The organism is Pseudomonas sp. P4795 (genome assembly GCF_048822895.1).
Classification (GTDB): Bacteria; Pseudomonadota; Gammaproteobacteria; order Pseudomonadales; family Pseudomonadaceae; genus Aquipseudomonas.
Window position 1 is genome coordinate 168,969 of sequence record NZ_JBMFBT010000004.1, and the last position, 114,373, is coordinate 283,341.

The 114,373-nt window shown below is 58.3% G+C and carries 104 protein-coding genes and 3 pseudogenes (2 of these 107 only partly in view); 60 read left to right on the forward strand and 47 right to left on the reverse strand.

Features of this window, described 5'->3' with window-relative positions:
* On the reverse strand, positions 1-655 hold the 5' portion of the coding sequence (locus ACOI8A_RS12860; RefSeq protein ID WP_003229491.1) for an exodeoxyribonuclease III. It extends 125 nt beyond the left edge of the window; 655 of the gene's 780 nt are visible here — the first part of the coding sequence; its start codon is at positions 653-655; its stop codon lies beyond the left edge, outside the window.
* An 82-nt stretch (positions 656-737) separates the two neighbouring features.
* Between ACOI8A_RS12860 and pyrE the strand changes: the two genes are divergently transcribed.
* Entirely contained in the window at positions 738-1,382 is a 645-nt protein-coding gene (gene pyrE, locus ACOI8A_RS12865) for an orotate phosphoribosyltransferase (RefSeq protein ID WP_420649255.1), read from the forward strand.
* A 45-nt stretch (positions 1,383-1,427) separates the two neighbouring features.
* Here the strand turns inward: pyrE and ACOI8A_RS12870 are convergent, their stop codons facing one another.
* From ACOI8A_RS12870 to coaBC, 7 genes and pseudogenes are all read right to left on the reverse strand, one after another.
* Positions 1,428-1,811 carry a hypothetical protein gene (locus ACOI8A_RS12870; RefSeq protein WP_420649254.1) on the reverse strand — a complete coding sequence of 128 codons (384 nt, stop codon included), beginning with the start codon at positions 1,809-1,811 and terminating at the stop codon, positions 1,428-1,430.
* A complete protein-coding gene (locus ACOI8A_RS12875) occupies positions 1,798-2,370 on the reverse strand; it encodes a hypothetical protein (protein ID WP_420649253.1) in 573 nt (190 codons plus the stop codon). Before ACOI8A_RS12875 ends, ACOI8A_RS12870 begins: the two co-directional genes overlap by 14 nt.
* Before the next feature lie 18 nt (positions 2,371-2,388).
* A complete protein-coding gene (locus ACOI8A_RS12880) occupies positions 2,389-2,616 on the reverse strand; it encodes a hypothetical protein (RefSeq protein WP_420649252.1) in 228 nt (75 codons plus the stop codon).
* A gap of 200 nt (positions 2,617-2,816) precedes the next feature.
* Positions 2,817-3,722 carry an acetylglutamate kinase gene (argB, locus tag ACOI8A_RS12885; protein WP_109626724.1) on the reverse strand — a complete coding sequence of 302 codons (906 nt, stop codon included), beginning with the start codon at positions 3,720-3,722 and terminating at the stop codon, positions 2,817-2,819.
* A gap of 24 nt (positions 3,723-3,746) precedes the next feature.
* Positions 3,747-5,123: pseudogene (locus ACOI8A_RS12890) on the reverse strand (phosphomannomutase/phosphoglucomutase); the annotation flags it as partial.
* A gap of 228 nt (positions 5,124-5,351) precedes the next feature.
* On the reverse strand, positions 5,352-5,807 hold the full coding sequence (gene dut / locus ACOI8A_RS12895; protein ID WP_420649251.1) for a dUTP diphosphatase: 456 nt from the start codon (positions 5,805-5,807) through the stop codon (positions 5,352-5,354).
* A gap of 5 nt (positions 5,808-5,812) precedes the next feature.
* Complete coding sequence (gene coaBC / locus ACOI8A_RS12900; protein ID WP_420649250.1) at positions 5,813-7,021, reverse strand: bifunctional phosphopantothenoylcysteine decarboxylase/phosphopantothenate--cysteine ligase CoaBC; 1,209 nt, start codon at positions 7,019-7,021, stop codon at positions 5,813-5,815.
* A 135-nt stretch (positions 7,022-7,156) separates the two neighbouring features.
* Between coaBC and radC the strand changes: the two genes are divergently transcribed.
* Complete coding sequence (gene radC, locus ACOI8A_RS12905) at positions 7,157-7,831, forward strand: RadC family protein (RefSeq protein ID WP_420649249.1); 675 nt, start codon at positions 7,157-7,159, stop codon at positions 7,829-7,831.
* Positions 7,832-7,971: 140 nt separating this feature from the next.
* Here radC and ACOI8A_RS12910 read toward each other — a convergent pair whose 3' ends face one another.
* The gene (locus tag ACOI8A_RS12910; protein ID WP_420649248.1) at positions 7,972-9,558 is read right to left on the reverse strand and encodes an ABC transporter substrate-binding protein; all 1,587 of its coding nucleotides are present in this window, start codon (positions 9,556-9,558) and stop codon (positions 7,972-7,974) included.
* Positions 9,559-10,005: 447 nt separating this feature from the next.
* Between ACOI8A_RS12910 and rpmB the strand changes: the two genes are divergently transcribed.
* Positions 10,006-10,239 (forward strand): 50S ribosomal protein L28, encoded by a 234-nt coding sequence (gene rpmB, locus ACOI8A_RS12915; RefSeq protein ID WP_007920377.1) that lies wholly within the window; start codon positions 10,006-10,008, stop codon positions 10,237-10,239.
* 11 nt (positions 10,240-10,250) lie between these two features.
* The gene (gene rpmG, locus ACOI8A_RS12920) at positions 10,251-10,406 is read left to right on the forward strand and encodes a 50S ribosomal protein L33 (protein WP_016772554.1); all 156 of its coding nucleotides are present in this window, start codon (positions 10,251-10,253) and stop codon (positions 10,404-10,406) included.
* Positions 10,407-10,514: 108 nt separating this feature from the next.
* Here the strand turns inward: rpmG and ACOI8A_RS12925 are convergent, their stop codons facing one another.
* The 3 genes from ACOI8A_RS12925 to ACOI8A_RS12935 form a co-directional block, all read right to left on the reverse strand.
* Positions 10,515-10,823 (reverse strand): hypothetical protein, encoded by a 309-nt coding sequence (locus tag ACOI8A_RS12925; protein WP_420649247.1) that lies wholly within the window; start codon positions 10,821-10,823, stop codon positions 10,515-10,517.
* 113 nt (positions 10,824-10,936) lie between these two features.
* Positions 10,937-11,146 (reverse strand): I78 family peptidase inhibitor, encoded by a 210-nt coding sequence (locus ACOI8A_RS12930; RefSeq protein ID WP_420649246.1) that lies wholly within the window; start codon positions 11,144-11,146, stop codon positions 10,937-10,939.
* A 159-nt stretch (positions 11,147-11,305) separates the two neighbouring features.
* Complete coding sequence (locus ACOI8A_RS12935; RefSeq protein ID WP_420649245.1) at positions 11,306-11,668, reverse strand: cupin domain-containing protein; 363 nt, start codon at positions 11,666-11,668, stop codon at positions 11,306-11,308.
* Positions 11,669-11,908: 240 nt separating this feature from the next.
* On the opposite strand from ACOI8A_RS12935, the gene ACOI8A_RS12940 reads away from it, so the two are divergent.
* A complete protein-coding gene (locus tag ACOI8A_RS12940; protein WP_420649244.1) occupies positions 11,909-13,402 on the forward strand; it encodes an aldehyde dehydrogenase in 1,494 nt (497 codons plus the stop codon).
* Between the two features lie 265 nt (positions 13,403-13,667).
* On the forward strand, positions 13,668-14,810 hold the full coding sequence (locus ACOI8A_RS12945) for an MFS transporter (protein ID WP_420649243.1): 1,143 nt from the start codon (positions 13,668-13,670) through the stop codon (positions 14,808-14,810).
* 80 nt (positions 14,811-14,890) lie between these two features.
* Here the strand turns inward: ACOI8A_RS12945 and ACOI8A_RS12950 are convergent, their stop codons facing one another.
* Positions 14,891-16,459, reverse strand: a complete 1,569-nt coding sequence (locus ACOI8A_RS12950) for a phospholipase D family protein (protein ID WP_420649242.1) — start codon at positions 16,457-16,459, stop codon at positions 14,891-14,893.
* 344 nt (positions 16,460-16,803) lie between these two features.
* Here ACOI8A_RS12950 and ACOI8A_RS12955 point away from each other — a divergent pair, with 344 nt between their 5' ends.
* The 4 genes from ACOI8A_RS12955 to ACOI8A_RS12970 all read left to right on the forward strand — a co-directional run bounded on the left by ACOI8A_RS12955 (position 16,804) and on the right by ACOI8A_RS12970 (position 21,328).
* Positions 16,804-17,463, forward strand: a complete 660-nt coding sequence (locus tag ACOI8A_RS12955; protein ID WP_420649241.1) for a DUF1120 domain-containing protein — start codon at positions 16,804-16,806, stop codon at positions 17,461-17,463.
* 162 nt (positions 17,464-17,625) lie between these two features.
* A complete protein-coding gene (locus tag ACOI8A_RS12960) occupies positions 17,626-18,333 on the forward strand; it encodes a fimbria/pilus chaperone family protein (protein WP_420649240.1) in 708 nt (235 codons plus the stop codon).
* Positions 18,333-20,777 (forward strand): fimbria/pilus outer membrane usher protein, encoded by a 2,445-nt coding sequence (locus ACOI8A_RS12965; protein ID WP_420649239.1) that lies wholly within the window; start codon positions 18,333-18,335, stop codon positions 20,775-20,777. Before ACOI8A_RS12960 ends, ACOI8A_RS12965 begins: the two co-directional genes overlap by 1 nt.
* 14 nt (positions 20,778-20,791) lie before the next feature.
* Positions 20,792-21,328, forward strand: a complete 537-nt coding sequence (locus ACOI8A_RS12970) for a hypothetical protein (protein WP_420649238.1) — start codon at positions 20,792-20,794, stop codon at positions 21,326-21,328.
* 6 nt (positions 21,329-21,334) lie between these two features.
* Here ACOI8A_RS12970 and ACOI8A_RS12975 read toward each other — a convergent pair whose 3' ends face one another.
* Entirely contained in the window at positions 21,335-22,759 is a 1,425-nt protein-coding gene (locus ACOI8A_RS12975) for a PLP-dependent aminotransferase family protein (protein WP_420649237.1), read from the reverse strand.
* A gap of 179 nt (positions 22,760-22,938) precedes the next feature.
* On the opposite strand from ACOI8A_RS12975, the gene ACOI8A_RS12980 reads away from it, so the two are divergent.
* Entirely contained in the window at positions 22,939-23,184 is a 246-nt protein-coding gene (locus ACOI8A_RS12980) for a DUF1127 domain-containing protein (RefSeq protein WP_420649236.1), read from the forward strand.
* A 142-nt stretch (positions 23,185-23,326) separates the two neighbouring features.
* Here ACOI8A_RS12980 and ACOI8A_RS12985 read toward each other — a convergent pair whose 3' ends face one another.
* The gene (locus tag ACOI8A_RS12985; protein ID WP_420649235.1) at positions 23,327-24,637 is read right to left on the reverse strand and encodes an NAD(P)/FAD-dependent oxidoreductase; all 1,311 of its coding nucleotides are present in this window, start codon (positions 24,635-24,637) and stop codon (positions 23,327-23,329) included.
* A gap of 149 nt (positions 24,638-24,786) precedes the next feature.
* On the opposite strand from ACOI8A_RS12985, the gene ACOI8A_RS12990 reads away from it, so the two are divergent.
* Positions 24,787-25,140 carry a YkgJ family cysteine cluster protein gene (locus tag ACOI8A_RS12990; RefSeq protein ID WP_420649234.1) on the forward strand — a complete coding sequence of 118 codons (354 nt, stop codon included), beginning with the start codon at positions 24,787-24,789 and terminating at the stop codon, positions 25,138-25,140.
* 113 nt (positions 25,141-25,253) lie between these two features.
* Here the strand turns inward: ACOI8A_RS12990 and ACOI8A_RS12995 are convergent, their stop codons facing one another.
* Positions 25,254-25,742 (reverse strand): Lrp/AsnC ligand binding domain-containing protein, encoded by a 489-nt coding sequence (locus ACOI8A_RS12995; RefSeq protein WP_010465173.1) that lies wholly within the window; start codon positions 25,740-25,742, stop codon positions 25,254-25,256.
* A 166-nt stretch (positions 25,743-25,908) separates the two neighbouring features.
* Between ACOI8A_RS12995 and dadA the strand changes: the two genes are divergently transcribed.
* The 6 genes from dadA to ACOI8A_RS13025 all read left to right on the forward strand — a co-directional run bounded on the left by dadA (position 25,909) and on the right by ACOI8A_RS13025 (position 32,216).
* Positions 25,909-27,213, forward strand: coding sequence for a D-amino acid dehydrogenase (gene dadA / locus ACOI8A_RS13000; protein ID WP_420657761.1), 1,305 nt, complete (start codon positions 25,909-25,911; stop codon positions 27,211-27,213).
* The gene (locus ACOI8A_RS13005) at positions 27,185-27,538 is read left to right on the forward strand and encodes a RidA family protein (RefSeq protein WP_420649232.1); all 354 of its coding nucleotides are present in this window, start codon (positions 27,185-27,187) and stop codon (positions 27,536-27,538) included. The genes dadA and ACOI8A_RS13005 overlap by 29 nt, the downstream gene beginning before the upstream one ends.
* A gap of 95 nt (positions 27,539-27,633) precedes the next feature.
* Positions 27,634-28,707 carry an alanine racemase gene (gene alr / locus ACOI8A_RS13010; RefSeq protein ID WP_420649231.1) on the forward strand — a complete coding sequence of 358 codons (1,074 nt, stop codon included), beginning with the start codon at positions 27,634-27,636 and terminating at the stop codon, positions 28,705-28,707.
* 88 nt (positions 28,708-28,795) lie between these two features.
* Entirely contained in the window at positions 28,796-29,344 is a 549-nt protein-coding gene (locus ACOI8A_RS13015) for a cupin domain-containing protein (RefSeq protein ID WP_226500797.1), read from the forward strand.
* A gap of 182 nt (positions 29,345-29,526) precedes the next feature.
* Positions 29,527-29,940: a c-type cytochrome gene (locus ACOI8A_RS13020; RefSeq protein WP_420649392.1), complete on the forward strand. Its 414-nt coding sequence runs from the start codon at positions 29,527-29,529 to the stop codon at positions 29,938-29,940.
* 350 nt (positions 29,941-30,290) lie between these two features.
* Positions 30,291-32,216: an acetyl-CoA hydrolase/transferase C-terminal domain-containing protein gene (locus ACOI8A_RS13025; RefSeq protein ID WP_420649230.1), complete on the forward strand. Its 1,926-nt coding sequence runs from the start codon at positions 30,291-30,293 to the stop codon at positions 32,214-32,216.
* Positions 32,217-32,329: 113 nt separating this feature from the next.
* On the opposite strand, the gene ACOI8A_RS13030 is transcribed toward ACOI8A_RS13025, so the two are convergent.
* Both ACOI8A_RS13030 and rep read right to left on the reverse strand, forming a co-directional pair.
* A complete protein-coding gene (locus ACOI8A_RS13030) occupies positions 32,330-32,902 on the reverse strand; it encodes a xanthine phosphoribosyltransferase (protein WP_016772573.1) in 573 nt (190 codons plus the stop codon).
* Positions 32,903-32,954: 52 nt separating this feature from the next.
* A complete protein-coding gene (gene rep / locus ACOI8A_RS13035) occupies positions 32,955-34,964 on the reverse strand; it encodes a DNA helicase Rep (protein WP_420649229.1) in 2,010 nt (669 codons plus the stop codon).
* 265 nt (positions 34,965-35,229) lie between these two features.
* Here rep and ACOI8A_RS13040 point away from each other — a divergent pair, with 265 nt between their 5' ends.
* Positions 35,230-36,903, forward strand: coding sequence for a putative bifunctional diguanylate cyclase/phosphodiesterase (locus tag ACOI8A_RS13040; protein ID WP_420649228.1), 1,674 nt, complete (start codon positions 35,230-35,232; stop codon positions 36,901-36,903).
* Between the two features lie 173 nt (positions 36,904-37,076).
* Here the strand turns inward: ACOI8A_RS13040 and ACOI8A_RS13045 are convergent, their stop codons facing one another.
* Positions 37,077-38,471 carry a NorM family multidrug efflux MATE transporter gene (locus tag ACOI8A_RS13045; RefSeq protein WP_420649227.1) on the reverse strand — a complete coding sequence of 465 codons (1,395 nt, stop codon included), beginning with the start codon at positions 38,469-38,471 and terminating at the stop codon, positions 37,077-37,079.
* A gap of 158 nt (positions 38,472-38,629) precedes the next feature.
* Here ACOI8A_RS13045 and ACOI8A_RS13050 point away from each other — a divergent pair, with 158 nt between their 5' ends.
* Positions 38,630-39,550 carry a LysR substrate-binding domain-containing protein gene (locus ACOI8A_RS13050; protein ID WP_420649226.1) on the forward strand — a complete coding sequence of 307 codons (921 nt, stop codon included), beginning with the start codon at positions 38,630-38,632 and terminating at the stop codon, positions 39,548-39,550.
* Between the two features lie 187 nt (positions 39,551-39,737).
* On the forward strand, positions 39,738-41,714 hold the full coding sequence (locus ACOI8A_RS13055; RefSeq protein WP_420649225.1) for a methyl-accepting chemotaxis protein: 1,977 nt from the start codon (positions 39,738-39,740) through the stop codon (positions 41,712-41,714).
* A 14-nt stretch (positions 41,715-41,728) separates the two neighbouring features.
* On the opposite strand, the gene ACOI8A_RS13060 is transcribed toward ACOI8A_RS13055, so the two are convergent.
* The 7 genes from ACOI8A_RS13060 to ACOI8A_RS13090 all read right to left on the reverse strand — a co-directional run bounded on the left by ACOI8A_RS13060 (position 41,729) and on the right by ACOI8A_RS13090 (position 48,929).
* Positions 41,729-42,442, reverse strand: a complete 714-nt coding sequence (locus ACOI8A_RS13060; RefSeq protein ID WP_420649224.1) for a phosphocholine cytidylyltransferase family protein — start codon at positions 42,440-42,442, stop codon at positions 41,729-41,731.
* 22 nt (positions 42,443-42,464) lie between these two features.
* The gene (locus ACOI8A_RS13065; protein WP_420649223.1) at positions 42,465-43,067 is read right to left on the reverse strand and encodes a gamma-glutamyl-gamma-aminobutyrate hydrolase family protein; all 603 of its coding nucleotides are present in this window, start codon (positions 43,065-43,067) and stop codon (positions 42,465-42,467) included.
* Complete coding sequence (locus tag ACOI8A_RS13070; RefSeq protein ID WP_420649222.1) at positions 43,064-45,379, reverse strand: PEP-utilizing enzyme; 2,316 nt, start codon at positions 45,377-45,379, stop codon at positions 43,064-43,066. Before ACOI8A_RS13070 ends, ACOI8A_RS13065 begins: the two co-directional genes overlap by 4 nt.
* Positions 45,380-45,384: 5 nt before the next feature.
* Positions 45,385-46,134, reverse strand: coding sequence for a class I SAM-dependent methyltransferase (locus ACOI8A_RS13075; protein ID WP_420649221.1), 750 nt, complete (start codon positions 46,132-46,134; stop codon positions 45,385-45,387).
* Entirely contained in the window at positions 46,131-46,727 is a 597-nt protein-coding gene (locus ACOI8A_RS13080; RefSeq protein ID WP_420649220.1) for an adenylyl-sulfate kinase, read from the reverse strand. Before ACOI8A_RS13080 ends, ACOI8A_RS13075 begins: the two co-directional genes overlap by 4 nt.
* Before the next feature lie 31 nt (positions 46,728-46,758).
* Complete coding sequence (locus ACOI8A_RS13085; protein WP_420649219.1) at positions 46,759-47,907, reverse strand: hypothetical protein; 1,149 nt, start codon at positions 47,905-47,907, stop codon at positions 46,759-46,761.
* 329 nt (positions 47,908-48,236) lie between these two features.
* Complete coding sequence (locus ACOI8A_RS13090; protein ID WP_420651328.1) at positions 48,237-48,929, reverse strand: ATP-binding protein; 693 nt, start codon at positions 48,927-48,929, stop codon at positions 48,237-48,239.
* 27 nt (positions 48,930-48,956) lie between these two features.
* Between ACOI8A_RS13090 and ACOI8A_RS13095 the strand changes: the two genes are divergently transcribed.
* From ACOI8A_RS13095 to ACOI8A_RS13115, 5 genes are all read left to right on the forward strand, one after another.
* On the forward strand, positions 48,957-49,205 hold the full coding sequence (locus ACOI8A_RS13095) for a hypothetical protein (protein WP_420651315.1): 249 nt from the start codon (positions 48,957-48,959) through the stop codon (positions 49,203-49,205).
* A 182-nt stretch (positions 49,206-49,387) separates the two neighbouring features.
* Complete coding sequence (locus ACOI8A_RS13100) at positions 49,388-50,653, forward strand: site-specific integrase (RefSeq protein WP_420651314.1); 1,266 nt, start codon at positions 49,388-49,390, stop codon at positions 50,651-50,653.
* Positions 50,650-52,248 carry a site-specific integrase gene (locus ACOI8A_RS13105; RefSeq protein ID WP_420651313.1) on the forward strand — a complete coding sequence of 533 codons (1,599 nt, stop codon included), beginning with the start codon at positions 50,650-50,652 and terminating at the stop codon, positions 52,246-52,248. The genes ACOI8A_RS13100 and ACOI8A_RS13105 overlap by 4 nt, the downstream gene beginning before the upstream one ends.
* On the forward strand, positions 52,245-54,476 hold the full coding sequence (locus tag ACOI8A_RS13110) for a hypothetical protein (protein ID WP_420651312.1): 2,232 nt from the start codon (positions 52,245-52,247) through the stop codon (positions 54,474-54,476). Before ACOI8A_RS13105 ends, ACOI8A_RS13110 begins: the two co-directional genes overlap by 4 nt.
* Before the next feature lie 2 nt (positions 54,477-54,478).
* Positions 54,479-54,877: a hypothetical protein gene (locus ACOI8A_RS13115; protein ID WP_420651311.1), complete on the forward strand. Its 399-nt coding sequence runs from the start codon at positions 54,479-54,481 to the stop codon at positions 54,875-54,877.
* Positions 54,878-55,346: 469 nt separating this feature from the next.
* Here the strand turns inward: ACOI8A_RS13115 and ACOI8A_RS13120 are convergent, their stop codons facing one another.
* Positions 55,347-56,345 (reverse strand): helix-turn-helix domain-containing protein, encoded by a 999-nt coding sequence (locus tag ACOI8A_RS13120; protein WP_420651310.1) that lies wholly within the window; start codon positions 56,343-56,345, stop codon positions 55,347-55,349.
* A gap of 223 nt (positions 56,346-56,568) precedes the next feature.
* On the opposite strand from ACOI8A_RS13120, the gene ACOI8A_RS13125 reads away from it, so the two are divergent.
* The 3 genes from ACOI8A_RS13125 to wrbA all read left to right on the forward strand — a co-directional run bounded on the left by ACOI8A_RS13125 (position 56,569) and on the right by wrbA (position 60,185).
* The gene (locus tag ACOI8A_RS13125; protein WP_420651309.1) at positions 56,569-57,681 is read left to right on the forward strand and encodes an NAD(P)-dependent alcohol dehydrogenase; all 1,113 of its coding nucleotides are present in this window, start codon (positions 56,569-56,571) and stop codon (positions 57,679-57,681) included.
* A gap of 89 nt (positions 57,682-57,770) precedes the next feature.
* Entirely contained in the window at positions 57,771-59,489 is a 1,719-nt protein-coding gene (locus tag ACOI8A_RS13130; RefSeq protein ID WP_420651308.1) for a GMC family oxidoreductase, read from the forward strand.
* A gap of 96 nt (positions 59,490-59,585) precedes the next feature.
* A complete protein-coding gene (gene wrbA / locus ACOI8A_RS13135; protein WP_420651307.1) occupies positions 59,586-60,185 on the forward strand; it encodes an NAD(P)H:quinone oxidoreductase in 600 nt (199 codons plus the stop codon).
* A gap of 208 nt (positions 60,186-60,393) precedes the next feature.
* Here wrbA and ACOI8A_RS13140 read toward each other — a convergent pair whose 3' ends face one another.
* A complete protein-coding gene (locus tag ACOI8A_RS13140) occupies positions 60,394-61,230 on the reverse strand; it encodes a PhzF family phenazine biosynthesis protein (protein WP_420651306.1) in 837 nt (278 codons plus the stop codon).
* A 224-nt stretch (positions 61,231-61,454) separates the two neighbouring features.
* On the opposite strand from ACOI8A_RS13140, the gene ACOI8A_RS13145 reads away from it, so the two are divergent.
* The 13 genes from ACOI8A_RS13145 (at position 61,455) to ACOI8A_RS13205 (ending at position 76,719) form a co-directional block, all read left to right on the forward strand.
* Positions 61,455-62,378 (forward strand): LysR family transcriptional regulator, encoded by a 924-nt coding sequence (locus ACOI8A_RS13145; RefSeq protein WP_420651305.1) that lies wholly within the window; start codon positions 61,455-61,457, stop codon positions 62,376-62,378.
* A 131-nt stretch (positions 62,379-62,509) separates the two neighbouring features.
* Positions 62,510-64,147 carry a GMC family oxidoreductase gene (locus tag ACOI8A_RS13150; protein WP_420651304.1) on the forward strand — a complete coding sequence of 546 codons (1,638 nt, stop codon included), beginning with the start codon at positions 62,510-62,512 and terminating at the stop codon, positions 64,145-64,147.
* Between the two features lie 19 nt (positions 64,148-64,166).
* Positions 64,167-65,624, forward strand: coding sequence for an aldehyde dehydrogenase family protein (locus ACOI8A_RS13155; protein WP_420651303.1), 1,458 nt, complete (start codon positions 64,167-64,169; stop codon positions 65,622-65,624).
* A gap of 57 nt (positions 65,625-65,681) precedes the next feature.
* Positions 65,682-66,791, forward strand: coding sequence for an alkene reductase (locus ACOI8A_RS13160; RefSeq protein ID WP_420651302.1), 1,110 nt, complete (start codon positions 65,682-65,684; stop codon positions 66,789-66,791).
* A 5-nt stretch (positions 66,792-66,796) separates the two neighbouring features.
* Positions 66,797-67,834 (forward strand): catalase family peroxidase, encoded by a 1,038-nt coding sequence (locus ACOI8A_RS13165; protein WP_420651301.1) that lies wholly within the window; start codon positions 66,797-66,799, stop codon positions 67,832-67,834.
* Entirely contained in the window at positions 67,831-68,373 is a 543-nt protein-coding gene (locus ACOI8A_RS13170) for an antibiotic biosynthesis monooxygenase (RefSeq protein ID WP_420651300.1), read from the forward strand. The genes ACOI8A_RS13165 and ACOI8A_RS13170 overlap by 4 nt, the downstream gene beginning before the upstream one ends.
* A 376-nt stretch (positions 68,374-68,749) precedes the next feature.
* Positions 68,750-70,177, forward strand: a complete 1,428-nt coding sequence (locus tag ACOI8A_RS13175; protein WP_420651299.1) for a mechanosensitive ion channel domain-containing protein — start codon at positions 68,750-68,752, stop codon at positions 70,175-70,177.
* 215 nt (positions 70,178-70,392) lie between these two features.
* Positions 70,393-70,968 (forward strand): DUF6088 family protein, encoded by a 576-nt coding sequence (locus tag ACOI8A_RS13180; RefSeq protein WP_420657763.1) that lies wholly within the window; start codon positions 70,393-70,395, stop codon positions 70,966-70,968.
* Positions 70,969-71,164: 196 nt separating this feature from the next.
* Positions 71,165-71,383, forward strand: a complete 219-nt coding sequence (locus ACOI8A_RS13185; protein WP_420657764.1) for an antitoxin Xre/MbcA/ParS toxin-binding domain-containing protein — start codon at positions 71,165-71,167, stop codon at positions 71,381-71,383.
* A gap of 451 nt (positions 71,384-71,834) precedes the next feature.
* Complete coding sequence (locus ACOI8A_RS13190; protein WP_420657765.1) at positions 71,835-72,308, forward strand: Wadjet anti-phage system protein JetD domain-containing protein; 474 nt, start codon at positions 71,835-71,837, stop codon at positions 72,306-72,308.
* A 559-nt stretch (positions 72,309-72,867) separates the two neighbouring features.
* Complete coding sequence (locus tag ACOI8A_RS13195) at positions 72,868-73,776, forward strand: phosphoribosyltransferase-like protein (RefSeq protein WP_420657766.1); 909 nt, start codon at positions 72,868-72,870, stop codon at positions 73,774-73,776.
* A gap of 5 nt (positions 73,777-73,781) precedes the next feature.
* Positions 73,782-75,791 carry a hypothetical protein gene (locus tag ACOI8A_RS13200; protein ID WP_420657768.1) on the forward strand — a complete coding sequence of 670 codons (2,010 nt, stop codon included), beginning with the start codon at positions 73,782-73,784 and terminating at the stop codon, positions 75,789-75,791.
* Entirely contained in the window at positions 75,751-76,719 is a 969-nt protein-coding gene (locus tag ACOI8A_RS13205) for a hypothetical protein (protein WP_420657769.1), read from the forward strand. Before ACOI8A_RS13200 ends, ACOI8A_RS13205 begins: the two co-directional genes overlap by 41 nt.
* Positions 76,720-76,755: 36 nt before the next feature.
* Here the strand turns inward: ACOI8A_RS13205 and ACOI8A_RS13210 are convergent, their stop codons facing one another.
* Entirely contained in the window at positions 76,756-77,754 is a 999-nt protein-coding gene (locus ACOI8A_RS13210; RefSeq protein ID WP_420647518.1) for an SIR2 family protein, read from the reverse strand.
* A 240-nt stretch (positions 77,755-77,994) separates the two neighbouring features.
* Between ACOI8A_RS13210 and ACOI8A_RS13215 the strand changes: the two genes are divergently transcribed.
* Positions 77,995-78,306 (forward strand): hypothetical protein, encoded by a 312-nt coding sequence (locus ACOI8A_RS13215; protein ID WP_420657770.1) that lies wholly within the window; start codon positions 77,995-77,997, stop codon positions 78,304-78,306.
* Between the two features lie 60 nt (positions 78,307-78,366).
* On the opposite strand, the gene ACOI8A_RS13220 is transcribed toward ACOI8A_RS13215, so the two are convergent.
* Positions 78,367-79,587 (reverse strand): Eco57I restriction-modification methylase domain-containing protein, encoded by a 1,221-nt coding sequence (locus tag ACOI8A_RS13220; RefSeq protein WP_420647516.1) that lies wholly within the window; start codon positions 79,585-79,587, stop codon positions 78,367-78,369.
* Between the two features lie 153 nt (positions 79,588-79,740).
* On the opposite strand from ACOI8A_RS13220, the gene ACOI8A_RS13225 reads away from it, so the two are divergent.
* Entirely contained in the window at positions 79,741-80,019 is a 279-nt protein-coding gene (locus ACOI8A_RS13225; RefSeq protein WP_420647515.1) for a hypothetical protein, read from the forward strand.
* Between the two features lie 132 nt (positions 80,020-80,151).
* On the opposite strand, the gene ACOI8A_RS13230 is transcribed toward ACOI8A_RS13225, so the two are convergent.
* The 3 genes from ACOI8A_RS13230 to ACOI8A_RS13240 form a co-directional block, all read right to left on the reverse strand.
* Positions 80,152-81,918 (reverse strand): hypothetical protein, encoded by a 1,767-nt coding sequence (locus ACOI8A_RS13230; RefSeq protein WP_420647514.1) that lies wholly within the window; start codon positions 81,916-81,918, stop codon positions 80,152-80,154.
* A gap of 177 nt (positions 81,919-82,095) precedes the next feature.
* Positions 82,096-82,740 (reverse strand): antitoxin Xre/MbcA/ParS toxin-binding domain-containing protein, encoded by a 645-nt coding sequence (locus ACOI8A_RS13235; protein WP_420657772.1) that lies wholly within the window; start codon positions 82,738-82,740, stop codon positions 82,096-82,098.
* A gap of 208 nt (positions 82,741-82,948) precedes the next feature.
* A complete protein-coding gene (locus tag ACOI8A_RS13240) occupies positions 82,949-83,344 on the reverse strand; it encodes a DUF6957 family protein (RefSeq protein ID WP_420647512.1) in 396 nt (131 codons plus the stop codon).
* 488 nt (positions 83,345-83,832) lie between these two features.
* Here ACOI8A_RS13240 and ACOI8A_RS13245 point away from each other — a divergent pair, with 488 nt between their 5' ends.
* The 6 genes from ACOI8A_RS13245 to ACOI8A_RS13270 all read left to right on the forward strand — a co-directional run bounded on the left by ACOI8A_RS13245 (position 83,833) and on the right by ACOI8A_RS13270 (position 94,147).
* Positions 83,833-84,276: a hypothetical protein gene (locus ACOI8A_RS13245; protein ID WP_420647511.1), complete on the forward strand. Its 444-nt coding sequence runs from the start codon at positions 83,833-83,835 to the stop codon at positions 84,274-84,276.
* Between the two features lie 731 nt (positions 84,277-85,007).
* Entirely contained in the window at positions 85,008-85,523 is a 516-nt protein-coding gene (locus ACOI8A_RS13250; protein WP_007919523.1) for an Hcp family type VI secretion system effector, read from the forward strand.
* Between the two features lie 127 nt (positions 85,524-85,650).
* Positions 85,651-88,557, forward strand: coding sequence for a type VI secretion system tip protein VgrG (locus tag ACOI8A_RS13255; protein ID WP_420647510.1), 2,907 nt, complete (start codon positions 85,651-85,653; stop codon positions 88,555-88,557).
* Positions 88,554-93,245 (forward strand): RHS repeat-associated core domain-containing protein, encoded by a 4,692-nt coding sequence (locus ACOI8A_RS13260; protein ID WP_420647509.1) that lies wholly within the window; start codon positions 88,554-88,556, stop codon positions 93,243-93,245. Before ACOI8A_RS13255 ends, ACOI8A_RS13260 begins: the two co-directional genes overlap by 4 nt.
* Positions 93,246-93,247: 2 nt before the next feature.
* Positions 93,248-93,604 carry an immunity protein Imm33 domain-containing protein gene (locus ACOI8A_RS13265; RefSeq protein ID WP_420647508.1) on the forward strand — a complete coding sequence of 119 codons (357 nt, stop codon included), beginning with the start codon at positions 93,248-93,250 and terminating at the stop codon, positions 93,602-93,604.
* Positions 93,605-93,883: 279 nt separating this feature from the next.
* Positions 93,884-94,147 carry a PAAR domain-containing protein gene (locus tag ACOI8A_RS13270; protein ID WP_420647507.1) on the forward strand — a complete coding sequence of 88 codons (264 nt, stop codon included), beginning with the start codon at positions 93,884-93,886 and terminating at the stop codon, positions 94,145-94,147.
* Positions 94,148-94,489: 342 nt separating this feature from the next.
* Here ACOI8A_RS13270 and ACOI8A_RS13275 read toward each other — a convergent pair.
* From ACOI8A_RS13275 to ACOI8A_RS13290, 4 genes and pseudogenes are all read right to left on the reverse strand, one after another.
* Positions 94,490-95,332, reverse strand: a pseudogene (locus ACOI8A_RS13275) (YifB family Mg chelatase-like AAA ATPase); the annotation flags it as partial.
* Positions 95,333-96,147: 815 nt separating this feature from the next.
* The gene (locus tag ACOI8A_RS13280; RefSeq protein WP_420647506.1) at positions 96,148-96,474 is read right to left on the reverse strand and encodes a hypothetical protein; all 327 of its coding nucleotides are present in this window, start codon (positions 96,472-96,474) and stop codon (positions 96,148-96,150) included.
* Positions 96,475-96,674: 200 nt separating this feature from the next.
* Positions 96,675-96,878: pseudogene (locus tag ACOI8A_RS13285) on the reverse strand (phage antirepressor protein); the annotation flags it as partial.
* 109 nt (positions 96,879-96,987) lie between these two features.
* On the reverse strand, positions 96,988-97,248 hold the full coding sequence (locus ACOI8A_RS13290) for an accessory factor UbiK family protein (RefSeq protein ID WP_420647505.1): 261 nt from the start codon (positions 97,246-97,248) through the stop codon (positions 96,988-96,990).
* 399 nt (positions 97,249-97,647) lie between these two features.
* Between ACOI8A_RS13290 and glnK the strand changes: the two genes are divergently transcribed.
* From glnK to sutA, 4 genes are all read left to right on the forward strand, one after another.
* Positions 97,648-97,986, forward strand: a complete 339-nt coding sequence (gene glnK, locus ACOI8A_RS13295; protein WP_002555808.1) for a P-II family nitrogen regulator — start codon at positions 97,648-97,650, stop codon at positions 97,984-97,986.
* A gap of 36 nt (positions 97,987-98,022) precedes the next feature.
* Positions 98,023-99,360 carry an ammonium transporter gene (locus tag ACOI8A_RS13300; RefSeq protein WP_420647504.1) on the forward strand — a complete coding sequence of 446 codons (1,338 nt, stop codon included), beginning with the start codon at positions 98,023-98,025 and terminating at the stop codon, positions 99,358-99,360.
* A 215-nt stretch (positions 99,361-99,575) separates the two neighbouring features.
* Positions 99,576-100,001: a secondary thiamine-phosphate synthase enzyme YjbQ gene (locus ACOI8A_RS13305; RefSeq protein ID WP_420647503.1), complete on the forward strand. Its 426-nt coding sequence runs from the start codon at positions 99,576-99,578 to the stop codon at positions 99,999-100,001.
* A gap of 100 nt (positions 100,002-100,101) precedes the next feature.
* The gene (gene sutA, locus ACOI8A_RS13310; RefSeq protein ID WP_420647502.1) at positions 100,102-100,425 is read left to right on the forward strand and encodes a transcriptional regulator SutA; all 324 of its coding nucleotides are present in this window, start codon (positions 100,102-100,104) and stop codon (positions 100,423-100,425) included.
* A gap of 196 nt (positions 100,426-100,621) precedes the next feature.
* On the opposite strand, the gene ACOI8A_RS13315 is transcribed toward sutA, so the two are convergent.
* Genes ACOI8A_RS13315 through lptM form a run of 6 tightly spaced genes read right to left on the reverse strand, consistent with a single transcriptional unit; the run spans position 100,622 to position 105,237 of the window.
* Positions 100,622-101,326: an HAD family hydrolase gene (locus ACOI8A_RS13315; RefSeq protein WP_420647501.1), complete on the reverse strand. Its 705-nt coding sequence runs from the start codon at positions 101,324-101,326 to the stop codon at positions 100,622-100,624.
* Positions 101,323-102,222, reverse strand: a complete 900-nt coding sequence (xerC, locus tag ACOI8A_RS13320) for a tyrosine recombinase XerC (protein WP_420647500.1) — start codon at positions 102,220-102,222, stop codon at positions 101,323-101,325. Before xerC ends, ACOI8A_RS13315 begins: the two co-directional genes overlap by 4 nt.
* Before the next feature lie 2 nt (positions 102,223-102,224).
* Positions 102,225-102,950 carry a DUF484 family protein gene (locus tag ACOI8A_RS13325; protein WP_420647499.1) on the reverse strand — a complete coding sequence of 242 codons (726 nt, stop codon included), beginning with the start codon at positions 102,948-102,950 and terminating at the stop codon, positions 102,225-102,227.
* 13 nt (positions 102,951-102,963) lie between these two features.
* A complete protein-coding gene (gene dapF, locus ACOI8A_RS13330) occupies positions 102,964-103,794 on the reverse strand; it encodes a diaminopimelate epimerase (protein WP_420647498.1) in 831 nt (276 codons plus the stop codon).
* Between the two features lie 3 nt (positions 103,795-103,797).
* Positions 103,798-105,045 carry a diaminopimelate decarboxylase gene (gene lysA, locus ACOI8A_RS13335; RefSeq protein WP_420647497.1) on the reverse strand — a complete coding sequence of 416 codons (1,248 nt, stop codon included), beginning with the start codon at positions 105,043-105,045 and terminating at the stop codon, positions 103,798-103,800.
* A gap of 9 nt (positions 105,046-105,054) precedes the next feature.
* Complete coding sequence (lptM, locus tag ACOI8A_RS13340; protein WP_420647496.1) at positions 105,055-105,237, reverse strand: LPS translocon maturation chaperone LptM; 183 nt, start codon at positions 105,235-105,237, stop codon at positions 105,055-105,057.
* Positions 105,238-105,453: 216 nt separating this feature from the next.
* On the opposite strand from lptM, the gene cyaY reads away from it, so the two are divergent.
* From cyaY to rnk, 3 genes are all read left to right on the forward strand, one after another.
* Positions 105,454-105,786 (forward strand): iron donor protein CyaY, encoded by a 333-nt coding sequence (gene cyaY / locus ACOI8A_RS13345; protein WP_420647495.1) that lies wholly within the window; start codon positions 105,454-105,456, stop codon positions 105,784-105,786.
* Between the two features lie 4 nt (positions 105,787-105,790).
* Positions 105,791-106,009 (forward strand): DUF1289 domain-containing protein, encoded by a 219-nt coding sequence (locus ACOI8A_RS13350; RefSeq protein ID WP_420647494.1) that lies wholly within the window; start codon positions 105,791-105,793, stop codon positions 106,007-106,009.
* A 257-nt stretch (positions 106,010-106,266) separates the two neighbouring features.
* Positions 106,267-106,677 (forward strand): nucleoside diphosphate kinase regulator, encoded by a 411-nt coding sequence (rnk, locus tag ACOI8A_RS13355; protein WP_420647493.1) that lies wholly within the window; start codon positions 106,267-106,269, stop codon positions 106,675-106,677.
* Positions 106,678-106,681: 4 nt separating this feature from the next.
* Here the strand turns inward: rnk and ACOI8A_RS13360 are convergent, their stop codons facing one another.
* The 3 genes from ACOI8A_RS13360 to ACOI8A_RS13370 all read right to left on the reverse strand — a co-directional run bounded on the left by ACOI8A_RS13360 (position 106,682) and on the right by ACOI8A_RS13370 (position 110,444).
* Positions 106,682-109,525, reverse strand: a complete 2,844-nt coding sequence (locus ACOI8A_RS13360) for a class I adenylate cyclase (RefSeq protein ID WP_420647492.1) — start codon at positions 109,523-109,525, stop codon at positions 106,682-106,684.
* Between the two features lie 193 nt (positions 109,526-109,718).
* Complete coding sequence (locus ACOI8A_RS13365; protein ID WP_420647491.1) at positions 109,719-109,964, reverse strand: TIGR02647 family protein; 246 nt, start codon at positions 109,962-109,964, stop codon at positions 109,719-109,721.
* A 195-nt stretch (positions 109,965-110,159) separates the two neighbouring features.
* On the reverse strand, positions 110,160-110,444 hold the full coding sequence (locus ACOI8A_RS13370; RefSeq protein WP_420647490.1) for a hypothetical protein: 285 nt from the start codon (positions 110,442-110,444) through the stop codon (positions 110,160-110,162).
* Between the two features lie 123 nt (positions 110,445-110,567).
* Here ACOI8A_RS13370 and ACOI8A_RS13375 point away from each other — a divergent pair, with 123 nt between their 5' ends.
* Positions 110,568-111,227, forward strand: a complete 660-nt coding sequence (locus tag ACOI8A_RS13375) for a glutathione S-transferase family protein (RefSeq protein ID WP_420647489.1) — start codon at positions 110,568-110,570, stop codon at positions 111,225-111,227.
* 133 nt (positions 111,228-111,360) lie between these two features.
* Here the strand turns inward: ACOI8A_RS13375 and argH are convergent, their stop codons facing one another.
* A complete protein-coding gene (gene argH / locus ACOI8A_RS13380) occupies positions 111,361-112,755 on the reverse strand; it encodes an argininosuccinate lyase (protein WP_420647488.1) in 1,395 nt (464 codons plus the stop codon).
* Positions 112,756-113,229: 474 nt separating this feature from the next.
* On the opposite strand from argH, the gene ACOI8A_RS13385 reads away from it, so the two are divergent.
* Together ACOI8A_RS13385 and hemC are read left to right on the forward strand one after the other, a co-directional pair.
* A complete protein-coding gene (locus ACOI8A_RS13385) occupies positions 113,230-113,976 on the forward strand; it encodes a LytR/AlgR family response regulator transcription factor (protein WP_420647487.1) in 747 nt (248 codons plus the stop codon).
* A gap of 138 nt (positions 113,977-114,114) precedes the next feature.
* On the forward strand, positions 114,115-114,373 hold the 5' portion of the coding sequence (hemC, locus tag ACOI8A_RS13390; protein ID WP_420647486.1) for a hydroxymethylbilane synthase. Its footprint extends 683 nt past the window's final position; the window shows 259 of its 942 coding nt (coding positions 1-259); the start codon lies at positions 114,115-114,117; its stop codon lies beyond the right edge, outside the window.

Consider the following 114,373-nt stretch of genomic DNA (forward strand, 5'->3'; position numbering starts at 1 on the left):
AGCGCCAGCCGAGGTTAAGCATCTCGGCCTGTTCGTTATCCGGCCACCAGCTGTACTGATCACCTTCACGGCTGACTTCGCGCAGGGCGTCGACATAACCCATGTTGCCGACAATCTCGTCCATCCAGGCGCGTTCTGGCGCCAGGAAGCCCGGAGATTGCTGGCTGTCGCGCCAGTTCTTGATGTCGAGCTTCTGCTGCGCGACGTACAGCGAGCCACAATAAATGTACTCGCGACGTTTACGCCGCTGCTTGTCCAGGTACTTGCCGAAGTCGTCCATGAGCTTGAACTTCTGGTTCAAGTCTTCGTCGCCGTTCATCCCCGAAGGGAGCAGCAAAGTGGCAATACTGACTTTGTCGAAATCTGCTTGCAGGTAGCGCCCGTAGCGGTCGGCCGTCTCGAAACCGAGACCGCTGATGACAGCCTTCGGTTGCAACCGCGAGTACAAAGCCACGCCACCTTGGGCGGGTACTTCGGCATCGCAGGCATAAAGGAAGTAGCCATCCAGTTGGAAGGCTGGGTCATCCAGTTCAAAGGCGGAGGCACGGGTGTCCTGCAGGCAGATGACGTCGGCATTCTGTGCCTGCAGCCAACTGAGCAAACCACGCTCGACTGCAGCCTGAATACCATTGACGTTCACACTGATGATCCGCATAAATGGCCCCAAAAATCGCGTGCGTGTATGATACACGGCGTCAAGCTAATTAGCTAAATCCGTGGTATTTGGGGTTTTTTTCATGCAAACGTATCAGCGCGATTTCATTCGTTTTGCCATCGATCGCGGCGTTTTGCGCTTCGGTGAGTTCACCCTGAAGTCCGGGCGCACCAGTCCTTACTTCTTCAATGCCGGCCTGTTCAACTCAGGTTCCGCGCTGGCGCAGCTGGGTCGTTTCTACGCCGCAGCCATCGCTGAAAGCGGCATTTCCTTCGACGTGTTGTTCGGCCCGGCCTACAAAGGCATTCCGCTGGCGGCGACCACCGCGGTCGCGCTGGCTGAACATCACGACCGTGATTTGCCATGGTGTTTCAACCGCAAGGAAGCCAAGGCTCACGGCGAAGGCGGCAGCTTGGTCGGCGCACCGTTGACCGGCGACGTGCTGATCATCGACGACGTGATCACCGCGGGCACCGCAATCCGTGAAGTGATGCAGATCATCGCTTGTCAGGACGGCGCCAAGGCAGCCGGCGTGCTGATCGCGCTGAACCGTCAGGAGCGTGGCAACGGCGAGTTATCAGCGATCCAGGAAGTCGAGCGTGACTTCGGCATTCCAGTCATCAGTATCGTTTCGCTGAATCAAGTACTGGAATTCCTCGCTGACGATCCGCAGCTCAAACAACATCTGCCAGCAGTCGAAGCCTACCGCGCGCAATTCGGCGTTTGAGAATCAAAGGCCCTGTGAAAACAGGGCCTTTTTTTCAACTCAAAATCAACGCAGATGAAGCCACTTGGCGATGAGCTGCCAGCTCAGCCAGATGTTGAGTGCCGCGAATCCAAGTAGCGCCCAGGCCATCATTACGTAAAGCGTGCGACCCACATCGAAATTCCACAGATCCAGCGTGCTCGTGCGCACGATTTCTACGGTCGCCGGCAGGTTGATGTAGAACAGCGCCGTGAAACCGCAGCTCAATGGCAACGCGCATCCGAATAGCGTTCTGCGCACTTGTCCTCGACTGCGTTTTCTGGCCAATGGGCCTGACTGGGTTGCATCCAGGTCCAATGCCGCGCGCAGTCCGGGCCACGCCAGATTGAACAGAAAAGTCGTCAGGGTCAGCAGCAAGCCACTGACCGCGACGATGTCACTGAACGGCATTCAGGCCGAGTGTCTGGCACAACAATGCGTGGGAATCTTCGCTGATCTCGAATTGCCCGGCACTGCCTTTGCGCTTGGTGATGGGTTTGAAGGTCGGCTCGTTTTGAGTGATCAGCATGTTCAGCTCATCGCGGATGACATCCGAACTGATGACCACCAGATACACGTTCTGCGAGTGCTCGGCAGACTCGACTACCGCGCGCATGCTGTGTTGCAGAATGTCGTCGAGTTGATTGCGAAAGCGCGAAACGGTGTTCTTGAGCAGGGTTTTGCTCTGGCTTTGGGTCAATTGAAAAATCGTCGATATCTGCGACTCGGTCGGCAATGTTTGCTCGAAGTAGCTTTGGATCAGATAGAGCAAACGATCCTGCTTGGCTTCGTCGGCCCGGCTCGGCATGCCGCCCTCGACTAGCATTTTCAGGTATTCGGTCAAGCTCGCCTTGGCGATACGTTGCAAGGCGCCGGCGATTTGCGCATCGGTGATTCGCAGGGTTTTCTTGACCGGCTCCTTTTGCTCCTGCTCGAAAGCAGCGGCGTCTATCGTGAACGAGATCTGCATGGCTCAGTCACTCCGAGGTTATCGTCCGCTGCCGGTCGGTTTTCTGGCTGTTTCCGATGGATCCTGGGGCGCATCACCTTGGCCGGTCAGCACTTTCCAGCCCTTGAGCGGGTGGGAGGCTGGCGTAAAGTCGGGGCAGGGCGGCATCGACGTATTTGACTTGCCCGAATACTCTCGGCCGCAGTCGGCGCACGCGTAGGTACCTGCTGAAATATCACTGCCGTAAGGAACGTTGTCTTTTTGCATGGTAAATCTCCGGTGGATGAGGGGAAGATCCTAGGGAGATTTGTTCTGAGGCGATGTCGGACGTTTCGTTGATTTGGGTCGGACGTTTCTTGCGCGCATAAAAAAATCGCAGCCTTCGTCAGTTCCTACGGGAATTTCGTACATCCGAAATCCCGCTTTGCAGGAGCTGCCGCAGGCTGCGAACTTTTGCGTTTCAGCTATCAGGGACGCTTGCGATTACTGATCAGCGTGCCCACACCGGTGTCGGTGAAGATTTCCAGCAGGATCGCGTTTGGTACACGACCGTCGATGATCAGCGAGCTACCAACGCCACCCTGAACCGCTTCCAGTGCGCAGCGGATCTTCGGCAACATGCCGCCGTAGATCGTGCCGTCGGCGATCAGGTCGTCGACTTGCTGGGTTGTCAGGCCGGTCAGTACCGTGCCGGACTTGTCCATCAAACCGGCGATGTTGGTCAGCAGCATCAGCTTTTCGGCCTTCAGCGCCTCGGCGACTTTACCCGCCACCAGGTCAGCGTTGATGTTGTACGACTCGCCATTGGCGCCGACGCCGATTGGCGCGATCACCGGGATGAAATCGCCTTTGACCAGCAGATTCAGCAGGTCGGTGTTGATCCCGACCACTTCACCTACCTGGCCGATGTCGATGATTTCCGGCTGGGTCATCTCCGGCGTCTGACGGGTCACGGTGAGCTTTTTCGCACGAATCAGCTCGGCGTCTTTACCGGTCAGGCCGATGGCGCTGCCGCCATGCCGGTTGATCAGGTTGACGATGTCCTTGTTGACCTGGCCGCCGAGGACCATTTCCACCACGTCCATGGTCTGGGCGTCGGTGACGCGCATGCCATCGATGAAGTGGCTCTCGATCGACAGGCGCTTGAGCAGATCACCGATCTGCGGACCGCCGCCGTGGACTACGACCGGGTTGATGCCCACGGCTTTCATCAAGACGATGTCGCGGGCGAAGCCGGTTTTCAGCTCCTCGCTTTCCATCGCGTTGCCGCCGTATTTGATCACCAGCGTCTTGCCGACGTAGCGGCGGATGTAAGGCAGCGCTTCGGACAGGACCTTGGCGGTGTTGGCGGCGGCTTCGCGTTCGAGGGTCATTCAGGGCTCCGGGTGAATCAGAAATCAGAACGGTAGTTGGAGATCAGGTGCAACGCGCTTCAACTGGGCGTGGAATACGTCCTTGATGCGTTGCAATTCAGCCTCGTCATCGGCCTCGAAGCGCAGCACCAGCACCGGTGTGGTGTTGGACGCGCGCACCAGGCCCCAGCCTTTGGCGTAGTCGACTCGCACGCCGTCGATGGTGGTCAGGTCAGCGCCTTCGCCCCACTGCGCGTCGTGCAATGCATCAATGATGCTGAATTTGCTCTCTTCGGTCACATGGATATTGATTTCCGGCGTAGAAATATCATTCGGGAAGGTCGCAAACAGCTCTTCCGCGGTGGATTTTTCCTTGCTGAGGATTTCCAGCAGCCGTGCGGCGCTGTAAATGCCGTCGTCGAAACCGAACCAGCGTTCCTTGAAGAAGATATGCCCGCTCATTTCACCGGCCAACAGCGCGCCGGATTGTTTCATCTTCTTTTTGATCAACGAGTGACCGGTCTTCCACATTAGCGGCCGACCGCCATATTGCTTGATCAGCGGCACCAGGCGGCGGGTGCATTTGACGTCAAAGATCACTTCCGCGTCCGGGTTGCGCGCCAGTACGTCGCGGGCAAACAGCATCAGCAGACGATCCGGGAAAACGATGGTGCCGGTGTTGGTCACCACGCCGACACGGTCACCGTCGCCGTCGAAGGCCAAGCCGATATCGGCGTTGGTCTCTTTGACTTTGGCGATCAGGTCGACAAGGTTTTCCGGTTTGCCCGGGTCCGGGTGATGGTTCGGGAAGTTGCCGTCGACCTCGCAGAACAGCGGGATGACTTCGCAGTTCAGTGCTTCGATCAGTTGCGGGGCGATCACGCCGGCCGCGCCGTTGCCGCAGTCGACCACGACTTTCAGGCGCCGCGCCAGTTTGATGTCCTGGACGATTTCGGTGTTGTAGCGGTCGAGGATTTCGACCTGGGTCACGCTGCCCTGGCCACTGCTCAGGTTGTTGCTCTTGAGGCGTTCGTGCAGGGCCTGAATCTGTTCGTTGGCGAGGGTGTCGCCGGCGATCACGATCTTGAAGCCGTTGTAGTTCGACGGGTTATGGCTGCCGGTGAGCATCACCCCGGACTTGCCGGCCAATACGTTGGCGGCGTAGTACAGCGCAGGCGTTGGCACCAGGCCGACATCGCTGACGTGGCAGCCGCTTTCGGCGATACCACGGATCAATTCAGCGACCAGCTCCGGGCCGGACAGGCGCCCGTCACGGCCGACCGACACGTTTGGTTCGCCCTGGGCCAGGCTCTGCGAGCCGATGGCGCGGCCGATCCAGTAAGCGGTTTCGCCGTTCAGAAATTCCGGCACGGTGCCGCGGATGTCGTAGGCGCGGAAGATGCTGTCGGGAAGTTTCGGGGCAACGAGGGCGGGGGTGGTCATCTGCGGAAATGCTCCATCTCAAAAGTGACTGGACAGACCGACGACTGATTCGACGGCAAGCTCAAACTGAAGGGTATGACGGCGTTTTCCACAGAGAGTTCGTGGTATGAAAGGGCCATGACACCGCGAACGGCGCGGCTTTGGTCAGCTAATGCCTTGATTTTCATGCCGAGGGAGAAGACTCCCTCAGTATGATTTTCTGTCGGTTTACTTGGTGCCGGAATGCCCGAAACCACCCGCGCCGCGCTCGGTTTCAACGAACTCTTCAACCATTTCGAAATGCGCCTGCACCACCGGTACCAGCACCAGTTGCGCCAGACGCTCGCCGATGGTCATGGTGAAATCGGTCTGGCCACGGTTCCAGCAAGACACCATCAGCGGGCCTTGGTAATCGGAGTCGATCAAGCCGACCAGATTGCCCAGTACGATGCCGTGCTTATGGCCCAGGCCCGAGCGCGGCAGGATCAGCGCCGCCAGATTCGGGTCGCCGATGTACACCGACAGACCGGTAGGGATCAGCACGGTTTCACCCGGTTTGATCACGATGTCCTGTTGCAGCATGGCGCGCAGGTCGAGGCCGGCGGAACCCGGAGTGGCGTATTGCGGCAGCGGGAATTCAGTACCGATGCGTGGGTCGAGGATCTTGGCTTGCAAAGCGTGCATGTAAATTAAACCTGGTTCAGACGTTCGGCGATAAAAGTGACGAGCTGGCGAGCAATCTTGCTCTTGCTGGTCTGGGCGAAAACCGTGGCGTGCAGCGCACGGTCGATGACGCTGCAGGCGTTTTCTTCGCTGTTGAAACCGATGCTCGGGTTGGCGACGTCGTTGGCGACGATCAAATCGAGATTCTTGTCCTTGAGCTTGCGTGCAGCGTAGTCGAGCAGGTGTTCGGTCTCGGCGGCAAAGCCGACACTGAACGGACGGTCGGGACGGGTCGCGATGGTGGCCAGGATGTCCGGGTTACGCACCATTTGCAGGACGAAGCCGTCACCGCTCGTAGGGTCTTTCTTGAGTTTTTGTGGGGCGATGACTTCTGGACGGTAGTCCGCGACCGCAGCCGAGGAAATGAACACGTCGCACGGGATCGCGGCTTCGCAGGCGGCGAGCATGTCGCGGGCGCTGACCACGTCGATGCGCGTGACCCGATCCGGCGTCGGCAAGTGCACCGGGCCGCTGATCAGCGTGACGCGGGCGCCAGCTTCAGCCGCAGCTTCGGCCAAGGCAAAGCCCATTTTCCCGGAGCTGTGGTTAGTGATGTAACGCACCGGGTCGATGTTTTCCTGCGTCGGGCCGGCTGTAATCACCACGTGTTTGCCGGTCAGCGCCTGGCGCTGGAAGCAGTCCGCCGCGCATTGGGCGAGATCTGTAGCTTCCATCATGCGGCCCATGCCGACGTCGCCGCAGGCCTGGCTGCCGGAGGCCGGGCCAAAGGTCTTCAGGCCACGGCTTTCGAGCAGTTGCAGGTTGGCTTGCGTCGCCGGATCGCGCCACATCGCCTGATTCATCGCTGGAGCCACAGCCACGATGGCGTCGGTGGCCAGCACCAGCGTGGTCAAAAGATCGTTGGCAATGCCTTGGGCCAGACGCGCGAGCAGGTCGGCGGTAGCCGGGGCGATCAGCACCAGATCCGCCCATTTCGCCAGCTCGATGTGGCCCATCGCCGCTTCGGCGGCCGGGTCGAGCAGGTCGAGGTGCACCGGGTGGCCGGACAGCGCCTGCATGGTCAGCGGGGTGATGAACTCGCTGCCGCCACGGGTCATGACCACGCGCACTTCGGCGCCCTGGTCGATCAGGCGGCGAACCAGGTCGGCGCTCTTGTAGGCAGCAATGCCACCGCCGACGCCCAGAACGATGCGTTTCCGATACAGCCGCTGCATAGGTCTGCCTTTGATTTCGTGGGTGACATACGTGGCGAAACCCCCTCCCCAGAGTGAATTCGCCCGCAAAAAAGATGGGCTACGATATCACAGCGACCGCTACGGAACAGCGGCGCCCACAGACAAGGAAGGTGTATGAGTATTCGCGATTGGCCGGCGGCGGAAAGGCCGCGGGAGAAGCTACTTGAACAGGGCTCGGCGAGCCTTTCCGACGCCGAATTGCTGGCGATCTTTTTACGAACCGGCGTCTCCGGGAAAAGCGCAGTGGATCTGGCTCGACACCTGTTGAATCAGTTCGGCAGCCTGCGCGTGCTGCTGGAGGCCGATCTTGCGGCGTTCAGTAAACAATTGGGACTGGGGCCAGCAAAGTTTGCGCAGTTGCAGGCTGTACTGGAAATGGGGCGGCGACATCTGGCCGAGCGCATGCGCCACAAACCCGCACTGGAAAATCCGCAAGTGGTACGCGATTACCTCAAGGCCATGCTGCGCCACGAGCCGCACGAGGTATTTGGTTGCCTGTTTCTGGATTCCAAGCACCAAGTGCTGACCTTCGAAGCGCTGTTTCGCGGCTCCATCGACAACACCAGCGTGCATCCCCGGGAAGTGGTGAAACGTTCCCTGGCGAACAACGCGGCGGCGGTGATCCTCTGTCACAACCATCCGTCGGGGAACAGCGATCCCAGTCAGGCGGACAAGCTGCTGACCAAGCGCTTGCAGAAGGCTCTGGAGTTGATCGACGTGCGCGTGCTCGATCACTTCATCGTCGGGGATGGTGAGCCGTTGTCGATGGCGGAGTGTGGCTGGATGTAAGTGCTGAGCAAAAGCTTTTGTGGCGAGGGAGCTTGCTCCCGCTGGGCTGCGCAGCGGCCCCAAATATCTTGTGAGCGCTGCGCGCTCAAGCGGGAGCAAGCTCCCTCGCCACAGGAATGCATTTCGGCAGTTACATGGCGTTACTTCAGACTGACTTTGGAATAGTCCTGCCGTCCAAACGGGCTCACCGAGTAACCCTGCACGTCCTTGCGTGTCAGCGCATACGCCGTCGGGTGCGCCAGCGGCAGCCACAGCGCCTGCTGCTGAATCTGCGCCTGCGCCTGTTCGTAGAGCTTGGTGCGCACGCCTTGTTCGCTGGTGGTCTTGCCGGCGCTGATCAGCTTGTCCAGATCGGCGTTGCAGTAGCGCGCGAAGTTGGTGCCGGACTTGACCGCCGCGCAGGAAAACTGCGGCGTGAGGAAGTTGTCCGGGTCACCGTTGTCGCCGGCCCAACCCATGAAGAGCAGGTCATGCTCGCCAGCCTTGGCGCGACGGATCAACTCGCCCCACTCGATCACGCGGATCTCCGCCTGAATGCCGATTTCCGCCAGATCCGACTGCAACATCTGCGCGCCGAGGCTTGGATTCGGATTGAGCAGGCTGCCTGACGGGCGCGTCCAGATGGTGGTCTGGAAACCGTCCTTCAAGCCGGCCTTGGCCATCAGCGCCTTGGCTTTCTGCACATCGTGGGCATAACCGGGCAAACCTTTGGCGTAGCTCCAGGTGTTCGGCGGGTACGGACCGTTAGCGGCTTCGGCGGTGTCTTCGAACACCGCCTTGAGGTAGTTGGCCTTGTCGAAGGCGAGGTTGATCGCCTGGCGCACTTCCGGCTTGTCCAGCGGCGGGTGCTGGCTGTTGATACCAACGAAAGCGGTCATGAACGCGTCAGTCTTTTCGACTTTCAGTGTCGGCTCTTTCAGCGCTGCCTGTACGTCCAATGGCTTGGGCGACAGTGCAATCTGGCACTCGTTACGCTTGAGCTTTTGCAGGCGTACGTTGGCGTCCGGGGTAATTGCGAAGATCAGCGGGTCCACCGCAGGCTTGCCGCGGAAATAGTCCGGATTGGCCTTGTAGCGCACCGCAGCGTCTTTCTGGAACCGGGTAAAGACGAACGGGCCGGTGCCGATTGGCTGGCTGTTGAGCTTGTCGGTCGCGCCTGCCTTCAACAGTTTGTCGGCGTATTCGGCGGAGTAGATCGAGGCGAAACCCATACTCAGCGTCGCGAGAAACGTAGAGTCCGGGTGATCGAGGGTGAAACGCACGGTCAGCGGGTCGAGTGCGTCGATCTTCTTGATCAACGCGGGCAACTGCATCGATTGCGCATGCGGAAATCCGCTCTGCGCCACTTTGTGCCACGGGTTGGCCGGGTCGAGCATGCGGTCGAAGCTGAACTTGACGTCTTCGGCGCTCAGTTCGCGGCTCGGCTTGAAGTAGTCGGTGCTGTGAAATTTCACCTGCGGATGCAGCTTGAACACGTAGGTCAGGCCGTCGGTGCTGACTTCCCAACTGTCAGCGAGGCTCGGGACGACCTTGCCACTGGCGGTGTCGAAATCCACGAGGCGGTTCATCAGCACGTCGGCCGAGGCGTTGGTGGTGGTGAGCGAGTTGTACTGCACCACGTCGAACCCTTCAGGGCTGGCCTCGGTGCAGACGCTCAGGGCGGCAGCCTGGGCCAGTGGGCTGAGCAACAGCGGGGCAAGCAGCAGGGGTAGGGCAGCGAGGCGCATGGTGGGAATCCTTTACAGAACGAAGGCCCATCTGCAAGTGCAGTCTGGAAAAGTCCTACCCTAGTGGTCGCGATTGCAAATGACTATCCCCTTTTTGCTTTTTTGGGGTCGGGTGACTGGCGTTCTGATGCGGGCTGCGTAGTGAAAATTCTGAAATCGGCGCTCTTGCGAATTTTCTTCGACGAATGGTAAAAGCTGCCGATAGCCTTTGTCTGAGGCGCCTGCGGCCAGAAAAATCAGCTTTTTAGCGGTTCATTGCACACGGAAAGTTGTTGCTCTGCGGTCTTTCTGGTATAAAGCAGCGCTCTTTTCTAGGGGCCCGGTTCCTTCGCTTGTAAGTGAAGCCGGTAAGACCTCTGAAGAAACGCGGCGCCTGGCGCCAAATGACTGAGAGATTAAGCGGCCAACCCATGCCGGGTTGGGCATGTGGTTTTAGAGGGCTGAGGCATGTCGAGAGTATGTCAAGTTACCGGTAAGGGTCCGGTGACTGGGAATAACATTTCCCACGCAAACAACAAAACCCGTCGTCGTTTCCTGCCGAACCTGCAGCATCACCGCTTCTGGGTTGAAGAAGAGAAACGTTTTGTGCGTCTGCGCGTATCTGCTAAAGGCATGCGTATCATCGACAAGCGTGGCATCACTGTCGTGCTCGCCGAACTTCGCCGCGATGGCAAGATTTAAGGGAGCTAATCATGCGTGAATTGATTCGTTTGATCTCGAGCGCCGGTACTGGTCACTTCTACACTACCGACAAGAACAAGCGTACTACCCCGGACAAAATCGAGATCAAGAAATATGACCCGGTTGTTCGCAAGCACGTGATGTACAAGGAAGGCAAAATCAAGTAATTGATTTTTCCGGACTTACGAAAAAGGCCCGTATCTCACGATACGGGCCTTTTTTGTTGCCTGTTGAGCCGGAATCGGTCACCTGCTCAGCAGCGGCAGGTCAGTGGATCAGCCGCACTGGACGTGGCTGTAGACGTTTCCTTTCGCGCTGAACACACGGAGGCGATCGCTGCGGTATTCCTGGGTATAAATCTCCCCGGTTTTTTCATGGCGTACGGTTGCTGCCCCCGACATCTCGCGTAGCTCTTCCAGAAGCTGTGGGGTAACTGCGGTCTCTACGAGGGGGTTGTATGCGAAGTTGCCATCGCACTGGCTTGGTCGAGCTGCATTGTCGGAGGCCGAGGCTTCGACGGCTGCGAAGCTGATTGCCAGCAGGGCGGTCAGGGCTGCGCCCTTTAGAGAATTCATTCTGGTCATGTTATTTCCTTGTTTGATGGTTAAAGCGCCTCGTTTCCTTGAGGCGTGATGAAACGGTACCGAACGGCCTGTTGCCGAGTGCGGTACATATGGATGACTTGTGGGATTGGCAATCAACCGCAGATCAGTTCGATGATCTCGTCGCGTGCGTTGACCAGTACCCGGATGCGATCCGGTTTGGGCAAGAGATTGAACATATCTTCCGGCCGCTCCAGTCGATGCTTTTGCACCCCCGCAGCGTCGCGAATGGCGCTCAGGGTTTCAGGGGTGGCGACTTGGCCGACAGCAAATTGCGCGGCGTTGATGTTGCAGAAATCAGGCATGGTGCCTCCTTGCGTTCTATTCGGATTGAGGCGCTCGCCGGTCAATGCTGCCGAAACGTCCGTGTCGGTAGGAATTTTTCCGGTGTATGAGCGCCGTAGCGAAGTTTCACTCAGAAGCACCGCACACGTCTTACTCAGGTCGTCACTGGCTGTGTCAGATCAGGCTTTCTGTTCGAAGATCACATAAACCTTGCGGCACGCCTCCAGCACTTCCCAGGTGCCACGGAAACCCGCCGGAATCACAAACCGGTCGCCAACACGCAAGGTCTTGGCATTGCCGTCGCTGTCACGCAACACCGAAACGCCCTGAAGGATTTCGCAGTATTCGTGCTCGGTGTAGTTCACCAGCCATTGGCCGATGGCGCCTTCCCATACGCCGGCGCCCATCTGCCCACACGGGCTGTCGTATTGATTAAATACGGCTTGCTCGGGATCGCCCTTGAGCACTTTGGCCGGATCCGGGCGATAGCGCTCGGCCTGGTCCATGGTCAGGCTGATGTCGACGATGTTCTGGATGTTCATTGTTGTTATCCCCCCGTAAATACAGCGCGATTGACTGGAAAGGGCCAAAGTCTATGTTGATTAAAATCAACACTGCAAGGTCATATGGCGACCTTATGTCAAATATATTGAAACAACCCCGGCCGCTGGTTTAGGGTGGCGGGTGCCTCTGGCCGAAAGAACGGCTGGCCGGGCAGAATTTTTGAGGACGCTGGCGAAGATCGCGCGGCGCTCGTATTCAACAAGCGGAGGACACTCGAAATGACCACCCTGACTCGTGCCGATTGGGAACAACGCGCCCGCGACCTGAAAATCGAAGGCCGCGCTTATCTCAATGGCGAGTACACCGATGCCGTCTCCGGCGAGACCTTCGAGTGCATCAGCCCGGTCGATGGCCGTCTGCTGGGCAAGATTGCCAGCTGTGACGCCGCCGATGCCCAGCGCGCCGTGGAAAATGCTCGCGCCACGTTCAATTCCGGTGCCTGGTCGCGTCTGGCGCCTGCCAAACGCAAAGCCACCATGATCCGCTTCGCCGGCCTGCTCAAGCAGCACGCCGAAGAACTGGCCCTGCTCGAAACTCTCGACATGGGCAAGCCGATCAGCGATTCGCTGCACATCGATATTCCAGGTGCGGCGCAAGCGCTGAGCTGGAGCGGTGAAGCGATCGACAAGATCTACGACGAAGTCGCCGCCACTCCGCACGATCAGTTGGGTCTGGTGACCCGCGAGCCGGTTGGCGTTGTCGCTGCCATCGTGCCGTGGAACTTCCCGCTGATGATGGCCTGCTGGAAACTCGGCCCGGCGCTGTCGACCGGTAACTCGGTGATCCTCAAGCCGTCGGAAAAATCGCCGCTGACTGCTATCCGTATTGCAGCGCTGGCGGTCGAAGCCGGCATCCCGAAAGGCGTGCTCAACGTGCTGCCGGGCTACGGTCACACCGTCGGCAAAGCCTTGGCTTTGCACAATGACGTCGACACACTGGTGTTCACCGGTTCGACCAAGATCGCCAAGCAGCTGATGATCTATTCCGGCGAATCGAACATGAAGCGCGTGTGGCTGGAGGCCGGTGGCAAGAGCCCGAATATCGTGTTCGCCGACGCGCCGGATCTGCAAGCCGCCGCTGAATCCGCCGCTGGCGCCATCGCCTTCAACCAGGGCGAAGTGTGCACCGCTGGTTCGCGTCTGCTGGTCGAGCGTTCGATCAAGGACAAATTCCTGCCAATGGTGATCGAGGCGCTGAAAACCTGGAAGCCGGGCAATCCGCTGGACCCGGAGACCAACGTCGGTGCGCTGGTGGATACCCAGCAGATGAATACCGTGCTGTCGTACATCGAATCCGGTCACGCCGATGGCGCCAAACTGGTGGCTGGCGGCAAGCGCATTCTTCAGGAAACTGGCGGCACTTACGTCGAGCCGACGATTTTCGACGGCGTGAGCAACGCGATGAAAATTGCTCAGGAAGAAATCTTCGGCCCGGTGTTGTCGGTCATCACGTTCGACACCGCCGAAGAAGCGATCCAGATCGCCAACGACACGCCGTACGGCCTGGCGGCAGCGGTGTGGACTCAGGACATCTCCAAGGCGCACCTGACCGCCAAGGCACTGCGCGCCGGCAGCGTGTGGGTCAACCAGTACGACGGCGGAGACATGACGGCGCCGTTCGGTGGTTTCAAACAGTCGGGCAACGGTCGCGACAAGTCGCTGCATGCGTTCGACAAGTACACCGAACTGAAGGCGACGTGGATCAAGTTGTAAACCGCTGATGGGGGCCTGCTCAGCCAGGCTCCCGAACGCTGCAGAGATCTCCTGTGGGAGCGAGTCTTTGTGGTGAGGGGGCTTGCCCCCGTTCGGCTGCGCAGCAGTCGCAAAACCAGTGCGCGAGGTGTTCCTGAAACACCTCTATGGCAGGTTTTGGGGCCGCTTCGCGACCCAGCGGGGGCAAGCCCCCTCGCCACAAAGGCTCGCTCCCACAGTGTTTTGTATGAGTACGAAAAAATAATTATCCACAGGAGCGTGGGCCATGCGTTGGGCGACGTATTTCGCCGTGTTGGCGTCTGTCTTGAGTGTCGGCCTGGCGCTTGGTGTCAGCATGCCGCTGGTGTCGTTGCGTCTGGAGAGCTGGGGTTATGGTTCGTTCGCGATTGGCGTGATGGCGGCGATGCCGGCAATTGGCGTGTTGCTTGGGGCGAAGATTTCCAGTCATCTGGCGGCGCGTTTCGGTACGGCCAATCTGATGCGCTTGTGCTTGTGGGCCGGCGCGTTGTCGATCGGTCTGCTGGCGCTGTTGCCGAGTTATCCGGTCTGGTTGGTGCTGCGGCTGATGATCGGGGTGATCCTGACCATCGTGTTCATCCTCGGCGAGAGCTGGATCAATCAACTGGTGGTCGAGCATTGGCGCGGGCGGCTGGTTGCGCTGTATGGCAGCAGTTATGCGCTGAGCCAACTGTCCGGCCCGTTGCTGTTGGGCGCCTTGGGCACAGATCACGATTACGGTTTCTGGGTCGGCGTCATTCTGCTGATCGCTTCGCCCCTTCTGCTGCTGGGCCGCAGCGGGGCGCCGAGCAGCGAGGCCAGCAGTGTCACATTCAGTGATCTGTGGGTCTTCAGTCGTGAGCTCCCGGCGATTGCCTGGGCGGTGTCGCTGTTCGCCGCGTTTGAGGCGATGATCTTGACGCTGCTGCCGGTGTATTGCCTGCGTCAGGGCTTCACGGCTGAAAATGCGCTGGCAATGGTCAGCACCGTAGTGGTCGGCGATGCGCTGCTGCAATTGCCGATTGGTGCGCTGGCGGATCGGCTGTCGCGGCGCACCTTGTTCACCGGCTGCGCAGTGATTCTGATGCTGTCGAGTCTGGCAATTCCGCTGCTCATCGACACCTTGCTGATCTGGCCGCTGTGGGTACTGTTTGGTGCCAGCGCGGGTGGTTTGTTTACCTTGTCGCTAATCCTGATCGGCGAGCGTTATCGCGACGATGCACTGGTGCGCGCCAATGCGCACATTGCGCAACTGTGGGGCGTTGGGTGTCTGGTTGGGCCATTGGCGGCGGGGGCGGGTAGCCAGTGGATCAGCGGGCATGCGCTGCCGTTGCTGATGGCGGCGGGAGCGTTTGGGCTGGTGATTCTGCTGATGCGTCAGGGCGCGTTCGGGACTGTGCAGACCGCTTAAGATCAAAAGATCGCAGCCTGCGGCAGCTCCTACAGTAGATTGCGTTTCAAACTGTAGGAGCTGCCGCAGGCTGCGAGCTGTTAAAGCATCCGCTCAAGTCCGACGTGGGTGCTGAACCACGCATTGAAGCGCCGCCACCAACTTCCTGGCTCCTTGGTCAAAGTGTGCAGTTTTCCGTCGTCCTCGGTCACCCAGACGATGTTGCCATCCTGCAACTTCGCCTCATAACTCAGGGCGGGCGCCATACCCTGCATCGCCAGTTCGCGCACATGCGCCGCCAGTTCCGGGCTGTCCACCAGCACCCCGACTTCGGTATTCCACAGCACCGAGCGCGGGTCGAAATTGAATGAGCCGATGAACGATTTCTGCCCGTCGAAGATCATCGCCTTGCTGTGCAAACTGGAATCAGAGCCGCGAAACGACTTGCTGTAAAACACATGCGGCCCGCTGCCGCCACCGTCGCCGGGCTGGCGGCGCAGTTCGTAGAGTTTTACGCCGTGCTCCAGCAGTGCCTTGCGATAAGGCGCGTAACCGCCGTGTACCGCCGGCACGTCGGTGGCTTCGAGCGCGTTGGTCAGCAGCTTCACCGAGACGCCTGCATCGGCACGCCCAGTCAAGTACACCAGCCCCGGCTGGCCCGGCACGAAGTATGCGGAAATCATGATCAGCTCTTTGCTCACGCCGCGCAGTTCCGGCGCCAGTTGCGTGGTCAACAGCAACTGCGCATCCGGCTCACCCTTGGACAACACCTTGCTCGGCGCATCCCACAGCGCCTGGTTCCAGGCCCAGATCAATTCACGGCGCCAGATATCCATGCGCGGGTCGGTGCGGTACTTCATCAACTGTTGATACAACGCGTGATTCTGTTGGCGGGTTTGCTCGAGGGATTCTTCCAGTCGGGTGCGGGTGTTTTGCAGATCTCTGGCCGACGGTTTGCTGGAGAGGAATTGTTCGATCGGCTTGCTCAGTGCGCTGTTCCAGTACTGATCGAAGCTGTGTCCAAGCTGTTCCGCCACTTGCCCGACGCTGAGCATGTCGATGTCGGTGAAATTGAGGTTTGGCTCGGCATCGAAGTACTCGTCACCCAGATTGCGTCCGCCGACGATCGCCACGCTGTTGTCCGCCAACCAGAGTTTGTTGTGCATGCGCCGGTGTTGCAGCGACAGGTTGAACAGCCGCCCGGCCGCGCGGGTGACACCGGTGCTGCGCCCAAGATGCAGCGGATTGAACAGGCGAATCTGGATCTGTGGATGCGCCGCCAGCGTGGCAATGATCTGGTCGAGACCGTCGCTGGTGGTGTCATCCAGCAGGATGCGCACGCGCACGCCACGGTCGGCGGCTTTCAACAATTCTTCAACGAGCATCCGCGTACTGACGCCGTCGTGCACGATGTAGTACTGCAAATCGAGGCTGGTTTGCGCGTTACGAATCAGTTCGGCGCGGGCGGTGAACGCTTCGGTGCTGTTCGACAGCAGGCGAAAGCCCGACTGACCCTTGTACGGCGCAGCCTGAGCCTGAATCGAGCGGCCAAATGCCGAGCCGTCCGCCGGCAGCGCCTGGCTCGGCTGGCGAGGTGCGCTCAGCGAGGCGCATCCGCCAAGCAGCAGGACGAGCAGCAGTGCAAACGGTAGGGAGTGTCTGGAGCTCAAGTCGGATCATTCCGCGTGTGGCCGAGGCCGGAAGTATGGCACGGCGTTGCTGGCGTGCTACCCAACTCACTGATCAGTCAATCCGACCCGCGCGGTAGAGCGGCGTGTAGCTTATGACTGTCGGCAGGGCGAGAGTTCTTAAACAAATTGAAGAATTTTCCGGCTCACATCAGCTACGCCATGCAGCGATTTTTCCAGCGTCGATCAAGAACCTGCCTTACATCACATCCACGAAGCAATTGGAATAATGGCCGCGCTGATTCCGAGGCAGGACTTTTCCTGTTTTTCAGCAGAAGACGCGCAGCTGGCCGTCATCTTTCGGTTCTTATGGAGTGAGAAATTTCATGCGCAAAACCTTTCGTGCAATTGCTGTGGCAACCGCCCTGTCACCGGTACTGGTCATGGCCGACGGTGCAGATCTGAGCATCACCGGCACTATCATCCCGACCTCGTGTACCCCGGGCTTTACCGGCGGCAACACGGTGCATCTGGGCGATATTTCTGCCGCATCGCTGAACCGCGACCGACAGACCGAACTGGCCAACCACAATGTCACCTTGAGCGTCAGTTGCTCGGCGTCAGCGCCGATGGCGATCAAGGTGCATGACAATCAGTCCCACACCCAGCTGCCGGGCATCGTCGTCGACGGTACCGACTGGCCCCTGTACATCTACGGGATCGGCGAGGTCGGCGGTACCAAGATCGGCGGTTATGGCCTGCGATTCGGTACGCCGACGGTCGATGGGGAGGCTTCGATCGTGATGTACAAGCAAGGTACGGATGCCAATTGGGACGTTCCGGCGCCTGCCACGCTGGTGGGTAAAAACTATGAAGGCAATCTGCGTTATTCGTGGGGTCGCAGCCTGTCTGCCGGGCCGCTTGCAGGGGTGGTGCACATCTTTCCCATGACGCTGGTGCCAGTCATTGGCCCGGCATCGAGTCTGCCGATCACCTCTGCGATCGCCCTCAACGGTTCGGCGACGTTCGAGCTGCTTTACCTCTGACGGGGCGCGCGTCGACGTTTTGCGTCGGCCGCACCAGACACTCTTTGCGGTGACGTCGACAGGCCGCGGCTGCGTGCGCGGCCTGTCATTTCCAATCAACACATCTGGCTGGCCCGTGGCCCGGCATCGATGCCGGCTGCGCGCTCGCCTGTGGACAACTACATGAACACCTTTGTGCGCAACGCCATCACCAGTGTGCTGCTGGTTGCCTTATGGGTGCCAGGGCCGATCCAGGCGGCCGGAATGGTTCCTGAAACACCGGTCGTGGTACTGGATGAAGCGGTCGGTGAGGCCGGGATCAATGTGTTCAACAGCGAAGCGCATCCAGCGCTGTTGCACACGTCTATCGAAGACGTGCCACAGGACACCGAGCCATTGTTGTTGCTGACGCCACCGGTTACCCGGGTCGAGCCCGGTGCCACCCAGCGTGTGCGTTTTATTTTGCGCAGTGCCGAGCCGTTGAAAACCGAGCGCCTGAAACGGGTCGTGTTCGAGGGTATTGCGCCGCAGGATTCATCCGGCAAGGCGCAAGTGAATTTCAGCGTGCGCCAGAACATCCCGGCGATCCTGCGCCCGGCCAATCTGCCGGTCGACCGTGAGCCATGGAAGCATCTGCTCTGGTCGCGCCAGGGCGCCGAGGTGCAGGTGCGCAATCCCAGCCCGTATGTCGTACGGCTGGGCCACGCGGTGAACGTGCTGCCGGGGCGGCAGGAGATGGATCTGGGGCGCACTTACGTGTTGCCCGGCGAAACACTGACATTGAGTGGGGCGGTCACGCCGGGCCAGGAAATGACGCAGGTGCGGCTGTTTCCAGTGACCACTTACGGTTTCGCCATTGAGCACTACGATGCACCGTTGGTGATGGACTGATGAACCGGCGCAGCCACTGCACCACTTGGCTGCTGCTCGCGCTCGGCGGCGAGTGGACGCCGAGTCATGCCGCTTCGAGCGAAACGCGCGCCCCCCTGCTGATGGTGCAGTTCAATCAGGACGTGCTCAAGTCGCGCGGGCTGGATCCGCGTGTGGCCGACTATTTCAGCCGGGCGTCGCGCTTTCGCGAGGGCGAGCAAGCAGTGACGCTATCGGTCAACGGCGCACCCAAAGGGCGCTTGCAGGTGACCTTCGATGCCGAGGGTGAATTGTGTTTTACGGCCTCTTTGCTGGAGCGTGGCGGCATCAGACATCCGCAGCCTGTTGCGCCCGTCCCCGGACCTGCATGCGAGCTGTTCGCTCAACGCTTTCCGGATGCCGTGGTGCGAGCCGATCCGTCGCGCGAACACGTCGAACTGCTGGTGCCGACCGATGTATTGCTGCCTGATAGCCCGGCGCGGCGCAACTTCGTCAATGGCGGCACGGCGGGACTGTTCAATTACGACGCGTTGATGCTCGGCAGCCGCTATGCCGGGCAATCCTCGCAGTACCGCAGCCTCAACGCCGAAGTCGGCCTGAATGCGGCGGACTGGGCTTTTCGCAGTCGTCAGGCGTATAGCGAGTCCGGCGGGCAGGGCCGGGTCGAGCATCTGTACGCCTACGCATCGCATACCTTCGAGCGCTATCAGGCCAATCTGCAATTAGGCCAGTTGAATATGCTCTCGCCGCTGTTTGCCGGCGAGGCCTTCAACGGTTTTCAGGTGCAGCCGGAACTGGCACTGATGGAGTTCGGCGAGGACAGCGCCTGTGCCCGGGTTGAGGGCATCGCCTATTCCGCAGCGCGGATCGAGGTGACGCAGAATGGTGCGCTGATCTACACCACCGTAGTGCCCAGCGGCCCGTTCACGCTGGTGGGTTTGCCGCTGCTGAGTCAAAACGTCGATTTGGAAGTCACGGTGCACGAAGAGGACGGCCAGCAGCGGCGGTTCATTGTGCCGGCTACGCAGCTGCGCGGGGCGCTGCCGGGGCGGGCGGCAGGCTATGGATTGGCCGCCGGGCAGGTGCGGCGCTATGCCGGGGACGAGCGCGATGCGCCGTCGTTTGTCGCGGCCAGCAAGGATTGGCAACTTGGCCCGCGCTGGCAGACCACCGGCGGAGCGATGCTTGGCAGCGGCTATCAGTCGTTGGGCTGGGCGATGCAAGGGGCGGTCGGTGATCGTCTGATACTGGGTGGCCGCCAGGTGATATCCCGGGCGCAGGACCAGGCGCTGTCCGGTACGCAGTTGCAATGGACCGCCAACGGTCTGCTCACCGAAGGACTGTCAGCCAGTCTCGCGCTGACTCAACAGACTCAGGATTTTCGTACGCTGTCGGACACCACTTGGGATGCGCGCAACGACCAGCCGTACCAGCGCGTGCGCAATCAACTGTCGGCGAATCTCAGTAGCAGCAGTCCGACCCTTGGCAGTTTATCCGGCAGCTATTCACGGTTCTCGATGTTTGACGGGACGGCCTCTTCACGCGTCGCGCTGGCCTGGTCGCAGAGCATCCGGCGGGCCAATGTGTCGCTGACTGTGGAACGCGATGTTGGAGGTGATGCGGATGATGCGCGCGGCACGGCGGCGTATCTGAGCGTCAGTCTGCCGTTGGGGCCGCGCCAGTCATTGCGCGGCTATGTGCGCAATGATCAGGTCAGCGGCACGCGCAGCGGTCTGCGCTTCAACGAGCACCTCAGCGATACCGTGGCCTACAGCGTCGGCGCCGAGCGCCCGGATCACGGCACCCTCGACTACAACGGGCGGCTCAACCTGCTGCCGCGTTACAGCCAGCTCGATATGGGCTATTCGCGCAGCGGCGCCGGCGATCAGACCTATGACGTTGGCTTGCGCGGCGGGGCGTTGGTGCATGCTGACGGCGTGACCCTCTCACCTTATCCACTGCGCGATACCTTTGCCTTGCTCAAGGCCGGCGACAGCGCCGGGATCAAGCTCAACACCCCGCGCGGCCCGGTCTGGACCGACTACGCAGGCCATGCAGTGGCAGCGAGCCTGCCGGCCTACAGCAAGGGCCGGGTGGAACTCGACACCGCCAGCCTTGGACGCAACGTCGATGTGCACAACGCTTATCAAGAAGTCGAGGCCGGACGCAACGCGGTGTCACGTCTGGCATTCGAGATAGTGACGACGCGGCGCCTGCTGTTGCAGGCGCGCACGGTGGATGAGGTGTTTTTGGGCAAGGGTTTCGGTGTGTTCGACGGTCAGGGGGAATACGTCACCAGCGTGCTGGCGGCCGGGCGGATTTTTCTGCCTGACGTTCAGCCGGGTCTCGAATTGCATGTCCTGCTACCGGAGGGACAACGCTGTCGTCTCGAGTTCTCCATGAGCGAGGAGCGTGATCTCGACGCACTGTATGAAACCGCGCAGGCCATCTGCCGGACTGTCTGAACAAGGAAAACAGCATGCACGGATTGAAAGCAGCGGCTCTGGGCGGGATATTGCTATGCCTGCCGATGTTCATGGAGCAGGCGCAGGCGAACCCCGATTGCACCATCAGACTCGGCCCTGCCACCATCGATTTTGGCTCGACCACCCGCGGGCAGTTGCTGGCGCAGTCGACTTCGGCGAACGTATTGAGCTTTGGTTTGCGTCGGGCGCAGGTCACTGTTCAGTGTGAACGGCCCGCCCCGTTGCGCATGGAACTGGTCGGGCCGGCGGCCGATGCCGCGCAATATCGCTTCGGCGCCGGTACGGTGCGGGTGCGTGTGCTGGCGCTGCGCATGGACGGCAAGCCGGTGCAGTGGCTGGGCGAGGGAGAAGGGCTGGATAGCGACGTTTTGCGTCCGGGTTCGCGGCTGACACCTGCGCTCGCCGGAACAGCAATCGAAGGCCAAAGTCTGGAAGTCGAGCTGGAGCTGGAGGCGCGTATCCCGACAGTGGCCAGCCGAGTCAGCGACCTGACCCGTTTCGAGGCTGACCTGGGGTTTCGCCTGCGCTGAGCCGGGTCAGCTGTGACTGTCAGCCAGCAGTCTGATCGCCGCTGCGCCTACCTTGCGCACCGCGTCTTCAATCTGCGGTGTCGGCTTGGCCGCGTAGTTCATGCGCAGGCAATTGCGGTACTTGCCCGAGGCGGAAAAAATGCTGCCGACGGCAATCTGTACGCCTTGATCGTGCAGCGCCCGATTCAGTTTCAGCGTATCGAAACCTTCCGGCAGTTCGACCCACAGCATGAAGCTGCCTTGCGGACGGCTGGCGCGCGTCCCAGCCGGGAAATAGCGCGTCACCCAATCAATCATCGCGTCACGATTGCGCTGGTATTGCATGCGCATCCGCCGCAGATGTGGCTCGAAGTGCCCGGCCTTGAGGAATTCGGCGATAGCGATCTGTGGCTGCGGCGCGGTGGAACCAGTGCTGATGTATTTCATGTGCAGCACTCGTTCCAGATACCGCCCCGGTGCGACCCAACCGATGCGCAGCCCCGGCGCCAGGGTTTTGGAAAATGAACTGCACAGCAACACCCGGCCGTCCTCGTCGAAGGATTTGATCGTGCGCGGACGCGGATAGGTGTAGGCCAGTTCGCCATACACATCGTCTTCAATGATCGCCACGTCAAACTTCTGCGCGAGGTTGAGCAGCGCGCGTTTGCGCGCCTCGGGCATGATGTAGCCGAGGGGGTTGTTGCAGTTGGGTGTGAGCTGGATAACCTTGATCGGCCATTGCTCCAGCGCCAGTTCCAGTGCTTCGAGGCTGATGCCGGTGAGCGGGTCGGTGGGGATCTCCAGCGCTTTCATGCCCAGCCCTTTGAGGGTCTGCATGGCGCCGTGAAAGCTCGGCGAATCCACCGCCACAATGTCGCCCGGCTCGCAGATCGCGTGGATGCTGGTGGACAGTGCTTCATGGCAACCGGTGGTCACCACCAGATCGCTGGCGTTCAACTGGCAGCCGGAATCGAGCATCAACCGCGCGATCTGCTCGCGCAGTTCGAGGGTGCCGTGGATGTTGTCGTAATACAGGCCGGGCATGTCCTGCCGGCGGCTGATTCGGGCGAGACCACGCAACAGCGGCTTCATGGTGGGTGAACTGATGTCGGGCATGCCGCGACCGAGTTGCACCACGTCTTTGCGCGGCACGGCGCGAATCAGTTCAAGCACCTGATCCCACTGCGAAATCTCCACCGGCCGCTGCGCCGGACGCCCGACCGCGGGCAGCTCAGGCAGCTCGCGACCGACCGGCACGAAGTAGCCAGACTTGGGTTTCGGCGTCGCCAGTCCGCTGTCTTCGAGCATGCGATAAGCCTGCTGCACCGTGCTCAGACTGACTCCATGTTCTACGCTCAAGGCGCGCACCGATGGCAAGCGATCGCCAGGGCGGTAGAAACCTTGTTCGATGCGCGTGCCGAGTAATCCGGCGAGGTTCAAATAAAGAGTCATGACACTGCCTCGATGCAGATGATTCGTTAAACCAGTACAGATGCGGCAAAAATCGACAATTCAGCGGCAGAACCAGCAAATCTGTATGGAGTTAATACAGTTGTGTTGAATCTGTAATGCTTTTGCCGACCCGCGCATCATGGAATCTCTGGCTACCCAAGTAAACAGGAGCGAAAAAAATGAACGGTTTGAGCGATGTGCGGCTGACGTTACACAGTCAGGAACTGGTGGCAGGGCAGGAGGACAGTGCATGGAATACAGCCCTGCGCAACGCGCCGTCCGGCCTGAGTCGCTGGGGACTGTTCTGGCATCGTCTGCACACGCGCAAGGCGTTATTGAGTCTGACGGCGGATCAGCTCGAGGATATCGGGCTGACGCGCGAGCAGGCGCAGGAGGAGGGCTTGAAGCCGTTCTGGCGGATCTGAGTTTTGTGTTGTTCTTGCGGGCCTCATCGCTGGCAAGCCAGCTCCCACAGGTTTCATGGTGAACACAAATGTTGTGAGCATCCGAGATCACTGTGGGAGCTGGCTTGCCAGCGATAGCGATTTCAAGGGCGCCGAAAAACTATCAGACCAGCTCTTTGAGGCGATGCCACAACATCCCCAGCGCCAGCAACGGCGAGCGCAAATGTTTGCCGCCGGGGAAGGTGATGTGCGGCACTTTGGCGAACAGATCGAACCCGCCGCTGTGCTGCCCGCTGATCGCCTCGGCGAGCAACTTGCCGGCCAGGTGCGTGGCATTCACCCCGTGACCGGAATAAGCCTGGGCGAAATACACATTCGGCTGATCCGCGAGCCGACCAATCTGCGGCAACCGATTGGCGCCGATGCCGATCATCCCGCCCCACTGATAATCGATCTTCACCCCGGCCAGTTGCGGGAACACTTCGAGCATCTTCGGCTGCATGTACGCGCCGATGTCCTGCGGATCGCGCCCCGAATAATGGCAGGCGCCACCGAACAGCAAACGCCGATCCGCCGAGAGCCGGTAGTAATCCAGCGCGACCCGTTGATCGCACACCGCCATGTTCTGCGGCAGCAGTTCGTGGGCCTGTTGTTCGCTCAGCGGTTCGGTGGCGATGATGTAGCTGCCGGCGGGCAGCACTTTGCCGCTGAGTTGCGGATTGAGGTTGTTCAAATAAGCGTTGCAGCCCAGCACCAGAGTCTTGGCGCGCACCGAACCGTGCGCCGCGTGGACACGGACTTCAGGACCGTAGTCGATGTGCGTAACAGCCGAATGCTCGAACAGTTTCACGCCCAGTTGCTGCGCGGCAGCGGCTTCGCCCAGCGCGAGATTGAGCGGATGCAAGTGCCCGGAACCCATGTCGATCAACCCGCCGATGTAGCGTTTGGAGCCGACCACGGTGTGCATTTCATCGGCTTGCAGCAGACGGGTTTGGTGGCGGTAACCGAGGCCGCGCAGTTCTTCGGCGTCTTCGGCAAACCCTTCGAGGTCGCGCGGCTTGTTAGCGAGGTCGCAATAACCCCAAGTCAGGTCGCACGGGATCTGAAAGCGTTCGACGCGCTGGCGGACGATCTCCACCGCTTCCAGGCCCATGAGTTTCATCTCGCGCACGCCGTCGGCACCGATCACGTTGGCGAACTGATCGAGGCCGTGGCCGACCCCGCGAATCAACTGCCCGCCATTACGGCCGCTGGCGCCCCAGCCGATCTTGTGCGCTTCGAGCAGCACCACGCTCAAGCCGCGCTCGGCCAGTTCCAGCGCAGTGTTCAACCCGGAGAAGCCGCCGCCAACCACGCACACGTCGGCAACCAGCTCGCCTTGCAGCACCGGATGATCGGGCTGCGGCAGGCTGCTGGCGGCGTAATAAGAGGCAACGTGCGGTTGGCTCGCGGTGGTGTGGGCGCGGGCAGTCATGGGCGTCATCCTGAGGCGGGGGGTGTCGAGAAAATTTGACGGAGCATAAGCCGCACGCCCGAAGGTGGGCAACACTGGTCGGGCGTTGCTGTCTGGATCGGGGGGTTTGCGGCACAATTGCCGCCTATTTCACGTTGGTTACCGCGTCGATGAGCTGCAACAGCGAGACAATCCGCACCCTGCGTCAGCAAATTCCCTCGTTCGACTGCGTGCCGGGCTGCCACGACTGCTGCGGGCCGGTTACCACGTCGCCGGAAGAAATGGCCCGCCTGCCGCGCAAGACCCGCGCCGAGCAGGATGCGGCGATGGAAGAATTGAACTGTGTGCATCTGGGGCCGAATGGCTGCACGGTGTATGGCGAGCGGCCGCTGATCTGCCGGTTGTTCGGCACCACCAAAACCTTGCCGTGCCCGAACGGGCGCGGGCCGGTGGAGTTGATTCATCCGCGCGTCGAGAAGCAGATTTTCGAATACATGGCGGAGAATCGGCAGGTTTTGGTTTAGTCAGTTACACCGGGTTGCTCCCATCGCTAGCAGGCTAGCTCCCACAGGGTTTTGTGTCGTAGCCGCAATTCAATGTGGGAGCCAGCCTGCTGGCGATGGCGGCACCGCTGATCTCAATCCGGAATCGGCAGGCACAGGCTCTCTTTGACTTCTTCCATCACGATGTAGCTCTTGGACTCGCGCACATGCGGCAGCTTGAGCAGGATGTCGCCCAGCAACTTGCGGTACGAGGCCATCTCGGAAATCCGCGCCTTCACCAGGTAGTCGAAATCCCCTGACACCAGATGGCACTCCAACACATGCGGCAGTTTCAGCACCGCGCGTCGGAACTCTTCGAAAGTGTCGCCAGATTTGTAGTCGAGGCTGATCTCGACAAACACCAGCAAGCTACCCTTCAAATGCTGCGGATTCAGCCGGGCGTTGTAGCCCATGATGATCCCCTCGCGCTCCAGCCGCCGCACGCGCTCGGTGCAAGGCGTGGTGGAGAGGCCGACCTTTTCACCCAGTTCGGTAAAGGAAATCCGCCCGTCCGCTTGCAAGATGCGCAAGATGTTGCGATCGATCTTGTCCAGCTCACGTTTGGTCTGAGTGTTGGTACGCATAGGGGATGCGCCTCCGTGAAAAGGGTTTTTGCCGAGAATTGTCGCCAAATATAGGCGCTTATACAGTGAAAAGCACTGGCAAATCTTTTTTACACTGCGCGCATCATTGCTCCGGCAATCGTTCTACCAACAGTCGTACGCGGCACGCCGCGATGAGGGATACAAAATGCGCGTTATGGTCTTGGGTAGCGGCGTCATCGGTACCGCCAGTGCTTACTATCTGGCCCGTGCCGGATTTGAAGTGGTGATGGTCGACCGCCAGCCAGCCGCGGCCATGGAGACCAGTTTCGCCAACGCCGGTCAGGTCTCGCCGGGTTATGCCTCGCCGTGGGCCGCGCCGGGCGTACCGCTCAAGGCCATCAAGTGGCTGCTGCAACGTCACGCTCCGCTGGCGATCAAGGCCACCGCCGACATCGACCAATACCTGTGGATGGCGCAGATGCTGCGCAACTGCACCGCCAATCGTTACGCAGTGAACAAAGAGCGCATGGTGCGTCTGTCCGAGTACAGCCGCGACTGCCTCGACGAACTGCGCGCCGAAACCGGCATCGCCTACGAAGGCCGCAGCCTCGGCACCACCCAATTGTTCCGCACGCAGGCGCAGCTCGACGGTGCCGCCAAAGACATCGCCGTGCTGAAGGAATCCGGCGTGCCGTTCGAAGTCCTCGACCGCGCCGGCATTGCCCGCGTCGAGCCAGCACTGGCGGGCGTCACCGACATCCTCGCCGGCGCGCTGCGTCTACCGAACGACCAGACCGGTGACTGCCAGATCTTCACCACGCGCCTCGCCGAAATGGCAGTCAATCTCGGTGTCGAATTCCGTTTCGGTCAGGACATCCAGCGCCTCGACTTCGCCGGTGATCGCATCAACGGTGTGTGGATCGACGGCAAGCTGGAAACCGCCGACCGCTACGTGTTGGCGCTCGGCAGCTACTCGCCGCAACTGCTCAAGCCGCTGGGCATCAAGGCCCCGGTTTATCCATTGAAGGGTTACTCGCTGACGGTGCCGATCACCAACCCGGCGATGGCCCCGACGTCGACCATTCTCGACGAGACCTACAAGGTCGCGATCACCCGTTTCGACAACCGCATCCGCGTTGGCGGCATGGCCGAGATCGCCGGTTTTGACCTGTCGCTGAATCCGCGCCGCCGCGAAACCCTGGAGATGATCGTCAACGACCTTTATCCTCAGGGCGGCAATCTGGCCGAGGCGAGTTTCTGGACCGGCTTGCGTCCGACCACGCCGGACGGTACGCCGATCGTCGGTGCGACCCCGTTCAGCAATCTGTTCCTCAACACCGGTCACGGCACGCTCGGCTGGACCATGGCCTGCGGTTCGGGCCGTTTGCTGGCAGATCTGATGGCGAAGAAAACGCCGCAGATCAGCGCCGCCGGCCTCGATATTTCCCGTTATGGCAACAAACCTCAGGAGTCCGCAAAACATGGCAATCCAGCGCCAGCTCACCAATGAGCGCATGAGTCAGATCGTCAGCCACAACGCTACGGTGTATCTGTCCGGGCAGGTCGGCGATGACTTCGACGCCGGAATTGAACAGCAGACTCGCGAAGTACTGGCCAATATCGAGCGCTTGCTCGATCTGGCCGGCACCGATAAACAGCACCTGCTGTCGGCGACCATCTACCTCCACGACATCGCGGCGCACTTCGCCGGGATGAATTCGGTGTGGGATCAGTGGTTGCCCAAAGGCGCCGCCCCGGCCCGCGCTACCGTCGAAGCGAAGATGGCCAAGCCGAGCATTCTGGTTGAAATCTCGATTGTCGCTGCGTTGCCGTAACCCGCTGTAAAGATCCCTCTCCCGGTGCTGTTGGCGGTTCACGTCGTCAGCCAGCGCCGGTTTTTATTCCCATGACCGCCTAGAAGTCTGCCGCCATGCGTCCTGCCCGTGCCCTGATCGACCTTCAAGCCCTGCGCCACAACTACCAGATCGCCCGTGAACTCACCAAGGCCAAGGCCCTCGCGGTGATCAAGGCGGATGCCTACGGCCATGGCGCGGTGCGTTGCGCCCAGGCGCTGGAAGGCGAGGCCGATGGTTTTGCAGTGGCGTGTATCGAAGAAGCGCTGGAGTTGCGAGCCGCCGGGATTCGCGCACCGATCCTGCTGCTTGAAGGTTTTTTTGAAGCCGATGAGCTGGCGCTGATTGTCGAGCATGATTTCTGGTGCGTGGTGCATTCGCTGTGGCAGCTCGAAGCGATCGAACAAGCCGCACTTAGCAAGCCGATCAGCGTGTGGCTGAAACTTGATTCGGGCATGCACCGCGTTGGCCTGCATCCGAAAGATTATCCGGCGGCTTATCAGCGTCTGCTGGCCAGCGGCAAGGTTTCGAAAATTGTCTTGATGAGCCACTTTGCCCGCGCTGATGAACTGCACCAGCAGAGCAGCGCCGATCAGGTCGCAGTGTTCGAGGCCGCGCGCCAGGGTTTGGCTGCCGAAGTCAGTCTGCGCAACTCGCCGGCCGTATTGGGCTGGCCGCAGATCCACAGCGACTGGGTGCGCCCGGGCATCATGCTCTACGGCGCCACACCGTTCGAAGAAGCCCACACCGTGGCCGGGCGTCTGTTGCCGGTGATGACCCTCGAATCGAAAGTCATCAGCGTGCGCGAACTGCCGGCGGGCGAGCCGATCGGCTACGGCGCGAATTTCATCACCGACAAGCCGATGCGCATTGGCGTGGTGGCTATGGGTTATGCCGACGGTTACCCGCGTCAGGCACCTACCGGCACGCCGGTTCTGGTGGCGGGCAAACGCAGCCGATTGCTCGGTCGTGTGTCGATGGACATGCTCTGCATCGACCTCACCGATGTGCCGCAAGCGGACCTCGGTTCAACGGTCGAGTTATGGGGCAAGAATATCCTCGCCAGTGAAGTGGCGAAGTGTGCGGGCACCATTCCCTACCAGATATTCTGCAACCTGCGCCGGGTGCCAAGGCTCTATTCCGAGGGTTGACGCCCAAGCGGGGGCGAAGTGTTGTAAATACTGAACGCTGTCGCCATGATAACGCTCAATATTTCTACAACATCTGGAGGCTCCCACATTGGACGTCGGTGAACGACTGCAATCGATTCGCAAGCTCAAAGGGCTTTCCCAGCGTGAACTCGCCAAACGCGCGGGCGTCACCAACAGCACCATTTCGATGATCGAAAAGAACAGCGTCAGCCCTTCGATCAGTTCGCTGAGGAAAGTTCTGGGCGGGATTCCCATGTCCATGGTCGAGTTCTTTTCCGAAGAAATCCTGCAGGAAATCCCGACCCAGATCGTCTACAAGGCCAATGAGCTGATCGACATCTCGGACGGCGCCGTGACCATGAAACTGGTCGGCCGCGCGCACCCGAGCCGCGCCATCGCGTTCCTCAATGAAATCTACCCGCCGGGCGCCGACACCGGCGAAGAAATGCTCACCCACGAAGGCGAGGAAACCGGGATTCTGGTGGAAGGCCGACTGGAACTGGTGGTGGGGCTTGAAACTTTTATCCTCGAAGCCGGCGACAGCTACTACTTTGAAAGTACCAAGCCGCATCGTTTCCGCAATCCGTTCGATGCACCGGCGCGACTAATCAGCGCAGCCACGCCGGCGAATTTTTAAGCAAAGAGGCGCCAGGCCATTACGGCGAAGGCACCCGCAACGTTTTACCGATTCACAACAAGACCCCTTTAACCATGGGGTTGTTTCAGTGTGGCGGGCTAACCGCTATACTTGCGCCCGCCTGCGAACCGTGGCCGCAGGCGTGAATAGCCACCATTGAGGGTGAACGCGTGAATCTAATTATGAAAATGCTGGCCGTACCAGCAACCGTACTGGCCCTCTGGGCTGCCAGCGCTCAAGCTGCGACGAACGACAACATTGCCAAACGCCTCGAGCCAGTCGGCCAGGTGTGTGTTCAGGGTCAGGAATGCAAGGGCATGGAAGTGGCTGTGAGTGCCGGCGGCGGTGATGCCAAGACGCCTGACTCGATCATTGCCAAACATTGCAACGCTTGCCACGGCTCCGGCCTGTTGGGCGCACCGAAAATCGGTGACACGGCCGCCTGGAAAGAACGTGCCGACAAGCAGGGCGGTCTCGACGGCATCCTCGCCAAGGCCATCACCGGCATCAACGCCATGCCGCCGAAAGGCACCTGTGCCGATTGCTCCGACGCCGATCTGAAAGGCGCGATCGAGAAGATGTCCAACCTGAAGTAAGGCGCTCTTCTGACAAAAAAACCGTCTTCGGACGGTTTTTTTGTGCCTGCGATTCAAGAGCCCCTCACCCCAGCCCTCTCCCGGAGGGAGAGGGGGCCGACCGAGGTGTCTGGCGTTCTACATCGACCTGAAAGAGCTTATCGATTATGGATTCGGCAGAGCCGTTTCAGGTCGACGTATGCCTTCAGCATCCCCCAATCGGTCCCCTCTACCTCTGGGAGAGGGCTAGGGTGAGGGCAACGATCTGAAGCCCTACCAACATCCCGATCCAATCCCCGGGCTGGTCATTGCAGCAAACTCAAGGCAATCTCGGTCGTACCTCTATTCACGGAACGGGCGGGAGGCTTCAGATGGTGCAGTTGTGTTCGATCGAACAAGCAGTGGACGACGTGCTGGCGCGGTTGCCGGCGCATATCCACATGGGTATGCCGCTGGGTCTGGGCAAGCCCAATCACTTCGTCAACGCGTTGTACCGGCGCATCGCAGCCCTGCCCGAGCGGCAACTGACGATCTACACCGCCCTGTGCCTCGGTCGTCCGACCTTGGGCGATGGCTTGCAGAAGCGCTTCATCGAACCCTTCGTCGAGCGCGTATTTGGTGACTATCCGGAGTTGGCGTTCCTCGCCGACCTGCACCGCGACAGCCTGCCGCCCAACATCCGTATTCAACAGTTTTTCATGCAGCCCGGCAGCCTGCTCAACAGCGCGCCGGCCCAGCAGGATTACGTCAGCAGCAATTACAGCCACGCCGCCCGTGACATCAACGCCGCCGGCTTGAATCTGGTGGCGCAGTTGGTCGCGAGCAGTAGCGAACATCCGGATCGTCTCAGTCTGAGCTGTAACCCGGACATCACCCTCGACCTGCTGCCGATGATCGCCAAGCGCCGCGAAGCCGGGGAAACCATTCTGCTGGTTGGCCAGGTACACACCGATCTGCCGTACATGCCGGGCGATGCGGAAGTCGACATCGATGCTTTCGACTTTCTGATCGACGAAAAGGACAGCTCCACGCTGTTCTCCACGCCGAACATGCCCGTGGGTTTTCAGGATCACTTCATCGGTTTGCACGCGAGTACGCTGGTGCGCGACGGCGGCACGCTGCAGATCGGCATCGGTTCGATGGGCGATGCGCTCACCGCCGCGTTGCTCGCGCGCCAGGCCGACAATGCCGGTTATCAAGCGTTGTTGGCCGACATCAATCTCAGCCAATGGGCGCAACTTATCCACAAGGAGGGCGGCACTGAGCCGTTCGCTAAAGGTCTGTACGGTTGCAGCGAAATGTTCGTCAACGGTCTGCTGGTGCTGGCGGATGCCGGGATCATTCGGCGCAAGGTCTACCCGGACGTACCGACGCAACAACAGGCCAACGCAGGCACCCTCGATGAGGCGGCGCAAACCGACGGCATTTCGGTGCATGGCGGCTTCTTTCTCGGCCCGCGCAGTTTTTATGAGCGCTTGCGTGAGTTGCCGCAGAGCAAGCGTCTCGAATTCAACATGACCCGCATCAGCTACATCAACGAGCTGTACGGTCAGGAAGAGCTCAAGCGATTGCAGCGCCTCGATGCGCGCTTCATCAACACCGTGTTCACCATGACTCTGCTTGGCGCGGGAGTGGCTGATCAACTGGAAGACGGGCGGGTGCTCAGCGGCGTTGGCGGGCAATACAACTTTGTCGCCCAAGGCCATGCGCTGGAAGGCGCGCGTTCGGTGCTGATCCTGCGCAGCTGGCGCGAGTCGGGTGGCGATGTCAGTTCGAATATCGTCTGGGAATACGGTCATTGCACCATCCCCCGGCATTTGCGCGACATCGTGGTCACCGAGTACGGCATCGCCGATCTGCGCGGCAAGACAGATTCAGCGGTGATCGAGGCGTTGTTGAACATCAGCGATTCACGCTTCCAGCCGGGGCTGATCGAGCAGGCGCAGAAAGTCGGCAAACTGCCGAAGGATTTCCGCATCGATCCACGTTTTGCCGACAACACGCCGCAGCGTTTGCAGGCGATTGCCGCAAAACATCCGAACCTGTTTCCGGAATATCCGCTGGGTTGTGATTTCACCGAGGTGGAACGCGATCTGTTGCGCGCGCTGAACTGGCTGAAGAGCAAGTTCAAGCTGACGGAGATTCTGGAGTTGGGCAAGGCAGCGCTGGATGCGCCCGAGGCTTCGATGTTTCCTGAGCATCTGGAGCGGATGCAACTGAGCAGTCCGGAAGGTCTGAAAGAAGACCTGTTTCAGCGCCTGCTACTGACAGGCTTAAAGGCTACGATCAACACATAACCTTTAGGAGCTGCGGCACGCTGCGATCTTTTGATCTTGATCTTTGAAACAGATCAAAAGATCGCAGCCTCGTTTCACTCGACAGCTCCTACAGGGGGGGCTGCCGGGGCGGGTTATTCGATGAAGGTTACAACGCCATCCTTCAACGACTGCACGCGAGCCAGCGACTCAACGCGATAGCCCTGCGAGTCCAGCTCGGCACGCCCGCCCTGGAACGATTTCTCGATCACGATACCCAGACCGGCGACGGTAGCGCCAGCCTGCTTGATGATCGAAATCAGCGCCTGCGACGCCTTACCGTTGGCCAGAAAGTCGTCAATGATCAGCACGCGGTCGCTGCTGGTCAGGTGGCGCGGGGAAATCGCCACGGTGCTTTCGGTCTTCTTGGTGAACGAGTAAACGGTCGCCGACAGCAGGTTTTCAGTCAGGGTCAGGGACTGTTGCTTGCGGGCGAAGATCACCGGCACGCCGAGGTTCAGACCGGTCATGATCGCCGGGGCAATGCCCGAAGCTTCGATGGTGACGATCTTGGTGATGCCCGAGTCCTTGAACAGCGCGGCGAATTCGTCACCGATCAGCTTCATCAGAGCCGGGTCGATCTGGTGGTTCAGAAAGGCGTCGACTTTCAGGACCTGATCGGAAAGCACGATGCCTTCTTCGCGGATTTTCTTGTGCAGTGCTTCCATGAAGCTGTCCTCGTTCGGCGCATGCGCGCCTGATCAAAAAAAGTGGTCAATTCTAGCGCTTTAACATCGCGCGTATATCCGCCAATGCGCTGTTGCCGCGCACGACTTTGACTTCGGTCGGTGTGTCGTCGTTGCCTTCCCATGCAAGGTCGTCCGGCGGCAGCTCATCGAGGAAGCGACTTGGCGCGCAATCGATGATCTCGCCGTACTGTTTACGCTTGGCGGCGAAGGTGAAGGCCAGGGTCTGGCGCGCGCGGGTGATGCCCACGTAGGCCAGGCGGCGTTCTTCTTCGATAGTGTCGGCTTCGATGCTGGAGCGGTGCGGAAGGATTTCCTCTTCCATGCCCATGATGAACACGTAAGGGAATTCCAGACCCTTGGACGCATGCAAGGTCATCATCTGCACGCCTTCGGCGCCATCTTCCTCTTCCTGCTGCCGCTCGAGCATGTCGCGCAGGACCAGTTTGCCGATGGCGTCCTCGACGGTCATTTCGCCTTCTTCGTCCTTCTCGAGGGTGTTTTTCAACGCCTCGATCAGGAACCAGACGTTGCTCATCCGGTAGTCCGCAGCCTTGTCGCTGGAACTGTTGGTGCGCAGCCAGTTCTCGTAGTCGATGTCCATGACCATGCTGCGCAGCGCCGAGATCGGGTCTTCGCCGGCGCACTGCTCGCGCACTTTGTCCATGAAGCGCTTGAAGCGCGACAGGCGATCGGTGAAGCGACTGTCGAGATGTTCGCCCAGACCGATTTCGTCGGTGGCGGCGTACATCGAGATCTTGCGCTCGGTGGCATAGTTGCCGAGTTTTTCCAGGGTGGTCGAGCCGATTTCGCGGCGCGGCACGTTGATCACCCGCAGGAAGGCGTTGTCGTCGTCCGGATTCACGATCAGGCGGAAGTAGGCCATCAGGTCTTTGACTTCCTGACGGCCGAAGAAGCTGTTGCCGCCGCTCAAACGATACGGCACCTGATGGTGCTGCAACTTCAGCTCGATCAGCTTGGCCTGGTAGTTGCCGCGATAGAGGATCGCGAAATCGCTGTACGGGCGGTCGGTGCGTAAGTGCAGGCTGAGGATTTCCATGGCCACGCGCTCGGCTTCGGCGTCCTCGTTGCGGCAGCGGATCACGCGGATCTCGTCGCCGTGACCCATTTCACTCCACAGCTGTTTTTCGAATTCGTGCGGGTTGTTCGAGATCAGCACGTTGGCGCAACGCAGAATGCGGCTGGTGGAGCGGTAATTCTGCTCGAGCATCACGACTTTCAGGGACGGGTAATCGTCCTTGAGCAGCATCAGGTTCTCCGGCCGAGCGCCACGCCAGGCGTAGATCGACTGGTCATCGTCGCCGACCACGGTGAACTGATTGCGCGTGCCAATCAGCAGCTTCACCAGCAAATACTGACTGGCGTTGGTGTCCTGATATTCGTCCACCAGCAGGTAGCGGACTTTGTTCTGCCACTTCTCGAGGATGTCGGGGTTGTCCTGAAACAGCTTCACCGGCAGCAGGATCAGGTCGTCGAAGTCCACCGCGTTGAACGCCTTGAGCGTGCGCTGATAGTGGGTGTAGACGATGGCGGCAGTCTGTTCCTTGGGGTTGCGCGCGTTTTCCAAGGCTTCGGGCGGCAGGATCAGGTCGTTTTTCCACGAGCCGATCATGTTCTTGATCTCGTCGACGCCGTCGTCGCCCGCGTATTCCTTTTGCATGATGTCGGTCATCAGCGCTTTGACGTCAGTCTCGTCAAAGATCGAGAAGCCCGGTTTGTAGCCCAGCCGCACGTGTTCCTTACGGATGATGTTCAGGCCCAGGTTGTGGAAAGTGCACACTGTCAGGCCACGGCCTTCGCCGCCCTTGAGCAGGGTGCCGACCCGCTCCTTCATCTCGCGCGCGGCCTTGTTGGTAAAGGTCATGGCGACAATGTACTGGGCGCGGATGCCGCAGTTCTGGATCAGGTGCGCGATTTTGCGCGTGATCACGCTGGTCTTGCCGGAGCCAGCGCCGGCGAGCACCAAAAGAGGGCCGCCGACGTAGCTCACGGCTTCTTGCTGCCGGGGATTGAGTCGGGACATAGAAAAATTCGGGAGTCGTTGACGAAATGGGCCGGCATTTTAACAGGCTCAGCGAATTGTGCTGCTCTGTCCGACTTGTGACGCAATACGCGATTCAAATTTGCCGGTTTTGCTACTTTCACGCAGGATGCGGGGTGATTTTGCGGCTAATGTTCTCACTCATGACACACAGTGCGGTTTTTGATAACTGTTGTCATTTGGACATTGCTCTGCGCAACGGCATAATGCCCGCCGCCCACATCATTGCAGAGTCTAGGGAGTCAGCTTGACTACGCCTGTCGAACCCTTGCGTTTGCTGCTACTGGCCGAAGAGCCAGCGTGGACAGCGTTATTACGCGAGTGTCTGGCTCCCATGGGGAGCGCGGCAGTGCTGATCAGCGCGCCGAGCTGGGAGTCGGTCAGCCGCCTGTTCGAAGACAACCGCAATGCGGTGTTGTTGACCATTGCGGCGTTGCAACCGGCACCCGGCCGCTGCAACCTGCCGACCGTGTTGCTGCTGGAGCACGAACCGGCGGCTACGCCTGATGGCGTCAGTGACTGGCTGGTGCGTGATGCGCTCGATCCCGACATGCTGCGTCGTTGTCTGCGCCATGTGCGCGAACGTGGCGTGCTGGAAAATACTCTGCAACGCCTCGCCGAGCAGGATCCGCTGACCGGCATCGCCAACCGTCAGGGCTTCCAGACACTGCTGACCGCGCGCCTTGCCGAAAACGACGGTCGCGGCCTGGCTCTGGGGCATCTCGATCTCGACAATTTTCGTCACGCCAACGACGCACTCGGCCATCAGGCCGGCGACCGTTTGATCCTGCAAGTGGTCGCGCGGCTGAAAAGTCAGCTGGAGGCGGGTGATCAACTGGCACGTCTGGGCAGCGATGAATTTGCCTTGCTGATCGACACCCGCCGCGCGCCGCAACGCGCCGAGTGGATTGCCGAACGCATCACCGAAGCCTTGGCCGAACCCTATTGGGTCGACGGCGAAAGCCTGTTGATCGGCTCCAGCCTCGGCATCGCGCATGCCCGCGCGCAGGGCGGCGCCGATCCACTGATGTGGCACGCGCACATCGCCATGCAGCAGGCCAAAAGTACTCAGGGCTGCACCTTTCATATCTTCAACGAACGCATCAACCGCAACGCGCGGAGCATGGCCGATCTCGAAAGCGAGCTGCGCCGGGCCTTGCGCCGCGATGAGCTGGAGTTGCATTACCAGCCGCGCCTGAACATGGCGGATGGGCAAATCGTCGGCCTCGAAGCCCTGGTGCGCTGGCGTCACAGCGAACGCGGCCTGCTGCCACCGAGTGAGTTTGTGCCGCTGGCCGAGCAGAGCGGGCTGATCGTGCCGCTGGGGTACTGGGTGATTTCCCGTGCGTTGCGCGACATGCAGGCGTTGCGTGAACGCGGTCTGCCGGCGCTGCACATGGCGATCAACCTGTCGTTCCGCCAGTTTCAGGACAGCCAGTTGCTGCCGACGCTTAGTCGTCTGATCGCTGAGCGCGGGGTCGAGGCGCAGTGGCTGGAATTCGAACTCACCGAAACCGCCGTGATGCGCCGCAGCGACCTGGTCAAGCAGACCATGGACGCCCTCGGCCGGCTCGGCGTGCGTTTTTCGCTGGATGACTTCGGCACCGGGTTCTCGTCATTCGTGCACCTCAACAGCCTGCCGATCACCTTGCTGAAGATCGACAAGAGCTTCGTCGGCGGCATGGAACAACGCGAAGAGAACCGTAAACTGGTGCACGCGATGATCAACCTCGCGCACAACCTGCATCTGGAAGTGGTCGCGGAAGGCGTGGAAACCCAGGAGCAGCTGGAGCTGTTGCGCGGGTTTGGATGCGATCAGGTGCAGGGGTATCTGATCAGCAAGCCGTTGCCGCTGGCTGAGTTGGTTGAGTATTTATCCTTCGATGCGAGCCAGCAGACGCCACTCGAAATCGTGAGCTGAGCACATCCCCGGGAGCTTTTGTGGCGAGGGGATTCAGCGAAACGTCGCACCGCCCCGTTCGGCTGCGCAGCAGTTGTGAAATCAACGCGCGCGGTAATCCTGACTTACCGCGATTGCAGGTTTTGGGGCGGCTTCGCCACCCAACGGGGATAAATCCCCTCGCCACATTGGTGTCAGTCAGTCTGGGCAGCTGTGTACTGATGCGTAGCAGGCTCGCGCCGAATCATCCGCTTCATCTTCCACTCGAATGCCAGCGTCAGACTCACCGCCGCACACGCCAGCCCCAGCGCCAGCCCCCACCAGACGCCCGTTGGCCCCCAGTGCAGATGGAAGGCCATCAGCCACGCCGCCGGTGCGCCGATCAGCCAGTAACAACCGAGACCAACGAGGAACGTGGTCTTGGCATCCTTGAGTCCACGAATGGCGCCCATGGCGATCGTCTGCGTGCCATCGAACAGCTCAAACCACGCGGCGACTGCCAACAGGCTCACGGCCAGTTGAATCACCTCGGAAAATGCCGGGTCGTTGTGATCCAGGAATAAGCCGACCAATTGATTCGGCAACAGCCAGAACACCATCGCAAAGGCCAACATCACCACCGCTCCGAATACGATCCCGACCCGGCCGGACATCCGAGCATCATTGAGTTGCCCGGCGCCGTAATGCTGGCCGATGCGCATGGTGATCGCGTACGACATCCCCGCCGGCACCATGAACGCCACCGAGACAATTTGCAGCGCAATCTGGTGCGCACCGAGCTGCGTGCTGCCCATGGTGCCCATGCACAACGCCGCGAAAGCGAACAGGCCGACTTCCACCGCATAAGTGCCGCCGATCGGCAGACCCAGACGCCACAGCTCTTTGAGGTACTGGCGGTTCGGCCGCGACAAGCCCTGACGCAACGGATAAGCGTCGTAGGCCGGATGCCGACGAATGTGCCAGGCCAGCCCCAGTGCCATGCAGTTGGCGACAATCGCCGTGACCAGGCCGATGCCCATCAAGCCGAGTTTCGGCAGGCCGAACATGCCGGTGATCAGCGCGTAATTCAGCAGAAAATTCGCGACCGTGCCCACCAGGCTGATAACCATCACTGGCGTCGCGCGGCCGATGGCGCTGGTGAAGCCGCGCAATGCCATGAAGCTCAGGTAGCCGGGCAGGGCAAACGGCAGCGCGATGAGAAATTGCCCGGCGGCAGTGACGTTGGTTTCGGTCTGGCCGAACAGCAGCAATACCGGTTCCAGGTTCCACAGCAGCAGACCGGCACCGAGCGCCATCAGCCACGCCAGCCACAGACCGGCCTGAGTCAGTTTGGCAGCGCCGACAATATCGCCGGCACCTTTGCGGATCGACACCAACGTGCCGACCGCCGCGATCACGCCGATGCAGAAGATCGACACGAACGAATAAGTCGCCGCGCCCAGCCCGCCGCCGGCCAAGGCTTCGGGGCTGAGGCGGGCCATCATCAGGGTGTCGGTCAGCACCATCAACATGTGCGCCAACTGCGAGGCAATCAACGGCCCCGCCAGCCGCAGGATGGCCCAGAGTTCGGTACGCACAGGTCGCTGCATGGTCATCACATCCATTTAATCGAGGGGGCAAGAGACCGTCGATTCTCGGCCTTCAACAGGCTTTGCACAAAGGGATAAAAAGGATGGGTAGCATGATTAAAACTCATCCAGGCGTGATTCTGCTAAGTTGGCCACATCCCGCAATTGGAGCCTGATCCATGTCCCGTCGCCTGCCTCCCTTGTATGCCTTGCGCGCATTTGAAGCGGCAGCGCGGCACAGTTCGTTTACCCGCGCGGCTGAAGAGTTGTCGATCACCCAGAGCGCGGTCAGTCGGCATATTCGTACGCTGGAAGAGCATTTCGCCTGTCGGCTGTTTCACCGCAGCGGACGCAATCTGCAACTGACCGAGTCGGCGCGCATGCTGTTACCGGGTATCCGCGATGGCTTCACTGCGCTGGAGAGAGCCTGTAATACCCTGCGCGCCGAAGATGACATCCTGCGCATGAAAGCCCCCTCGACCCTGACCATGCGCTGGTTGCTGGCGCGCCTGAGCCGCTTCCGTCATCTGCAGCCGGGCAATGAGGTGCAACTGACCAGTGCCTGGATGGACATTGATTCGGTGGATTTCAATGATGAGCCGTTCGATTGCGCAGTGCTGCTGAGCAACGGCCATTTTCCGCCGGACTGGGAGGCGAGTTATCTGTTCCCCGAAGAGCTGATCCCGGTTGGCGCGCCGAATCTGCTCAACGATCAGCCGTGGGACGTGGCGCGGCTGGCCAGCGCGGAATTGCTGCACCCGACACCGGATCGTCGCGACTGGCGCAACTGGCTGCTGCGCATGGGCCTGGCCGATCAGGTCTCGCTCAAGGGCGGGCAGGTCTTCGATACCCTGGAACTGGGCATGATTGCCGCCGCTCGCGGGTACGGCGTCTCCATGGGCGATTTGCTGATGGTCGCCGAGGATGTGGCGCAAGGCAGGTTGAGTTTGCCGTGGCCGACAGCGGTTGCCAGCGGGGAAAATTATTATCTGGTGTGGCCGAAAACTCGACCGGGAGGTGAACGTTTGCGCCGCCTCAGCGACTTCCTGCAAGGCGAAGTGCGCGCCATGGCGCTGCCGGATGTCACGCGCTTGAGCTGAAACGTTCGAGCCTGCACAATGCCGGCCTTTCGCCATAACCGCGCTATCTACTCAAGTATTCGGGTTTTCCGCCGAATACGTGCAGGTGGGACCGACGTGCCGGTTTCGCGCTTCACCCCCCATTATTAGAATTTTCCGAGCAAGTGCCGCGATCAAGGAGGATCCGCAGCTCGGCCAGGAGCTGTCCATGTCTCAACCTCGTGCTCGGATCGCCTCGCAGCTGGGCCTCGCGCTCGCCGTGATACTGGCGATTGTCATCAGCGGCAGTACGGTGTTCGCCCTGCGCTCGCTGGATACCGCCAACCTCGCCACCCGTGAAGAACACCTGGCCAGCGAGGCACGCCTGCTGGCCGATCAGCTGAGCACCTTTCACGGCACGCTGCGTGAAAGCACCCAGCGCCTGAGCGGGCTGTTCGAGAAGCGCTTCAGCACGGGGCTGAGCATTCACCCGGACGAACCGGTGAACGTGGCCGGCACCCAGACTCCGGGTCTGCACCTGGGCAGCGAAGTGCTGAACAACAACTTCAAGGAAGTCGACGGCTTCAAGCAGATGACCGCCGGCGTCGCCACACTGTTCGTGCGTAGCGGCGAAGACTTCGTGCGAGTCAGCACTTCGCTGACCAAACAGGACGGCAGCCGCGCCATTGGCACGCTGCTTGATCACGCTCACCCGGCGTACGCGAAGTTGATGGCGGGCCAGAGCTACGTCGGCCGCGCCTTGCTGTTCGAACGCTCCTACATGACCCAATACACCCCGGTGCGCGACAGCAGCGGCAAGGTGATTGCGGTGTTGTTCGTCGGCTTCGACTACACCGACGCGCAGAACGCCCAGTTCGATAACCTCAAGCGCTTCCGCATCGGCCAGACCGGTTCGCTGGCGTTGCTCGATGAGCAAAACAAATGGCTGGTGCCGCCGGCCGGTGTGCAGGCGCTGGATCAAGCGATTCCGGTGATCAGCGGCGTGGCGAAGACGCCGGGTAAAGGCCAGTTCTGGAGCGACAAGTCCGAAGACTTCTACAGCGTTGCCGTACCGTTCGATGGCGGGCCGTGGTCGGTGGTGGCGAGCATGCCGAAAAGCGAAATTCGCGCCGTGACCTGGAGCGTCGGCATTCAACTGGCCATCGGCAGCCTGCTGGCGATGCTGATCGCGGTCGGCTCGGCGGTGTGGTTGCTGCGCAGCAAATTGCAGCCATTGGGCGATCTGGTGCGTCAGGCCGAAGCCTTGGGCGCCGGTGATCTGAGCGTGCGTCTGAACGTGTCGAGCAATGATGAAATCGGTCAGCTGTCGCGCGCTTTCAACCAGATGAGCCAGGCGCTGTCGACCATGGTCGAGCACATCCGCCGCTCTTCGGAAGAGGTCAACAGCCGTGCCCAGGCGCTGTCCGGTTTGTCCGGTGGCGCGTACGAAGGCATGGAGCAGCAGTCCGGCGAAATCACCAGCATGGCTGGCGCCGTTGAAGAGTTCTCCGCGACCTCGCTGGACATCGCCGACAACATGGGCGCCACCCAGCGCCTGGCTCAGGAAAACGCTCAACAAACGCAGATCGGTCGCACCTCGATGGGCGAAGCGTCCTCGTCGCTGGAGCAGATTGCCGGCGCCCTGAACAGCACCGCCACCGTGATCAACACCCTCGGCCAGCGCTCGCAGGAAATCGGTGGCATCGTCGGTGTGATCACCTCGATTGCCGAACAGACCAACCTGCTGGCGCTCAACGCCGCGATTGAAGCGGCGCGTGCCGGCGAGCAAGGTCGCGGCTTCGCGGTGGTGGCCGACGAAGTGCGCAACCTCGCGTCGCGTACCCGTCAGGCGACGGATGAAATCTCCGGCATGATCCAGAGCATTCAGCAGGAAACCGGCAACGCCATCAGCACCATGGAACAAGGCAATTTGCTGATGCAGGAAGGCTTGTCGCGCAACGCCAACGTCGCTTCGGCTCTGGCGCGTATCGATGAGCAAAGCCGTTCGGCCGGTGAGCAGTTTGCCGCGATCACCACCGCGACTCAGGAACAGAGCAGCACTGCGACTCTGCTCAGCAGCAACTTGCAGAGCATTGCCCTGGCCAACAGCGAGCAGCGTGAAGTGGTTTCCAATCTGGCGATTACCGCCAAGGAGCTGGAAAAACTGGCAGCAGATCTGCGCTCCGAGGTTGACCGCTTCCGTTGAAGCGGCGCGCCTGCTTACTGGTAGGCAGAGAGGTCTTCGCTGGAGTCGACCTCTCCCCATTCTCCCGTGTAAGGCACAGCTTCGATCGGCACTCGACCGGCATCGATGACCCGTTGCAGGGTGTTGGTCATGTGCATCTGGTCGCACTGGCTCGGGGTCAATTCGCTGCGTAGGCGAACCACTTCTGCCCAGCCCTCGGGCGTGAAGCGCAGCAGACCCATGTACTGGCCTTCGACTTCATCCACCGTTTGCGGTTTGTTGCCGATTTCCGCCAGCGTCTGGTCGCTGTTCAGACGGAACGTTTCGGCGTCCAGCAATGGATCGCCGAAACGTTGTGTCCACAATGCCAACCAGTTCGGGTCATAGGTCACGGCCAGCGATGCCTGGTTGGTCATCAACGACTGCACAGCCGTCGGGCTGTAGAAAATATCCGAATAACTCACGATGCACGGCTGCCCGGCAAGCCAGGCTTCGGCGCATGCCAGAGACGCGACCATGTTGGTTTCAGCCCAGCGTCGGTTATGAAATTCGCTCAGACCTTTGTCGGCCAGCAACTCGCGCTTGTAGCCTGTGACCACAGCGATTTCGCTGATGCCCGCCGCGCGCAGTGACTCCAACTGCCATTCGAGCAATGGTTTGCCGCGCAATTCGACCAGGCATTTCGGGCGTTCATCGGTGAGACTTTTCATGCGACTGCCACGGCCGGCAGCGAGAATAATGGCTTTCACAACAGGTCTGTTCCGTAAGTGATCAAGTGAGGTCGGATTCGCCAAAAAGCTGCTGGATTCGCTGCACGTCGTGCGCGGCAAAATCGGCCTCGCGTTCCGGGTGCCACATCCAGCCTTGCCAAGGCAGGCGTGAGTGGCGGATGGCTTCGATTTCGCCGTCTTCGCTGCGCGCCAGCACTTCAAATTCTGGCGGGCAACTGGCAAGGCACAGGTTATGAAAGCTGTTCACGTCTGCTTTGATCTGGCCGGACAACCGGTGCCGCGTGCGCACATGGCCGGTCACCGGCTGCAACTCCCCGCCCGCCCAGTGCGCGAGCATTTGCATGCCTCGGCAAATACCGAGGACGGGCAGACGCCGGGTGCGGGCATGGTCGAGCAGTTGCTGTTCAGTCAGGTCGCGGGCCGGGCATTGGCCGATGTCATTGCCGCCGGACAGCACAATGGCATGGGGCGAAACCGCCGCCAGCCACTGCTCAAGGCGGGCATGATCCAGGCCATTGGGCACCGGCACTGGAATAAAACCGGCCGCCAGCAGAAAAGCGCACATACGCTGATCCAGCGCATCGCGGATCTCGCCGCGCTCCGGGTGGCTGTCGACCCGCTGGCTGATCGCCACGACTTTCACGTCATCATCTCCACCCTGCGCCCCGGGCAATCCAGATGCAGGATGTCCGCTGTCGACCAGCGACGATAGAGCACTTCACCTGCACCGATCACGGCTGGCAAACCGAGTTCACCGGCACGAATCGCCATATGCGAATTGGCCCCGCCCCACGCCGTGATGAGCCCGGCAATCGGGTAAGCAAACAACCAGTCGAAGCCCGGGTCGGCATTGGGAATGCAGACAATTGCTCCGGCGAGTCTTTCCCGGTCATCGCATTGCACCACGGGCGCAGTCACACGCTTTTGGGTGATGAAATTCGGCGCCGTTTCCGGCCACTCGAAGCTCCACACATCCTCGGGGCAGGTGATCATCGGCGGCAGCGATAACTTCAGCGTTTCGGCGTAGCGCGCCTTGCCTTGTTCGATGCTGCGCAACAGCACCTCTTTGGGATCCGCAGCCGCCACATGCAGCTCGGTGAAGGCGCTGATATCGCAGTAGGCCAGGTCTTCACGCCCAATGCCGTGCTCGGCACCGACTTGCGCAATCAGTGCCAGAGCGTCGGACAGGTTGCGCGTGAAGTGGAATTTCGCCAGCTCGCGCAGTTCGATGCCGTTTTGCAGGAAGTCCAGCAAACCCACCGGATCCGGCTGCAAGCCATGGGCTTCGAGCTGCTTCACGATCTCGCGCATCTGCGGCAGCGTCAGCGAAAACGGCTGAACAGGCTCCGGGGCAGACGGACGTTGATTCCAGTCAAAGTACAGTTCCGGCGCTTCATCGTAACGCGGCGACAGAATGTCGTAGGTGCCCGGACGCAAATGCCCGTAGCGCGACAGGAACGTCGCCTTGTCGAGCATCGCCCGATCACGCGCCAACTGACCGCTGACGGTAGAAACACCGGCCATGAACGCATCGTAGTCAGCCTGCGAAAACACGCCGACGGCCACCAGCGACCTGAGCATCTGCACCGCGACAAAACCCGCGCGGGCCAGGCCGGCGAAGGGCAGGGTGCCGTAGCGTTTCGCGTCCTCCAGCAGCCAGTAGATGCGCTCCAGCGGGTCAGCGTCGGAGGCCAGCAATTCTTCGCGGCGAGCGTTGAGAACGTCGAGTTTGTTGGCATCGCTGCGCCACAAACCGTCTTTCGGGTGGACGATGCGGTTGGTCAATTTACGCAAACTGGTGCTGATGGCTTCCAGTTCATGTTCCTGAAAACCGGCACTGGCCAGGCGTTCCAGCTGTTGTGACAAATCCAGGGTGTAGCAGGAGAAAACGATCTCGAACTCCACCTTGTCGTGCAGCGTCGGTTCCGCCAGCAGCCGCTCGATGTAGTAGTCGACCAGGCGCCCGGCCAGCTCTTCGTCGAGGTCTGCCGGAATGAAGGAGTTGAACGACAGCCGCACATCAATGTAGGGCAGGCCGAAAAAGTGCGGCATCAGCGGAAAGCTGCGCAGGTTTCGGTAGCCATAGTTGTGACGCTGATACGCCCAGATCGAATCCGTCACCAGATCCCGATACAGCGAAAGCGCCAGCGGTTTGGGACGAATGCCGATGATCTCGGCCGGGTTCCAGTCGGGCATCACGCCATAGACTGTTCGCTGGCCGATCAGGAACGGATGCGGGCGCATGCCGCGCGCCACTTTGCGCTGGATACTCTGCAGCCGCGCAGCCTGCGCAGCATCCGATTCCGGACGCGCAGGCAAAATCAGTGGTCGAGCCTGGAGCAACCAGAGAACCTCGCCTGTGGCTTCGCCGGTTACCGCAAACTCGCAGTCGACAGGCTGGTCGCCGAACAGGCCGAGCAATTCTTCAAGCAAGGCCACCACCGGGGCGAGCGATGCGGGCGGCGCCACTGGGCTGTGCGCTGCCTGCTGCCAGAGTCGCCCACCCATGCCGCCGGTCACCGACGCAGTGTCAGTACCTTCTGACCAATTCACCACCCGGTACGGCGCGCAGGTGTTGGGGTCGTGAGAAAACGCGACACCGGAACGCAGCACGTTGGCCAGCATCGGCTGTATCAGTATCTCGTCGGCCAGATGCACATCGCCGTAACTGGCGATGACCTGTTCGATCGCGTCGGTCAGACCGGGGTCATCGACATTCGCGAGCGACAGGAAGGCGCCAGCGAACGAGGCATCGGCGCTGTCCTCGCGCGCGCAACTGGAGCGCACGATCCACGGGGCGGCAGACAGCCGACCCTGGATGTCCCGAATACAGGCTGGCCGATCCGCTTGCCAGTCGGCCACGCTGAACGCCAGCAGCGGCGCAATGCGCGCCGACGCGAGTCGCCCTTGCAGGCGCGACAGCGTGCCGGCCTTGGTTGAGAAGTGCAGGGCCATCAGGCTTATCTCAGCTGCGCGACCCAAATGTTCGTCGAGTACGGAATCTGGATCGACGGCGTCTGCAGACTTTGCAGGTAGTCGTCGATGGCGCTGATCACTTCATGGAAGTTCGCACCGGCCTGACGCTCCAGGGTGGCGTGCGAGCGCCAGGCTTCCAGGCATTCGGCGATGGTTTGTTGGTGAATCACTCGCGCATCCAGATGAACCACTGCGCCGAACAGCTCGCTGGCATCGATCACTGCGGTCTGATCTTCGCGACGGGTGCCGTAGCCATAACCTGGCACGCGTTCTTTGATGATGGCTTCGATGCGCGCTTGAATCGGGTCTTCAAGGTTGCGGTGGTTCCACATGCAGGCGAACCAGCCACGCGGCTTGAGAATACGCGCGGTTTCCTTGAGCGCCTGCTGGCGGTCGCAGACGTTGAAGGAGCTGCCGAAGGTGACCATGTCGAAGGCTTGCGCGGCTTGGCCGGTGACTTCGCCAGTGCCTTCGTGCCATTTGACGTTACCCAGCGCAGCGGTGCGCTTGATGCCGTTGGCGCGCATTGCATCGTTGGGTTCCACCGCGGTGACATCCAGCTCACGCGCAGCCAGCATCAGCGTCAGGTGCGCAACACCCGCGCCGACGTCACAGAACGCGTCGCCTTTTTCGGCACCGGCGATCGACAGCATCGCGTCGATGGCCGCGTCGGCGTAGTCCGGACGTTTCAGGTAAGCATCAGCCAGCGTGGTGTAGTCCCATTCCGTTTTCATAGCAGATTCCTTGTATAAATTTTATTGAATAAATCATCGGCCAGATGTTGGCCGGAACGCAGCGGATTGAACTCGGCTACCCAGTCCGCTGCTTGTGGTTCATCAATGGCCAGATCGAGTCCGGCGACATTGTGCAATTCACCCGCGTGGTAACGACGGTAGATACCCTTGGGATCGCGGCGACTCAGCTCCTCCACCGGGACTTTCAGGTACACCTCGAAATACCCCGGCTGATGGGCGCGGTTCCACCTATGAACTTCATGAAACAGTGAAATCGTCGCGATCACGACGGTGTGCCCTTGTGCGGCAATCATTCGGCACAGGTGGGCGTATTGCATCGCCAGCGCCAGCCGACCTTCACGGCCATGATTTTGCGAGTTGGCTGCGGTTGCGCCGAACACTTCGCGCAATTCATCGCCGTCCAGCAGCACAACCGATTGGCCGTTGCTGCGCAGTCTGGCCACGAGCTCGCCGGCCAGCGTTGATTTGCCGGCACCTGAGAGGCCTGTAATCCAGATTACCTGTGCGCCAAGATCGCGTTTCATATCGGTCTGATTTTTGTTTGGTGTGACTGTAACGGCAGGCTGAACCATTTAATGAGCTCAGCCTGCTCCAAGGGTAGTTTTACTCGCCCATTGCCCGTCCAAAAGAGTCGAGTCTGAGCAGGCTGAATCTCGACTCGTGGCGGTGCTCGATCAGGTCTTTGAACACATCCTGAGAGCGGGGCAATTGGCTGTACTGTGCTTCGTAGAACTTCTTGTAAATGTAGTGACTGTGCTCGGCCGACAGCATGCTGAAACCCAACGCAATGTCTTTGAGGTCATTGCTGTTCTTGGCGATCGGCAGCAAGTTTTCCATCTGCTCGCGCCAGGCGTCGACTGTAGGGTTTTGTTCTGCAGTGAGCGGCACGTAGTAAATCGGTAATTTGCCGGTATTGAGCATGAACGAAACACCACCCGTTGATGCATCGGTAACGATGGTGTCGCACAACTGGTAAAAAGCCGAACTGCTTGTTCCCTTCTCGTCGATGGAGATCCAGTCGTGTTGAGAAAGTTGCTGGCACAAGTCTTTCACACTGGGGTGTGCGAGATCAGCCATATACGGACGCAATATGAATGTTGCGTGGGGAATAGTGTCTTTGATCGAGTTAATGACGGTTTGCAGGTTTTCATACAGCGACGCGCCACTTGGGCAAATACCAAGTTGAGTAGGCAAGAGTCCGACAACATATTGCTCAGAGGTTTTATCTGCAGGGCGAGCGGATTCGAAGAACTGCGGGATTTTCAGCGGCAACGTTGGCACTACACTGATCGGGCGAAGATCCGAGCGCAGTGCAATTCCGTCGGTTATCAGGGTCTTCAGGGCTTTCCTGTCGTGTCTGTAAAGTTGCAGCCCTGTTTTAAGCAAGTCAAATCCCGACTGCGAAGAGCAAATAATCGCGTCCCAGTAGGAAGTCAGTTCTGAATAGTAGTATTTGTCTTGGGTCGGCATCCCGACGTTGCCATGGCTGATGAAGATGCCGAAGTTTGAATCGTCAAGTACACGGCCAATCCAGCCGTCATTGGAAAGTACAACTTGCGATTGCAAGTTTGAAATGTATTCCACGTCCACTTGTTGCACAGGGTGGTTGAGGAAATCTTCAGTCTCTTCTCTGCTCAGGCCGGTTTTGTCTGTTTGAAGAACAATGCAGTTATACGTGTTCCGCAGTGAGTTTAGCGCAGGCAATAAATACTCAAGATATGTTTTGCCACCTTGCGCAACGTTGCTGATCAAAAAAACATCTTTCATAGTGAGTGATTACTTTTAAAGTTTTATAGAGGAAATAAATCAAGCCAAGCGGACGGCGGATGGACTGATATTGGCGACTGCACTCATGCGGATGTTTAGTTATTGAACTGCTGCGCCCGTTGAGCAAAATAAATCTTATCCATGATGAGTACCGCCTCCATATATGCTGTGTGAAACGTCGATGCTTAATTAAAAACGCAAATTTTATACAGAATGTTGCCGTTATATCACATAACGTCTGCGCACTATCAGTGCGCGAAATTTTTATTTGCGCAGGCTTACTCCGCTTGGAGAGTGGCGCGTTGCGTCATCCTTCATTGGGTTGCCGGCCGATACTGCAATGCCTCGGCCAAATGTTCACGAGTGATCATGTCAAGTTGCTCCAGGTCCGCCAGCGTTCGCGCAACCTTGAGCAAACGGTGGGCCGAGCGTAGCGACAGGGTCAGGCGCTCGCATGCCGACTCGAGCCATGTTTCATCGGCTGTGGATAACTTGCAGTGCTTCTTCAATCCCGGCAAATCGAGAAAGGCGTTGGCGCAGCCCTGGCGTTTCTGCTGGCGCTCTCGGGCGTCGGCGACCAGTGCCGCCGCGCTGGCGCTGTCGTCTCCCGGTTTCACTGCCGGGTTCAACGCCGTCGCCTCGCGCGCCACTGTCAGGTGCAGATCGATCCGGTCGAGCAGCGGGCCTGACAGCTTGTTGCGGTAGCGCTGCACCATGTCGGGTGTGCATGAACAGCGTCCAGTTGGCTCGCCAAGATATCCACAGGGGCATGGATTCATTGCGGCCACCAGTTGGAACCTTGCGGGAAAACGCACCCGTTCCTTCGCCCGGGAAATCACGATCCATCCCGATTCCAGCGGCTCGCGCAGAACTTCCAGTACCTTGCGATCAAATTCCGGCAGCTCATCGAGAAACAGCACGCCGTGATGGGCGAGGGTGATTTCGCCCGGTTGCGGTTTTGAACTGCTGTGACATATGGGAATAGATGCAACGCAGCTACGCTGCAACCCGCATGGAAGCATGTCCCACGGGTAATGGAGCTGCTCAGCAACTGGGGCAGTCTGAAACAGGTGAGATCACTTGGTCCCGATTCGGCAGCCGATTTCGTAAATGCACTACAAGTGCTCGATGCGGTTTCCGGTGCTAAGGAAGACCAGGTCCTGCGCCAGCTCAGCGTCCAGTTGTTCAGAAACTCAAAACGCCTCGAAGCCCTATGCAAACACATTGATATTTTGACCGCCGAAGCATTCAACTCACCGGCACGGCACTGGAGTGAAGTCTAAGAGCCTGTTTTGCCTGATTTGTCACTTTTGGACATGGTTTTATTCGCCTTTAATCCTGTATTTTCAGTGCTTTATGGTAGCGACAAGCGCTTAAATTCTGGAAAGCAAAACGTTAGGTTTTGCGTTGACCTTAACTTGTTCCTGACTATAGTTAGAAAAGTTATTTTTTAAGAGGGAGCAATATGGGTTTCCAGGTCATAGAGCAGGTGGTGAATGGTGCTCGTAGAAAGCTGCTGGTGCAAGACTACATCCCGGTTTACTACCCCAACCTCTACATGACCATGGAGCACTCGGGCAGAGCCCTCGAAACGACCAAGAAGTACCTTGAGCATCTGGTTGTGCTTGAGCAGTTTCTGGCCTTTTCCTCCATTGATTTGATTTCTCACCTCGAACAACGCCCTCACAGCCAATACCTGACAGACAGCGAGCTTTCTAGGTTTGTGTCGGACGCGGGGTTCAGCAAGGAAACCCTGGCCATGAAGTATGCGGGGATGCATTTGCATCCGACTGCCTACAAATCCGTTGGCAAAGTCCATGCGCAGCAGCGAATCGAGGCGGTACGCGACTATCTGGCCTTCCTGTATGACAAGTTGGGTGATCACTCAACACGACATGAGGCGGTTGACGATCTGAAGAAGCGCATCAACCGCAAGATCAAAGCGGCCAGCCCTGCGTGGAAAAAAACGCGGGTGGACGAAATGAAGGGGCTTACGAGTCAGGAGCGAACTCGATTGCTGGAAATCATGCACCCGGATAGCGCCGAGAACCCCTTTTCAGATGAAGCCATCAGGCTGCGTAACTACATCATTTTGCTGCTGGGTCTCGACATGGGGCTGCGACGCTCCGAGATGCTGCTGATCAAGACCAGCGATATTCACTGGCACAGTCGTCAACTAGCGGTGGTCAACCTGGAGGATGAGAGCCTCGATCCACGAACGATGGCCCCGCAATTCAAAACCCACGAGCGCATGCTGGTGATGACTGACGACCTGTATGACGCAATCACTGAGTACGAATCGAAATATCGCAAAAGAAAGCCCCGTAGCGGCGCATCGCAAGCGAGAAGCCATCCGTTTTTGCTGGTGGCGCACAAGCGAAATGAGGGCGGACCTCTGACCATCAAAGCAGTGGATGGCGTTCTGCCCAGGGTCCGAGAAATAGCACCGGAACTGGCTCATGTGCACCCACATATTCTGAGGCATGACGCGGTCTACACGATGCTGGAAAGCATGCGTGTGGAACTGGCAGCGTTCACGCCGGAGGATCGCACCACGCAAGTTCAAAAGACCCTTACATACATGTTCGGCTGGAGTCCCGATTCGGACATGCCCGGCCGCTACGGCGCGAAATTCTGGAAGGAAGAGGCAGACAAAGCGATACAGAAACGGGCCGAGCGGTTTAAGGCCATCCGCCAGAACGCCGAGGCGACACAAGGAGGCTCAGAGTGAACATCGCCGTCGAAGCACTTCAGGCACCCACGAAGGACAGCCTTAATGAATGGTTGAACACGCCTCGCTTGGCCAAGTGCGGAGAAGTGTTCATACCTACCCACCCCATGTGGAGACCGGATAAATCGAATGGCCGTTCAGTCAACTGGGAAGCGGCTATTGCCTGTGTCTCGCCGGATTGGCAGCCCTGGTTGCACGCCGCCCTGGCGTACCGAATGGCCGATGTGTCAGCGGCCACGGTTTTTGCGACTACCTCTGGGTTGTCGCGGGCTGCACAAGCCGGGCTTGACCCGCTTAACGAGGATCACCTGATCGATCTGCGGGAGCGCTTTAACCATTCTGAGTTTAGTGTCATTGCCTCTTTCATGGCGTTTTGGCACGACTGCGAATCCCTCGAACAGCGCCCGACGCAATCCCTTATCGATGCCTACCAGGCACTGCCCAGGAAAAAAAACTCCAGCAACGATGTGATCCTCAGCCTGGACCCCGAACAAGGCCCGTTCACGCAGGTGGAGCAGGACGGTCTGTACCAATGGATACATGAGCAGTTTTGTCACGGTCAGTTAGATCCCGAGCAGTACCTTTACCTGCGCTTGTTGATGATTTATGGGCCGCGAGGCACTCAGGCGCGAGCGCTGGTTTTTGGTGATTTCACGAAGAGCGACCAGGGCTGCAAGGTCAGGATGCCCTGGGCAAAGCAAAGATGGGACGAGGGAGGTTGGCGAGTAAAGTTCGAAACATTCAGTCTGGATGATGACCTCTACAGCGTGGTGCAGGCCTACAAGGCAATGGTTCTGGCGCAACTCTGGCAAACGTATCCAGACGGTGCCGACTGGAATGCAGCCATTGAGAATGCGCCCCTCTTTCGTCGGAAGCTAGATGATGATGAAGCAGAACCTTGGGAGCGGGTGGATCCCCCTGTTTTGCTCGATAGCCCCCTTCAAAAAAGCCTCGAAGACGCGCCGCAGGCGATCTTTCATGCCGGAAACACAACGATCAATGCTTGGCTTGAGCGCATCGGGCGGATGGAGGGCTTTCCAATTTCGCCTCGCACCCATCAGCCACTGATTGTGACGCGGGGTCACCGGTTCAGGCACACCCTCGGCACGGACCTGTCCAATGCGGGGATGAGTGAGTGGGCGATGGCCCGCGCATTGATGCACAAGGGTACTCAGACAGTGCGAAAGTACCGACAGGTGTCGGCAGAGTTGCTGGCGTTGATCGACGCGAAGATGACCGACCATCTGGCCTTGGTTGTGAATGCGTTCACCGGGATCATCGTCACAGATCGCACCTCAGCGAAAAACGGAGAACTAGCGGATCGACTAATCGAGGATCTGGCGGTGTGTGGTGCCGATGCCGCCTGCCATCTCGATGCGCCGTTTACCTGTTACGCCTGCGGAAAGTTTCAGCCACTTCTGGACGCGGACCACAGTTCGGTCCTTGAGCGATTGGAACGTCGTCGGGAGCAAACCATTGCCACGGACAAAACCACCGGCGTGCTCTGGGATCGGGCCATTTTGGCTTGCCGCAAGGTGATTCTGGATTGTGAGGCCATGCGCCGATCATCGGGCTCTGGAAGGACAGAAGAATGACCGAAGCGTTTGATTCTGAACCGTCTGAACCGACGAACAACATTGTCGATTTTAAGCCCAGGAGCCAACTGGCTGCGGAGGCTCAGCTCGCGGCATTTATCGAATGGGCAAAACAAACCCTACCCAAAGGCATTCCCAATCAAGTGCACGCGAGTATTCGCTGGGAAGACGACAGTTGGCACTCGCATGGAGTCCAATCCTGTAGCTTCAGGGCGCTCGGATCGACCAAAGCTGTCCCAAAGGCGATGCAGGCACCTTTCACGGAGTTTGCCAAGGCCATAGCGGTGCACCGAAGGGTGTATTTGCAGAAAAAGGACATCACTGCATGGCAGTCCGCCCTGCAGGCGCTGGAAGCCGCCCTGTTCGAGCTGACCAGCACACGGGATGTGACGCAGGTGTCCGCCGCTGTCTGTAATAAAGCGTGCGACCACCTGAACCGTCACAGGACAAAAGGCGATACCGCATACAAACACAGTAAGGCACTTGAGGCCTGCATCACCCTGATGCGGGACAAAAAACTGCTCAAGTCGGATTTCCGATGGACTTCTCCGCTGAAGCTGAAGCCGACTGGCACGCTCAAGCAGCAAAGAGCCGATCGGGAACAGAAGCTACCCAACCCTGAAGCAATCAAAGCCCTCGGGGAAGTGTTCAATAACGAATTGACCCGCCCCCTCGATATCGTTGTGACATCCGCCTGTGCGCTGTTACTGAGTGCTCCCAGTCGCGTGGGTGAATTGGCGGATGTTGAATTGGGTTGCCTAGTATTCAAAGAGGATACCCACGGCAACCAGCGCATGTTCTTGCGCTGGTACGCGGAAAAGAAAAACCAGGTAATGCTGAAGCCCGTCATTACGCCTGAGATGGAGCCGGTCGTCGAGCGGGCCATCACGTTACTGAAACCGATCACCGATGAGGCGCGGGCTTACGCCGCCTGGCTGGAGGACCATCCCGATGAGTTTCCGCCCCATGAAGGACTGCCACCCAAGGGGCCTGATGAACCGCTCACCTACGCAGAAGCCTGTGCCGCGCTGAAACTCAGCGTTGGTAACGGCCCGCGAAGGAGATTCAATGCCAAGTTCCTGAAAGGCATGGAGAAGCAAAAGGCACTCAGCCCCGTCGCCCGAGCCCTATTGGCCGAGATCCGAGACGGGTGGGACTCCAGCGCGGGGAAGCGCATATTTGTTAAGGGCAGGATAGAGAGCTTTGAATTTGACGACCGGTGTGTGATCACGCTGCGCAAGCTCAATGTACTGCTGCGGGAGAAGTATCTTCCAAAGGATTTTCCATACACCACGCCGTACACTGAGGGCAAAGCTCGGGTGAAGTACCGTGATGCATTGTTTACCGTGCGCACGGGAGCAATGGCTGAAGACTCAGCTTTCGTTGTGACACACGGGTTTGGCGTGGAGATCGCGGCGAACACTAGCCGAATGAATGCGCAATTAGGTGGTACGAATGACCCGACAAGGAAAAGCCTGTTCGAGCGCTATGGCTACCCTGGCGTCAAGGTCAACACGCATGCGTTTCGGCACGAACTGAACACGCAGATGCACCGCGCGGGCCTGTCGCAGCTCCTGATTGACGCCTTCTCCGGGCGCACGACGTTGGGGTCGGTCTACAACCATGAAACCGTCGAGGAACGCACCCAAAGGGTTGCGGATTACCACCCACAAACGAAGCACAGCACCGCTGCTCAGCGCCTGGAAAAGGTCAAAACCAATCAGCCGCTGAACCTGATTGAGGTGAGGGAACTGCGCGAGGGTGAGCAGGACCGCATTATCCATCTAACCCCTTACGGCGTTTGTGTGCACAACTTTTCTTCCGAGCCCTGCCCGAAAATGGGTGCCTGTTTGGACTGCGGGCGGCTCGGTTGCGTCAAAGGGGATGACGTAAAGCTGAGCAATCTTAAGGAAGAACGCGACGACCTTAAACGTCGTCTCGATAAAGCCCTGGATGCGCAGTCTCGGGGCTTGTTTGGGGCATCGGAGTCGGCCAAAAAACTGGGTGAGAAACTCTTTAAGTGCGAGGCGCTCATCCATACGCTGGAAAACCCCGAACTCGAAAACGGTGCCATCGTATGGAACGCCGATAACGGTTGGACGCTGACCAAGAACGCCGCCGCAATGTCGGGGCTGATCGAAGTCAAATTCATTGAAGATAACCAGACGCAAGAGGCGTTGCCATCGTTGGATGACGTCTTGGCTTTGCTGGATGAGATCGAGGATTAACGATGGGGCATTTAACGCCAATGGATGAGAAACGCATCATTAAGCTGATTGAGGAATGGTCAGGGCCGAAGCTGACCTGGCCATTGCTTGTTGATGCCTGCAAAGAAAAACTGGGTATTAGTCGTGCTCGCCAGTCCCTGATGAATCTACCTGCCGTGGATTTAGCAATGAAGAATGCCAAGGCGGGATTGAAGGCTCAGAAGCTGAAGCCGGGCTGGATTAGCGATATTCAGGCAGCCAACGAGCGCATTGAGGAACTGACAGAGAGCAATCAGAAGCTGTCAGCTGCTGTTCGAGATATGTATCGCCGTTTTTTGATCTGGCAAGCCAATGCGGATATGCACGGGCTAACGCAATCGATGTTGGAGCAACCGGTTTCACAGCTTCAAAAGAAGACCTGATCCGGTGTTCAGAAACTTATACCTGGAAAAGACTCATGGCAGCTACGTCCTGAAACTCGAGCACTCTGACCATGCTCCGCGCTACGTTTCGGAAGGGTCGAGTTGATGATCCAGGGCGTCGTGCCTCATATGCGGCGAAAGTTACTGTCTCGTTCCTCCATAACAGATTGGTCAGAGTTACTAGCTGTAAAAGCGCAGTGGAAATTGAGCGACCAGTAACACTTCAGAGGCCTCGAATTGAAGCCGAGTTGAGCAGTAGAACACTTCTGGACTAGTAGGAAACGGCCGATTTCTGCCTGTTATGGTGGGCCGGAGTCGGCCAAGAGCAGTCAGTCGTATAGGACTGAGAGCGGTTGTTTGCTGCCCGTCGAAGTCTTTCCCTATGACTGACTTTTTTGATCGAAGCTACCGGTCGCGACGACTCGTAACCCGCAGAACTAGGATTAATTTTTCATATGGCATTTTTCGTTCACCTTTGGCCACTGCCTTTCCCTTCAACCTGGCTCTGTCTCTGCTCAAACGCCTGAGCGCGTAAGTCGCGCGGGCTCATCTGGAATGCCGATTGGAACAGACGACTAAAGTGCGCGGGGCTCTTGAACCCAACCGACAAGGCAATCTCAGTGATCGGCGTCTGTGCGTTGGCTGGATCGCTCAATGACCGGCGCGCGGCATCTAGACGCTCTTTCCAGATCCAGCTAGAGAGGGTATTGGGCTGCCCGTCGCAAAGAGCATGCAAATGACGCTTCGACAAGCTCAAGGCCTTGCTAATCAGTTCTAAATCCAGTGCCTGATCAGCTAAGTGCTCATGCACATAGGCGCGTAATCGCCTCAGGTGAAATTGTTTCAGATTGTCCGGAGGAGCAGCGACCTGCTCTGGGACTCCGACCAATGCAGCGCAAAGCAACTCGACGGTCGCACTGGTGACTGAAGATGAGCTGAGCGCATTAAGCTCACCGACGCAACCTTGCAGCGAGGTGATGAACTGGCTGAACAGCCGACCAGTTCCGGACGCTGTAGGGATCGCCCGCGCGGTGTAATCCCTTGCGTTTCGCAGCGAATGACGCATTACCCGCCCAGGAATCATCAGCACCACGTGATGGAAAGCGCCCGGCATATTCATTGAATAGCTGCGGCTACTGTCGCAGAGCACCATATCACCGGGTCTCATGATGACCTGACGATTGTCCTGCTCGATCTGACTGGTGCCATCACGCTGGATGAGCAACAGGAAGAAATCATCATCTCCCGTAGACAAGTGCTGCATCGAGCGGCGGACAAAGTGACCATCGGCAATCACATCGGCCAGTTGAATGTCATTGCGTGTGTACTGATAAATTTTTCCGTTGAAAGCCGGTTGTCCGGCAATTAGTTGCATATCGAAATGGATGAAGTTCTCTCTGACTACATGCTGCCAATAGTCCATACGCAAATCGTCTTGCAGCCCTTCCGTGGTAATGACGCGATTCATTGTTTCACTCTCAGATAACTTCCACTGCGCTCACAGACAAGCAACTACGTATGTACCTGTCTACCATCGGCATCGTGACATGTTCGCGTGAATACAAGTATCGACTGCTCAGTCCATGGATGCGCAGGGCAGGCACGTCAGGCGAACCACCTTACGGTGCCTGCAATGCCAATAGGAAATGAAAAGCCCGTTTACCAGCCCATTCCCTGTGAAGAATAAAACAATGAAAACACTCGCCGCTGTGGCAAGAGAGTACCGTGCCCCACTGAAAATAATATCACTGGAAATAGACGAACCGCGTGAGGACGAAGTACGGATCAAGATTGTGGCGGCGGGTATCTGCCGTACCGACCTGGATGTTCGGGATGGTTACCTGCCCACCCCACTTCCTGTGGTGCTGGGCCATGAAGGCGCGGGGATAGTCGATAAGGTCGGGACAGCTGTCAATAACTTCCAGGTTGGGGATCACGTTGTGCTCTCCATGGGCCGTTGTGGCGATTGCGGGTACTGTCGCTTGGGGCAGCCAGCTTTTTGCGTTAATCATGTGCCATTGAACTTTGGCGGTGCTCGTGCCGATGGTTCGGTGTGCTTGCACGATCAAGAAAACGCGGTACACAGCCACTTTTTTTCGCAGTCGTCCCATGCCGCTTACGCCATCGCGCACAAAAGCTCACTGGTGAAAGTACCTAACGATGTCGACCTCAGGCTACTCGGCCCGCTTGCCTGCGGGGTGATGACGGGCGCCGGCGGGATGATGAATACCTTGCGCCCGGAGCCGGGTAGCAACGTGGTGATTTTCGGCTGCGGCACCGTCGGCCTCAGCGCCTTGATGGCGAGCAAGATCATCGGCTGCAGCCAACGCATCGTGGTTGACAACAAACAATCGCGTCTCGACCTGGCCATGGAGCTGGGGGCCACCCATACGGTGCTCTCAGGGCCTGACGTCGATGTGGTCAAAGAGATCCGCGCGTTGAGTGATGGCTTGGGTGTGCAATACGCCTTTGAGTCAAGCGGTGTGAAAACGGTCATCAGCGCAGCACTTAACAGCCTGCGCGAACTCGGCACCCTAGTGATGACCGGCGTGTTGCCCCAGGGCGAGACCGTTGAATTCGACGCGTGGAACCTGCTACGTGGACGGCGGGTGATCGGCAGCGTGATGGGCGACACCTTGCCGGAGGTTTTCATCCCGCAGTTGGTTGAGTACTACCGACAGGGCCTGCTACCCCTTGAAAAAATTTCCCGGCTGTACCCGTTGGCAGACATCAACCAGGCCATTGACGACGGTATCAGCGGCAAGGTGGTCAAGGCCATCGTGGTCATGCCGCATCAGGATTGAAGCGCGTTCAAAGGGTGGGGCTGCGTCCAGCGATCCACCTGCGCGCCGGCCCCCGTCCAGAAACAATATGATCCAGGAGTTATCTCAACATGGATGAAACCATCGTTCCAGCATCACAAGATCCTCTCAACCTTTCCGGTAAGCAGCGTCGCGGCTTCATCAAAAGCTCAATGGTGGTGATTGCCTCAGCGTCCCTCGCATCGAATATTGCTTCAGCGGCACAACCTGCTGTTCCGGAGAGTCAATCTCGCAGCCGGCTCAAACAACAGGGCCCGTTCGAGCACGTATTCGACTATGTGATTCTAGGCGGTGGTTCTGCCGGTGCCGTGTTGGCCAACCGTTTAAGTGAGAGCGGCAACAAGAGTGTTTTGCTGGTCGAGGCCGGTCCTTCTTTCGATCCGGATCAATACCCAGAGCTGCTCTACAGCGGCAACATCATCGCCGCCAACGCTGATCCGCGTTATGAATGGGGTTATCACTCCGAGCCGGTTGAGCAGGCTGAAGCGATCTATGCGCCGCGCGGCAAGGTAATCGGTGGCAGTTCCGCAATCAATGGCGCCGTTGCTTGCCGTGCCCTGCCCTACGACTTCGAGCGCATCACCGCCAAAGGCTTGAAGGGCTGGACGTTCGACGAGGTGCTGCCCTACTTCAAGAAGATGGAAACCTGTCACACCGGCGATGATAAATGGCACGGTCGCAATGGCCCGTTTCCGATTCATCAACTGACGATGGACTACATCACCCCCGTACAACGCTCGACGGTTGAGACCGCCTGGAAACTCGGCTACGCCAAGGTCGATGACTTCAACAACCCTCTGGCCAACAACGGTGCAGGCCCAAATCTGATGAACGTGGTCAATGGTGTGCGGGTCAACACCGGCATCGCCTACCTCACGCCAGAGGTGCGTAGACGCTCGAATCTGACCATCCTTTGCGAAAGCCTGATCGACAAACTGCAGTTCGACGGTACCAAGGTCCGCTCGGCTCTGCTGGCTGACGGTAAAGAACTGCGTGGCAAGGAAGTGATCCTCAGTGCTGGCGCCTACGGCTCGGCAGCGATCCTGTTACGCTCGGGTATCGGCCCGAAAGCGGATCTGCAAGCCCTGAGCATCCCGGTTATACGAGACGCTGCGGTCGGCACTCGACTGCTCGATCACGCCTTTTACTGGATGAACTTTGCCGGTAAGCCGGAACTCAAGGGCCAGGATCACCCCGTTGTCGGCTCACAATTGTGGACTCACTCCTCCTTCGCCGAGTCAGCCGGGGAACTGGATATCGCGGTCTCCCCATCGCACTTGCTCGACCCGAGTATCAGCAAGACCGGTGTGGCGTTTTCGCTAGGGTTGGAGTTGATGAAGGTCAGCTCGACCGGCAGCGTCAAACTCAAGAGCCTCGATCCGAAGGTTCAACCTGTCATCAAGCTCAATCACCTCACCAGCGAAGACGACATGCAACGCATGGTCGAATGCTTCCGGATCGCTCGGAAACTAGCCACGACTGAGCCTTTGAAAAGCCTGATTGTCGAGGAAATCTTTCCAGGGCCATCCGTTAGCGACAGCGACAAAGACATTCGCCAAGCCCTAGCTAAAGGCGTCGGTACCTTGCAGCACCCTTGTTCCACAGCTCCGATGGGACTGCCAAGCGATCCGAGCGCGGTGGTTGATGCGCAGGGGAATGTCTATGGGGTACAAGGGCTGCGAGTCATTGACGCATCAATCTTCCCTGAAATTCCGCTGATCAACCTCAATCCGAACGTCATCATGATGGCGGAAAAACTATCGGATGTGATTCGTAAACAGCAAAGCTGAAGCTGGATCAAGGGCAGTACCCGCTGAAACAAGCAGCCCGCCGATTGCGCCTGCGCGCAAAAGTTCAAGCCTGAAAACCCTCAAAAGGAAACAACAATGGTCAAGGTTCTAGTGCTCTATCATTCGATGTACGGTCATATCGAAACCATGGCGCAAAGCGTCGCCGAAGGAGCCCGCACCGTCGCCGGAGTGGAAGTGACGATCAAACGTGTACCCGAAACGATGGATGCACACATGTTTGAAGCGGCCCACGGCAAGGTCGATCAAAAGGCACCCATCGCTGTAGCCAATGAACTTGCCGACTATGACGCTATCATCTTTGGCACCCCGACTCGCTTCGGCAATATGTCCGGCCAAATGCGCAACTTCTTGGATCAGACCGGTGGCTTATGGGCGAGGGGCGCGCTTGCCGGGAAGGTCGCCAGTGTCTTTACCTCGACCGGTACCGGTGGGGGACAGGAAATGACCATCACGTCCACTTGGACCACTTTGGCGCATCACGGCATGGTGATCGTCCCTATCGGCTATAGCACTCCGGCCCTGTTCGATATTTCGCAAGTGAGCGGCGGTACTCCTTATGGCGCTTCGACGCTGGCTGGTGGCGACGGTTCGCGTCAGCCAGACGAGCGTGAACTGAGTATCGCCCGTCACCAAGGCGAGTATGTCGCCAGCATCACGGCCAAACTCAAGGGCTAGGATCGAGCGTCCCTGAACTGAGAGTTAGCGAAGCTTACTCGAACACGGCAGGCTGCTCTGAACGACGGATCAGGGCAGCTGTGGCCAGGCATTGTTTTTCGATTGAAATCATGGTCCGGCCGTTTATGACTGAAGGCAGCCTGGGCCAATACCGGACGGTGACCTAAGCTGCCAAGGTAATGGGGATAGATACATCACGCATTGGTAGCTAGAACATTACCCGCCCTGACATACCTAGCTGAACCTCACCTCCGACCCAGATATCACTTCCGAGCGTCTCAATTTTTATCCGACCTTGACGACCTAATGCAGTGCCTTGGCTCGCAGTGTAGTGGTCAGGCATGACCCCTGTAGAAATCAGCCATTGCGCCAGGCTCGCATTGAGACTTCCGGTGACAGGATCTTCATTCAGTTCTTCACCCATAAAAGCGCGCACCTCGACATCTGCGTCCGCATGAGGACCTTGCCAAGGCGCGACTACTCCTACGTTGAGCCCGTTGAGCTTCAAGTAGTCTGGGCGAATAGCCAAAACGTCATCACGCGATGCCATCATTACGGCAACCCAACCGGGTCCATTGTCTACCCATTGACTGGCGAGGATTTGATCACAGGACAAGCCCAATCCGCTCTCAATCTGACGCAACACATCTCCACCTACTGCTCCACTCCGGACCAGAGGCGGTGCTGCGAACGATAGAAAAGCTCCATCCCGGCGAATGCGGATCAGGCCTGCCAGGCACTCCTGAATAATCTCTTTATCGACATTGCCGCCACTTTGATTCAGCCATACATGACAGCTTCCCAGTGTAGGATGACCGGCAAAAGGGAGCTCCCGTAGCGGGGTGAAAATTCGTACGCGGTAATGTGCTTCGGGAGAGGTTGGCTTCAGCAGAAAGGTTGTCTCGCTAAGCTGTGTCCAAGCTGCAAAATCGCGCATTTGTTGGCTGGCCAGGTCGTCGGCACCAATTACGACAGCAACGGCGTTACCTTTAAAGGATTGTTCGGAGAAGACATCGACTTGCTCGAATAGTAACGAAATCGGCATGGAGCCTCCTCTATCAGTGTTGTGGGGGAGGATATGCCAGGCGGCACACTTCCGAAACTGAGTTTCGTAGGCTTCGGAGAGTCTCCTTCGGGTAGTGGCTGCCGGCCATGAACGACCGCAGTCAATTCGTTTCAGCCTGTTTTGACAGGCATTAAGAGGCCACAAGACACTTGCAAGAGTGTCACTCTGGATAATATTTACATAAGTGTTCACGGATTTAGAACTTGAATAAACTTTCTGAGATGCATTCTTTCGTCACCGTGGCGGACACGGGCAGTATTTCCGAAGCCGCTCGCCGTTTGGGTACGGCCAAGTCGATGGTTTGCCAGCGGATTCAGCAACTAGAAAAACGCTTAGGAAGCATTTTGTTAGAGCGTGGTCGGCAGACTCGCCTGACTGAGTCTGGTGAGGTTTTTTACCGTCATTGCATCAGTATCCTTGCGGATGTTGAAGATGCCGAAAACGCCGTCTTAACCTCTCAGTCAACTGTCCGCGGGAGTCTGCGTGTTGCGGTTCCGATGGCTTTTGGCATGCGCTATCTGACGCCGATTCTGGCGTCTTTTGCGAGGCAATATCCTGAGTTGGATTTGGACGTTGAGTTCGACGACCGTCGCGTCAACTTGCACGAAGAAGGGTTCGACGCGGCGCTTCGTATTGGTGAGTTGCCGGACTCTTCGCTAGTGGCCAAAACCATTACCCCCAACCGCCATATCATCTGTGCCAGCCCGGATTATTTGAGTGCTCATGGCACGCCGGTAATCCCGCAAGACCTGGCCCAGCATTACGCCATGCTCTACGTGAATCGCGAACCTCATGGCATGTGGACGCTACCGGTGAACAACACATTGGAGTCATTCCGTGTGCGCTGCCGAATGCGTACCAATTGTGGCCACCAACTTATGGAAGCAGCCAAGGCGGGGCTTGGGCTCGCGATATTGCCCACATTCCTTGCCGCGCAGGCCATTGTGGACGGTGAGCTGAGAGAGGTGCTGGAACCTTATGCGCCCCGTGGCGGCAATATTTCTGTGGTCTACCGTCAGTCGCAAAGAACCTCGCCCAAGCTTCGTGCGCTCAGTAGTTTCCTCAGTGAGCAGATCGGCAACCCGCCGATTTGGGATCAGATGCTGACAGCTCATTTGCAGCCATAGTGTTGAGTCGTTCGAGAAAAACGAAACATCGATTCGTTTTTCTCTGGGTTATGGGGAGCTGAACACTGACTTATCCTTCTTTCCAACAGGCGCATTACCAGCGTCTGACAGGAAGAAATGGAGGAGGATGGATGTCAGTTTCCTTAAACAACCCCGCTCGCCGTGCTGTGTTGGCCGGTGGTGTTATGGCTGCCGCTACCCTCGCAATGGGCAGTGGTTTAGCGCGTGCACTGGAGCCTTCTGGCAAGGCCCGTAAAGGCGACGGACAGCCTGGTCCTTTCGATGTGATCATCGCAGGTGGTGGTTCGGCTGGCGCAGTGCTCGCTCGGCGGTTGAGCGAAAACACAGCTCGTCGCGTGCTACTGCTGGAAGCTGGGCATAGCTATAGCCCTGGAAATTATCCTGCGCTTATTGCTAACAGCGATACTGTCGGCGCCAATGGCAATCCTGAGTTTGAGTGGGGCTATAAGACTCAGCCGGGATACATCAATCATCCAATCGGCGCTCTGCGCGGTAAGGTATTGGGCGGGAGCTCGGCTATCAATGGCGCCGTGGCAATTCGTGCGCGGCCTACTGATTTCGAGCGCTGGGGGCTACCAGGCTGGAGCTATGAGGAGTTGTTGCCATTCTTCAAGAAACTAGAAACCCATAGTGCGGGTCCTAGTCGCTTGCACGGCCATGATGGCCCTCTCCCAGTTCATCAACTTAGTGATGCCGACGTCACGCCGATGCAGCGGGCCTTTATCAGCGCGACAGTGGCGAATGGCTACACGAAAGTTGGTGACTTTGACGGTGCGGATGCCAATGGCGTAGGCCCCTACCCGATGAATATCGTCAACGGTGTACGGGTCAACACCGGCATGGCCTACCTCACTGATGAAGTACGCAGTCGCGCTAATTTGATAATCCGCGCCGATAGTCTTGTCGACAAAGTGCTTTTTGATGGTAAACGCGCGATCGGTGTGCAACTGGCCGATGGTGAAAGGCTCTTAGCCGGTGAAGTCATTCTCTCGGCGGGTAGCTACGGCAGCGCAGCGATTCTGCTGCGATCCGGCATAGGTCCGCGTGAGGACTTGCACGCCTTACAGATCCCACTGGTTGCTGAACTGCCCGTTGGGCAAAACCTGATGGATCATCCGTTTTATTACAATGCCTACGCGGCAAACCCTGAGCTAATTGGCAGTCAGTCGCCCGCTATCGGTGCCAAGCTCTGGACCCATAGCAGCACAGCCGAAAACGGTGATCTGGATCTGCATATCACTGCGACCCATTTGTTTCCCCATGAGCAAAGTCCGACGCAGGTTGGCTTTGTGCTCGCGGTCGCGCTAACTCGGCCACTGTCACGTGGCAAGGTGACCTTAGTCAGTCGCGATCCGTTTGTTGCACCGCGCATTGACCTCAATTTTCTCGCCGAGCCCAAGGATCGTCAGCGCCTGCTTGATGGCATCCGTCTGGCTCGCAAAATCGGCAAAACAGCACCGTTGAACACGCTGATTCATTCCGAGCTCAATCCAGGCCCGGGCAATGACACCGATGAGGCGTTGCTTGCCAGTGTCAAAGCCAGTCTTGATACCTATCACCATCCAACCTCGACTGCTCCCATGGGCCAACCGGGTGATGCACAAGCTGTGGTTGACCTTGACGCGCGGGTGATCGGTGTACAGGGACTACGTGTAGCCGACGCTTCGATTTTCCCCGATGTGCCTTCGGTGGCGACCAACATCACTGTGATTGCTGCTGCTGAGAAAGTTGCCAGCCTCTACGCTTAATAATCTAGGAATTACCTCTATGAAAAACTCCCCGGTTTTGAACTGGATCGATGGCCTGTGGCTGGACTCCGGTGTTTATAAAGATTCCATCGACCCGGCGACCTATGAGTGCATTGGTCAATACGCCGAAGGTGGTTTGCATGAAGCGCAGCAGGGGATTGAGGCGGCTAAGCGCTCGTTCGCCGAAACCCCCTGGAAAGATGATCGCAACTTGCGCGCCAAGGTGCTGCTGGAGTTGGCCGATGCCTTTGAGCGCAATGCCGACGAGCTGATCGCCATGCTGGCCCTGGAAAACGGCAAGATCAAACCCGAAGCAGCGTTCGAGGTCACTATGGTGCCCTCCAAGTTGCGCTACTACGCCGCCCAGGCTCGTGCTGAGTACGGTCGAGCAGCAGAGCCTAAGCCTGGCAAAATTTCCCTGGTGATTCGTCAAGCGGTTGGTGTCGCGGGCATTATCGTGCCGTGGAACTCGCCGGTCGTACTGATGATTCGCTCCCTGGCACCCGCTCTGGCGGCAGGTTGTACCACGGTCATCAAAATGCCTGGGCAAACAGCTCAAACCAACGCGTTGGTGGCACGCATCATGAGTGAGTCTGTGTCATTGCCGCGCGGTGTTATCAACTTGTTCAGCGAACAAGGCGCAGCCGGCTCCATCCATCTGGTGGAGTCTCCTCAGGTTCCTGTGATCAGTTTTACCGGCAGTACCACAACCGGCCGCGCAATCTCGGCTGCCGGCGCGCAGTCGCTGAAGCGTTTTGGTCTGGAGCTGGGTGGGAAGACTCCCATGCTGGTGTTTAACGATGCCGACCTTGATGCAACAGTACCAACGCTCGAAAAAGCCCTGACCGTATTCGCTGGCCAGTTCTGTATGACGGGTTCGCGGCTGTTGGTGCAGCGCGATATTGCTCCCGCGCTGATCGAGCGCTTGGCTGCGCGACTGGAAGCTGTGCGCGTAGGGCCCGCTGCAGACCCAAGCAGCGAGATGGGGCCGTTGATCGATAAGCCCAACGTTCAGCGAGTTAACCAAGTGGTGGAAGAAGCCATTGCTGGCGGTGCTGAGGTCATCGTGCGCGGTGGACCGGTTACCGAAGGGCCTTTGGCCGGCGGAGCTTTCTACCGGCCAACACTGCTGCGGGTAACTGATCCCGAGATGCCAATTGTCCAGTGTGAGACGTTCGGTCCGGTGCTGACGCTGCAGGTGTTTGATAGCGAAGCAGAGGCGATTGCTCTGGCGAACAACAGCGAATTTGGCTTGGCAGCGAGTGTATGGACTCGCGATATCGATCGCTCTTTACGGGTTGCTCGCGAGCTGGAGGCCGGCACCGTCTGGGTCAATGATTGGGCAGTGGTCTACGACGAGTTCGAGGAAGGTGGGTTCAAGCAGTCCGGCCAGGGTCGCTTGAACGGTGTGGCGGCGATGGATGATTTCGTTGAATACAAACACATCGCGCTCAATCCCGGCTTACGCCACCACTAAATCCTACTTGCTCGCCTACGCACGGTGCTGCGTAGGCGGCTGCATGAGAACTATTTTATGAATCGTACGAAAAACTTGCTGGACCCTTTGAATGTTGGCCCTCTGACCTTGGCTAACCGCGTGCTGATGGCCCCTATGACCCGATCGCGCTCAGCTCAGCCCGGTGATGTTCCAACTGCGCTGAACGCCCAATACTACGGACAACGTGCCAGTGCCGGACTGCTGATCAGCGAAGGGATGCCTGTTTCACCTGGCGCCAAGGGCTATGCCTATACCCCGGGCATCTATACCGAAGCTCAGCAAATAGGCTGGAAGAAGGTGGTAGATGAGGTGCATGGCAACGGCGGTCTGATCGCTGCTCAGTTGTGGCATGTCGGGCGTATTTCGCATCACTCGGTATTGCCCCAGGGCCAGTTACCCGTTGCCCCTTCAGCCATCCGTGCAAAGGCCAAGACCTTCGCGTTTGACGCGAAAGGCTCACCCGCCATGGTCGATTGCGACACGCCGCTGGCGTTGAGTGAAGAGGGCATTGCCGCTGTTGTACAGGAGTTTGTCCAGGCCGCACTGTGGGCTCGTGAGGCCGGTTTTGATCTGGTTGAGCTCCAGGGTGCGAACGGTTTCTTGCTTGAGCAGTTTCTCTCTGTAACGACCAATCAACGCACTGACCGCTACGGCGGTTCGCTGGAAAATCGTGCCCGATTTGTCCTAGAAGTGGTTGATGCCGTTGCGGCAGCCATCGGCGCGGAACGCGTGGGTATTCGTCTTTCGCCGTGGTGTCCGCCAAGCGTCAACGATATGGACTTCAGCGTCGAAGCCCAAGAGATTACGTTGTACTTGGCCGAGGCCCTCAGTGCGCGGCGCATTGCCTATATGCATTTGTCTGAGTGGCCTGGTGTGCAGTATCCCGTGGGCTTTCGGGCCCAACTGCGCGAGCTATTCCGTGGTGCGATCTTTGTTTGTGGCGGCTATCAGCAAACAAGCGCTCAGGACATCCTCGTGCAGGGCTTGGCCGATGCAGTAGCGTTCGGCAAACCCTTTATTGCCAACCCGGATCTGCCGCAGCGTTTTGTTTGTAACGCTGAGCTGGCGCAACCGGATGGCAATACCTTCTACGGCGGTGATGCCCGCGGGTATACCGACTATCCGCCCCTGGTAACCCTGAGTTGAGCCCAATGCGACTACCTCTATTTTTGGCCGGCGCAGCATTGGCAGGGGCGCTGGTAGCGCCCTTTGCCATCGCCGCAAACGAAGATGATTTTTCTACTATGAACAACCTGACCCAACAGCAAGACAGTCTTTATGACGCATTGCTTGATGCACTCTATGCAACCTTTGGCAATCACCCTGGCTTTCGCATTACGCATGCTAAGGGCGTGTTGTTGCGTGGAATGTTTACTGCCACACAAGAGGCGGCGGCGTTAAGTCGAGCGCCCCATTTCCATGGACAAGCAGTTCCGGTGCAACTGCGGTTCTCCAACTTCAGTGGTTTACCAGGTACCGCAGACGGTGACCCGATGGCCAGCCCGCATGGTTCGGCTGTGCGTTTCTCGCTACCGAGCGGCGAGTTCACGGATATTGTGGCGCACTCGTTCGATGGTTTTCCGGTTGCTACGCCCGAAGACTTTCTCAGCTTTTTGCAAGGCATTGCCGCGAATGTCGCTACACCGCCTGATCCTCTGCCGCTGCAAGCATTTCTGGCCACACACCCAAGGGCACAGCATTTTCTTGAAGCACCCAAGCAGGCACCCAACAGCTACGCCGCTGTGGAGTACTTTGGTGTCAATTCTCTGGTGTTCAGCAATTCGAAGGGCGAGCAGCGTATCGGCCGTTATCGCATTGAGCCGCTAGTGGAAGAGGCCGTACTAGCTGAGCAGCAAGCCGCAGAAATGCCTGCAAATTATTTGCAGGACGAAATCGGCAAACGCCTTGCCAGAGGGCCAGTGAAGTTGCGCCTGGTGGCGCAGTTGGCCGCTCCCGGAGACGCTGTAGCTGATGGCTCGATTCCCTGGTCACGCAGCCATCAGGAGGTCGAATTGGGCGTTTTAACCCTCGACGCTGTGGTGCCGATTGCGGAGCAACAGTCCACCCAGCAACGCCTTGATTTCAACCCAGGGCGCATGATCGACGGCATTTCGGCCAGTCACGACCCTATGATTTCAGCGCGCGAACGGATCTATCAGCGAGCTGTACAACGGAGGCAGCAACCATGAGTAGTGATACTGGTGTGAGTGTAATTGTTCATGAGGTTAACTCGCAGTATCAGGCGCTTTATGAACAGTGGATGAGCAAGGCTATTGAGGCTCATCAAAACTTCCCCGGCTACTTGGCCACAGATATTGTTAAACCGGTAGGGCAGCAACTGCGCTACGCGATCATTCTGCGTTTTGTCAGCAAAGAGCACGTCCTGGCCTGGCTGAAGTCTGAGGTGCGGCAAGCGTTACTGCGCGAGTCGTTGCCATGGCTACGTCAAGACTACTATCGCGCAGACGATGACTCGAAGTTCTGGTTTGAGCCGTTACAAGGTCGAGTCACTGTCGCTCGTTGGAAGCAATGGCTACTGTCCTGGGTGGTCGTGTTTCCCTTGACAGTTTTCATACCCTGGATGATGTCTGCCTTTATTGATCTTACTGAACTGAACATGCCTGCTTGGCTACTCGAAGTGTTGGTTGCAGGCTTGATCTCCATGAGCATGGTCTATTGGTTGATGCCTATAGCGACACGCACATTGTCACGCTGGCTGTTACGCTGAGGCTTGGGTCGCCCCGAATTTCCTAGGTACTCTATGACCGTTTTTTGGCTGGAAGCTGCCTGTCTTGAATGGCCACAACCGGGCAACAGCTGCCGGGAATGAAAAGCAGGAGTAGCCAAAAGCGGTCTTTATGGGAATCTAAAAACTACGGCGATTCAGCTGCCCGAATTGAGCTTTACCTCTGCCGGATGAACCCCACTACCACCATTGTTGCGCGCGACATGTCATTGCGCGCCCCCTTTCTAATGCAGGTCTTCGAGCAGGAAGCAGCAGCCGTGCAGCCTTACACGGGGATTTTGCAGCACTGAGCGTTCACCTTGGCCGTCGATTTAGTCATGCTTATCCCTACCAGCTCTCACATACCCCGGAGTGCGGCATGCTCGCGTTGATTCACCAACACCCGCTGATGATCGCTGTCGGCCTGCTGCTCACTGACCTCGCTTGCTGGCGTCTACTGCCCGCCGAGGGCAAAGTCTGGCGCGTGATGCTGCGCCTAGGTTTCTTCCTTACTTACAGCCTGGTGATCATCGAAGCCGGAATGAGCCCGCTGCAGCCTCCGCCGTGGACCGAGCCGGCGCTGAACATGATGGGCTCGGTGCTGGGTATCGCCTGGTGGCTGCTCTGCGCACGCACCCTGACCGTGGTCCTCGGCGTCCTGCTGATGCCGCGCAGCGGCCACACCGGACGTCTGCTGCAAGACGTGCTGGGCGCGGTGATCTTCGTCGCCGCCCTGGTCGCGGCCGCCGCCTACATCATGCAGCTTCCGGTCAAGGGCCTGCTGGCCACCTCCGGGGTGGTCGCCATCGTCGTCGGCCTAGCGCTGCAGAGCACCCTCAGCGACGTGTTCTCCGGCATCGTGCTGAACACCACCAAGCCCTACCGCCTGGATGACTGGGTGTCGATCGACGGCACCGAAGGCAAGGTGATCGAGATGGACTGGCGCGCCACCCACCTGCGCACCAGTCAGGGCGGTACAGTCGTGATCCCCAACTCGGTGGCGGCCAAGGCCAAGATCCTCAACCTCAATCGCACCGTAGATATCCACCAGCTCAGCATCAGTGTCAGCGTGCCGGCGCAGGTGCGCCCGCGCCTGGTGTTCGACGCGCTGAGCCGCACCCTGCAGGGCGTCAGCGCGCTGCTGCCGGCACCCAATGCCAAGGTCACGGTGAAAGCCTCGGACCTGCATACGGTGGAATACGAGATTAGCGGCTACGTCAGTGCCCAGAGCAACAAGACCGAGGTTCGCAACCTGATGTTCGACCTCGCCCACCGCCACCTGCAAGCCGCCGGCATCCTGCGCGGCCATGAAACCCAGGACGTGGTGCACAGCCGCCAGCGCGCGCTGCTCGATGATGTGAAGATCTTCCGTTCGCTAAGCGCCGAGGAGAAGGATCGCCTGGCCGAACAAATGCAGCCGCTGGCCGTCAGTGCTGGTCAGGTGGTGCTGGAACTGGGTGAGGTCAGCGAACATTTGCTGGTGATCGGTATCGGCGTGGTGTCCGCCGCGGTGCCCGACGGCGAGCGATTCGTCGAGGCCGGGCGCATGGGCCCCGGCGAGATCATGGGTGAACAGGGCATCATCCACGGCACACCTTCGCAAGCGAGTTTCACTGCACTGAGTTCGGGGCTGCTCTATCGCATCGATAAGCCATTGATCCAGGCCTGTCTGGAGCAACGCAGCGAGGTCGGCAGCGCCCTGCACAAGCTGCAGAGCTTCCGCGAGCAGAGCAGCGCATCTCTGCTGGTGCAGAGGTCGGTGGCGATCAAGAAAGGCGGTTTTTTCAGCTGGCTGCAGCGTTCTTGAACCGCTAATCCTGAAGCAGAGCACCAGTTACGCAGCACGCGTGGCCGGCGTCGCTGGGTCGAAAGAGGCCCGTTACGAGCGACCGCTTTTGGCCGATACCAGCCTGTTACAACAGTCGACTCCCGGCCAAAAGCGGACTGATTTGTAGTGGATCAGTCTCCAGCGTTGTGGTTCGCTGGTGCCTAGGAAACCGGGGCCGATTCACTACACGTGATATGAATAGTCTCGCTGAGGTAATACTCAAGCGAATTCGGTGCCTACCTGAAGGGAGACTGCTGTCGGCTCGAGACCTTCTTCATTTAGGTAGTCGCAGTGCAGTGAATAAGGCTTTTTCTCGGCTAGCAAAGGATGAGCACCTGCTACGAGTGGCGCGCGGTCTATACGTAGCGCCGGTAGCTACTCGCTTCGGTAAGCGCCCCCCTGCGACGGAGATGGTGATCCGATCCCTGGCTGTGGCAACCCATGAGGTGATCGTCGCCAGCGGTGCTCGGTCAGCCAATGCCTTAGGCTTGACGCGACAGATGCCTGTCCGGGAAATATTCCTCACTAGTGGTCGGTCACAAATCCTGCGTTTGGGTAAGGCCGAAATAGTGATCAAGCAGGCGCCGAAGTGGCAGATGGCTCTAGGGGCTTCCTATGCGGGCCAGGCGGTTAGAGCACTGGCCTGGCTGGGGGCCCCTCACGCACGAAGGGCCGCAGTGAAATTGAAAAAGCTGCTGCCTGCTAGTGAGTGGCGGGCCCTGCAATCAGCTAAACCCTTGCTCCCGGCCTGGATGGCGGAGCTTATCTGACACAAGGTGGGATCTCTGAGATATGCCAGTCGGAGCGCTTCATCGTCGGTTGGGTTTACCTGCGACGCATTACCAGATGCACCATGCCGCCCTGGATGGACTCCCGACAAAACTGGCTGCAGATCTAGCACATGAGTTAGGCCTGCCATGCTCTCAGGTCACGAAGTGGGTAGGAGCATCACCCCATCGAACCGTCATGTCTCCACGGTCAAGCGAAGTCTTCTATCACCTTGTCGAGGTTCTGGATGCTCTTTTAGAGCTCTACGATGGCAATCTTGATGGGGCCCTTCGATGGCTGACCTCGCCAAATCTGACGCTTGCGTCTGAACGGCCGGTAGATCTGCTCGTCACGGAGCCTGGCTGCCGGGCCGTGTTCCAAGTAATCCACTCGATTGAGCATGGCCTGCCTGTTTAACGGTATCGGTTAAAGACGCGCACGCCCGGCCCATCTGGCCCTGCGTGCGCTCTGGTTACACTGGAGACTTCTCAAGGGTCTTGGTCGCAAGCCCCGTTACCTTCCGCAGAGACTCTCTAGACACACCAATACTTTGGCAAGAAGCAATCACAGGAACACTTACAAAAAGTTAAGTTTTGGAGCCTAAATTTGACCCAAAATCAGCAAAAGCTAACTAAAAGCCCTGCTCTGACACAGGATCAAGAGGAAAAAGATACTGGTGAGGCTGGAAAACCAGTGGCCATTAGGGCTCGACCACAGATCGTAAAACGTGACTAAAACTTAATAGGGCAGATCGGGGTTTGGCTCCATAGGTATATCTAAAGAGCCTCAGCCGTTCTTACTTGCCGGTACCGGAGAGCTGCGGCTAATTGATGGAGCTGAATGTCCCATTGTCCGCCCGTTTCTAGGGGTGGCGAACTCAGCGATTGCTGGCTATCAAGGCGAGCCCGAATGGCTTTTAACGATTGAAAACCTGACAACATTCCACCAAGCAGCACGAGCACTCGGAACAGATTTGAAAGGAGTGGTTATTTACACTGCGGGGATGCCATCACCAAGCTGGGGAAAGGCCTATGTACGGATTCTTTCGCGGCTTCCCAGTACTTGCTGCGTGTATCACTGGGGAGATCATGATGAGGGTGGATTCAGGATTGCTGCTCGAATAGCGCAGTTTGCTGGCCAACTAGGCCGATCAATCAAACCGTGGTCAATGGAATCGAATGCCTGGGAGGACAGTGGTCAGACGGCCAGCAAAGAGCAACTTGGCTCGATGGTGAGAAGCGCAATCAAGGCTGGATGGCAGGATTTGGCCGATGAGCTAAGACCGATACTTTTGGAGCAGGAGGGTCAGCCACTCTCACTTCCCTCTCACCAGTCTTCCTAAAGCGTTCAACGTGTGCAACGAGTACTGTACTCGGCGCCATCAGCAGGTCAAATTATGAGCGGGCGAAAATCTGTGCCTTCCTGCTTCACCCAGCTATTTCTGGCGAGAGCCGTATCTCTTTCCTATCGCATTCTATTTGCCTATTGCATGAGGCCAAGATTGTTGAATAGGTTCCCGTCCAACAACTGACCGGGGGCTGTCTGGAAGAGCCGATTTTTTCAACGGAATCGGCCGATAGCAGCCACTCACGCATAGCAATATCGGCGACATGCCGACATTATTTGCCCTCGGTGAAGGAAATCATAAGTGCATCTGTCAATTTGACCGGCGTTTCTTCGGTTTGGCTGGTGATTCGCAAGCTGGCTCCGTAAGTCTGCGGCGGCTCCCCGCATTGCTGAGTATCGGGACGCCGGGGGGGGGCAGATGCCTATTGAAAGACCGCAGTTGCATCGCTCGCGCTTTCTATGCAAATCTCGGAGCAATAGCTGTCAAATGGCCAGTTCTCGTTGCCGTTATGGTCTCGGCGTGGCTGCATCACTGGCGTAGCAAGGAATGCTTCATGAGTTTTCATGTTCCCGAAAAACACTCCTCGCTATTCGTCGAGGTGCAGCAGCGCTTTCGGATGCTTCTCAAGAAGAGAATCGTTACCGGAATCGATGAGGACACGCTGGACTGCTGGCTGGCCAACTTCAAAACCGAGGAAGAGCATTACTTTGCTGCCTGCGTGCTGGGCAGATTGATTTTCCGGTCCAAGAGCATGATCGATAGCTCCATTGATCAGTTGCTCAACTGCATGCTGCCCACCTATCTACGTCAGAGAGGGTTATATCCCTATGAGGATATCGATAGTTTCCTGAACTCGATTCGCCAAGACGATCCGGCGCACTTCATTCGATTTGTCGGTGTGGACGGCAGCAAGCAGAACGACACCGGCAAAAGTGGTGTGGTGGTGATCCGGCATTACAAACGCCGGGCGAAGATCCCGAAGAGTGTCACGATTCGGCCTGATGCATTGAGTCAGCTTCCAGATCATGTGAAATGCGTAGTCTTTCTGGATGACATGCTCGGTACCGGCCAGCAGTTCGAAACCTTTGCCAAGACCCATGCGCTGGCCAGCAAATCGGACCTCCACATCGTTTATTGCCCTCTGGTCGCATTTCAGAACGGGCTGAACACGCTTGCCAAACGCTGCCCTTGGCTTACGGTGCTGCCGATCGAAACCCTCAACGAACAGCACCAGTTCTTTTGCGAATCAACACTAGCGCCGGGCGTCTGGGCCGTTGATGGGATCAATACGGTGGACGATGCTCGGGCTTTCTATGATCGCCTTGCCACCAAGCGCGGTATTCCTAAATCGACCAGGCATGGCCTGGATCTGCTGCTGGGGTTTGAAGACTCTACCCCCAACAACTCACTGTCGGTTCTCTGGGCTAGCTCAGAGAGCTGGAACAACCTGCTGACGAGATAACGTCGATGCCAGCTATTGCAGATGCTTTTCTGAAGAACCGTGCAGACAACCTGCCGCCGGATGTCTCGCAGGAATTCATAGTTCCTCACTTTTTTCAGCAAATCAGCATTTTCAAGGACAGCAAGTCCGTGCGCGTGCTGGGCGGCCGGGGATGTGGCAAAACCATGTTCCTGCGATACTTCTGTCATGGGTCGACTTTCAGCTCCCACAGGCCACAGATTAACGATGATGAATTTGCTCACATCGGTCTCTACTTCCGTCCAGACACGGGCTTTTGCTCACTGATCACGCCCGAGTGGCTTGGCAATCAGCAGGATGGCGTGGCGTTTTCTCACTACCTGACGCTGTGCCTGCTCGCCGAAGTGACTCAGGCCCTGCAAAAGATTAGTGATGCCAAAAATCTGGCGAACGGTCCGCTGTCATTGAGTGGCATCACGCTGGGTCAGAAGATGGTGCGGCTGATGCAGCTCAAAGAACCCACCGTCGAGGCATTGGCCGAAGTGGTCGACGAGCGTCTTGCCGAGCTCGACCTGTGGGTTCGCAACCCTGGTCGTTGTCCGACCCCGCTGTTCGTGCACTTTACGACGATCATCACGGCGCTCGCTGATGACCTAGCCAGGCACGACCCTAGGCTGAAGTCATTGGGTTTCAGGGTGTTCATCGACGAGTTCGAGAACTTGCTGGTGAAGCACCGTGAAATTGTCTGCGATGCGATCAAGCATCCCAGCTCACGGCTGGCCGTGCACATCGCCCATAAGCGTGAGGCGGTCACTGACTTCAAAACCAGTGGGGAGGAGCGAGTCGTAGAGGTGCATGACATACGCACCATCGACATCGAGGCCTTATTGGTCAATGACAACGACTTTGAGGTGATGGCCGCCGAACTGTTCCTGTTTCGTCTACGTCAGGCGGATGTCAGCGTGTCTTGTTCGGCATTCAAACCCGAACTTCTCCATGACGTCGCCTATTTGCCGTACCGCAGTACGCCATCTTATCGGCAGGACGTGGTGGCCTACACGAAACAGATCTTCCCAGAACTGCGAGCGCCTGAAATTGCGCGCGTGGCACTGCAGGATCCGGCGCTGCGCCGGCGCGTAGTGGACATGATTCAACGAGGGCTCAACTTCCAGGGCCTGACGGGTGTGGTCGGCGCTGAGGATCTGATCAGCGAGAGCGTACCCGAGGCGAGCGTTGTCCTCGGCGCGATCCTCAACCGAAAAAGCCAGTCGGGCAAAGAAGCCTTGGGGCTGTTCCAGGACGTGGTCGACAAGGGCAGGTCAAAGACCGACGCCTTCTACAAGACGGGAGGCTGGGTTGATAACAACCTTTACGGGTGCCTGTTTCACCTCTACGCGGGCCTGACGAAGCGCCCGAACATCCTTTACGCGGGTTTTTCTCGCTTCTGCAAGATTGCCGCGCCCAACTTGCGGTTTTTCCAGGAGCTCTGTCACAACGCACTGTTGCAGGCGTATCAGCGTCGGTCGGCTGAGGAGATCGACGGAGCGATGTGCATCGACCTGGACTCGCAGGCGAACGCTGCGGTTCACGTGTCCGATGCCATGTTTGAGGACGTTGTGCAGTTGGGTCCACATGGCGACCGCCTGCTGGATTTCGCAAGGCGCCTGGGCGGATTGTTCGAAAAATTCAATAAACGCCGCAGCCAGAGCGAACCGGAGATCAACCATTTCTCGATCAACCGGGCCGACACCGCCCAGTTGTCTGAAGCGGCGCAGGTGATTCTTCGAGAAGCGAAGATTTGGTCGGTACTGGCAGAGTCAAAGGGGACGAAGGACAAGGCGGAATATGATGTCACCCAGTACGAGCTTGTCCTAAACCCGATCTACGCACCGCATTTCAGAATCAGCTACCGCAAGAGGCGAAAGATCACGCTCACCGCCTCTCAGTTGGACATCATGCTCACCCAATCCGATAGCCAGTTCGATTCGCTCGTTAGGCAATTGGTGGATTCGCAAGATGATGAGGAAACCGCCAAGAAAACTGGATCGTTGTTCTGAGGTCATCGTGCGATTTATTAGACAAGATTTGATCAGCGAACAAGAGCTCGGCCAGTTACCCCTGATGGACATTGCCTTCACAGGCGCTGATGATCTGGACGACAGGAGTGCCTATTCGGTTGAGCGTACAAATCGTTTGGGGGAACAACGTTTTCGAGTGCGCTATCACCCTGAATCACTGTGCCTTGAAGTTGGTGAGAAGAAGTACCGCGCAAGCGGTGGTGAGCTTGAGGACTTGTCCCGTGACTTCAGCGCCGCGTCCATTGTGATCGATGCCACCACCTTGGACTTTTGCGAGATCGCCCTGCTGCTCTATGCCTATTCCTTCTGCCAGAAGAGTCCAAGAATCGGTTTTCTCTATGTCGAGCCCAAGGAGTACGTCCGGCGAACCCATGAAGATTCGGCGGTAAATGGCACGGCGTTCGATCTGAGCAGTGGATTCGTGCAGCACTCTATTCCGCCGTTTGTAGGCATGCTCGGCACCAAGGACAGCGTTCACCTAGTGGCCTTTCTGGGCTTTGAGGGGGGCCGGCTAACTCGCGCACTGAGCGCGGACGATGGTCAGTTTATTCGCAAGGTCACGATTGTTTTTGGGATTCCTCCCTTTCAGGCGTCGTGGGATCTGGAAGCGCTGATGGCCAACAGTCGGTTGCTGGAAACGTCCGAGGTTGGGGTTAAATTCTGCGGTGCTAACAATCCCAAGGCGGCCTACGAGGTGCTTGAGAAGGCATATGCAGCCCTCTCGGGGAGTAATGAATGCAATCGACTGACCGTTTCACCGTTCGGTACCAAGCCGATGGCGATCGGCGCAGCGCTTTTCTGCGCCACGCAAAAGCAGCCTCGGGTCATATTTGATCATCCCAGACGAAAGAAAGGACGAACCACCGGCGTCCACTGCGTTCATTGGTATGAGGTAGACATCAACTGAGGAATGCCTGAACCCGTCGGCTCGCGGCAGGGATGTCTAGCGGGGGCGTGGGAGCTTGAGCTTGCCCTGGCGGGATTCAACGCTCGGCAATGAGCTTCTTGGGGCCCTCGGTATCTCGTGGGTGTAGGTGTCTCGTTCCGGGATGGGGAAATGCACGGGATAGCTGGCGATCCGCGTTTCGATTTCCTCCGCTGCCTTCATATAGCATTCTGTCCAAGTTGCTTGGGCTATTGGCACGATCTCCACGTTGAGCAAGCGTAATAGCGACGTCACCGGAGTTTCGCTCGGTGCTGCGCCGGCGCAGAGGTGGTAAAAAAACACTCTGCCCGTTTGATGCAGCCGGCGCCTCTTGTGCAATAGCAGCCACCACAAATCGATCTCGGTGAAATCCATACCCAGGCCGATAATGTGAATGTGGTCTCTGAGAAAGTAATCCACCCACGAGTAGATCGTTCGGTAGGCCGTGAAATCCAGCATTCCGTTTTTGACGGGAGACGATACCTTGTGAGGCTCTTTTTTGACTTCAACCCCGTCGGTCACGTAGTTGCGAATCTTTTGCAGGGCGCCGGCGTAGTGATCAAATCCAAGCACCATTGAGCTTGGCCGGGCCACGTCGCCATGGACATGCCAGACATCGATGCCAGCGGCGGTGTGTCGTCGGAAAAGGCTGTACCTGGATTCGGGAGCCAGACAAGTTGACTGGTAGAAGGGGCCTGCGAGTGCCTCTTCAATCGTGAAGTCATAATTGGTCGTCATTATGACCTTGAACAAGCGGCATATGCGGTCGTGTGCCGGTATCGGGGCTATCTGTTCCAGCAGGCCGGCAAATGCGACCTTAACCCTGTGCTCTGAACTGGCAAAGCGTCCTTCCGATCGGGCGCAGAGTTCCTCGATGAACATCGAAAGCGGCTTTTCTTTGAGGAGCAGGGTCAGATCCTCTGCGTTGAACTGGCTAGCCAGTTCACAAAGGATTTGGGTCCAGTCTTTTTGCAGCGCCGCGCGATTGATGCCGTTCCCAAGCAGTAGGCAATGCATGATTCCCATCATCCTAAGGAGGTGTTTGGTTCATTCCTTTCTGTGAGCCGCCCAGCCAGTCTAATCACTTTTCAATCATACCAAGTCTCTCACATGCTCTGCTCATCAAGCGCCCATGCGCGCTCCACGAGAGATAACGCTCATGACTATTGCAGGATCCTGCCGCTGCGAACACGTCACGTTTGAAACCAATAGCCGCCGGCCATGACAGCCGCGAGCCACTGCGTGGGCTGTCAAAAAATGTCCTCCAGTGCTTTTTCCCTGGCGCCGCTTTTTCCAGCGGCTAGTTTTGCCATCGCCCAAGGTGAAATGGTGAACGGTGGCCCGCGCGGCCCGACTAGCCACATTTTTTGCCCGCGCTGTCTGATGCGGTTATTCACCCGGCCGGAGGGGGCGAGGCATCCATTGGTATGCGCAACAGTTTGCTGGAAAGCAAACAGCTTTATCCGCCGTTTATGGAAACTTAGACAGGTGAGAGACTACCGTTGGTCACCACCGGGACATCGTTTAGCTATGAGGCGTTCCCGGATCTCTGGGAGTCCCCAGAGCTGATGGAGCAGTTTCAAGCAGCGGATAAACGCAAGTAAGCGCGCACGCTGCAAGGTGTGTTGATCAGTGTGGAACAGGCATGCTCAACAGGGTTGAAACCGTGAGATGCTTGGCGCAGGCTCCTCGCGCCGCTGCCCGGCGCCAGGCGGAACACTCCGAGCTGGTTATCCAGCGTACGACCCGTTCATGGTGTTTCGCCGGTGTGCGTACGCGGAATACAGCTTCGGAATAAGGTGCTTGCCCGCTCACGACAACGGCTTTGTGCTCTAGACAGCGAGTGCCCACCCTTGGCAGCAGGATGTCGCCAACGGTTGCCTGCTGAAAGTCGGGCGATGGGTCGGACTCAAATGAAACCTCCATTCCGATTCTTGGAAAATCTGAGGTGTGAAAGTGCGCGACGCCCAGCTGGGAGAACTGAGCCCGTGTCCGACTACCTCGTACAATAGACACTTCCATTTCCTTCATCGTCTGGCCTTGGCTGGATTTGCGTAATGCCGCATCGATCTCTGCAAATTCATGGTGGCTCAGATTCATGCTTGCCGCCGCTTGGGTAGGGCTTACACGGCGAAGAGCGGTGACCTGAAACTGGTCGTTCAGGCGACCGAGCGAAATGTGGCGGGCGCGGCTTTTCCCGTACCGGACGATCAAGGCGTACGCCTGAACCTCTGCATAGTTGCCAAACGCGGTCTGTGGAAGTTCATAGCACTCAATCTCGCAGGCCTTCTCCAGCAACATCTTGCGAAATTCCAAGCTCTGTGTGCCGCAAGGAATGTCAGCCCCGACGATGAAGGCTGCCGAGCCGGTTGCCTTGAGCCTGGAAAGAGACTCAAGAACGAAATACAGGTCGATCGGCGCCCAGTTGCCGTGAATCTCCAGATCCGGGCAAAGCGTTTGAAGGCGTTGAGTGGCTTGCGCAGAAAACCCGTGAATGCCATACGGCGGGTTGCCAATGACGTAGTCGAACTTCGTCTTTGCCAGGGTGTGCGCCAGTTTATCCACGGCCAGCACATCCTGCTGCACAAAGCTGAATCCGGGAAGTGCGGGGCTTGAGGCAATCATGGAAGGCTCAACTTCAACGCCGAGATAGCTCTTCGGCGCTGCGCCAGTACTGACGGCCTCGGCCAGGCGTCCGGAGCCGGAACCCAGCTCAAGCCAATTCCCGCCTTGCGCGCCCATCAGGCACACCACTGCATTCGCCAAAGGTGGCGGTGTCATGACCTGACCTAAGCGGGCACTTGTGTTGACCACTATTCGATAGCGCTTGCCCGCATCATTCTTCTTCATCTCTCGTCCACCTCCCAGTGAGTGAGAGCTTGTTGGGATTCCGCATAATTGCTATCGTACCTACCTATGCCAAGAATCGCAACGAAACCATCAGTCGAGCTTCTAGCTGCGCGCAGTGAGCTACGACGCCATATCTCCGGGCTTGGGATCTCCGTGAACGAGTATTCCAGGCGATCTGGGGTTCCCCAGTACACCTTATCGAAATTCCTCAACGGCCATATCAAGACCATCACTCCGGCGGTTGAGGACGCGTTGAGTTATGCCAATATTGGCATAATCAGGGATATCGTTGAGCTCACGGAGAACCCGGCCATTCGGCGGGCGCTTGGTCATGCGTGGGATGGAACGGAACAAGGCGCTCAAGCACTCGCCTTGATGATTGATGCTATGGCTCCGGTCATTCGCTCGGCACAGCTTGGGTCGATGCAATAATTCCCGTGAGTCGGTCTGCGCGCGCATAATTACGGCGCGTCCTCAGGTGTACTGAAATTAGGGAGTTTATGATCGGAGGATAAACTCCATAACTTCAGTACATATCGCCATAACCCCAAGCATCGGCACTGCTCAGATGAGGGTAATGCCCAGGGGATAGAAGGCGTAGAAGAGCGTTGTGCCGATGTCAGAGTGGTGCCGGAAGATGTTATTGGGATGTCTCAACGGTGTTTTCAGATTTCGGAAGTTACCGTTGGCAAGCCGGATTTCAGCGCAGATTCTGGAGATCTCGACCAACGCCTCGGCTTCATTGTTTATCTCCATCAGAAGCCCGGAAATTTTTTCCTCACCGTACACAGTGCCTCTTCGAATTTTTTTGCGCTGGAGTTCAAATAGGTAGAAAAAGCGGCCGGCAATCTTGATGCGCGCAACCAATATTCCTCGCCGGCGGTTGGCATTTTCTTTGTACGCCAGCCATGTTCGGTTTTTATCTTTAGGGGCCTCGGATTGGCTAAAGGCCGCAAGTGCCAGCAATCTGAAGTCTACGCTCTGCACGAAACCTTGACGCTCTGACTGCCAAGCCAAGCTAGAGAAGCGTTTTTTGCCCTTGTGGTGTTGCAGCGCCTCCCATACAGCTTGAAGGGCACCTCCATCCCCGCGAACGTGCTTTGCGACCGCAGTGAATTTGCTGACGCCTTTGTTGTAGCCATGTGGGTCGCCGGTGGAGAGCACCTTGGTCGTGCTCGGTGGAACCAGGATGGCGTTTTTCTTAGAAAGCGATCGTTCGTCAAATGACACGGTATAGGGGCATTCTGGTCCAAGGATTTGAAATCCCGGGTCTGGCTTTGACCATCGAGCAGATGCTTGATCTGGTTCCTGAAGGTCGGTGATCACAAAAGGATCCTGTGGCTTTGCCGCTTCAATCTTGACTCTCATCGTGTCGAGAAGGGACGGATCTTGCTCAGGATCATCCTTGGAATATTTGACTCGGTTTATTTCGTAGGGATGATCCTGTGGCTGACTCATGCCAGTGATCTCGTAGCACAGAAATGTATTTTGATCGTTGATCCAGCGGCCGCGAACCTTCAGCCTTGCAGGGCCTTGGAACCACGGTCTAACCCGCAGGCTCGTCTCTTTCATGTTCTTGCCGTGTGCATTGTCTAGTTCGGCGTAGAGCAGCTTGGCGACCTGTTCGGTGTAGTCGTTGTACAGGGCGTGTGCCAGAAACAGCCCATCGTCGTCAGGAACATTGGGGTGTGGCTTAACAAGCCAGGTGTGGGGATTTTTCTTGGTGTCGGTATAGAGGAGCTCGCGCACCTTGGGCCACGGGTAGGTCGTCAGTATTCTGGCCATGTCCGACGTGCTGCCATAACACCGGTAAAGAAACTCTATACTGGGGATCAGTAGGTTTTTGCCTTTCGGTAGGGGGAAGCTGAGAAACTCGGTCAGCACCTTGTCCGTTGGCTGGCTTCTAAGCGGATAATCGGTTTTGAAATAGGGAAAGGGTTGGTGATTGCCGTGGATACTGACGTGGGACCAGGCACCGTCAGTGAAGTCAACAGAAAACTCTTGGTCTTTACCTAAGTCGGTTTCGGCAATGCATTTTCCTCCTTGCCAAATGGTTCCCAGGCGAAAGCTTCCCAAGCGGCTTACGCCGATCAATGCTGGCGTCACGCCTGCGGGCTCATCGTTGCGGTCTAAAAACCGAAAGATGACCTCCACGAACGGAATGCTTTCAGCCTCGAAGTTTTTTCTAATGCGCTCGTAAGACCAGACCACCACCGTTCCATTGCGGATGTGTTTGATGGCTTCGCCGTCATCGGTTGTGCAGAGATTGTCGCGGGGCGGAACTCGCTTAATTCGTTGGAACAATTCGCAACTCCGAATACGCAGGAGCATCTAGCTCGTCGTTGATTATTGGCTGACTAAGCTGGACTCCAAGCATTATTCGCATATTGTCCTGATCTGTTTGCAGCTCCGCCAGAGGGGTCGTACGTTACCTGTAAAACCGGTTATGCTCCAAGTCGGCAGCCGATAAGGCACGCTGATCGTTTCTGCGCATCATTGCGAGCAGGATCAGAGCGACATTCCTTCCGTTGCTTGAGCAAGAAGCTCCTCTATCTGGCGTGCTCCGATGGTTGTGGAGAGCATCTCAATAGGGCTTTTGCCCAAAAAACGAGACTTCGGTTTGGACAGCCAGCGCAAAGCCTTGTCAGTGTCCCCAAAAAAGGATTCGGCTAAAGTAATGGTGTGTACCAGACGAAATAGGTGATCACTTTCACGGGTGCTCAGTCGCTCGCCGCTGGCCAGCTTTGCCTTGAGCGTCTGGGCAGGGACGATGGCGTCCTGAGTTTCAAAACTAAGAAGTCCCAAGTCACTCAGTGCCTTAATAACGCTTGCCTTAAAGCCTGCATCGATCATTTCATGAATGTGCTGGGCAGTTGCGTCCTCGGGAATATTGAGTAACACCTTCATGCGGCTTCGATAGCTGGCGTCTGCTTGAGCGCGTTCCAGTTCGGGAACTTTGGGAGACCCACACGCAAGGTCGCGGATCGGGGTCAGGATAATCGTGTCGCCAGCGATGGTGATTTTCAGATCATCCCCGATGGCTAGGCCCATCTCTTTCAACAGCGCAGCAGGCAAGTCGACGATGACATCGCCACTGCCATCGTTGGTGGCTTGGGCCGGAACGATCCAGTTTCTACTTTCCTTCATAGTCATCCACCCGGCGTTTCATCAGCAAAAATGATGCTCAATGCTCGCGCGCCCAGCGTCTCTTGTCATGAAATAAAGAGTCTTCGCCAGGTAATGGACCTGAAATTGCGATAAGTGGTCTGTTCGGCTGTGGTGTACAGGGTCAAGGGCGGAGGCCGCCACGGGCCCGATCTTCATTGCAAGGGCGCGAAGGAGCCAGGCGGGGGAAGCCCGTTCAAGTCAGACTTAGAAGGTCAGTCAGCGTGATGCTCTGGCGTGTGCCCTTACCTAGCAGGACATACAACGTATTTCTTGTGAAAAAGAGCCCTTCGCCCTCGTATCTCAGCTGAAAGGTACTACGTACCCAGTCTCCTCTGTTAAAGCGCTCGCGACTGTCGCGCACGACGCTGCGCGCATAGACCAGCACTGGTTCAAGGCCACGGGAGCGTAATGCGTCATACCCCTCGCCGCAGGGTTCCAGCTCGAGCAAGGTCCAGTCCCGCACCAAGCAAAACGAATACTGGCCAAAATTGATTTGTACAAAGTTGGTTGCGTCTTCAGCTGACAAGTCGCAACCATTGACAACCTCTCCCTGTCCGCTCAAGAGCTGCTGTAGTCGTGCGAGATCCATTACGCATGCCCTCTTGGAAAATGGCATTTTCAACGTGTTCCGGCGGCTGTGTCAGGGCGACTGCCAGTATTTGCTCATATTGATAGTACACTTCAAGGTTCGTACGTAGCTGAGCGAGTAGTAGCTTGCACCTCTTCGCGCGTAGCCGCTCGAAAGTCTAGACAGCGCCATGGATGCGGCAATGCTTATAGACACCCGCTGAGTGGAGGACTTAACCTAGCCCCAGCTTGCTCGGTGGCTTGGTATTTTGCTCTCTCGTCGCTGACCGCGTGCCCAGTGATAAAAATTTGTTAGGACAAAGAGGTTTTCGCCTGTGAAATCTCAGTGCCTGATTAAACCTATGCAAACAACGCACTTCATGCCTTTGTGTCAGAGCCAAAGGATTGGGACGGTTTTAATGGGCTGGCAGCTGCTGCTAAGGACATCTCCACGTATTTGAAGACGTACTTCAGGTGCGAGAAAGATATTAAAATCTGAGTGCTTGTTTAATGTTTAAAGAAATTCTGGATGCGCTTGGGAAAATTAGATCTTGTTCTTTGACCATCGTGTTCATTGCATTAGCAATCTCAACTTTTTCCGAAAGTGGCGGACCGATCGCTAATCCTTTTTCTATGATCAGTATGTTACTGCCGTTTCTGGTGTTTTTCGCATCGTTGTTGCTGATCTGTTGGGTGGACTTGATCCATCGTGTCAATAGTCGCTTAGCTGATCATGACCAGGCTAGCTGGGGACCGATGCTTGGTGGCTCGCTGTTAGCGTTTTGTTTGTCCGTCACCTTTTGGTATGTGTCCAACGTGCCTGAGCCTCTGAGTCTCAAGCTTTTCGGCACGCCGAATTTCATCCGGCTTTTTGCGCTTTATCTCTTTGCTATCGAAACCATCAATATTGGTCGTTTCTCCCGCCAGCGGGAGAGAACTGCAAGGCTGGGTTGAAGCGAGTGTTGGGATTACTACAATACCGTTCTTCAATCAGGCAGCCTGTCAATGAGCGGGGCCCGCCGCCACATGTACCATCCCCAGACTAGTTCTACCTCCTACCTGGTCAGCACTTTTACGTCTGGGACATAAAAAACGACTCAACACTGGCCGGTGTTCCTTACCCTGACCGTCGGTGGCAACTCGCTTGCGTCCTCGGGCGCAGTCTGAGATTTTAGGTTGAGTGCGGTTCCAAGGCCTAGATCTGACTTTTTTTATCAACGCAAAACACCAGGGCTTGTTAGCGCTGACGCCGAATTGACCCAGTTGCCAAAGATGTCCCTGATCCAGTCGGACTCACTGAAACACATTGCCTAAGCAGGGGCTGTGCCGATTTGGAGGTGTAGCATTCTTGCGTCGGCACATGGGTCAATTCGGTATAGCTCTCAACAACCAGTGCGCAAGAAGTTGCGCAGTTGTCCGTAATAAAACCTCGATAAAAACCGCTACAGGCCTTGCCGATCAAGGCTTCCAGCCAAGTGCGCAAGAAGTTGCGCAGTACTGCGCAACTTCTTGCGCACTTTTCGACGAATTCAGTGGGAATTTTCGCCGTATCTGCGAAGAAAACGAACTAAACCCCCGGTTTATAAGGGTTTGAAAAAGTTGGCATGTTAATTGATTGCAATTGGCCGCCTCTTGGGTGATATCACCTATCGGCGCACCCCACGATTCAGCAAGGAGAGCATCCCATGGCAACACCAGCGTACATGTCGGTTACCGGCGAAAAACAAGGCCTGATCACTGCTGGCGCCTTCACCGCCGACTCCGTTGGCAACACCTACCAGGAAGGTCACGAAGACCAGGTCATGGTTCAGGCGTTCAGCCACGACGTGATCATCCCGCGTGACCCGCAATCCGGTCAGCCAACCGGTCAGCGCGTTCACAAGCCAGTTGTGATCACCAAGGTCTACGATAAGGCTTCGCCGCTGCTGCAAGCCGCTCTGACTTCCGGCGAGCGTATGAGCGAAATCGTTATCCAGTGGTTCCGTACCTCGGCTCAAGGCACCCAAGAGCACTACTACACCACCAAACTGGAAGACGCGATCATCGTCGCCATCAACAACAAAATGCACAACTGCCAGGATCCAGGCAATTCGCACTTCACCCACCTGGAAGAAGTGCAGTTCACCTACCGCAAAATCACCTGGACTCACGAAGTATCCGGTACTTCGGGTTCCGATGACTGGCGTGCTCCAGTCGTTTAATTACGGCTGATTGATGCACTTGCCTGGGCTGGCGCTGCTGGCCCAGGCGTTCAACCAATAAAGAATTTTTCACCAATAGCCCACCAACGGGCTGTTGCGCGTCGCAGCATTGTGCGAGGAACAAGGGATGTTCTCACCGGCTAACCAGCCTCATTTCAACCTGACTGTCGATGGCGTGGAAAACGATTTCCAGGTCTTGTCGTTTACCGGCCGGGAGGCACTCAACACCCCCTTCGAATTCGAGCTGGAACTGGTCAGCGAAAAGGCTGCGATCAACCTCGAAAGCGTGCTGCATAAACTGGCGTTTCTTCAGCTGTCGCCGACCGGTACTGGCATTCACGGGCTGGTCTACAGCATCGCCCAGGGCGAGGCGGGCAAGCGTCTGACGCGCTACAAGATCTCCCTGCGCCCGCAACTGGCGTACCTCGCGCACAGGGTCAATCAGCGGATCTTCCAGCAGATGACCGTGCAGCAGATCATCAGCAAGGTGTTGGAAGAGCACGGCATCCTCGCCAGCGATTATCATTTCCAGCTCAGCGCGATTTACCCCGAGCGCATCTACTGCGTGCAGTACGACGAGACGGATCTCGACTTCATCCAGCGCCTGTGCGAGGAGGAGGGGATTCACTACCACTTCCAGCACACCGCCAGCGGCCACAAACTGACCTTCGGCGATGACCAGACGGTGTTCCCGAAACTCGCGCCAGTGGCTTATCAGCAGGACTCCGGACTGGTCGCCGACAAACCGGTGGTCAAGCGCTTCGGCCTGCGTCTGGCCACCCGCACCAGCCGCACCACGCGGCGTGATTACGACTTCGTCAAACCGAAAATCGAGCTGGAAAGCGATGCCAAAAGCAGTGCTCAACCGGACCTCGAGGACTACGACTACCCAGGCCGTTTCGTCGATCGCGACCGTGGCAAGCATCTGGCCAATCGCGCATTGGAACGCCACCGCAGCGACTACCGTCTGGCCGAGGGCAACAGCGATCAGCCGATTCTGGTCAGCGGGCATTTCCTCGCCCTCACCGAGCACGCCAACCCGACCTGGAATGACCTGTGGCTGCTCACCGAAATCTTCCACGAAGGCAAACAGCCGCAGGTGCTGGAAGAGTCGGTGACCAGCGACACCACCGAACTCAAGGACGATTTCCACCAGGGCTATCGCAACCGCTTCAGCGCGATTCCTTGGGACGTCCCATACCGTCCGCCGCTCGATCACCCGAAACCAAAAGTCCTCGGCACACAGAGTGCGGTGGTCTGCGGCCCCGAAGGTGAAGAGATCTACTGCGACCAGTACGGCCGGGTGAAGGTGCAGTTTTTCTGGGACCGCGAAGGCAAGCACGACGACATGACCAGTTGCTGGATGCGCGTCGCATCGAGCTGGGCAGCCGAAACCTTTGGCTCGATCAATATTCCACGGGTTGGCATGGAAGTGCTGATCACCTTCCTCGAAGGCGATCCCGATCAACCACTGATCACCGGTTGCCTGTACCACGGCGCCAATCTGCCGCCGTACAAACTGCCGGATTTCAAGACCCTCGCCACGGTCAAGAGCAAGGAATACAAAGGCAGCCGCGCCAACGAACTGCGCATCGACGACACCACCAGCGAAATCAGCATTGCGTTGCGCAGTGACCACGGTGCGAGTGCGATCAATCTTGGTTACCTGACCCATCCGCGCCCGAGCGGCGGCCAGCCAAGGGGTGAAGGTTTTGAACTGCGCACCGACCGCCACGGCGCGGTGCGTGCCGGTGCCGGCCTGCTGATCACCACCGAACCACGCCCGAACGAATCCAAACACCACAAAGACCTGCCGGAAACCGCCGAACGCCTTGCCACCGCCAGCGATCAACAGGACGGTTTCGCCACGCAGGCCAAAGAGCTTCAGGCTCAAGAGGTGGGCGATCAGGACGACGTGGCCAAGGCCTTGCACGCCCAGCACCAAGGCGTGCTCGGCTCGGGTCCGGCAAACCTCACCGCCAATGAGTTCCCCGAGTTCACCGAACCACATCTGGTCCTTGCCAGCCCGGCCGGTATCGCCCTGACCACACCGCGTTCCAGCCACATCGCCACCGGCGAACACCTGGCGCTGAGCAGCACCGGCCACACCAGCCTGTCGATCGGCAAACGCCTGCTGGCCAGCGCCAGTCGGGGCATGCGCCTGTTCGTGCAGAGTATGGGCTGGCGTCTGGTCGCAGCCTCTGGCGACATCGATGTGCGCGCTTTGAAGGACAGCATCAACCTGCTGGCCAAACTCAACATCACCGCCAATGCCGACCGCATCACCATCACCGCGAAAACCGAACTGGTGATCCAGGGCGGCGGCAGCGCAACAACGTACAACGCCGGCGGCATCACCCACGCCACCACCGGCCCGTACACCGCGCACGCGGCGAATTTTGCCTACACCGGGGCGAAATCCCTGGCCGGTGTATTCCCGGAACCGCCGAAACCGGGCAAGGGCAATCTGGAATTGTTCAACCAGTACGCCGGGCGCCAGGGCATCAAGGAAGGCGATTACGAAGTCATCGACGCCTTGGGCAAAAGCATCAAGGGCAAGCTCGACGGCAAAGGTTTCGCCAGCGTCGCCGGTGCCGCACCGGGGCCGGCGCGTGTGCTGTTCGGCAAAGACCCGGCGGACACCTGGAGCGATGGCAGCTACATCGGCAAACCGGAATGGCCGTTGAACCCGCCGGGGCCTGAAGAGGTGCCGAGTCAGGTGCAGGCGATGGTCGCCAAAGTATTGCCGAGCAAGAGTTGGGACATGTTGGAGAAGGGCAAGGATATGGCGCAAACAGGGATGAGTGCGATGCAGACCGCGCAAGGCGCGATGCAAACCGCGCAGCAGGTGAAAGGCGTGGTGCAGGGCGGTGTGGCCGGGTTGCCGAAGCTGGCGAGTGCGGCTTTGCCGAGTGCATCGGGGATTCTGGGGGCGGCGAGCAAGGCGGGCAAGTTGCCAAGCCTGCCTGCACCGAGTCTGCCAAAACCTTCCTTGAAAACCCCGGGCCTGTTGGCTGGTGAGATGCTGTCATGACTACAGAAGTAGCTGTTGTAAAACGTGAACCTCAAGTCGCTATCGTTCCACTGAACGCCATCGACATTAAGGACGTCGCCAGCAGTGCGGCAACCTTCGATGCCTGGCTGCAATCCGCCACGGACGGCGTGGTCACCCTTGATCGAATCAAGAACTACGCCGGCTTCGTGCCAGTCGTGGGCAACATCATGGCGCTGGTCGATGCGCTGGGTGACATCGTCACCTTGTCGAACGCCAAGCAGCGCGACTTGCTCGTGTGGGCCAGCCTGGGCATCAACCTGATCGGCGTATTGCCTTTGCCGCCGGCGATGGCCGCTGCGCGCATGACCCTGCGCCCGACGCTGTTTCTGGTACGCCAGGAGATGAAGGCCAGCAGCAAATTGTTGCTCAGCACCTCCGTGATCGAGGTGCTTGTCGGGCACCTGAACGCTTCGATTGTCGGCACGCTGGATGATTTTGTTGAACAGGCCAAAGGCAAATTGCCCGGCATCCTGGCGGACGCTGGCAAGCTCGGCGAAGACGTCATCAACGAGATTGCCAAAGGCATCGAAGCGGTGGCTTTCGGCAATCTGGATGCCAAAGGTGATCTGAATGCAGCCAGCGCACAGGCAAGCGCAGCAGCCGATCAATTCAAGAATGATCCGCTGGGATCATTCAGCAATGTGTTCGGGGCTGCTGCGAGTGCTTATAAAGCGGCCGGCAAGGGCCTGGCCAACAGCGTGGCACAAAATCTGGTGCCCGATGACTTCAAAAAAACCGTCTCCGACGAAACCAAAAAACTGCGCGCAATGGGCCCGGAGCTGCGCACTCAGTTAAGCAAGCTCGACGATGAATCGGTGCAGAACTCCATCGGTTGGTTGCTGTTTATCCTCTCCAGCGCCGTGACCCTGTGGCGCAAGCGCAATGCTCATGGCCAGAGCACCGCGGTCCATCCAGACAAGACCGGTCAGGCAAAGCACACGGCGTCTGATGGTCAATTGGGGTCCAACGGCCAGCAGGCTCCGGCGAAAGGGGCGCCCAATCCGAAGAAAGGTCCCTGTGAATGCGCCACGGACTTCAGCATCAATTTCGCCTTGGGTTCGGAAAGCCTGAGCCATACCGATTTCAGCCTGCCCGGCCCATTCCCGATCGAATGGACACGCACCTACAACTCGCGCCTCGACGCCTACGATCAGAGTGAACTCGGTGCCCGCTGGATCAGCGAGTTCACCACGCGTTTCGACTGCATGGACGAGGGCCTGACGTTCTACGGCGCCGATGGCCGAGACCACAGCTATCCGCTGCCCAAAATCGGTCTGTTCCATTATGACGCCATCGAAAACATCACCCTTGTTCGCAGTGGCGAAGATCAACTGCTGCTGTGCCGTGGTTTCGAACGCAAGGAAACCTACGTCCGCCGTGGCCAGCGCTATGTGCTGAGCAATATCTCGCTGCGCAATGGCACGGGGATCATGCTGCATTACGAGCATCGTCACGGCGAACACTCGGTGCTCTCCGACCTGATCACCTACCAGGAAAACGACACCAGCAAGGTGCACTCGCACCTCGGCACGATGATCGACGATCACGGCCGGTTTATCGGCCTCTGGCAGATCGTTGACGGCGAACCGCTGCGCCAGCTCTGCGCCTATCAGTACGACGCTTATGGCGACCTGATTCAGGCGCAGGACGAGAACGGCGCAGTCAGGTCGTATCAGTTCCAGCATCACCTGATCACTCGCTACACCGACCGCACCGGGCGCGGCATGAATTTGCAGTGGGACGGTTCAAGTGCCAAGGCCAAAGCCATCCGCGAATGGGCGGACGACGGCAGCTTCGACACACGTCTGGAGTGGGACGAAAACATCCGTCTGACCTACGTCACCGACGCCCTCGGCAACGAGACTTGGCACTACTACGACATCCTTGGCTACACCTACCGCATTCGCTACGCGGATGAGCGCTCAGAGTGGTTCTTCCGCGACGACGCGAAAAACATTGTGCGTCGCGTGAATGCCGATGGCAGCGCCGATCGCTACAGCTACGATGAACGCAGCAACCTGCTCGAGCACATCCGCGCCGATCACACGGTGATGCATTACGCCTACGATGATCAGGATCTGCTGATCAAGATCAGCGATGCTGAGGGCGGTCAGTGGCAACACGCTTATGACGATCAGGGCAATCTGGTCGAAGCGCTCGATCCGCTCGGCAACAAAACCGAGTACGCCTACAACAAGACCGGACAGCCCACGGCGATCAAGGATGCCAACGGCAACGAAAAAACACTCGACTACAACGACGCCGGGCAACTGGTCGAGTACGTCGATTGCTCGGGCAAGACCAGCACCTGGGAATACAACGAACTGGGGCAGATGATCTGCTTCACCGACGCGGCCGGGAACGCCACCGAATACGAATACAAGGCCGGCCAACTGGTGCTGATCAAGCACCCCGACAAGACCGAAGAGCGCTTTGAACGCGACGCCGAAGGTCGACTGTTGGCGCATGTCGATGGACTTGATCGTTGCACCACGTGGAGCTACAGCGCGGCTGGCTTGATCGCCGAACGTGTCGATGCCGCCGAGCAGACCCTGCGCTATCGCTGGGACCGTCTCGGAAGGCTAACGGCACTGGAAAACGAAAACGAACAACGCGCCCACTTCCACTACGACCCGGTCGGTCGTCTGCTCGAAGAGCGCGGTTTCGATGGGCGCAGCACGCGTTATCAATACGACCCACTCACCGGACGCCTCGCGCAATCGATCAATGGCCAACGTGTCATCTCGTTGAGCTTCGACCCGATGGGCCGCTTGACCGAGCGTCGCGCCACCTTGGGCGACCAGTCGCAAAGCGAAACTTTCGCCTACGATGGCAACGGCAATCTGGTGCTGGCCGACAACGCCGACAGCCGTCTGCAATGGTTTCTCGACCCGGCCGGCAATCTGCTGCGCGAGCACCAGCATTACCTAGGACTGGAAAAGCCCACCATCGCAATCTGGCAGCACGAGTACGACGTGCTCAACCAACGAGTCGCCACCGTGCGCCCCGACGGCCACCGCGTCAGTTGGCTGACGTACGGCAGCGGTCACCTGCTCGGTCTGCGCCTGGATGAACACGAACTGATCGGCTATGAGCGTGACGACCTGCACCGCGAAGTCGCCCGCCATCAAGGCAACCACCTGCTGCAAACCCAAAGCTGGGATCCGGTCGGTCGCTTGCGGGAGCAATTGCTGGGACGCAGCGACGACAAATCCACGCTGCTCAAACGCGAATACACATACGACGCTGTAGGCCAACTGACGGACATCAACGACAGTCGCCGCGGGCCAATCGCCTATCGCTACGATCCTGTCGGTCGTCTGCTTAGCGCCGTAACGCGTCAAGGCGTGGAAACTTTTGCTTTCGACCCGGCCGGCAACCTGCTCGACGACAAAGCCACAGAGATTCGCCGACCACTGGATCTGACCCCACCGCGCAGCAAATTGGTCGACAACCTGCTGCGCGAATACGTCGGCACGCATTACGACTACGACGAACGCGGCAACCAGATTCAGCGCTGGAACAACGGCCAACGCAGCGATCTGCGTTGGGACCTGTTTGATCGACTGGTGCATTTCGAGGACACGCGCCTGAGCGTGGATTTCGCCTACGACGCACTGGGACGCCGCCTGCACAAAAACTCCCGCGCGCACTACAAACAGCGCCCGGAAGCAGGCTCTCTCTGGAACAGAAACGAACACGCTCGCAAACAGCGAGAACTCGGCTGCGGTCTCACCTTGTACGGTTGGGATGGTGACAATCTAGCCTGGGAAAGCAGTCCAGCGCAGAGCGATGGCGAGCCGGGTCGCACGGTGCACTACGTCTTCGAGCCGGGGACTTTTGTTCCTGTTGCGCAGGCTGTACGGCATGCACCGATCAATCTGATCGGACTGCCGGATTACAGCGGTGAATACAGCTTTGATGAAGACCCGGTGTGGAATCACAAGGCAACGGCGTTACCGTTTGATGCGTTGGCCTGGTACCAATGTGATCACCTCGGTACGCCGCAGGAACTGACAGATTCCCAAGGCAACCTGGCCTGGACCGCGCAATACAAGGCGTGGGGGCAGGTGACGGAGCATCGCTCGGAATGGGCGAGGCAGCATGGTGTGATGAACCCGATCAGGTTCCAAGGGCAATATCACGATCATGAGACAGGGCTGCATTACAACCGTCATCGCTATTATGATCCAGCTGTTGGCCGCTATATCAGTACAGATCCTATCGGTTATGCAGGTGGCCTGAACGGATATACCTATGCTCCTAACCCAACTGGCTGGGTTGACCCCCTCGGACTCACAAGTACAATCGATGGAACCGGGAAGAAAGTACCTCTTAGTGATCTAGGAGTTCCTGATGGGAAGCTTTTTGATCCAAAGCCCGATATAACCACAGCTTATAAGCGAGCTCCGGATTGTGGTCCCACTAGAGGGCAAACAGCGGAGATGCAAGGCCTTAGCTGCGTCAGGTGCGGAAAGAAAGCTCCTAAAATGGTCGCGGATCATAAAGATGCGCTTGTAGTAGAATATTATCGAACGGGTACTAATGATGTTGGGGCTCAAACATCATTGGAAGCAGTACAGCCCCATTGCCCTACCTGCTCTCGTCAGCAGGGGGGACACGCTTCGGCATTTTCAAAATGTATGAAAAGTAAACTAGGAATTTAGCTATGAAGCAGGCCGATCTGATCACTCCTGATGAATCTCAAAGACAGGTGTGTGCTAAGTATGGATTACCCTTACACGCCCCTGAGGAAATGGTCGCTATTGCCTTGGATACCCTGCATAAGTCTCCAATTTACGGGACTAGGGTCAAACTACCTGAGGGGGGTACGATCAGTTGGTTTATTCACTGTGGAGAACATTCGCCTGTTAGTGGTTTTTACCAAGCGCTTCACACCGGGCATTTAATGGAGGAGCTTCCGGAGGTAGTGAAATATCTTTTCCTACCTGAAGGTGCGAAATTCATTATCGACAGAGAGGGTTACGAGGATGTCTGGATGGCTGAGCTGAATCCAGCCGAATGAGTGAGCTCTCTTAACTCTCCCCGGAAAAGATCATACTTTTCAGGGTTTATTTAAATATGATTTGGTCCTTGAGATTTGCCTAAAGGCCATACGAGAGTTGTGTCCCATTAGCTGGAGTCTTTGGAGCTTTGGCCATAGGAGCATAAGTGCGCAATAAACCGGGCACACGCTATTTCACGTCGAGTAGCGCGGCTTGGGTGCAAGCACAGTAAATAATTGAAATGATCTCTTGCGAGCGTTTCATTTTATGGCGATCACTTCTGATCAAGGATATGCAAGGTGAAAGATGTCATTCGCTTGGGCGACTCCACCAGCCATGGTGGAGTGGTGCTCGAAGCATTTCCCCAGACCGATCTCAATGGGAAACCGATTTCGGGTGTCGGCCACAAGGTCAGTTGTCCACTTTGCAAAGGTATTTTTCCTATCGCAGAAGGCAGTAGTACCTATTCAGTCGGCGGCACTCCAATTGCACTGCACGGTATGAAAACCGCGTGTGGTGCTAGCTTGATTGCAAGCGGTCCTAAGGGAGCAGTTATTAGTTGACTCCTGAAGTGCGCCGCAAGTCGAATGTGATCCAGTATCCATCGCGGATGTCGTTGCCGCTTTATCCGGTCGGGCTCGTGATCAGACGATAGCCTCGCGATCACAGCCCTCCGAGACAAAGGTTTGTGATCTTCGTAATCCCGAAGGCCTTATGACAATCTTTATTGTGTCGTCGCAACAAAGCCCCCCCACCATTGAGCGTACGCAAGTTTAGAAGCACTCTAAACCTCGGTGCAGCGCCCGTCTTTACTGGGGAGAGCTGACAAATCAGTCGTGAGGCGTGACGGCGCTTCAGTTGCATCTATTTCCGTTTAGTTGCATTTATTTTCAAATGTCACAACTGCCGCCGACCAGTGCCGGGCCGGACGCCGAGTGATGTGGTTGGCGAAATGGACGCTGCGGCCAGTGGGTCAGCGGCGCGCCACTGGCGACTGACTGAATCGCTGCCACCTCCAGCGCTTCGCTCTCGGCCAACGGCGGCAGCAACCCTGGTAACCGACTTGCCAACAACGTCTTGCCGGTGCCCGGTGGCCCGCTGAACAGCAAGTTGTGCGCCCCGGCTGCCGCAATCAGCAGCGCGCGTTTGGCGGCTAACTGACCCTGCACCTCACTCAGATCGGGATAGGGTTTGCTGGCATGCATCAGCCCGTCCGAGACATAGGGCTCCACCGGCGTATGCCCATTGAAATGCGCCACCGCCTCGAGCAGATGATCCACCGCAATCACCTTCAATCCCGACGCCAGACACGCCTCCTCGGCATTCGCGCGCGGCACTACCAGCGTGCGCCCTGCCTTGCGCGCCGCCAGTGCCGCCGGCAACACACCACGCACGGCTCGCACTGCACCAGACAGCGCCAGTTCACCCAGACACTCCACATCATCAAGCGTCAACGTCGGCACCTGCACACTTGCCGACAGAATCCCCAGCGCAATCGCCAGATCAAATCGCCCGCCATCCTTGGGCAGATCCGCTGGCGCCAGATTCAGCGTGATCCGCCGCGCCGGAAACTGCAGTCCGGAATTGATGATCGCGCTGCGCACCCGATCCTTGCTTTCCTTCACCGCGGCCTCGGGCAAGCCGACCATGGTCAGCGAGGGCAGACCGTTGGCCAGATGGACTTCGACGGTGACGGCGGGAGCATCCACACCAATCTGGGCGCGGCTGTGGACGATGGCGAGGGACATGGTCGTTCCTTGATGTGAATCGGGGGCCGCTTCCTGCGGGTTTTTGAAGGGTAGTCGAGCGGAGTTGCTGTGCTTGAGATAGAGGTTTACAAGACGTATCAAGACCCGATGGGCTGTCACTGCTTGCCTGAATTGGAGCGTTGACTCTCGATCGGCATTGACGGATCCTCCCGTTCGAGGACTGCAACTGCGCATTCGTCGGGACTGGGCACCAGTAAAAGCTCCCCCGCATTTTTGGCAGCAGAGAAAGCTGGTTTCTCTGAAGTAGTGATGACGGGCCAGCTCGTCGGATTCTGAACCCAAGGTCGCAAGGCCGGGAGCTAAAGAATCGCTGCGACTACTCCTCCAAACACAAAAAAGGCGTCCTATGGACGCCTTTTTGTTTTTTGACTCAGGATCTTCTACCGGCCAGCGGACCGCTTGGCTCAAGCTCTGGCCCAGATTTAACAGCAACTTCAATAAATCGCCGTTGGTTGGCTGACATATCCCCAGCCAACCGGAGTGCTTCGAGGTGTAATTCAACAATCTGAAGAAGCTTTGCCTTTCGCTTTTTTGGGCTCATACGCACCTCGTGCGATTGGGTTGTTGATTTCGATGTTATTGACCGTTCACAGAAATGACAAGCCGGTTGGTGTGGTCGAATTCGAACCCCAGTTTCCGGTAGTAAAAAACAACATTTGGATCAGGATCCTGAATCTGGATTTCTCTGCATCCTAGCTCTCGCGCATAGTGATCTGCGACAAGCAGAGCAATCGGCGCGATCCTGCCGCGAAGCGGGTGCGCCCTGTCCGGATGCCCTTCCAACAGAACAATCTTTAAGCAGAAGAGCTTGCGCGCGGGGTCGCATAGCACATGCCGTAAAGAACCTGTTTGTACCATATCGCCAAATCCAGACCTTTCGCATCGTTACTTTTCCAGTCTGCAACATCATCCCAAGGGAAAATTGTTGGCCCCTCCCAAAGGAAGTATTGCTTTATCGCTGCTGGAGTAATTGGCTCAAACCTGACCGCCGCTGCATCAATATCTGGGATTCTCGGAGCAATGTCCTTGAGAAAGAATTTGTAGGCGATCTTTCGTGAGTTTGATCTGAAATTCTGGTTACGAAGATCCGTTGCTTTACCTTTTCTTCTCATCGTTTTCATCTGTCTGGATCTGGTCACAGAAGATAACGAAAGGAGAGGGAGTGGCGAAATCAGGCGTGGGAGACGGCTTCTGTAGGAAGGTACTTACGTAAGCGAAGGATTGCGGAGTGGCACACTGAATATTCTTACAAACAAATGGTCACTTCAGTGACGAGCCTGAAATGACCATGGCTCAGCTTGCTGATTTGGCAACCCGGCCTTCAGATCAACTGCCGGACTTTCCTCCACCATGAACTCGCTGCGGGGCGTTGCACATGTTCCCGCTCCGCCACCATCAACGGCACATCCTGCAACCGTATCCACGGCTGGTTATTCCAGTGCAACAAACTCAACGTCATGTCCGGCCAGTTGAGCAAGCTGAGGTGTCGGCGTTCGGTTGTGGTTGGTTGTTGTGCGTCGCGCAGGCCGTGGAGGTGGAGTTTGTGGCGAATGAGAAGCGGGAAGGTCGTTCCGACCTTCAATCGCGGGCAAGCCCGCTCCCACAGGGACCGCATTTACAAAGAAAGCGGGGTGTTACTCGGCTGGCGGAGTCAGCCTGGCTTCCATCTCGGCGACTTTGGCTTCGAGGCTTTCCAGGCGAGCGCGGGTGCGCGCCAAAACCACCATCTGGCTATCAAACTCTTCCCGGCTCACCAGATCGAGTTTGCTGAATGCACTCTGCAGCAGCATTTTGAACTGGCTTTCGATTTCGGCTTTCGGCAGCGGGGTGTCGCCGTTGAACAGGCGGGAGGCGGTGCCGCTCAGGGCGTCGAGGAAGTCTTTGGGCGCGAGCATGGGAAATGTCCTGAAAACAATGGCCGGCAGTGTATCACGCAGTGTCTATAGTCAATCGCGCAGGCACGGATGCACGCTTTTCGCGCAAGCGGCCGGGCGTCGACGCACCGTTGTTGTGCGTATCCGCTCGGCGGATTTCGTGAAGGCGCCTGCGGCAGCGGCCAAGGGATTGAATTCAGAGGTATTTGGCGAGATGGCAAGCTTTCTGCTTAGTCACCTTCGACCCATGCACTGATGCAGTCGCTGTGACGAATGCAGTGCGGCAGACGGAGCGGGGAGTTTCGTCTGGAGCGGTTAGCTGGCGGCGACATCCAAGCGTTACAAAGCCAGGCACTGCGCTTAGACTTGAGTCGGGTTTGTTTTCCTGGGGCAAGTCCACCAATTCGGGAGAGAGTTTTCATGAAGCTAGTCACTGCCATCATCAAGCCGTTCAAGTTGGACGACGTGCGCGAGTCGCTGTCCGAGATCGGCGTGCAGGGCATTACCGTTACTGAAGTCAAAGGCTTCGGACGGCAGAAGGGTCACACCGAGCTGTATCGCGGCGCGGAATATGTGGTCGATTTTCTGCCCAAGGTGAAAATCGACGTTGCAATTGACGACAAGGATCTGGACCGCGTTATCGAGGCGATAACCAAGGCGGCCAACACCGGCAAGATCGGTGACGGCAAGATCTTCGTGGTGAATCTGGAACAGGCGATTCGCATCCGTACCGGCGAAACCGATACCGACGCAATTTAAGCCGCCACAAACCCCAACGCCCCAGGAGAAAACAATATGACTCTGCGTAAATTCGCAGGGCTTGGAGCCCTGTTGTCTATCGTAATGCCCGGCCTGGCCATGGCGGCAGACGAAGTGGCAGCTCCAGTCCTGAACTCCGGCGACACCGCCTGGATGCTTACCGCTACTGCCCTCGTGCTGTTCATGACGATTCCAGGCCTCGCGCTGTTCTACGGCGGCATGGTTCGTTCGAAAAACATTCTTTCCGTGATGATGCAGTGCTTCGCCATTACCGGTCTGATCAGCGTCCTGTGGGTCATTTATGGCTACAGCATCGCGTTCGACACCACCGGCATGGAGCAGGGCGTCGTCAACTTCAACTCCTTCGTCGGCGGCTTTGGCAAGGCGTTCCTTGCCGGCGTTACCCCGGCGAGCATTACCGGTCCTGCGGCTCTGTTCCCCGAGGCGGTCTTCATCACCTTTCAGATGACCTTTGCGATCATCACTCCGGCGCTGATCGTCGGTGCGTTTGCCGAGCGGATGAAGTTTTCGGCGATGCTGATCTTCATGGCCATCTGGTTCACCCTGGTGTATGCGCCGATTGCGCATATGGTCTGGGCCGGCAATGGTGGCCTGATGTGGGACTGGGGCGTGCTCGATTTCGCGGGCGGCACTGTGGTCCATATCAACGCCGGTATCGCGGGACTGGTTGCCTGCCTGGTACTGGGCAAGCGTAAAGGCTTCCCGACCACCCCGATGGCTCCGCACAATCTTGGTTACACCCTGATGGGCGCCGCCATGCTCTGGGTTGGCTGGTTCGGCTTCAACGCAGGCTCCGCTGTGGCTGCCAACGGCACCGCCGGCATGGCGATGCTGGTGACTCAGATTGCGACCGCCGCTGCGGCACTGGGCTGGATGTTTGCCGAGTGGGTCACTCACGGCAAGCCGAGCGCACTGGGCATTGCCTCGGGTGTGGTTGCCGGTCTGGTGGCGATTACTCCGGCTGCCGGCACCGTGGGCCCGATGGGCGCACTGGTCATCGGTCTGGCGGCGGGCGTGGTGTGCTTCTTCTGCGCCACCACCCTGAAACGCAAAATGGGTTATGACGATTCCCTCGACGCCTTCGGCGTGCACGGCATCGGCGGTATTCTCGGCGCGATCCTCACCGGTGTGTTCGCTGCACCGGCGCTGGGCGGCTTCGGCACCGTCACCGATATCGGTGCGCAAGTCTGGATTCAAATCAAAGGCGTGGGCTTCACGGTGATCTACACCGCGATCGTCACCTTTATCATCCTCAAGGTGCTGGACGCCGTCATGGGTCTGCGTGTGACCGAGGAAGAAGAAGCGGTAGGCCTCGATCTGGCTCAACACAACGAACGCGGCTACAACCTGTAAGACGCGCAGCAAAAAAACTTGCCCGGTTCGCCGGGCATTTTTTTGCGCGCAATTTGTCATCAACTGACAGGCTGAAAGGATTTTTCGTACTGCTTTAGTCGTGTTTACGACGACGGTTTTTCTACGGCGAAAGGCTTACGCAATGGCAGGAATATTAGGGACTTTGTTTTTTCCCAGAGCGCGCTAGAATGCGCCCCGAACGTGCGGAGAACTGTATGTGGCAACAGACTCTGATTACCCTGCGGGCAAGGCCTCGGGGCTTTCATCTGGTAACGGACGAGTTGATCGAAGGCCTGCCTGAACTCAAGGCGTGCCGGGTCGGTCTGTTGCATTTGTGGCTACAGCACACCTCGGCCTCGTTGACCATCAACGAGAACGCCGACCCGGCGGTACGTCGCGACTTCGAACGATTTTTCAATCGTCTGATCCCACAAGGTACAGACGGCTACGAGCATAACGACGAAGGCCTGGACGACCTCCCGGCGCACTTCAAAGCCAGCGTGCTTGGCTGTCAGTTGAGTCTGCCGATATCGGCAGGGCGGCTGGCACTGGGAACCTGGCAAGGCGTTTATCTGGGCGAGCACCGAGATCATGGCGGTGCGCGTAAAGTCCTTGCCACCGTTTACGGTGAACAGGCATAGCCGCTGGTCTGCAGTGGCGAACGATTTTTTCCGGCAACTTTCGACAGTTGTCAAAGCTGGTCTATAACTAATCTGCTTTTCGCAAGTCATGAGGTAGAACATGAGCGACGATGATCTGGAAACCGACGACCTCGAAGTAGGCGACGAAGACGAGGCCGACGAAGGCCTGGAAGCGGCAGCGGAAGACGTTGCCGATGACGACGGTGGCGATACGCCGGTCCCGGTTGCCAAAGGCAAAGCCAAGGCTGCGGTATCAGTCGATGAGTTGCCGAGCGTTGAAGCCAAGAACAAAGAGCGCGACGCCCTGGCCAAGGCCATGGAAGAGTTCCTGTCGCGTGGCGGAAAAGTGCAGGAAGTGGAGGCCAATGTGGTCGCCGATCCGCCGAAGAAGCCGGACAACAAATACGGCAGCCGCCCTATCTGAGGCGTGCCGCTTGCTTGCTGAGAGAGCCCGCCGCTGTTGCGGGCTTTTTCATGGGCGAAAGAAAAATGTGAATGCATAGCGATCCTGTGGGAGCTGGCTTGCCAGCGATGGCAGCCTGCCAGACAACATTGATGTTGAATGTGCAAACCTCATCGCTGGCAAGCCAGCTCCCACAGGGATTGATGTAAATTCAGGGTCAGTGTTGGGCATTCCAGCGGGCGAGGACGGCTGGCAGTTCAGTCAGGCTGCGGATCTCGGCATCCGGCAGGCGCTCGGCTTCCCAGACTTTGCCCGCCGGGTTGAACCACACCGCGCGCAATCCCGCCTGCTGCGCTCCGGCGATGTCATCGCCGGGATGATCGCCGATATGCACCGCCGCATCCCCACTCACGCCGCCGCGCTGCAAGGCTTCGTGGAACAGCCGCGCATCCGGTTTGGCGATGCCGATGTCTTCGGCGCACAGGGCAAATTTGAAGTAATCGGCCAGGCCCAAACGGCGTACATCGGCATTGCCGTTGGTGACCACGCCGAGGGCGTAGTGATTGGCCAGCGCTTCGAGGGTTGGCACGACCTCGGGAAACACGTCGATCTGATGTCGAGCATGCAGAAACACTTCAAAACTCTTGTCGGCCAGATCCGAAGCCTCGCCATGGCCGTACCCGGCATCTTCCAGCGCATGGAACAGCACTTTGCGGCGCAATGCGCTGATGCGGTGCTTGAGGCTCGGCTCACTGGCCAACACGCGCTCGCGGATTGACCACAGATGTTCCACCGGCACTGCGCCGAGATTCGGCGCGTGTTCGCTCAACCATTCACGCAAAACCGCTTCAGCGCTGACGATCACCGGTGCGGTGTCCCACAGGGTGTCGTCAAGGTCGAAAGTGATCAACTGGATGCTCATGAATCATCGCCTTTGCTGCGTTTGGCCCGTGGGTGGGCGCTGTCGTAGACCGCCGCCAGGTGCTGGAAGTCCAGGTGGGTGTAGATCTGAGTGGTCTTGATGTCCGAGTGCCCGAGCAATTCCTGCACCGCGCGCAGGTCCTGCGAGGACTCCAGCAAGTGGCTGGCGAAGGAGTGCCGCAGCATGTGCGGGTGCAGGTTCTGCCCCAGTTCACGCTCGCCGGCGAGTTTGACCCGCACCTGAATCGCACGCGGGCCGAGGCGTCGGCCTTGCTGGCTGACGAATACCGCGTCATCCGCCGGGTTGCTCATGGCGCGCAGCGGCAGCCAGTGTTCCAGTGCTTCGCGGGCCTTTTTGCCGACCGGCAGCAGGCGAGTCTTGCTGCCTTTGCCGAGCACCTGAACCATACCGTCGGCCAGATCGAGCTGATCGAGATTAAGTCCGGTCAGCTCCGAAAGACGCAGCCCAGAGGAATAGAACAACTCGAGAATCGCCTGATCACGGCGCGCCAGAAAATCATCCTCGATCGCACCTTCCAGCAGTTGCAGCGCGCGGTCGGCATCGAGGGTTTTTGGCAGTCGACGTTCGCCTTTGGGCGGCGACAGGCCGGTTGCCGGGTCGTGATCGCAAAGCCCTTCGCGGTTCAGATAGTGATAGAGACCACGTACTGCCGAGAGCAGGCGCGCAAGGCTGCGCGAGGATTGACCTTGGCCATGCAACCGGGCGATCAGGCTGCGCAGGCGCTGGATGTCCAGCGCTTGCCAACTGCCGACGTTCTGTTTGACGCACCAGCCGAGGACTTTATCGAGGTCGCGGCGGTAAGCCGACAACGTGTGCGGCGACACCTGTCGCTCACTGCGCAGGTGTTCGCAGTAAGCGTCCAGTTGCCGTTGCATGCTCAGCGTACCGAGCGCAGCGAGCTGTTGACCCGTGGCAGCACGCGGCCCATGACTTCGGCGATGTAGCTGAGGAACAGCGTGCCGACCGAGCTCTTGTAGTGCTGCGGATCGCGACTGGCGATCGCCAGAATCCCGTGAATGCCTTGGTTGCTCACGGCGACCACGGCGGTGGAACCGATCTGCGTGCGCTGTTCTTCGCCGAACAGGAAGTCCAGCTCATGTTCGCGCAAGACACCGCTGACGCTTTTGCCTTCGGTGAGCAGACCGCCGATGGCAACTTGTGCGTCGGCGTGGGTCTCCCAGCGGCCGACCGGCGCGGGATTGTCACCGAGCAGAATCAGGCTGACGAAGGGCACCTGAAAGTCCTGGCGCAGACTGTCTTCAACGCCGATCACCACGTCTTCCAGAGTGGCGGCGTCCATCAGTGTAAGGATCAGGCGACGTGTCTTGTCGAACAGGCGATCGTTGTCGCGCGCGACATCCATCAGATGCGAGAGGCGGTGACGCATCTCGATGTTGCGGTCGCGCAGGATGCTCATCTGGCGTTCGACCAGCGAGATGGTGTCACCGCGCTGATGGGGAATGCGCATGGCAGGAAGCAGTTCTTCGTGCTCGATGAAGAAGTCCGGATGAGCCTCCAGGTATGCGGCAACCGCTGCCGCCTCCAGGTTCTCGGACGCTGATTCGTCGGACTCTCGGGCGGGTACCTGGGGCTTATCGGTCATGGCTTCTGCTCACTCAAAGACGCACTTGTCCTTCATATACTCGCACTGCCGGGCCGGTCATCATCACCGGTTGGCCGGGGCCTGCCCATTCAATGGACAAGCGCCCGCCCGGCAGGTCGATCAATAGCGGCGAATCCATCCACCCCTGGCTGATTGCAGCGACAGCCGCCGCGCAAGCGCCGGTCCCGCAGGCCTGAGTTTCCCCGGCCCCGCGTTCCCAGACGCGCAATTGTGCGCGGTTGCGGTCGATGACTTGCAGAAAACCGACATTGACCCGTGCCGGGAAGCGCGGGTGATGTTCGATTTTCGGCCCCAATTCATGCACGGGTGCGCTGTTGATGTCCTGCACGCGCAGCACGGCGTGCGGGTTGCCCATCGACACGGCGGCGAGTTCGACGCGGGTGCCGTCGACATCGACCTGATAGCTCAGGGCCTGCTCGGGTGCCTGGAACGGAATATCCGCCGGCACCAGACGCGGAGCGCCCATGTTCACGCCGATCTGGCCGTCGTTACGCACGTCGAGTTCGATGATGCCGCCCTTGGTCTCGACGCGGATCTGCCGTTTGGCGGTCAGACGCTTGTCGAGCACGAAGCGTGCGAAGCAGCGCGCACCGTTGCCGCACTGTTCCACTTCGGAACCGTCGGAGTTGAAGATCCGATAGCGGAAATCCACTTCCGGATTGCTCGGCGCTTCGACGATCAGCAACTGGTCGAAACCGATACCGGTGTGCCGGTCGCCCCATTGTTTGGCGTGTTTGGGCTGAATGTGCGCGTGCTGGCTGACCAGGTCGAGGACCATGAAGTCATTGCCCAAGCCGTGCATTTTAGTAAAACGCAGCAGCATGGGTTACTCCGGCAGCAGGCTTTCGCCGGCAAACAGCTCGGCCACGGTTTCGCGGCGACGCACTTCAAAAGCCTGATCGCCATCCACCAGCACCTCGGCCGCACGGCCACGAGTGTTGTAGTTGGAGCTCATGACAAAACCGTAGGCACCGGCCGAATGCACCGCCAGCAGGTCGCCTTCTTCCAGCGCCAGTTCACGATCCTTGGCGAGGAAGTCGCCGGTTTCGCAGATCGGGCCGACGATGTCGTAGCTGCGCGCAGTGGTGTCGCGCGGTTTGACCGCGGTGACGTCCATCCACGCCTGATACAGCGCCGGGCGGATCAGGTCGTTCATCGCCGCGTCGACGATGGCGAAATCCTTGTGCTCGGTGTGCTTGAGGTACTCGACCTGCGTCAGCAGCACGCCGGCGTTGGCGACGATGAAACGGCCCGGCTCGAATACCAGCGCCAGATCACGACCGTCGAGACGCTCGCGCACGGCTTTGATGTAGTCGGCAGCCAGTGGCGGCTCTTCATCGCGATAACGCACGCCCAAACCACCACCGAGATCGATGTGGCGCAGGTAGATGCCGCAATCGCTCAGACGGTCGACCAGTGCCAGCAGGCGATCGAGAGCATCGATGAATGGCGGCAGGGTGGTCAGTTGCGAACCGATGTGGCAGTCAACGCCAAGCACTTCCAGGTTCGGCAACTGCGCGGCACGCACGTACACGTCTTCGGCGTCGGCAATGGCGATGCCGAACTTGTTCTCTTTGAGACCGGTGGAAATGTACGGGTGGGTGCCGGCATCGACGTCCGGGTTGACGCGCAGCGAGATCGGCGCGCGCACGCCAAGTTCGGCGGCAACCACTTGCAGACGTTCCAGCTCATCGGTGGATTCGACGTTGAAGCAATGCACGCCGACTTCGAGGGCGCGACGCATGTCTTCGCGGGTCTTGCCGACACCGGAGAACACGATCTTGTCCGCGCTGCCGCCAGCGGCCAGAACACGTTCAAGCTCGCCACCGGAAACGATGTCAAAACCGGCGCCAATACGCGCCAGGACGTTCAACACACCGAGGTTGGAGTTGGCCTTGACCGCAAAGCACACCAGATGCGGCATGCCGGCCAGCGCATCGGCGTAAGCCCGATACTGGGCTTCGATGTGCGCGCGGGAGTAGACGTAGGTCGGCGTGCCGAAGCGTTCGGCGATGGCCGACAGCGCCACACCTTCCGCGAACAGCTCCCCGCCACGGTAGTTAAAAGCGTCCATGGCGATCCCTTAGTAAACGTCGTGCTTGTGTGCTTTGGAGGCAGGCTGTTGTTGCGACGACTTGGCTTGCTCGGCCGGATCCTGAGTGTCATCCGGCAGGTACAGCGGGCCTTTTTGACCGCAGGCCGAAATTAAACAGGCAAAAGCGACGAGCGAAGCGAGCGCAGCAAGGGATGAGATCAGGCGCTTCATGGCGAAATCCTTGAAAATGCGTTAATTGCGCCGGAGTATACCGGCCACCCGGCAGCTTGCCTATGCGACCGGGCACCCGTCCGGCGGGGCTTGTCCGATGACCGGTCAGTAATGTGCAATCCGGGCTCGCGCAGGTTGTTATCCTTTGCAATCGGCTGGCAGCGTCCGTATCTTGCGGCGCTTGTGCCTGATCAGACATTTTTTGAGGTTGCCGCAATGAGTTTGTCCGAAGCCCGTTTCCACGATCTGGTCGATGCCACCCAGCAAACGCTGGAGGACATCTTTGATGACAGCGATCTGGACATCGATCTGGAAAGTTCGGCCGGTGTGCTGACCGTCAAGTTCGAAAACGGCAGCCAGTTGATCTTCAGCCGCCAGGAACCGCTGCGTCAGCTTTGGCTGGCCGCTGTCTCCGGCGGTTTCCACTTCGACTACGACGAAGACAGCCAGCGCTGGATGTGTGACAAGAGCGACGAGCAACTCGGCGAAATGCTTGAGCGCATCGTCCAGCAGCAGGCCGGCGCCGAGTTCGACTTCGAAGGTCTGTGACAGCGTGACTGATAGCGCTCCAATCCGTCCGCCAAAGCCGCTCTACAGCAATGTCAGCGCGGCCGTGCCTTCGCCGTGCAGCGGTGTGTGTCGGCTGGACGAACAGAAAGTCTGCCTCGGCTGCTTCCGGCATGTCGAAGACATCCGCGAATGGCGCTCGGCGGATGATCGGCGGCGCCGAGTTATCTGTGAGCAGGCTGCCGTACGCAAATCCCAAGCTTGACTAGAACCTGTGGCGAGGGAGCTTGCTCCCGCTGGGGCGCGCAGCGCACCTGAAAATCTTGACGACTGCTGCGCAGCCGAGCGGGAGCAAGCTCCCTCGCCACAAAGGAATTTGGTGTCACAGGGTGTGACTTGTATATTTTTTGAGCTGTGATAGTGTCCGGAAACGCCTCAACCCATCGAGGCCTGGTGAAAACCCCGCCTTTTTTGGCGGGGTTTTTTGCTTTTTTGTGCAGAAGAAAGGAGTCTGCCCGGATCATGACCGCACCTTCCATCACCCTTACCCGTCTGGACGTGCAACGTCTGGAGCGCCTGATCGACAGCCTGGACGACTCGCTGCCGGGCGTTATTGCGCTGCAAACCGAACTCGACCGCGCCGACACCGTGGTCGGTCACGATGAAGTGCCCGCCGATGTTGTGACGATGAATTCCCGTGTGCATTGCCGCGAAGAAGGCAGTGGCAAGGACTATCACCTGACGTTGGTTTATCCCAAGGATGCCAATGCCGATGAAGGCAAGATTTCGATTCTGGCACCGGTCGGCAGCGCGCTGCTGGGCCTGAAAGTCGGGCAGCACATCGACTGGCCGGCACCTGGCGGCAAGACTCTAAAACTGACTCTGCTGGAAGTCGAATCGCAGCCGGCCAACGGCGGCGCGTTCACCGAATAAGCCCTCAGACCTGTTCGAGCGCCTCGTTCAGGGCGCGCTCCAGGTCGGCCTTGTAGCGCAGATACAGATTGCTTGAACTCTGCCCATCACCGAGCAGCCCCGACAAGTCGAGGTCGGTGATGTAGCAGCGATAGCGTTCGGTCTCACGGCGCTGGCCAACGATTTCCCGGGCGACCACGCTGAACAGCTGGTCGCCATATTCCAGCTCGCAGAATTCCCGCTGATTGCAGTACAAAGTGACTTGTACCTCGCCCGGTGCGGCTTTGCCGACGATCGCCTGCACGTCGTAGAAAGCTTTGTTTGCCGGCATCTGCGGCGCTGGCCGCGGCTCGACCCGGCGTGCGCGGCCCGGGCCTGACGGCAATAGTTGGTAATACAAAGTGTCGAGACTGGCCGACGGGCTTGCATCCATCGGCACCAACGCCTCGCGGCGATACTGGATCGATTGCAGGAAACGTTGCAGCGGCACCAGCAGGCTTTGTTCGTCGTGATACGGCAAGTGTTGCTGCCACAGCGCATTGAATTCATCGAGTACATACAGCTCCGCCTGCTGCTCGGTGACCCGGTAGAACACTTGAATGCACTCGGGCTGACCCATCGGCAGGATCAGCGCGAGGTCGTGGTCTTCCAGCGCCTTCGAGTCCAGATGCAGCGGGCTGTAGCGTGGCTGCTCCTCGCCGAGGTAATCCAGCAAGGCCGGCAGCGTGGCGAGGGCGACGTGGTTGACCTGGCCGGGTACCAATTCCAGAACGTGATAGTGCTGTTGCACCTGAATCAGGTAGCGGTGATTGAGTTCGCTGAGCAACAGATTCTGCGCGGTGTCGACGATTTCCTCGACTCTGCGCGCGATGAATTGCGCACGGTTATGGCAGAAACAACGCACGCGCAGCGCCGGCTGATGCGGCCCGCGCGGCAGGTTGTTGAGATAGTCGCGCACGCAATCAAGCAGCGCGTGCGGGCCGTCGAAGCGGTTGACCAGCACCTCGTTCCAGCTATTGAGCGTGACCTGATCCAGCGTCAGTACAAGGTTTTCGCGCACCCCGGCGTAGCTCAGCGAGTCGGTGCGCTCGGTGGTCATCAGGATGTTCAGATCGCGGTGATGCTTGAGCGGGTCGACGCCGACGTTCACCAGAATCAGTACTTCGCTTGGCACGGCGGCGCGCAACAACGATTCTTCGGCAACGGAGGGCAAGGGCAGGGCGATGCTCTGTTGCAGGCTGCCGAGCAAGTTGAACAGTTCGAACTCGCTCAAGTCGCTGGTGCCGGGATGCAGCGCCAGTCGGGTGCTGCTGTCGATCACGCCGTTGCGGTGGCACCAGGTCAGCAGCTTGAGCAAATCGCGGCTGCGCTTGATCGGCGCGAAGTGTTCCCACTCCAGCGCGGTCAGGCTGCCGTTGTACAGCCCCCACTGGGTTTGTCCCGGTTCCTTTTTGTTGCGTGCTTGCACCAGCGTAAGGGTGTCTTCGGCCAGATCCGGGGCAATGCCAGGATTGATGAACTCGACCTTGTCGGCCTTGCGCTCGAACGCGGCGTACAGGCGCCGGCCGAGTACGTTGAGGTCGCGTTTGTTGATCAGGCTGACGGTTTGCTCGGTGCGGGCGAACTGGGTCAGGAAGCGGTAGCTGTAATTCAGCTCGTTAACCAGTGCCCGGCGTTCGGCAGCGACCTGGCGCACTTTCCACTGGCTACGACTATCGAGCAGCGCCAATTGTCGCTGATCCCAATGCCATTCGTTGGCCAGACGCTCCAGGAGCGAACGCTGCCAGCTCTGGGTGCGCGTGTTGCCAGTGAGCTTGCGGTTGACCTTGAGGTACAGCGCCCGGCGCACCAGTTCCAGGCGTTCCGGTTCGTTGCGCGCGGTGAGGTACTCCTCGATCCGGCGGTACACCACCATGTACGGATCCAGCTCATCCAGATCCAGCTGATTGGCGAACACCGCTTGCTTGAAGCGCAGGCTCAGGCACTGCACCTGCGGATGTTCGCTGGCGTAGACCTCGGTCAGCAGCAGCTTGAGCACCGACTTGTACGGCGACTCGATGCCCTTGAACAACTGCCACAGCCCGGCGCCGATGAACTCGCCCGGCGGGATGTGCGCGAGGTGGCCGAGGTCGAGGGTTTCGTCGTTGCGGATAAAGCGTTTGGAAAGCAGCGTGTGCGTGTATTGCGCGTAAGCGCTTTCTTCATAGACCGGCACCAGCCACCAGATCGGCGTGCGCCCGGCCAGCCAGATCGCGGTGCGGTAGAACTCGTCCAGCAGCAGATAGTGCTGGGTGGTGCCGCAGTCTTCGGAACTGAGCTGGGTGTCACGCTCGCCTTTGACGAAGCGTTGCGGATCGATCAGAAAGAAATGCGCTTCGGCGCCCTGGCTCGCGGCCCAGACTTCGAGTAACTGGCATTTCTTGCGTAACTCGGCGAGTTCGCTCTCGCTGAGGTCGGGCGCGTGACAGACCCACACGTCCATGTCGCTTTGATCGGCCTGCGCCAGGGTGCCGAGGCTGCCCATCAGGAACAGGCCGTGAATCGGTCGCGGCGGATTGCTGCCATGCCTCGGCTTGTAAGAGAACGAACGGGTCAGGCGTTGGGCTTCGGCAAGCACGTCGGCGTCCGGCTCGTAGTTCGACAGCCCGGCCGGCGTACTGCCCGAAACATAACCGGGCAACAGCGGATGATTGACGTGAAAGAACAGCGGTAGCAGCGTCAGCACACTTTGCTGGCGGGTCGACAAACCTTCTTGCGCCCGGCTCAGACGACCGTCGTTGAGTTTGAGAAAACGTGCACGCAGTTGGCTGAGAACCTTGCGGTCGATGCCTTCGTCCAGATCAGGGCGGATTTCATGGGTGCGGGTCATGTCGGCTCAAACCGGCTCGCGAGGCGCGGATGCAGAAGGTCACGGAATGCGGGGGAGTTTAGCGCTTGAGCGGGTGGACGTTTAAGCTGAATTTGTTTTTTGACGCCAGATTTGCATCGCGCGGCGACAGCGGGCGATCAAGTTGGCCCGCGGAAATCCCGTGGCAGGAGTTTCCGTGGGCAAGACAGGTGATTCAGGCTGTTTCTTGCTCTTTCAGGATGGTCAGCACGATTTGCACATTTTGCGCAGCGTCGCGACCCAGGCTGGTCAGATAGCCGCCATCAGGCTGGTCGGTCAGTTCTTTATCGAAGAGACGTTGGGCGGCGGCAATGTGTTTCGGGGCAGCGGTCTGATGAATTTTCAAACCTTCCTGGGAACTGTCCAGGGGAAAGAGTGAAAGGACTTCCAGTTCGGCAACCAACTCAGGGCTAAGCGACATAAGGACTCCAGACTTTCTAGGAATTGGAACGAAGCGCCCCTAAGGTGAACCCGCTTGTGCGGCATGTCCAGTGCTCAGATCAGGATTTTCGCTTGGGGCGGATTCCAGTGTAGTCCCCATAAAAAAGATCGCAGCCTGCGGCAGCTCCTACACGAATCCCATGTAGGAGCTGCCGCAGGCTGCGATCTTTTGACTTTAGGCTTTTTCCGGCGGCAGCTCGGGCAGTTTTCGCAGTGCCGCTTCGTACCATTCAGTGTTGAAAGCACGGTCTTCATCGAGCATGGCGTCGATTTCGTAAGCCAGCACATGCGCCATCAGATTAAGGATTTCCTCGCGCTCGACACCCACCAGCGTGAGCTTGTTGAACGTGGCTTTCGCCGCAGGCGGGTTATCGCTTTCGATCTGGTTCTCGATCGCTTCGATCAGCGTGCTCTCGGTGAACTCTTCTTCGTCGTTGTCGATGTCTGTCGGCTCGCTCATGGCAGGCTCCTCAAGGAAAGCGGCGAGTTTACCCGCATTCAAGCGCGTGATGCTGCTGGCAAGAATCCGCCGGGCGATCTATAAACAGGCACTGCCCACCCCGCACGGCCCGGAGGCTCTGTGATGCTCAAGCTCTACGGATTTTCTGTCAGCAATTACTACAACATGGTCAAACTGGCGCTTCTGGAGAAGGGCGTGCCGTTCGAAGAGGTCATGTTTTACCCGGCACAGACCGCCGAATCCCTGGCGATCAGCCCGCGCGGCAAAGTGCCGGTGCTCGGTACAGATCAGGGGGTGGTCAACGAAACCTCGGTGATTCTCGAATACATCGAGAGCAGCCAGACCGGCAAACCGCTGCTGCCCATCGAGCCGTTCGAACGCGCTCAGGTGCTGGCGCTGGCCACGGAAATCGAGCTGTACATCGAGCTGCCGGGCCGCGCGTGTTATGGCGAGGCGTTCTTCGGCGCAGCCGTTCCCGAAGCGATCAAGGAGAAAACCAAAGCCGAGCTGCTGTTGGGTTTTGCGGCGCTGGGTCGCCACGGCAAGTTCGCCCCGTACGTGGCGGGCGACAGTCTGAGCGTGGCGGATTTGTACTTCCTCTACAGCGTCCCGCTGGCGTGTGCGGTCGGGCAAAAGCTGTTCGGGCTGGATTTGCTGGCAGAGATGCCGAAGGCCAAGGCGCTGCTGGAGCGGCTTGAGCAGAATCCGCACGTGCAGAAGATTGCGGCGGACAAGGATGCGGCGATGCCGGCGTTTTTGGCGATGATCGCCGCCAAGAAGTGAGTTTTTAGTGCTCTGAAGTCAGTCATCGCTGGCAAGTCGAATCGTCGCACCGCAGCTCCCACAGGGTTTGAGTCGAACACACGATCGTGCTTCAAAACAGAACACTGTGGGAGCTGGCTTGCCAGCGATGCTTTTAGCGGCTGGCGAGCAATGCCTTGCCGCGCACCACAGCTGCGTTGACCTGCGCCGGCGCAGTGCCGCCGATATGGTCACGGGCATTCACCGAGCCTTCCAGCGTCAGCACGGCAAACACATCCTGCTCGATCTGATCGCTGAACTTGCGCAGTTCTTCCAGGCTCATTTCCGCCAGATCCTTGCCGGTGTCGACGCCGTACTTCACGGCATGCCCAACGATTTCGTGGCAGTCACGGAACGGCAGGCCACGGCGCACCAGGTAGTCGGCCAGATCGGTCGCGGTAGAGAAACCGCGCAGCGCCGCTTCACGCATGATCGCGTGCTTGGGCTTGATCGCCGGGATCATGTCGGCAAATGCACGCAGCGAATCGCGCAGGGTGTCGGCGGCGTCGAACAGCGGCTCTTTGTCTTCCTGGTTGTCCTTGTTGTAGGCCAGCGGCTGGCCTTTCATCAGGGTCAGCAGGCCCATCAGCGCGCCGAATACGCGGCCGGTCTTGCCGCGAACCAGTTCCGGCACGTCGGGGTTCTTCTTTTGCGGCATGATCGAGCTGCCGGTGCAGAAACGGTCCGGCAGATCGATGAACTGGAACTGCGCACTGGTCCACAGCACCAGTTCTTCGGAGAAACGCGACAGGTGCATCATCGCAATGCTCGCGGCCGAGCAGAACTCGATGGCGAAGTCACGATCGGACACGTTGTCCAGCGAATTGCCGCCAACTGCGTCGAAATTCAGCAGCTGGGCGGTGAATTCGCGATCAATCGGATACGTGGTGCCGGCCAGCGCGGCGCTGCCCAGCGGCATGCGGTTGGTGCGCTTGCGGCAGTCGACCAGACGCTCGTAGTCGCGGCTGAGCATTTCGAACCAGGCCAGCATGTGATGGCCGAAGGTCACTGGCTGCGCGGTCTGCAAGTGGGTGAAGCCGGGCATGATGCTGCCGGCCTCGCGCTCGGCTTGCTCCAGCAGGCCTTGTTGCAGGCGCGTGATCTCGGCGAGGATCAGGTCGATTTCGTCACGCAGCCACAGGCGAATGTCGGTGGCGACCTGGTCGTTCCGGCTGCGGCCGGTGTGCAGCTTCTTGCCGGTCACGCCGATGCGATCGGTCAGGCGCGCTTCGATGTTCATGTGCACGTCTTCGAGGTCGATGCGCCAGTCGAACTGGCCGGCCTCGATTTCGCCCTGAATGGTGTTCAGGCCGTCGATGATGCTGTCGCGCTCGGCATCGGTCAGCACGCCGACCTTGGCCAGCATGGTGGCGTGGGCGATCGAACCCATGATGTCGTGGCGATACAGGCGCTGGTCGAAAGTGACGGAGGCGGTGAAGCGGGCGACGAAGGCGTCGACGGGTTCACTGAAGCGGCCGCCCCAGGACTGATTGGTCTTGTCAGTGCTCATGAATTCGCTCGTATCGGCTTGAAAAAAGAAGGCGTGAAACGCTGGCGCGGATAATAACAGGGTTGCCAATCCTGTCGCTGACACTGGTCGATACGTTTTTTTCTCATCTGGTGATCCATAGTCGCCGCTGTGCGCCGCGGTTTTGCGCAAGGATATTTTCCGATTGAGCAATATCGGCCCGACGAACGTCTACAGTTGGACAGAAGGGTGGGCGTGCATGCAGATCGCGCAAAGCGCATGGCGCCGACTATAAGAAGAGAGAGGGGTGTGTGGATTGTCCATTGTCAGACCCTGTGAACCACGCAGAAAACAGCGGGCCTTGAGCAGTACGACCCGGGCATCGGCAAATATTGCTGGCCGACGTACGGCACTTTTTGGCGCTCGCGCTAGTCTTAGCGTGGATCGCGGTGACGGACGTCACTCCACTTGTCTACGCTATCCTTGTGCGAGACTCACGCAGGAATCCAGCGCAATATGAATGTCCTGATCGTTGATGACGAACCACTTGCCCGCGAGCGCCTTAGCCGAATGGTGGGCGAAATCGAAGGCTATACAGTCCTGGAGCCCAGCGCCACGAACGGCGAAGAGGCGTTGGCACTGATCGACAGCCACAAGCCGGATATCGTGTTGCTCGATATCCGCATGCCGGGCCTTGATGGCTTGCAAGTGGCTGCCCGCCTGTGCGAACGCGAAACCCCGCCTGCTGTGGTGTTTTGCACAGGTGCCGATGAATTTTCCGAGGAAGCCCTGCAGGCCAGCGCCGTAGGCTATCTGGTGAAACCCGTGCGAACCGAGCATCTGCATGAAGCCCTGAAAAAGGCTGAACGTCCGAATCGGGGCCAACTCTCGGCCCTGACCCGTCCCGCGGCCGAAAGCGGCACAGGCCCGCGCAGTCACATCAGCGCCCGCACCCGCAAAGGCATCGAACTGATCCCGCTGGATCAGGTGGTGTATTTCATTGCCGACCACAAATACGTGACCCTGCGTCACGAGGGCGGCGAAGTGCTGCTCGACGAGCCGCTCAAGGCCCTCGAGGACGAATTCGGCGAGCGCTTCGTGCGGATCCACCGCAACGCACTGGTCGCTCGCGATCGCATCGAACGCTTGCAACGCACGCCGCTGGGGCATTTTCAGCTTTTCCTCAAAGGCCTGAACGGTGATGCGTTGATCGTCAGCCGACGGCATGTGGCTGGTGTGCGCAAGATGATGCAGGGGCTTTAACCGGGTAGTTACGGCCCGTCTGCTCGTTCATTTACCAGGCATTGCAGGCCAGGGAGGCCACGCCGTTTCTGATTCAAGTCAAAGTGGATTTGACTGAGCTGTTATTATCCGCCGTATCTATTCAGTACGGATTGATCCATGTCCTCTCGCGAAATCCGCATCGCCACCCGCAAAAGTGCCTTGGCTCTCTGGCAGGCCGAATACGTCAAAGCCCGTCTCGAAGCGGCCCACCCGGGTTTGCTGGTAACACTGGTGCCCATGGTCAGTCGCGGCGACAAGCTGCTTGATTCGCCACTGTCGAAGATCGGCGGCAAGGGACTTTTCGTTAAAGAACTGGAAACCGCGTTGCTCGAAAACGACGCCGACATCGCCGTGCACTCGATGAAAGATGTGCCGA

Bases quoted from the DNA above. Each gene is read 5' to 3' on its own strand.
- dadA (WP_420657761.1), top strand. From the start codon at position 25,909: ATGCGCGTTATGGTCTTGGGTAGCGGCGTCATCGGTACCGCCAGTGCT.
- ACOI8A_RS13375 (WP_420647489.1), top strand. From the start codon at position 110,568: ATGCTCAAGCTCTACGGATTTTCTGTCAGCAATTACTACAACATGGTC.
- ACOI8A_RS12995 (WP_010465173.1), bottom strand. From the start codon at position 25,742: ATGCGTACCAACACTCAGACCAAACGTGAGCTGGACAAGATCGATCGC.
- ACOI8A_RS12940 (WP_420649244.1), top strand. From the start codon at position 11,909: ATGACCACCCTGACTCGTGCCGATTGGGAACAACGCGCCCGCGACCTG.
- ACOI8A_RS12985 (WP_420649235.1), bottom strand. From the start codon at position 24,637: ATGACTGCCCGCGCCCACACCACCGCGAGCCAACCGCACGTTGCCTCT.
- ACOI8A_RS13070 (WP_420649222.1), bottom strand. From the start codon at position 45,379: ATGGCCCTGCACTTCTCAACCAAGGCCGGCACGCTGTCGCGCCTGCAA.
- ACOI8A_RS13025 (WP_420649230.1), top strand. From the start codon at position 30,291: ATGGTGCAGTTGTGTTCGATCGAACAAGCAGTGGACGACGTGCTGGCG.
- lptM (WP_420647496.1), bottom strand. From the start codon at position 105,237: ATGAAGCGCCTGATCTCATCCCTTGCTGCGCTCGCTTCGCTCGTCGCT.
- alr (WP_420649231.1), top strand. From the start codon at position 27,634: ATGCGTCCTGCCCGTGCCCTGATCGACCTTCAAGCCCTGCGCCACAAC.
- ACOI8A_RS13030 (WP_016772573.1), bottom strand. From the start codon at position 32,902: ATGGAAGCACTGCACAAGAAAATCCGCGAAGAAGGCATCGTGCTTTCC.
- ACOI8A_RS13305 (WP_420647503.1), top strand. From the start codon at position 99,576: ATGTGGCAACAGACTCTGATTACCCTGCGGGCAAGGCCTCGGGGCTTT.
- ACOI8A_RS12930 (WP_420649246.1), bottom strand. From the start codon at position 11,146: ATGCCTGATTTCTGCAACATCAACGCCGCGCAATTTGCTGTCGGCCAA.
- ACOI8A_RS13130 (WP_420651308.1), top strand. From the start codon at position 57,771: ATGGATGAAACCATCGTTCCAGCATCACAAGATCCTCTCAACCTTTCC.
- cyaY (WP_420647495.1), top strand. From the start codon at position 105,454: ATGAGTTTGTCCGAAGCCCGTTTCCACGATCTGGTCGATGCCACCCAG.
- ACOI8A_RS12975 (WP_420649237.1), bottom strand. From the start codon at position 22,759: ATGACTCTTTATTTGAACCTCGCCGGATTACTCGGCACGCGCATCGAA.
- rnk (WP_420647493.1), top strand. From the start codon at position 106,267: ATGACCGCACCTTCCATCACCCTTACCCGTCTGGACGTGCAACGTCTG.
- ACOI8A_RS13385 (WP_420647487.1), top strand. From the start codon at position 113,230: ATGAATGTCCTGATCGTTGATGACGAACCACTTGCCCGCGAGCGCCTT.
- ACOI8A_RS13185 (WP_420657764.1), top strand. From the start codon at position 71,165: ATGTCTCCACGGTCAAGCGAAGTCTTCTATCACCTTGTCGAGGTTCTG.
- ACOI8A_RS13365 (WP_420647491.1), bottom strand. From the start codon at position 109,964: ATGTCGCTTAGCCCTGAGTTGGTTGCCGAACTGGAAGTCCTTTCACTC.
- ACOI8A_RS13250 (WP_007919523.1), top strand. From the start codon at position 85,008: ATGGCAACACCAGCGTACATGTCGGTTACCGGCGAAAAACAAGGCCTG.
- ACOI8A_RS13195 (WP_420657766.1), top strand. From the start codon at position 72,868: ATGAGTTTTCATGTTCCCGAAAAACACTCCTCGCTATTCGTCGAGGTG.
- ACOI8A_RS12880 (WP_420649252.1), bottom strand. From the start codon at position 2,616: ATGCAAAAAGACAACGTTCCTTACGGCAGTGATATTTCAGCAGGTACC.
- ACOI8A_RS13265 (WP_420647508.1), top strand. From the start codon at position 93,248: ATGAAGCAGGCCGATCTGATCACTCCTGATGAATCTCAAAGACAGGTG.
- ACOI8A_RS13215 (WP_420657770.1), top strand. From the start codon at position 77,995: ATGTCCTCCAGTGCTTTTTCCCTGGCGCCGCTTTTTCCAGCGGCTAGT.
- ACOI8A_RS13055 (WP_420649225.1), top strand. From the start codon at position 39,738: ATGTCTCAACCTCGTGCTCGGATCGCCTCGCAGCTGGGCCTCGCGCTC.
- ACOI8A_RS12870 (WP_420649254.1), bottom strand. From the start codon at position 1,811: ATGCCGTTCAGTGACATCGTCGCGGTCAGTGGCTTGCTGCTGACCCTG.
- ACOI8A_RS13005 (WP_420649232.1), top strand. From the start codon at position 27,185: ATGGCAATCCAGCGCCAGCTCACCAATGAGCGCATGAGTCAGATCGTC.
- ACOI8A_RS13140 (WP_420651306.1), bottom strand. From the start codon at position 61,230: ATGCCGATTTCGTTACTATTCGAGCAAGTCGATGTCTTCTCCGAACAA.
- ACOI8A_RS13180 (WP_420657763.1), top strand. From the start codon at position 70,393: ATGAATAGTCTCGCTGAGGTAATACTCAAGCGAATTCGGTGCCTACCT.
- ACOI8A_RS13240 (WP_420647512.1), bottom strand. From the start codon at position 83,344: ATGGATCTCGCACGACTACAGCAGCTCTTGAGCGGACAGGGAGAGGTT.
- ACOI8A_RS13370 (WP_420647490.1), bottom strand. From the start codon at position 110,444: ATGAGCGAGCCGACAGACATCGACAACGACGAAGAAGAGTTCACCGAG.
- ACOI8A_RS12960 (WP_420649240.1), top strand. From the start codon at position 17,626: ATGAACACCTTTGTGCGCAACGCCATCACCAGTGTGCTGCTGGTTGCC.
- radC (WP_420649249.1), top strand. From the start codon at position 7,157: ATGAGTATTCGCGATTGGCCGGCGGCGGAAAGGCCGCGGGAGAAGCTA.
- ACOI8A_RS12945 (WP_420649243.1), top strand. From the start codon at position 13,668: ATGCGTTGGGCGACGTATTTCGCCGTGTTGGCGTCTGTCTTGAGTGTC.
- ACOI8A_RS12925 (WP_420649247.1), bottom strand. From the start codon at position 10,823: ATGACCAGAATGAATTCTCTAAAGGGCGCAGCCCTGACCGCCCTGCTG.
- ACOI8A_RS12970 (WP_420649238.1), top strand. From the start codon at position 20,792: ATGCACGGATTGAAAGCAGCGGCTCTGGGCGGGATATTGCTATGCCTG.
- ACOI8A_RS13290 (WP_420647505.1), bottom strand. From the start codon at position 97,248: ATGCTCGCGCCCAAAGACTTCCTCGACGCCCTGAGCGGCACCGCCTCC.
- argB (WP_109626724.1), bottom strand. From the start codon at position 3,722: ATGACCCTCGAACGCGAAGCCGCCGCCAACACCGCCAAGGTCCTGTCC.
- ACOI8A_RS13245 (WP_420647511.1), top strand. From the start codon at position 83,833: ATGTTTAAAGAAATTCTGGATGCGCTTGGGAAAATTAGATCTTGTTCT.
- ACOI8A_RS13165 (WP_420651301.1), top strand. From the start codon at position 66,797: ATGCGACTACCTCTATTTTTGGCCGGCGCAGCATTGGCAGGGGCGCTG.
- ACOI8A_RS13260 (WP_420647509.1), top strand. From the start codon at position 88,554: ATGACTACAGAAGTAGCTGTTGTAAAACGTGAACCTCAAGTCGCTATC.
- ACOI8A_RS12875 (WP_420649253.1), bottom strand. From the start codon at position 2,370: ATGCAGATCTCGTTCACGATAGACGCCGCTGCTTTCGAGCAGGAGCAA.
- argH (WP_420647488.1), bottom strand. From the start codon at position 112,755: ATGAGCACTGACAAGACCAATCAGTCCTGGGGCGGCCGCTTCAGTGAA.
- ACOI8A_RS13150 (WP_420651304.1), top strand. From the start codon at position 62,510: ATGTCAGTTTCCTTAAACAACCCCGCTCGCCGTGCTGTGTTGGCCGGT.
- ACOI8A_RS12955 (WP_420649241.1), top strand. From the start codon at position 16,804: ATGCGCAAAACCTTTCGTGCAATTGCTGTGGCAACCGCCCTGTCACCG.
- ACOI8A_RS13110 (WP_420651312.1), top strand. From the start codon at position 52,245: ATGACCGAAGCGTTTGATTCTGAACCGTCTGAACCGACGAACAACATT.
- dapF (WP_420647498.1), bottom strand. From the start codon at position 103,794: ATGCTGCTGCGTTTTACTAAAATGCACGGCTTGGGCAATGACTTCATG.
- ACOI8A_RS13120 (WP_420651310.1), bottom strand. From the start codon at position 56,345: ATGAATCGCGTCATTACCACGGAAGGGCTGCAAGACGATTTGCGTATG.
- ACOI8A_RS13200 (WP_420657768.1), top strand. From the start codon at position 73,782: ATGCCAGCTATTGCAGATGCTTTTCTGAAGAACCGTGCAGACAACCTG.
- ACOI8A_RS13020 (WP_420649392.1), top strand. From the start codon at position 29,527: ATGAAAATGCTGGCCGTACCAGCAACCGTACTGGCCCTCTGGGCTGCC.
- ACOI8A_RS13280 (WP_420647506.1), bottom strand. From the start codon at position 96,474: ATGAAAACGATGAGAAGAAAAGGTAAAGCAACGGATCTTCGTAACCAG.
- ACOI8A_RS13100 (WP_420651314.1), top strand. From the start codon at position 49,388: ATGGGTTTCCAGGTCATAGAGCAGGTGGTGAATGGTGCTCGTAGAAAG.
- ACOI8A_RS13205 (WP_420657769.1), top strand. From the start codon at position 75,751: ATGATGAGGAAACCGCCAAGAAAACTGGATCGTTGTTCTGAGGTCATC.
- ACOI8A_RS13325 (WP_420647499.1), bottom strand. From the start codon at position 102,950: ATGACCGATAAGCCCCAGGTACCCGCCCGAGAGTCCGACGAATCAGCG.
- ACOI8A_RS12965 (WP_420649239.1), top strand. From the start codon at position 18,333: ATGAACCGGCGCAGCCACTGCACCACTTGGCTGCTGCTCGCGCTCGGC.
- xerC (WP_420647500.1), bottom strand. From the start codon at position 102,222: ATGCAACGGCAACTGGACGCTTACTGCGAACACCTGCGCAGTGAGCGA.
- ACOI8A_RS13210 (WP_420647518.1), bottom strand. From the start codon at position 77,754: ATGCATTGCCTACTGCTTGGGAACGGCATCAATCGCGCGGCGCTGCAA.
- ACOI8A_RS12935 (WP_420649245.1), bottom strand. From the start codon at position 11,668: ATGAACATCCAGAACATCGTCGACATCAGCCTGACCATGGACCAGGCC.
- sutA (WP_420647502.1), top strand. From the start codon at position 100,102: ATGAGCGACGATGATCTGGAAACCGACGACCTCGAAGTAGGCGACGAA.
- ACOI8A_RS13155 (WP_420651303.1), top strand. From the start codon at position 64,167: ATGAAAAACTCCCCGGTTTTGAACTGGATCGATGGCCTGTGGCTGGAC.
- ACOI8A_RS13255 (WP_420647510.1), top strand. From the start codon at position 85,651: ATGTTCTCACCGGCTAACCAGCCTCATTTCAACCTGACTGTCGATGGC.
- coaBC (WP_420649250.1), bottom strand. From the start codon at position 7,021: ATGCAGCGGCTGTATCGGAAACGCATCGTTCTGGGCGTCGGCGGTGGC.
- ACOI8A_RS12990 (WP_420649234.1), top strand. From the start codon at position 24,787: ATGAGCTGCAACAGCGAGACAATCCGCACCCTGCGTCAGCAAATTCCC.
- ACOI8A_RS13095 (WP_420651315.1), top strand. From the start codon at position 48,957: ATGGAGCTGCTCAGCAACTGGGGCAGTCTGAAACAGGTGAGATCACTT.
- ACOI8A_RS13235 (WP_420657772.1), bottom strand. From the start codon at position 82,740: ATGACTATGAAGGAAAGTAGAAACTGGATCGTTCCGGCCCAAGCCACC.
- ACOI8A_RS13220 (WP_420647516.1), bottom strand. From the start codon at position 79,587: ATGAAGAAGAATGATGCGGGCAAGCGCTATCGAATAGTGGTCAACACA.
- ACOI8A_RS12910 (WP_420649248.1), bottom strand. From the start codon at position 9,558: ATGCGCCTCGCTGCCCTACCCCTGCTGCTTGCCCCGCTGTTGCTCAGC.
- ACOI8A_RS13050 (WP_420649226.1), top strand. From the start codon at position 38,630: ATGTCCCGTCGCCTGCCTCCCTTGTATGCCTTGCGCGCATTTGAAGCG.
- ACOI8A_RS13160 (WP_420651302.1), top strand. From the start codon at position 65,682: ATGAATCGTACGAAAAACTTGCTGGACCCTTTGAATGTTGGCCCTCTG.
- glnK (WP_002555808.1), top strand. From the start codon at position 97,648: ATGAAGCTAGTCACTGCCATCATCAAGCCGTTCAAGTTGGACGACGTG.
- ACOI8A_RS12980 (WP_420649236.1), top strand. From the start codon at position 22,939: ATGAACGGTTTGAGCGATGTGCGGCTGACGTTACACAGTCAGGAACTG.
- ACOI8A_RS13045 (WP_420649227.1), bottom strand. From the start codon at position 38,471: ATGCAGCGACCTGTGCGTACCGAACTCTGGGCCATCCTGCGGCTGGCG.
- ACOI8A_RS13230 (WP_420647514.1), bottom strand. From the start codon at position 81,918: ATGCTCCTGCGTATTCGGAGTTGCGAATTGTTCCAACGAATTAAGCGA.
- ACOI8A_RS13080 (WP_420649220.1), bottom strand. From the start codon at position 46,727: ATGGTTCAGCCTGCCGTTACAGTCACACCAAACAAAAATCAGACCGAT.
- ACOI8A_RS13315 (WP_420647501.1), bottom strand. From the start codon at position 101,326: ATGAGCATCCAGTTGATCACTTTCGACCTTGACGACACCCTGTGGGAC.
- rep (WP_420649229.1), bottom strand. From the start codon at position 34,964: ATGTCCCGACTCAATCCCCGGCAGCAAGAAGCCGTGAGCTACGTCGGC.
- dut (WP_420649251.1), bottom strand. From the start codon at position 5,807: ATGCACGCTTTGCAAGCCAAGATCCTCGACCCACGCATCGGTACTGAA.
- rpmG (WP_016772554.1), top strand. From the start codon at position 10,251: ATGCGTGAATTGATTCGTTTGATCTCGAGCGCCGGTACTGGTCACTTC.
- ACOI8A_RS13170 (WP_420651300.1), top strand. From the start codon at position 67,831: ATGAGTAGTGATACTGGTGTGAGTGTAATTGTTCATGAGGTTAACTCG.
- ACOI8A_RS13300 (WP_420647504.1), top strand. From the start codon at position 98,023: ATGACTCTGCGTAAATTCGCAGGGCTTGGAGCCCTGTTGTCTATCGTA.
- lysA (WP_420647497.1), bottom strand. From the start codon at position 105,045: ATGGACGCTTTTAACTACCGTGGCGGGGAGCTGTTCGCGGAAGGTGTG.
- ACOI8A_RS13125 (WP_420651309.1), top strand. From the start codon at position 56,569: ATGAAAACACTCGCCGCTGTGGCAAGAGAGTACCGTGCCCCACTGAAA.
- ACOI8A_RS13360 (WP_420647492.1), bottom strand. From the start codon at position 109,525: ATGACCCGCACCCATGAAATCCGCCCTGATCTGGACGAAGGCATCGAC.
- rpmB (WP_007920377.1), top strand. From the start codon at position 10,006: ATGTCGAGAGTATGTCAAGTTACCGGTAAGGGTCCGGTGACTGGGAAT.
- wrbA (WP_420651307.1), top strand. From the start codon at position 59,586: ATGGTCAAGGTTCTAGTGCTCTATCATTCGATGTACGGTCATATCGAA.
- ACOI8A_RS13115 (WP_420651311.1), top strand. From the start codon at position 54,479: ATGGGGCATTTAACGCCAATGGATGAGAAACGCATCATTAAGCTGATT.
- ACOI8A_RS13075 (WP_420649221.1), bottom strand. From the start codon at position 46,134: ATGAAAACGGAATGGGACTACACCACGCTGGCTGATGCTTACCTGAAA.
- ACOI8A_RS13175 (WP_420651299.1), top strand. From the start codon at position 68,750: ATGCTCGCGTTGATTCACCAACACCCGCTGATGATCGCTGTCGGCCTG.
- pyrE (WP_420649255.1), top strand. From the start codon at position 738: ATGCAAACGTATCAGCGCGATTTCATTCGTTTTGCCATCGATCGCGGC.